This window comes from Streptomyces sp. NPDC006309 (assembly GCF_040613095.1).
In the GTDB taxonomy this organism is placed as follows: Bacteria; Actinomycetota; Actinomycetes; order Streptomycetales; family Streptomycetaceae; genus Streptomyces.
In genome coordinates, this window is record NZ_JBEXRO010000026.1 from 1 (window position 1) to 104,360 (window position 104,360).

Here is a 104,360-nt window from a genome sequence, read left to right on the forward strand (position 1 = left end):
TCACCGAGAGGAACGGGGTATCAACATATCTGGCGTTGACTTTTGGCACGCTGTTGAGTTCTCAAGGAACGGTCGCTTCCTTTGTACTCACCCTCGCGGGCTTTCCTCCGGGCGCTTCCCTTCGGCCTTACGTCTCAAACTCTACCAGAATTTTCCCCTCTCCGGTGACCACTCCCCTGCGAGCACGCAGAGGGAGATCCAGAGATTAGGATCTGACGAGTTTGGGTTCTGCCAGGTGAGGACGCTCTTGCGCGCCGCTCCGTCCTGAGCAGGGTTACGACCGTACACGGAGCCTCGGAGCAGGGGCAAATCTGCCGGGTTGGTGGTCTAGACCACTACCTGCTAGCTTCCATACGGAACCACCACTTCACATGACATACCCTGCTGCTCAACGCGCCGTTCGGGAGTACCGGTGACGGCCCGCGAGCAGCTCCACTCCTGGGAGGCTTCCCATGACCACCGTGACGTCCCCTCTCTCTGGACGGGCCATCGGACTGGCCGCAGTGCCGGATCCGGTCTTCTCCGGGGCCATGGTCGGCCCGGGTACCGCGATCGACCCCGTGCGTGAGCCCTCCGAGGCCGTCGCGCCCGTGGACGGCGTCATCGTTTCCCTGCACCCGCACGCGTTCGTCGTGGTCGACGAAAGCGGGCACGGCGTGCTCACACATCTCGGCATCGACACCGTCCAGCTCAACGGCGAGGGCTTCGAGCTGCTCGTCGACAAGGGCGACACCGTGCGGCGCGGCCAGAGCATCGTCCGCTGGAACCCCGCCTCGGTCGAGGCCGCCGGCAAGTCGCCGGTGTGCCCCGTCGTCGCGCTGGAAGCCACCGCCGAGTCCCTCTCCGGCCTCCGTGACAGCGGTGACGTGAAGACAGGCGACGGCCTCTTCTCCTGGAACTGAGAGCAGTGCCGTCGCAGGACGGCGGACAGCGCAACCACCGCGGCGGGACCTGCCGCACTATCGGAGACGGGTGAGATGGAGACAACGCTGCGAGGCGTCGGCGTGAGCCATGGCGTGGCGATCGGCGAGGTTCGGCACATGGGTACGGCGGTGCTGGAGCCGCCGGCCAAGCAGATCCCCGTGCAGGACGCGGAGCGGGAGCAGGGCCGCGCCCGTCAGGCCGTGGACGCGGTCGCCGCCGACCTGACGGCGCGCGGCAACCTGGCGGGGGGTGAGGCGCAGGCCGTGCTGGAGGCGCAGGCCATGATGGCGCAGGACCCCGAGCTGATGGCGGACGTCGACCGGCGGATCGCCGTCGGCAGCACGGCGGAGCGTGCCGTCTACGACGCGTTCGCGGCCTACCGGGAGCTGCTGGCCGGTGCGGGTGAGTACCTCGCCGGCCGCGTGGCCGACCTGGATGACGTGCGCAACCGGATCGTCGCCCGTCTGCTGGGCGTTCCGATGCCGGGTGTCCCGGACAGTGACTCGCCTTATGTGCTGGTGGCACGGGACCTGGCCCCCGCGGACACGGCGTTGCTGGACCCGTCTCTGGTGCTCGGTTTCGTGACCGAGGAGGGCGGGCCGACCAGTCACAGCGCGATCCTGGCGCGGGCGCTGGGTGTGCCGGCCGTCGTGGCGCTGCCGGGCGCCGGTGAGCTGGCCGAGGGCACGGTGGTGGCCGTGGACGGCAGCACCGGCGATGTCTTCGTGAACCCCAGTGACGAGAAGAAGGCCGCGCTGGAGGCCTCGGCCGCCGAGCGCAGGGCCGCGCTGTCCGCGTCGACCGGGCCCGGTGCGACGGCGGACGGGCACAAGGTGCCGCTGCTGGCGAACGTGGGCGGGCCCGCTGACGTACCGGCGGCCGTGGAGGCCGGTGCCGAGGGTGTCGGTCTGTTCCGTACCGAGTTCCTGTTCCTGGACGACAGCAAGAACGCTCCTTCCGAGGACAAGCAGGTGGAGGCCTACCGGCAGGTGCTGGAGGCGTTCCCCGAGGGCCGTGTGGTCGTGCGGGTGCTGGACGCGGGCGCCGACAAGCCGCTGGACTTCCTGACGCCGGCCGATGAGCCGAACCCCGCGCTGGGCGTGCGGGGCCTGCGGACGCTGCTGGACCACCCCGAGGTGCTGCGCACGCAGCTGACCGCGCTGGCGCGGGCCGCGGAGGGGCTGCCCGTCCACCTCGAGGTCATGGCACCCATGGTGGCGGACCGCAGGGACGCCAGGGCGTTCGCGGACGCCTGCCGGGAGGCGGGGCTGCGGGCCAAGTTCGGCGCGATGGTGGAGATCCCGTCGGCCGCGCTGCGGGCGCGTTCGATCCTCCAGGAGGTCGAGTTCCTGTCGCTGGGCACCAACGACCTGGCGCAGTACACGTTCGCCGCGGACCGGCAGGTGGGCGCGGTGTCGCGGCTACAGGATCCGTGGCAGCCGGCGCTGCTCGACCTGGTGGCGCTGTCGGCCGAGTCGGCCAGGGCCGAGGGCAAGAGCTGCGGGGTGTGCGGTGAGGCCGCGTCCGACCCGCTGCTGGCGTGTGTGCTGACCGGTCTGGGTGTCACCTCCCTGTCCATGGGTGCGGCGTCGATTCCTTACGTCCGGGCCACGCTGGCGAAGTACACGCTGGCGCAGTGCGAGCGGGCCGCGGCGGCGGCGCGTGCGGCGGACAGCGCCGAGGAGGCGCGCGGCGCGGCTCAGGCGGTGCTGTCCGGCGAGTAGCCGTACCGGCGCGCCTCCGGCGTGGTTCAGGGGCGTCCTGCCTTCGGGTGGGGCGCCCCTGAAGTGTCTGTCCGGCCGGTGCCGGGTCTCAGTGGCGGTGGTCCGGTGCCGTGCTGTCGGCTCCGAGGTCTGGTGGCTCGCGGTAGTCGACGTTGGACTCCGGGGAGATCAGGTCACCGGTGTCGACGTCCGTGCAGTAGGCGTCGAAGACCTCGGACGCGGTCAGGGGTTCCAGGTCGCCGGTGCGCAGTCGCCAGCCGTAGACCTGGTCGGCCGTGCCGGTGGCGGTGGTGCGGATGACGAGTCCGCCGGGGCTTCGGGTCGCGAGGCCGAGGGCGAGGACCCCGGTGAACTCGAGGGCCTCGGCCTCGTCCAGGCGGGTCGCGCCGTGGGGGTCCTGGTCGCCGTGCAGGACGGCGACGAGGGTGTCCGGGGCCGCGGAGACGGTGCAGACCAGGTGCCGGTCACCGGGCGGTGCGGTGTCGAGGATGCGGACCACCAGGTCGGCGGCGCGGGTGAAGGCCGCCCTGCCGATGTCCTCGCCGCAGGTGGGGCAGGGGCCGAGGCGGGTCAGGAGGGTGGTGGCGTACTCCCAGGTGGCCTGGCGTACGGCTTCGTCGACGAGGGCCGGCAGGAGGTCGGCGAGGGGCCGGCCGTCGTAGGGGACGGTGGGGCCGGTGGCCGCGAGTTCCGCCGTGAACCGGGTGCGGCTGGCCGGGGCTTCCGGGTCCAGGCCGGTGTCCGCGCAGTAGACGGCGTAGTCCTCGGGGTCGAACAGGGCGAGGGTGGTGTGGCTGCCCTGGGCGGCGCGGGTGCGCAGAACGGCCTCCATCTGCTGGAGGTAGGCCGTGTGGTCGTCGAAGGTGAAGCTGCGGTAGCGCCGCATGACGCGGAAGTCGTGTTCGTCGGTGAGCACGCCGATGGTGCCGGCGATCTCGCGGCGCAGGACGCGTCGCATGGTCTGGTGGTCGGTGTGCGCCATGTTTCCCCCTGGTGCGCGGTCGATCAATGCTCACTCACCGTAACCGGCGGCACTGACAATGGGGGTGCCGCCGGTGGTCGAGGATCGGTGACGGGAACGTCTGCGCAGGTCAGGGATGCTGCGTGCGGCGCGGGCGCGGGCGCGGAGGGTGATGCTCCGGGTGGGTCAGGCGCGTTCGCGCGCGAGGTCCTCGTAGAAGCCGAGCAGGGCGAGGTTGTCGATGGAGCCGGGGTTGACCGCCTTCTCCAGGGGGGTTCCTTGCAGCAGGCGTTTGACCGGGACCTCGATGCGCTTGCCGGTGAGGGTGTGCGGGATGCCGGGGACTTCGATGATCTCGTCGGGGATGTGGCGGGGTGAGAGCTGTTCGCGGATGGATCGCTTGATCCGGTCCAGAAGTGGCTCGTCGAGGGTGGCTCCCGGTGCGAGGTGCACGAACAGCGGCATCCAGTAGCCGCCGTCGGGTTGTTCGATGCCGATGACGAGGGACTCCCTGATCTCCGGCAGGCGTTCGACGACCTCGTAGATGTCGGCCGAGCCCATGCGGACGCCCTGGCGGTTGAGGGTGGAGTCGGAGCGGCCGTGGATGATCACGGTCCCGCGCGAGGTGAGGGTGATCCAGTCGCCGTGGCGCCAGACGCCGGGGTAGGTGTCGAAGTAACTGTCGTGGTAGCGGCTGCCGTCGGGGTCGTTCCAGAAGTGGATCGGCATGGAGGGCATGGGGTTGGTGACGATCAGCTCGCCGACCTCGTCGACCAGGGGCTTGCCGCTCGGATCCCAGGACTGGAGGTCGGTGCCGAGGCCGGGTGCCTGGAGTTCGCCGGTGTACACGGGGAGGGTGGGTACGGCTCCGGCGAAGCAGGAGCAGACGTCGGTGCCGCCGCTGACGGAGGCGATCCACAGGTCGTCGCGGACCTCGTCGTGCAGCCAGCGGAAGCCGTCGGGGGGCAACGGGGAGCCGGTGGTGGCGACGCACTTCACCGTGGACAGGTCGTGTTCGCGGGCGGGGTGGACGCCGGCCTTGCGGCAGGCCATGACGTAGGCGGCGGAGGTGCCGTAGAGGGTGGCTCCGGTGCGTTCGGCGATCCGCCACTGGGCGCCCGTGTCGGGGTAGCCGGGGCTGCCGTCGTACAGGACGATCGTGGTGCCCGTGAGCAGGCCGGAGACGAGGAAGTTCCACATCATCCAGCCGGTCGAGGTGTACCAGAAGAAACGGTCCTCGGGGCCGAGGTCGCAGTGCAGGCCGAGCTGTTTGAGGTGTTCGACCAGGATGCCGCCCTGCGACTGGACGATGGCCTTGGGCAGGCCGGTCGTACCGGAGGAGTACAGGACCCACAGCGGATGGTCGAACGGGACCTGTTCGAAGACCGGCTCGCTGTCCCCGGCCGTCAGCGCCGACCACTCCAGGGCGCCCTCGGGTGCGTCGGTGCCCAGCAGCGGGATGTGGACGACGGCGCGCAGGGTGGGCAGCTCGCGGCGCAGCTCGGCGACGGTCTCCCGGCGGTCGTGCTCCTTGCCGCCGTAGCGGTAGCCGTCGACGGTGAACAGGACGACGGGTTCGACCTGCTGGAACCGGTCGAGGACGCTGCGGGCGCCGAAGTCGGGGGCGCAGGAGGTCCACACTGCGCCGACGGCGGCCGTGGCGAGGAGCGCGACGACGGCCTGCGGGATGTTGGGGAGGTAGCCGCTGACGCGGTCACCGGGGCGTACGCCGAGGGTGCGCAGCGCGGCGGCGAGGGAGCCGACCTCGCGGCGCAGCTCGGACCAGGTCACCGGGCGTGGTTCGTGGATCTCGTCGACGTACAGGAGGGCGGGCTCGTCCGCGCGGGCGGCCGCGGCGCGCAGGGCGTGTTCGGCGTAGTTGAGGGTGGCTCCGGGGAACCAGTGGGCGCCGGGCATGGCGCGGTCGCCGAGCACGCGCGCGTAGGGGGTCGAGAACCGTACGTCGAACCACTCGGTGACGGCTGCCCAGAAGGTGTCCAGCTGGTCGACGGACCAGCGGTGCAGGGCCGGGTAGCCGCCGTCGGCGGGGGCGCCGTGGTGTGCGGCGGCCCATGCCTGGAACTGGGTGATGCGGGCCTGGGCGATCCGCTGGGGATCGGGCTGCCAGAGCGGCTGGGGGTTCGCGGTCGACATTGGGGTGGCTCCCGGGCTGTGCGCGTCGTGGGCGTCGGTCCGCGCACGGGCTGGGGTGTGCGCGTGACGCGGCTGACAGGGACGATGCCATGTGATCGATTTCTGCACCAGGGTGTCCCCCACATAGTCCGTGTCATGAAGATGTGGTGCCGTCACGGGTGAACGGCAGTTGAACGCCGCACGCGCGTGGGTCGCTCAGTGGCAGGGTGAGCAGCATGGACGGTCGTGACCTGGTGCGTTCGGTGAGTGTGATGGGTTCGGGGTGGGCTGCTCGGGGGTTGCGTACCGTACGGGCCGCCTGGGGCGGAAGGCGTGCCGACGCCGCCCTGCCGGCGCCTCGGGGGCCTGAGCGGGCCCGCGTGCCGGGGCAGGTGCAGGGCGCGGAGCCGGGCCCCGGGGGCGGTCTGATCCGGTTCGGCCGCTCGGAGCTGCGGATCGTCGTGGCGGTGAACGGGGCGGTCTTCTGGGGGTGGGACGGGGCCGGTCCGCAGCCGTCGTACGCGCTCGCGGGCAGCGGCCCCGACCCGGATCCGCGGGCGGTGCTGGAGCCGGACAAGGACGGCGGCTGGCGGGTGGTGGCCGAGCGGATGACGGTCGTCGTCTCGCGGTACGGCGCGGTGGAGGTGTGCACACCGGGCGGGGTGAGCCTGCGGCGGGAGCTGCCGCCGCGCTGGTGGGAGCCGGCCGGCGGGGGTGCGGCCCGGTGGGTGCAGCGTTCGGAGGTGGCGGCGGACGCCCGGTTCTTCGGCCTGGGCGGGCGCGCGTGCGGACCCCGGTTGCGGGACGGCGTGTACCGGCTGGGGAACGCCGCTCCCGGCCGCGCGTCCGGGCCGGGTGACGAGCGGCTGGATCTGACGATGCCGGTGCAGCTGGTGGTGGCCGACGCCGGCACGCATCTGGTGTTCCACGACACCACCTGGGACGGGACCGTGGTGCTTCGGGAGGGCGAGGAGGGGGCCGGGTCCGGGCACGACCGGGCGGGGCACTGCGAACTGCGGATGGACGGCGGTCCGCTGCGCTGCTGGGTCGTGGTGGGCACTCCCGCGCGCGTGCTGCACGCGTGGGCCGCGCTGACCGGGGCGCCCGCGCTGCCGCCCGCGTGGGCGCTGGGCCACCAGTACGCGCGGTCCGGCCCGGGCGGTGAGCAGGAGGTGCGCCGGGTCGTCGCGGGCTACCAGGAACGGGGGCTGCCGCTGGACGCCGTACACCTCGATGTCGGTCGTGACGCCGGCCGGGTGTCCGCCGTCGACGAGGAGCGTTTTCCCAAGCTGTCGGTGCTGGCGGAGGAACTGCGCCGGGACGGGATCCGGCTGGTGTCGGTCGTCGGCGCGGCGGTCCGGGCTGAACCGGGCGAGGCCGTTCACGGCGGCGGTTCGGCCGTGGACGCGTTCGTACGGGACGCGGGGGGCCGCACGGTGCGGACCGGCGGGACGGACGCGTGGTGGGGCGGTCTGCACGCGGAGCGGCTGGGACAGGGCTTCGCCGGATTCTGGCAGGTCGGGCACGAACCGGTGCCGTGCGGCGCCCGGTACGCCTCGGACGGACGGGGCGGCGATCAGGGGGAAGCGCACCACGTGTACGGGCTGTGCGCGGCCCGGGCGGGCTACGAGGCGCTGCGCGAGCTGTCGCCCCAGGAGCGGCCGTTCCAGTTCTCGCGCTGGGGCTGGGCGGGGTCGCAGCGGTACGGCGGCACCTGGTCGGGGGACGTGGCGACGGGCTGGCCCGGGCTGCGGGCGGCGCTGTCGCAGGTGCTCGGCCTGGGACTGTGCGGGGTGCCGTACTCGGGTCCGGACCTCGGCGGTCGCGACGGCGGTCCGTCACCGGAGCTTTATCTGCGGTGGTTGCAGCTCGGAGCGTATCTGCCGCTGTTCCGTACGCACACGCATCCGCGGGCGGGGCGCGGGGACCCGTGGGAATTCGGTGCCGACGTGCTGGAGCACGCGCGCGTGGCGCTGCTCGAACGGCGGCGGCTGCTGCCGTACTTCCTGACGCTGGCCCATCTGGCGCGGCGGACCGGCGCGCCCTATGTGCGGCCGCTGTGGTGGGCGGCGCCGGAGGACCGGGCGCTGCGCGACTGCGAGGACGCTTTCCTGCTGGGCGACGGCCTGCTGGTCGCCCCGGTCCTGGACGCCGGGGCCGGCCGGCGCGCGGTGCGGCTGCCGCGGGGCCGCTGGTACGACACGGTGACGGAGGAGGTTCACGAGGGCCCGGCACAGGTGCGCGTGGACGCGCCGCTGTCGCGCATACCCGTGTTCGCGCGCGCGGGGACGGTGCTGCCGGTGCGGGGCGCCGACGGCGGGCTGGAGCTGGAGGTCTGGGCGCCCGCGCCCGGACGCACGGGAGGCGGCCTGGTCGTGCCGGACGCGGGCGACGGGTGGGACGACCCGGAGATCGAACGCTACGTCGTCCGCCGGCAGGGCGACCGGGTGGTGGTCACCCGTGACCGGGAGGGCGGCGGGGGTGAGCCGCTCTGGCCGGTACGCGTACGGGGGCTCGGCTGAGGCCTCCGGGGCAGACGCAGCGGGCCGGGAGCCCGGAAGAAGCTCCCGGCTCAGACGCAGCGGGCCGAAGGGTCGGCTGAGGCGTCCGGGGCAGTGGGCCGGGGCTTGGCTGAGGCTCCCGGCTCAGACGTAGCGGCCCTCGAACCACGCCTGCACCGCGGCGGTGTGCAGCGGGAAGGCGAGTTTCGCGGGTCTGCGCAGCAGGTGCCGGCCGTCCGTCTCGGTCGTGGGCACGAAGGGCGGGAGTCCGTCGGCCGGGCGTTCGGGCAGGGCCCCGAACAGCAGCAGGTGCCCGTCGGACGAGCTCATGGCGTCCACGAGCCGCACGTCCCGGGCGGCTGCGTCGATGCCGGTCTCCTCCCCGAGTTCGCGTACGACGGCCTGCTTCCAGTCCTCACCGTCGTCGATGTAGCCGCCGGGCAGGGCCGTGCCTCCGCGCGCGGGGGCGACGGTCCGGGTGATGACGACCAGGGCGGTGCCCTTCGTGTCGTACACGGGCTGGAGCGCGACGGCGACCGGCAGCGGGTTGCGGTAGGCGACGGTTCCGCAGCACGGGCAGGTGCGGGGCCAGCCGGAAATGGCCTCTCCGTAGGGCGCTCCGCAGCCAGAACAGTGTGAGTTCGGTGCGGAGTTGACAGCCGGATGCTGAGTTTCGGACACGCGCGGACTGTATCCGATCAGGGGACGGACGTCTTCTGCCGGTGATGTGCCGGGATCGAGCGGAACAGGAAGGGTGGCCGGAATCACCCCCGTCGATCCCGGCCACCCTTCCTGTACCACGACGCCGTACGGGGCCATTCGGTTCACGCGAACCGGCCGCGCCCCGGTCTTCTTCCCACGCGGGGACGTCCGCTGCCGCGACCGGGGCGCCCACGCTGTGTGATCGATCCGGAATGCTGCGTGAACGTCTCATGAACCGGGCTTGGGCGCGCGCGGGCGGCGCCATCATGCTGCCGTGCACTCCTGGACGGATACTCTGCGCTTCGCCTTCCAGCCGGTGGTCAACCTGAGGACGGGCACGGTCGCCGCGCTGGAGACGCTCGCCCGCCCGGAGAGCGGCGATGTCCTCGCCGAGGCCCGCCGCGATCCGGAACTGGACGGCCGGCTGGCCGTGCTGGCGTTCCGCGCCGCGGCGCGCAAGGAGACGCTGCTGCCGCTGCACCTGAACGTGTTCGCGGCGACGCTCGCCGACCTCGGCGGCCTCACACCGCTGCGCGACGCCGTGCGCGCGGCGGGGCGCCTGCCCTGGGAGGTGACGGTCGACATCGTCCCGCCCTGCACGCACGTGCCGCAGCGGGCCCTGCTGGAGGCGGTGGCCTCGCTGCGCGAGCAGGGGTTCCGGATCAGCGCGGACGGCATCGGTGACGGCGACGTGCCACTCAGGCTGCTCACCGACCTCTCCCCCGATCTGGTCAAGCTCGACGCGTGCCTGCTGGCGCGGCCGGCCGCGGTGCGGGCGATGCGGACGCTGTGCGAGGAGCTGGGCGCCCTGGTCGCGGTGGAGGGCGTGGAGACCGAACGGCAGTACGCGGTGGCGCTGTCGGCCGGCGCGCAGCTGGCCCAGGGCGAGCTGTTCGCGCCACCGGCCCGGATCCCCGTCGCGGACGTGTACGTCCCGCCGCAGGCTCCCGGTGCCCCGGCCGCCCCGCGCTCCGGGCCGTCGGTGCGGGAGTTCGTGCGCCCCGCCGCCATCCTGCCGGTGACCGCGTCGGCGGGCCAGGTGCGGGCGCTGCTCACCGGATCCCCGGACGTCTCCGGAGTCCTGCTGGTGGACCGTGCCGGGCGACCCGTGCGGTCGGTGCACCGCTCGCGCTTCCTGCTGTCGATGTCCGGCCGGTACGGGCACGCCCTGTACGCCGACCGGCCGGCCGTCAGGCTGGGGGACGCGCCCCGCACGGTCGGCGCCGGTGCGACGGCCTGGGAGGTGCTGGACGTGGTCGCGGTCGGCGGCCGGGACCGGACCTCCGACGACGTGGCGGTGGTCGACGAAGGCGGCCGGTGCGTGGGAGTCGTACGGCTGGCGGACCTCGTGCGGGCGCTGGCCGAGAGCCGGGTGGAGGAGGCGGCCGGGCTCAACCCGCTGACCCGGTTGCCCGGTTCGGACGCCATCGTCGGCGAGGTGGACCGGCGGATCTCCGACGGGCGGGCGTTCGCGCTCAGCTGGCTGGACATCGACCACTTCAAACAGGTCAACGACGGCGCGGGGTTCGCCGCGGGGGACGAGCTGATCCGCGCGGTGGGCCGGGCGCTCCAGCAGGCGGTGCCGGGGCACGCGCGCGTGGGGCACATCGGCGGGGACGACTTCCTGGTGCTGGCCGACGAGGAGGCGCTGAGCCCACTGGTCGCCGCCGTACTCGACGACGCCTCCTGGTCGGCGGGTGGCCGGCCGGTCACGCTCTCCCTGGCGACCGTCGTCTGCGGAGCGGGCAGCGTGCGCGACCACCATCAGGCCGCCGCCCAGCTCGCTCCGCTGAAGAAGGCCGCCAAGTCGCTGAACGGTGCGAGCTGGGTGCTCGGGCGCGCCGGGTTCCCCGGCCACGAGATCCGGCGCGGCAGCCCGGGGCCGGCCCCGGCGCAGGCCGGGTACGCCACTGCCGACCCGGGATGGTGAACCGCCCTCCCGCGCGCGGGTCGGCCCGTGCCCGCACCGCCGGGCCCGGTGGCTACGCCGGTGTCACCGTTGCCGTCGGCAACCTTGACGCCCCCGGGGCGCCGGTGAACACTTCCCGGTGTCAGCCGACATCGCCGTACATTCCCGGTGTTATCAGGCCCTGCGGCAGAGGTCTGTCCTGCTCCACGACCCGTTCCCTCCGGGCGGTGCGGCTGCGGCGGCACGCTCGGCGTGGACGCCGGTGGGGCGGCGGGGACCGGTCCCGCCTCCGGCGGACGTGGCCACGGGCGGCGTCAGGCACCCAGGCGCCGGCGGCGATCGCCTCGTGGCGGCGCCGGGGGAAGCGCGTGGGCGCGTCGCACAGGACCGCGGCCCGTACCCCGGTCGGCGGGGGTACGGGCCGCGCCTGCCGCTCGGCGACGGCGGTGGACGCGGTCAGCCGGTGATGGCCTGGCGGCGGTCGGCCGCGTAGTCCATGGCGTGCCGGACGACGCCGATGAGCACCTCCTTGACCGACTCCCGGTCCCGGGCGTCGCACAGCAGGACGGGTACGTCCTCGTCCAGGTCGAGAGCCTGGCGGACGGTCTCGGCCGGGTAGCGTGCGGCGCCCTCGAAGCAGTTGACGCTGACCAGGAAGGGGATGGAGCGCCGCTCGAAGTAGTCGACGGCGGCGAAACAGTCCTCCAGGCGGCGCGTGTCGGCGAGGACCACCGCGCCGAGCGCGCCCTCGGACAGCTCGTCCCACATGAACCAGAACCGCTCCTGCCCGGGGGTGCCGAAGAGGTACAGCACCAGGTCCTCGCGCAGGGTGATGCGGCCGAAGTCCATGGCCACCGTGGTGGTGTGCTTGCCTTCGACACCGCTGGTGTCGTCCACCGGCCGCCCGGCCTCGGTGAGCAGTTCCTCGGTGCGCAGCGGCCTGATCTCGCTGACCGCGCCGACGAGGGTCGTCTTGCCCACGCCGAAGCCGCCGGCCACGAGGATCTTGAGCGTGACGGGCTCGACCGGGGGCTTGCCGCGCTCAGAACGCCCGAAGATCATCGATCTCTTCTCCTGCTTGATGGGGGTCGGGCGCCGGTCGGCCGTGGCCGCCGGCACCACTGGAGGGCTGGACGAACGCGCCGCACCCGGCGGGGCGGCCGATCCGTCTGCCGGTCACGTCACCGCTCCGCTTCCGTGCCGGTCACAGCGCCCGGAGGCCGTTGATCACATCGCGCAGGATGCTCTCGTCCGGCAGCTCGGCCGGGGGCACGGGGCGCGTCACATGGACGAGTTCGGCGTGCACGAGGTCGCCGATGAGGACGCGCACCACGCCGATGGGAAGGTCGAGTTCCGCGGCAAGCTCGGCGACCGACTGCGGTGTGTCCCGGCAGAGCCCGACGATCTCCACGTGCTCCGGCGACAGGGTCGGATCCGCTTCCGGGTCCCCGGTGCCGGGCTCGGTGACGACGACCGCGATCACGTCGAGGCGGTGCTGGGCCGTACTCGTGGTGCGGCCACGCGTCATGGCGTACGGACGGACGACCGGTCCGGCCTCGTCGTCGAACCAGTGTTTCCCTGCCTGACCGTCTGCGCTCATGTCATCCCACTACCCGCCCGCGGACAGGTCGGTGCGCGGGGCGGTGCCCAGATGCACGCCGACCCGCTTGACGAGGAGCGTCATCTCGTAGGCGACCTGTCCGACGTCGGAGTCGGCGTCCGAGAGGACGGCGAGACAGCTGCCGTCCCCGGCGGCGGTGACGAACAGGAAGGCCTCGTCCAGCTCGACCACCGTCTGGCGGACGCTTCCCGCGTCGAAGTGACGGCCCACGCCCTTGGCGAGGCTGTGGAAACCGGAAGCCACGGCGGCCAGATGCTCACCGTCCTCCCGGGTGAGGTCCTTGGACACGCCCGTGGCCAGTCCGTCGCCGGACAGGACGACGGCCTTGCGGATGCTGGCGACCCGGTCGACGAGGTCGTCCAGGAGCCAGTTCAGCTCCTTCTGCTTCGTCGCCGTGTGGCCGGTCGCCTTCGGTGCGGTCATCGACCGTCCCCCTTAGTCGTTCCTTGTGCTGTGCCGCTCCGGGCGTCGTCGCCCGAGGCGTTCTCCTCGCGGCCACGCTGCCAGCCGCGCTGGAGCGAGGCCATCCGGCTGCGGACCTCGTCGGCGTCGCGGTCGGCGGGCTCCGCCGCGCGCTCGGACGGCCGCTCGGTGGTCCGCTTGAGCTGGGGGGCCAGGCTGGCCTGGCGTACGCGCCGGGGCAGCGGCCCGGTGTCCGGTTCCGCGGACGGGTCACCCGCGGGTGCGGCGGTGCTCTCGCGCGGCGGTGCCGTGTCGCCGGGGCCGGCCGCGCCGGTCCGGGTCCGCCTGGGCAGTTCCGGCACCCCGGGCGTCTCGCCGGCGTCAGCCGCCCGGGACGCCCCGGGTGCCCCGGCGGGGTCGGTGGGGCGCAGCGGACCCGTACCGCGGCGGCGGGCCGGCAGCGGGGCCGGGCCGCCCGTGTCGGAGCGGCGCGGCGCGGCGGCGGGCTGCTGGTCCGGTTCGCCGCGGCGGGACCGCTGCTCGGTGACGGGTCTGCCGTGCGAGCTGACGAGCTTGGGCGTCTGCCGCCGGGGCAGGGGTACGGCTCCGCGGTCGCCGGTCCCGTCGTGCGGGAGCCGGCCGGCCGGCGGGGCGGCCGCCTCGTCGTCGGCGGCCGAACGGGGACGGCGGTGCCGGAACAGGCCGCCGCGCTCGCTGTCCTCGTCCGCGGGGACGCCGGGGAAGTCGTCGAGGGCGTCGAGATCGACGGGTGCCTCCAGTTCGACCGGGCCGTCCAGCAGGGAGGTCGGCAGGCCGGGCAGCTGGAGCGGCGCCGGGGACCGTCCGGCGGCCCGGCCCACCGCCTGTTCGGCGCCCTTGGCCGGGCGGTCCCGGTCCAGCCGGAAGCCGACGCCGTCGGTGTCCGGGACGTCCTCGGTCAGCAGCGCGTCGGGGAGGAGGACGACGGCGGTGGTGCCGCCGTACGGTGACGGCTGGAGGGAGACCCGGACGTTCTGGCGCTGGGCGAGACGGCTGACCACGAACAGGCCGAGCCGGTCGGTGTCGGAGAGTTCGAACTCGGGGGTCTCGGCGAGCCGCAGGTTGGCGTCCAGGAGCGCTTCGGCCGTCATGCCGAGCCCCCGGTCGTGGATCTCGAGGGTGAAGCCGTTGGCGACCCGCTCGCCGAGGACCTGTACGGCGGTGTGCGGGGGCGAGAAGACCGTGGCGTTCTCCAGGAGTTCGGCCACGAGGTGGGTGAGGTCGGCGACGGCGGGACCGGTGACGGCGACCCGCGGCAGCCGCCGGACCTCGATGCGTTCGTAGTCCTCGACCTCGGCGACGGCGGCGCGGACGATGTCCATCAGCTGCACGGGCCTGCGCCACTGCCGGGACGGTGCGGCGCCGGAGAGGATGACCAGGCCCTCGGCGTGCCGCCGCATACGGGTGGTGAGGTGGTCCAGGCGGAAGAGGTCGGCGAGTTCGTCGGTGTCCTCGGTCCGGCGTTCCATGCTGTCGAGCAGGGTGAGCTGCTTGTGCAGCAGCACCTGGCTGCGGCGGGCGAGGTTCACGAAGACCTCGGAGACACCGGAGCGCAGCTCGGCCTGTTTGACGGCGGCTTCGACGGCGGCGCGCTGGAGGGTGTTGAGGGCCTGGCCGACCTCGCCGATCTCGTTCTTGTCGTACTCCAGGCGAGGCACTTCCGTCTCTACGTCGACCTGTTCACCCGCGGACAGGCGGCGCATCACGCTGGGCAGCCGGACGCCGGACGCCTCGTGCGCCTCCATGCGCAGCTGGCGCAGGTCGCGGATGAGGCGACGGCCGATCCGTACGGAGAGGACGACCGAGAACAGCAGGGCGGCCAGTCCGAGGAAGCCCGGGACGGCGGCCTGGAGGATGACGCCGACGGCGACGGGGTGCTTACGGTTCTGGAGGCGGTCGCCGACCTGGTCGTCGAGGGTGCCGAGTTCGTTCAGGGCGGAGGCCGCGGCGGCGTCCCAGCTCTTGGCGGTGACACCGCGGGGGGTGCCGGACTCCGCGCCGGCGACGGTCTGTTCGGTCATCCGCAGCGGAGCCGTGGTGGCGTTCTTCCAGACCCGTTCGTAGCGCTCGCACTCGTCGGAGGGCAGCAGCGGCAGACTGATCTCGTACAGGAGGGTGCGCTGGGCGACGAGGTCGGAGATGGCGCGGCTCTCCTCGCCGGTGATCCGGCCGACCACGAGGGCGGAGCCGAGCAGGGCGTCCTCGCGGGAGAGCAGTTCGCGGGCGCGGAGGACGTTGACCAGGGCACGGGCCTGCTTGTCGAGTTCCACGTCGTCGATGCCGTCGAGGTTGGCGAGCAGCGCGAAGCAGGGGTCGACGAGCCGGTTGTAGGCGTCGAGGGCCTGGGCCCGGGTGACGGTGCCCTCCTGGACGCCGCGGCGCAGGGGGGCGAGGCCGGCGAAGGCGTCCAGGACGGTGGTCAGGACGTCCCTGTCCTCGGCGTCCATGCCGTCGCGCAGGTCGCGGTCCCTGGCGTTCTTCCGGACCTCGGCGATCACCCGGTCGGTGGCGGTACGGGTGCGGTGCAGCGCGGTGAGGGCCTCGGCGGCCCGGGGGTCGGCGAGGTAGACGAGGGTCTGACGGCGCTCCTGCTGGAGGGCGCGGACGGTGTCCTCGGTGGGGTAGCCGATGTCCTCCACGACGTCCGACATGCGGAACAGGTGGGCGACCTCGCGTCCCGTGAGCACCGTGGCGAAGCCCCAGACGGCGGTCAGGGACAACAGCGGCACGAGAAGCAGCGCCACGATCTTCCGGCGGATCGACTTCCCGCGAAAGCGCATGGCCTCCCCCAGCTCGGCCCCCGCCGGCCGGGGGCGCACATGTCCGTCAACAAACGGCGCGAGCCTACTACCGCGGCACCGTTAACTCGAAGACATGTCCGGAGGGCGAACTTCCGCACCGCAGGCGAGAGATGACGAGTTGTCCGGGCATTGCGGGAGATTGCCACCGCCCTGCGGGCACCCGTGGCGCGTGGGGCCGCGACCTCACGACCGGGGGTTGGCTGAAACTTTTCGCCGGGTGGGAATCTTCGGGCGGTCTTGTTCGTCCTCCTCTACGGGAATTGGGGGCGGAATGGGTCACGGGAGTCGTGTCCCGCACCCCGGCGGCGTAAAGCAGCGCAAGCCGGGCAGGCCCTGGGTAGCGGGGTCTTCGGACGTCGGGGCGAGCGGTCTGCTGGCGGTGGGGAGTGACGCGGTGATGGGCACGGTGGAGCGGCGCGAGGCGCCCGAGGAGAGCGCGGCGGTGCGCTCACAGGCGAGGTGGCGGCAGGAGGGCTCGGATCCCGACATTCCGGTCCAGCGACGCCTCGGTGCGGCCGCCGGTGACGATCAGCAGCAGTATTACCGGCCGTTGTGGATCGAGGAGCCCGCGCGACGGCACCCGACGCCCGACCCGGTGCGTGAGGCGGCGGTGCGGGCGCTCCTCGTCATATCGGTGACGCTCATCCAGGCGATGGTGGCGTTCCTGTGCACGATGGCCGGCTCCTGGCCGGCGTTCCCCATGGTGATCAGCAGTGTGGCGAGCACGGTGGTCGCCACCTGGGCCGTGGTGGACGTGTGGGTGACCCGCCAGGTGTGGAACCAGCGGCACGGCGTGGTCTCCGAGCCGAGCAGCACGGCCCGGACCCTCCGCCGTGAGCGGCGTGCCCGCCGCCGTCAGGAGCGGACGGCTCCGCGGGACCGGATAGCCCGGCGGGGCGGAACCGGCCGGCTGTCGCACTCCTGACCCGGCCGGAGGGATCCGCGGCGGCGCGCCGGCTTCGGCACGGCGGGCGGTACGGCGACCCCGGGCCGGCCTCGATCAGCTGGTGGCCGGTGCCGGCTTCCGGAACATCCGGGTCGCCGTGATCTCGCTGTGCACCGTCTCTCCGGCCCGGGGCTGCGGTGGCAGCCCCGGCCGCAGGTGCTCCTCCACGCTGATGTACTTCAGGCCCGCCCGGAGGTCCGCGTCGTTGCGCAGCCGGATGACCAGCGGGAACTCGGCGAGGGCGGTCGTGTCGAACAGGCCGGTGGTGTACAGCAGCTGCACGCCCAGCGCGTCGGAGACCGCGCGCTGGAGCTCCAGCAGGTAGGTCGCGTTGGCGCGGCCGATCGGGTTGTCGAGGAACAGCGTGCCCGCGTGCCGGTGCTTGTCCCGGCCCCGGTCGTTCGAGCGCAGCGCGGCCATCGTGCAGTACAGGGCGATGGCGGCGGTGAGCAGCTGACCGCCCGAGAAGACGTCACCCATCTGGCCGACGGGGACGCGCTCGGCGCGCAGTACGGCGTCCGGCTTGAGGATCTCTACGGCCACGCCCTTGGGCTGGAGGGCCGCCGCCACTGAGCGCAGCAGCAGGGACGTGCCGTCGCGGCGCAGGTCGGAGTTCTTCTTCACGGCCGCGCGGGTGGCCTCGTCGATGACCTCGCCGAGCCGTTCGGTGAGGACGGCCTGGTCGGGCTCCTCGAAGCGGATGCGCAGGAACTCCTGCCCGGACCACTCGCCGAGCCCCTCCGGCAGCCGGGAGAGCCGCTGGGCGGACCTCAGCGTCGCCAGGGCCGACTCCACGAGTCCGCGCAGCCGGTCGACGATCGAGTCGCGGTTGCGTTCCAGCTGGGCCAGCTCGTCCGTCAGGACGCGCAGCCGGGGTGCGAAGGCGTCCGCCCACTTCTGGGCGTGCTCGGGCAGCGCGGCGGCGGGCAGTTCGCGGATCTGCTGCCGGGCGGGGGTGCGGACCTGCTCGTAGCGCGTGGAGTTGGCGTGCCGGACGAGGATGTCGCTCGCCTCGCGTACGGCCGTCTCGGCGGCGGAGAGGTCGCCGGCGCAGCCGCGCAGCGAACGGCGGGCCTCGGCGGCGGACTGCCGGGCCTCCTCCAGCGTGCCGGGGTACGGCTCCGGTTCCTCCTGTTCCTCGTCGGCGGCGTGTTCGCGCAGCAGGTCGCGGAGCATGGCGGCGATCTCGTCGAAGCCGCCGGCCGCGTCCTCGGCGGCGCGGTGGGCCTCCAGCAGTTCCGCGTGCGCCTCGCGGGCCTCGGCCAGGGCCTCGGTGCGGGCGGAGAGTTCGGCCGTGGCCGTGCGCAGCAGGGCCTGGGCCTGCTCGGCGTCGCGCGGGACGAGTTCCTCGGCCAGTGCGGTGTGCGTCCCGCCGTCCTCGGGCGCGTGCCGCTCGGCCTCGCCGCGCAGCCGGCCGAGCTGCTCGCTCGCGGTCGACACGCGGGTCTCCAGGAGCTGCACCAGCTCCTCCGCGCGCGCGGCGGCGGCCTGCCGGGAGGGCCCGTCGGCGCCGTCGGGCGACTGCAACAGCTGCTCGGCGCGGGTGCGGACCTTGTTGCTGAGCCGGTCGAGTTCGGTGCGGGCGGCGCTCTCGTCGCTCTCCGCGCGGGCCTGTTCGGCGCGCAGGTCGGCACCGACGCCGACCTTCTCGTAGACCTGGGAGGCGGCCCGGTAGGCCTCGCGCAGGGCGGGCAGGGACGCCTTGGGGGCGTCCGTGTCCTCGGCCGGTACGTCGTCGGGGGCGCCGGCGATCTCCGCGCGCTCGGCGCGCAGGGTACGCGCAGTGCGGCGGGCGTCGTCGGCGGCGCGCTGGGCGGCGCGGCGGTCCTCGTCGGCGGCCCGGGCGCGCTCCAGGCACGCCTGGGCGCGGGCCTCGGACTCGGCGGCCTCGTCGGCGAGTTCGCGCAGTTTCACCTGCCAGCCGGCGCGCTCGCGGAGCCGGAAGGCGAGGCCGGCGAGGGCGTCGGCGGCGCGGCGGGCCTTCTGGGCGGCCTCCTGCCGCTCGTCGCGGACCTGCCCGGCCTCGGCGGCGGCCTCGTCGGCCTCCGCGCGCACGGTCCGTGCCTCGGCGAGTCCGGCCTCGCTCTCCTCGGCGGTCGCGCGGGCCTCCTCGGCGGCCCGGGCCAGTTCGGTGAGGCGTCCGGCGGGGCAGCCGGTGCGCCAGGAGGCGAGGCGGGCGGCCAGTTCGCGGTCCTTGCCGAGCCGGGCGGCGAGGGTCCGGATCTCCTCGTCGCGCATGGTGGCCCGGGCGCGCAGGGTCTGCCGTTCCTCGTCGGCGGCGTACTCGTCGTGCATGGCCGGGTTCGGCGGCACGAGGAAGACGTCGTCCGGGGCGGCGGCGGGGGTCGGGGCGAGCAGGGCGGCGGCGGTGCCGACGGCCACCGCGGAGCGCGGCAGGAGGGCGGCGGCGTTCAGTGCCTCGCGGGCACGGGCGTGCGTGTCGGGGTCGGTGATGATGACACCGTCGACCAGTTCGGGGCGGGCGGCCAGCACGCGCGCGTGGTCGACGGGGTCGACGGCCTGCGCGAGGTAGCGCCAGCCGGGCAGCGCGGGGATGCCGTGCTCACCGAGGAACTCGACGGTGGCGAGCACGTCGGGGCCGGGCGGCAGCAGTCCGCCGTCGCCGAGGGCGCCCAGGATGCGGGCGTCGTCGGCGGCGGCCGTACGGAGGTCGAACAGGTGCCGTTCGGCGGTCGACACGGCGTCGTCGAGCAGTTCGCGCAACTCGTCGGCGAAGCGGTCGAGTTCGACGGCGGTGAGCGGACCGTCACCGAGGGCGCGGGAGGTGTCCGCGGGGGCTGCCGGGGTGCCGTCGTCGGAGCCCTTCCTGGGGCCCGGTACGCCCGCGCGTGCCGCTCCCGGCGTGCCCGGCAGGCTCAGCAGCTCCGCGAGGCGTTCCTCGGCGGCCAGCGACTCGGCCAGCCGCCGCTCCGACTCGTACGCCCGTTCGGCGGCGGTCGCCGCGTCGGCCGCGCGGGCCGCGGTCAGCTCCGCGCGGGACTCGGCGGCAGCCGCCTCGCGCGCGTGCTCGGTGGCCTTGCGGGCGGCCTCGCGGGCCGTGTCCCAGGCGGCCACGGCGGTCTTCTCGGCGTCGCTGGCGGCGAGCGCGGCCCGTGCCGGGTCGGCGTCCGGGGCGCTGTCGTCGAGCCAGCCGGCGCGGACCGCCTCGGCGGTCTCCTGCTCGACCTCGGCCAGCCGCTGGCGCAGGTGCCCGGTCTCGCTGCGGGCGCGCTGCGCCTCGGTGGCGGCGGCGGTGGAATCCCGGTAGGCGGTGTCGCTGACCTCCTGGAGGGCGGCAGAGCGCTCCTCCTCCTCGTTGGCGAGGGCCTCCGCGCTCGCGGCGGCCCCGTGCAGGGCCCGTACGAGGTCCACGGCGGCCCTGGCGCGGGCGGCGAGGGCGGGGGCCGCGTCCCGTTCGGCCTCCTGGATGGCGGCGGAGACGCGGGCGACGCGGTCGGCGGCGGAGCGGTGGCGCAGCACGGCCTCCGCGGCCTGCCAGGCCGCGTGCAGGGTGCGGGCGTCGGCCAGCTCGCGTTTCTGTGCCGCGGCGGACTTCTCGGCGGCGGCGAGGGCCAGGGAGGCGTGCCGGTAGGCGAGTTCGGCGGCGATCAGGGCGCTGCGCTCCCGCGCGCCCTCGGTGTGCGTGACGGCGTACGCGGCTGCGGTGACCCGTTGGGCGAGGTCGGCGGCCCGGACCCGTTCGCGCACGGCCCGCGCGGACAGCCGCCGGGCCAGGGTGCGGGTACGGCGCTCGGCGGCGGTGTGGATGTCCCGCGCGCGTGAGCGGGCCTCGGCGGCCTCCACGATCCGGCCGAGCAGGTCGGCCGAGCCGGCGGTGAAGTCGCGTTCGGCGATCAGTTCGGCGCGCCGGCCGAGTTTGCTGCCGAAGCCGCTGACGAGGTCGGCGAGGCCGTCGGTGTCACGGGTGTCGGTGACCGCGCGCAGCAGCAGGTCGGTGAAGTCGGAGTCCTTCTTCACCGCGAAGAGACCGGCCGCCTCGCCCTCGTCGGCGTTCATCTCACGCTGGTAGCGGAAGAGTTCGGGGTCCAGGCCGAGGTCGCCGAGGTGTTCGTTCCAGCGGTCGTGGATCTCCTCCCAGTGCACCTCCAGGTGCGGGTAGGCCTTGCCGGCCTCCATGAGCGCGTCACGGAAACCCTTCATGGTGCGGCGGCGGCCCTGTGCGCCGGAGCTGCCCTCCACGGGCGGCCGTACGGCGGTGGACTCGGCGACGGGCAGGTTGTCCAGGCTCAGTCCGGGGCCGGGCCGGAAGGAGTACCAGGCCTCGGCGAACTTGCGCGGGTCGTTGGAGACCTGCCGGCCGCGCCACTCGCTGACCTTGCCGACGACGACGCACTCGCCGGTGAGCACGTGCTGCCATTCCAGGGCCACATGGCCGCAGTCGTCGGCGAGGAGGAACTTGCGCAGCACACCGGAGCTGGCGCCGCCGAGGGTGTTGCGGTGGCCCGGCAGCATCACCGAGAAGATCAGTTTCAGGAGTACGGACTTGCCGCCGCCGTTCTCCAGGAACAGCACGCCGGCGGGCGCGGGCCGGCGCGGCGGGCCGGACGGCTCCTCCTGGAAGAACTCCGCCTGCATGGGCGCCGGGTCGGGCACGGGCTCGCCGACACCCCGCAGGTCAAGCACGGTGTCGGCATAGCGCGCACCGGCGGGACCGATGGAGTAGAGGCGGACCCGGGACAGCTCGTACATGGCGGACTCTCGTCAGTCTTCTGGCGGTTCGGTGAGGTGGTCAGGGGTGCGAGGGGGCGTGGAACGGCAGGCCGGCGTCGGCCACCAGGTCCAGGTCGTCGGTGTCCTCCGCGGGCAGCAGGCTGGCCGTGCCGTCGGTCACCGGGACGACGCCCAGTTCGAGCAGTTCGGCCAGGGCGGCGCTGCCGGCCAGGTCGCGGACCTGGAGCTGGTAACGGGCGGTGGTGCGGTAGGTGCCGCCGTGGTCGTCGCCGGTGCGCTGGAGGAAACCCGAGTCGGTGAGGAAGGCGAGGGCCTTCGCCACGATGCCGGTGGTGGAGGCGGCCGGCCGGCGGGCGTCCTTGGTGGCGCCGGTGGCGCTGCGTCTGGCCCAGATCCGCCAGGCGGCCTCCAGGCCGGGCGCGTCGGTCACCGGGTCGGTGTTCTCGCCCTGCTCCTCGGCGCGTTCCTCCAGGCGGCGGCAGGCCTGCCGGACGAAGGCGTCGACGCCGTTGACCGTGACCCGGCCGATGTAGGCGTCGTCGGCGAGGTCCTCCGGGCGCGGGAACGCCAGCGCGGCGGCGGCGAGATGGGCGAGCCCGTGCAGGAAGCGGTCGCCGGAGTCGGCGGTGGTGCGACGCGCGTAGTCACCCATGCGGACGGCGAATACGGAGTCCTCGGCGGCCGTCACGGCCATCCCCGCGCGCGGGGACACCTCCAGGACGACGAGGCCGAGACCGGAGGCGACGGCGTCCGCGAGCCGCGCGAACGGCGGGTCGTCGCGGTAGCGGCGCAGCAGCTCGGTGTACTCCTGGTCGCGCGCGGGCTGGAGCCTGGGCTGGAGTCCGAAGGCGACGAGCCGCGCCGCGTCGGCGGCGTCGGCGGGCGTGACGGCGGCACCGGCCGGCGCGGCGGCGGGCTCGGGCTCACTCCGGTCGGCGGGCTCGGTCACGGGTTCTGCTCCTTGTCGCGGTCGTGCTCACTCATGCTGCTTCCGTCCGGTCCGCGGCCATTCCGGCCGAGTCGAGCAGGGCGGTGCCGACGATCAGGTCCGCCCCGCCGAACTCGGGATCGTCCAGCTCGGTCCCGTCGTCCACGGCGAACAGCAGTTTCTGCTCGCCCTGCCGGTAGGCGGTGCCGACGGGCGGGCTGGCGGCGTGGACCGCCAGCAGCGCCACGAGGTAGGCGAGGTCCGGGTCGCCGGTCCGGCGGGCCTCGGCCAGCAGTCCCGACAGTCTCCTGGGGGCGTCCGCCGGCAGGTCGAGCAGCTCCGTCGCCGTGGCGAGCTGCTCCTCGCTGAACCGGCTGTCGTCCGGGGTGGCGATCAGGTCGGGCTCGGGCATCTCGGCGCCCAGGTGCTCGCGCTCCACGGGTGGTGTCAGCAGGATGTCCACGAGGTCCCCGACCCGGACGGACACCGGGGTCCTGAGCCCCGTGCCGTGCGCGAAGAAGGCGTCCGTGACCCGGATCGCCCGCTCCAGGGGCAGCGGCAGGACGGGGGCGAGGAGATGGCCGTAGAGGTCCGTCCCGGAGGTCGCCGCCGGGGTGGCGAAGGCCTGCCGGTCCTGTTCGGCGCGGAACAGCGGGCCGGCCTCCAGCAGGCGCGCCTGGAGCTGGGTGTGGCGCCGGATGCAGTCCTTGACGATGTCGACCAGTTCGGCGGCACGGCGCTTGTGCTCGGTGTCCTCGGTCTCGTCGCGGGCCTTGCGGATGTTGGTGAGGATGGCGTTCTCGTGGCGGTAGCGCTCGGCCACGTGGTCGAGGGCCTCGGCGATCATGTCGGGGACGGCATTGAGCCAGTCGACCGCGCGGACGTTGCGCCGGGTGGCGTCCAGGGCCCGGCGGAGCGTCTCGGAGTACTGCACCGTGCGGTAGCGGGCCTGCTCGGCGGCGAGCTGGGCGTCGGCGAGCCTGCCGCGGTTGATCAGCACCTCCAGCTTGACCTCGGCGGCGATCTGGGCGCTGGTGACGTCCGTGTCGAGCGCGCCGACGAGGACGTTGACCGCTTCGTCCGTCGTCCGCAGGTAGACCGTGCCGCCGGGGCCCGGGACCTCCTCGATCAGCTTGAAGTCGTAGTCGCGGCGGACGTACGTGCCGTCGGGCGCGAAGGTGCCGTACACCGCGCGGAAACCGCGGTCCACGCTGCCGACGTTGATCAGGTTCTCCAGGACCCAGCGGGCCACCCGTTCGTGCTCGCCGGCGTCCCGCCGGGGGGCCTGGGCGGCGATGCGCGGGACGAGCCGGGCGACGATCTGCTCGTGGTCGGCGCCGGTGTCGAAGTCCATGTTCAGCGTGACGAGGTCGATGGCGGCCAGCGCCAACTCGGCCATCCCGTACACCGAGTACTCGCCGGCCAGGTTGGCCTTGCGGGCGTCGAGGTCGTGCAGCGGCGCGGTGCAGGCGAGCGCGCGTAGCCGGCGCGCCAGCCCCTCGTCGGCGGCCGGGCCCGGAGCCGGGCGCGGCCCCGCGCTGAGCTGGGGCGGAACACGGTCCGTCGATGCAGGCGAAGTCACGGTGCACAGACTAGATCCTCGGTCTGACATCGACCCAAACGACGCAGAAGCCACGGCCGTCACAGAGGCTCGACACGGTCGGGACGGCAACCAGGAGGGGAGTTCAGAAGGTCTCCGTGCCGTCCTCGCCCACCCGTCGCCGGTACACCTCGACGACCCGCTCCAGGGAGTCCGCCAGGTAGGTCGCCAGCAGCCGTCCCGCGCCGCTGCGGTCCCCGGCCTCCAGGGTGCGCAGGATCCGGCGGTTGCGGGCGAGGTACGGCTCGTGCAGCCGGTGCGGGTCGTCCACGACGTGGAAGGCCAGCCGCAGTTCGGCGAAGACGCTGCGCATCAGTTCGTCGGTGCGCTCGCTGCCGGCGAGGGCGACCAGTTCCCGGTGGAAGTGGATGTTGGCCGTACCCACCGCCTTCCAGTCACCCGCGACGGCCGCCCGCTCGCCCTCGGCGACCGCCTCGGCCAGCCCCTGGAGCGGGTACGGCGGCTCGCCCAGACCGCGGACGACGGCGCACTCGACGAGGGCGCGCGTGCGGTAGATGTCCTCGACGTCCTCGACGGTCAGGACCCGGACGAACACGCCCCGGTTCAGCTCGTGGACCAGCAGACGCTCGTGCGTGAGCAGCCGGAACGCCTCGCGCAGGGTGTTGCGGGAGACCCCGAGCGCCCCGCCGATGCTGTCCTCCGACAGCCGGGTGCCGGGCGGGAAGTACCCGTCGGCTATGCGGCTCCTGAGGATGTCCGCGACCCGCTCCGCCGTACTCGTACGCCCCAGGAGGGCGCGGTCGTCGGCCAGTCCCGCCAGCTGCTCTGCCATGCCGGGATTCAATCGCAGACCCTGGGACGAGACAACGTGGGTATTGAAGGATCGTTGAACGATCCTTTACGGTGCTCTCCTGGCGAGGCATTCGTACGGCGCGACGTACGCGCCTGTTCTCCATCGCACCGCCTCCGTACCGCTCACGTCCCGCACCCTCCGTCCCCCTCTGTGAGGTGCCCATGAGCACAACCCCACCGCCCCGGTCCGCGCCCCCCTCCGGCGTGCGCCCGGGAGCCGGAGGTGCCGCCGATGACGGCGCGCTCGGCTGGCTGCGCGCCCTCGGTCCGGGCGGCCGACGCGCGTTCGCCGGAGCTTTCGGTGGATACGCCCTGGATTCGTACGACTACTTCACCCTGCCGCTGAGCATGGTGGCGCTCTCCGCCTATTTCGGTCTCAGCAGCGGCCAGACCGGTCTGTTCACCACCGTCACGCTCGTGGTCTCGGCGGTCGGCGGCGCCGCGGCGGGTGTGGTCGCGGACCGGATGGGCCGGGTCCGGGCCCTGATGATCACCGTGCTCACGTACGCGGTCTTCACGGTCGCCTGCGGTTTCGCGCCCACCTACGAGACGCTGCTGGTCTTCCGCGCCCTCCAAGGCCTCGGTTTCGGCGGCGAGTGGGCGGTCGGGGCCATTCTGGTCGCCGAGTACGCGGGCGCGCGCCACCGGGGCCGTACGCTCGGCGCGGTCCAGAGCGCCTGGGCGGCCGGCTGGGCGCTGGCGGCGGTCGTCTACACGCTGGTGTTCTCCTTCGCCGGTGACGACCTGGCCTGGCGGATCATGTTCTGGACCGGTGCGCTGCCCGCGCTGTTCGTGGTGTGGCTGCGCCGACGGGTGCACGACGCCCCCACGGCGACGGCGGCGCGCGAGCGGGACCCGGGGCGGGGCTCCTTCGCGGCGATCTTCCGGCCGGGCCGGGACGGCGCCCCGGGGCTGCTGCGCACCACGGTCTTCGCGAGTCTGCTGTCCACCGGCGTGCAGGGCGGCTACTACACGCTGGCGACCTGGGTGCCGACGTACCTGAAGTCCGAGCGCGGCCTGTCGGTCGTCGGCACCGGCGGCTACCTGGCCTTCCTCATCTCGGGCGCGTTCCTCGGCTACCTGACCGGCGGCCACCTCACCGACCGGCTCGGCCGGCGCACCAACATCTGGCTGTTCGCGCTGCTGTCGGCGCTGTGCATCCTGGTGTACGCGAACATCCCGCAGGGCGCCGGCACCCTCCTGCTGGTGCTCGGCTTCCCGCTCGGTTTCTGCATGTCGGCCATCTTCAGCGGCTTCGGCTCCTACCTGAGCGAGCTGTACCCGACGGCGGTGCGCGGCACCGGGCAGGGCTTCACGTACAACACGGGCCGCGCGGTGGGCGCGGTGTTCCCGACCCTGGTGGGCTTCCTCGCGGACAGCTGGGGGGTGGGCGGCGCGCTGGTCTTCGGCGCGATCGGTTACGGCCTGGCGGCACTGGCACTGCTGGGGCTGCCGGAGACGCGCGGGAAGGAGCTGGCATGACGCGGGTGAGCGGCAGCGGGGAGCGCCTCGTCACCACGCTCGACGAGCACGCGCGCGCGTACCGGTGGGACGGCGGGTGTCGTTCCCGCTCGGGTACGGCTTCACCGCCGGGTGGACGCCGGGCCGGGCGGGTGTGCCGATCCGGCAGGTCGAACAGGGCCGCGACGTGCCGATGTACGTCGCCGACGAACCGGAAGGCACGGGAACACCATGACCGCGATCGATCTGAACGCCGACCTCGGTGAGGGCTTCGGCCGCTGGCGGCTGACCGACGACGAGCAGCTGCTGTCCGTCGTCACCAGTGCGAACGTGGCCTGCGGGTTCCACGCGGGGGACCCGGCCACCATGCGCCGGGTGTGCGAACTGGCGGCCGCGCGCGGGGTGACGATCGGCGCACAGGTCTCCTACCGGGACCTCGCCGGGTTCGGGCGGCGCGCGATGGACGTGCCGCCCGCCGAGCTGGCGGCCGAGGTGGCCTACCAGATCGGCGCCCTGGAGGTGTTCGCCCGGGCGGCCGGAGCACGCGTGGCGTACGTCAAACCGCACGGCGCGCTCTACAACCGGGTCGTGAGCGACGCCGAGCAGGCCCAAGCGGTCGTCGAGGGTGTGCTCCTCGCCGACGCGGCCCTGCCGGTGCTGGGTCTGCCCGGCTCGCGGCTGCTGGAACTGGCCGCGCGCGCGGGGTTGCCGGCCGTCACGGAGGCGTTCGCGGACCGCGCCTACACCGACGAGGGCACGCTCGTGCCGCGCGGCCGGGACGGTGCCGTGGTGACCGATCCGGAGGCCGTCGTGGAGCGCTCGGTGAGTCTCGCGTGCTCCGGCGCGGTCACCGCGCACTCCGGCGCGCGTATCCAGGTGCGCGCCCGGTCGTTGTGCCTGCACGGCGACACGCCCGGCGCGGTGGAGCTGGCCCGCCGGGTGCGCGAGCGGCTCCTGGCGGCGGGCGTGCGACTGGAGGCGTTCGCATGAGGACGCTCCCCGTCGGCGACGACGCCCTGCTGGTCGAGGTGGCCTCCGGGGAGGAGGCGCAGGCCCTGCACGCCGAGCTGCTGCGGTGCCGCGAGGAGGGCGCGCTCGCCGTCCGTGAGATCGTCCCGGCGGCCCGGACGGTCCTGCTGGACGGACTGGCCGACCGGGCCCGCTGGGCGGCCGAGCTGGCGACCCGCGACGTGCCCGCGGCGCCGCCACGCGCGCGTGAGCTGGTCGAACTGCCCGTGCGCTACGACGGCCCGGACCTTACGGAGGTCGCCGCGCACTGGCAGGTGCCCGAGCCGGAGGTGGCCCGGATCCACGCGGACACCGAGTTCACGGTGGCCTTCTGCGGGTTCGCCCCCGGCTTCGGCTATCTCACCGGGCTCCCGGCCCGCTACCACGTCCCGCGCCGCGCCACCCCGCGCACGGCGGTCCCGGCCGGTGCCGTGGCGCTGGCCGGCCCGTACACGGGCGTGTACCCGCGCTCCTCGCCGGGCGGCTGGCAGCTGATCGGCACGACGGACGCCGTCCTGTGGGACCCCACCCGGGTACCGGCCGCACTGCTGGCACCGGGGACACGGGTGCGGTTCGTTCCGGTGGACGGGCCATGACCGGGACGCCCGGAGGAGGGAACGTGGCCGGGACGCCCGGTGGCGGGGCCGTGCCCCGGACGCCCGGTGGCGGGGCCGTGGCCCGGACGCCCGGTGGCGGGGCCGTGGGCGGGCCGCTCGGCGGCGGGGCCGTGGGCGGGCCGCTCGGTGGCGGGGCCGTGGGCGGGCCCGCCCGGTGGCGGGGCCGGCGGGGCGCGCACGGCCGCTGGCGCCCAGGGGCACGCTGTACCCGGCGCCGGGCCGGCGAGGGGACTGCCACCGGCGGTGCGCGCCACCGTCACAGGTACGGGGTGGGCGCATGAGTGACCGTGTGCTCTCGGTGGTGCGTGCCGGGTCGCTGACCACCGTCCAGGACCGTGGGCGGCCTGGGTACGCCCATCTCGGTGTGCCGCGTTCCGGGGTGCTCGACCCGCCGGCGGCGGTGCTCGTGAACCGGCTCGTCGGCAATCCGCCGGACGCCGCCGTCCTGGAGACCACGCTCAACGGCTGTGCCGTGCGTCCCCGCGCCACGGTGACCGTCGCGGTCGGCGGCGCGCCCGGTCCGGTGTGGGTGGACGGCCGGCCGGCTGCGTGGGGCGCCCCGGTCGTCGTGCCGGCCGGGGCACTGCTGGAGGTGGGTGCAGCCACGGCCGGGGTGCGCAGCTATGTCGCGGTCGACGGGGGCATCGCCGTCGAGCCGGTGCTCGGCAGCCGGGCCACCGACCTGCTGTCCGGCCTGGGCCCGGCCCCGCTCGCGAACGGCATGACGCTGCCGCTCGGTGCTCCGGCCGGTCCTCCCGCGCGCCTGGACGGCGCCCCGCTGCCGCGTCCGCCGGCCGAACTCGTGCTGCGTGTGACGCCGGGCCCGCGCGACGACTGGTTCACGGCGCGGGCGCTGCGAAACCTCACCACGTGCGCGTACCGCGTCTCCGCGGCGAGCAACCGTATCGGCCTGCGCACCGAGGGACCCGCGCTGGAGCGGGCCCGTCCCGGGGAGCTCCCCAGTGAGGGTCTGGTCCTCGGCGCGGTCCAGGTGCCGCCGGACGGGCGTCCGGTGGTCTTCCTCGCGGACCACCCGACCACGGGGGGCTACCCGGTGATCGCCGTGGTCCGCGCCGCCGACCTCCCGGCCGCCGCCCAGGCACTGCCGGGCGTCCCGGTCCGCTTCGTACCGGTACGCCGCCGCTGACCCCCGTCACGTCGGCAACCGAGCGGGTATGCCGCGGGGGCCCGGCGCTCCACAGCCGAGCGGCGCCCGCCGGTACGTCCCTGCCATGGCCCTGCACCCGTACGGGACGACCGGCGTCGCCGACGCCGGGGGTCAGGCCACGCCGGGACCCTGCGCCGCACCGGACCGGCTGCCGCAGAACCGGCGCCTCCGGCGTCCGGGGTCAAGCCGCGCCGCACGGCAAGGTGGGGTGGGGCGGGGCCCGGCGTGGTGGCGGGCCTCCGCGTCGTAGGCCGCCAGGAACGCCTTCACGGCCGCTCCCCAGCCGAAGTGCTCGGTACGCGCGCGTGCCGTGTCCCGCCGCTCGGGCCCAGCCGAGGCGGCCGTCCGCCCGGCCAGGCAGGGAGGGGAGCCCTCAGGCAGCGTGCGGCTCGGCGGAACGCGGGCCTCGGGGAGGGCGCGGCTCTGCGGAACCCGGGCCTCGGGGAGCGTGGGGCTCGGCAGAGCGCGGGCCTCGGGGAGCGTGCGGCTCGGCAGAGCGCGGGCCTCAAGAGGTGTGGGGCTCGGCAGAGCGCGGGCCTCAAGAGGTGTGGGGCTCGGCAGAGCGCGGGCCTCGGGGAGCGTGCGGCTCGGCGCAGCGCGGGCCTCAAGAGGTGTGCGGCTCGGCCGGCGCGCCCGGGACCTCAGCCGAGCGTCGCGTCGGGGCCGAAGCGGCTGCGGACCGCTGTCTGTACCTCCGCCTCCTCGGCCGGGTCGGCGGCCAGGCGGCGCAGTCGCTCGACGACACGGGCGTCACCGGTCTCGGCGTGCCGGGCGGCGAGTTCGCGGGTGGTCTCCTCGCAGTCCCACAGGCATTCGACGGCGAACCCGGTGGCGAAGGAGGGGTCGGTGGCGGCCAGCGCGCGGGCGGCCCGGCCGCGGAGGTGGGAGGAGGCCGTCTCGCGGTAGATGTGGCGCAGCACGGGTGCCGCGCAGGCGATGCCGAGGCGCCCGGCGCCGTCGACGAGCGTCCACAGGGTGGGTGCGTCGGGGCCCTCGCCGCGTACGGCCTCGCGGAGGGCGCCGAGGACGAGGTCGCTGTCCCGGGCGGCGCCGCGGCAGGCGAGCATGCGGCCGGCGGCGGCACCGAGCGCGTCGGGGCGCTGGGCCCAGCCGCGCGCGCGGTCGACGGCGGCGACGCTGCGCATCCGTTCGAAGGCGTCGACGGCGGCCTCCACGACGGCCGGAGTGCCGTCGGCGACCGCGGCCTCGATCAGGTCGAGGGCGCCGGGATCGTTGCCGTCGGCGAGGTAGCGCAGCGCGGTGCAGCGGGCTCCGTCGATGCCGTCCCGCGCGGCCCGGAGGATCTCGGGCCGGTCCTCGGGGCCGGCCACGGCGACCAGGCAGCGGGCGGCCGGCACGTACAGGGCGGAGCCGCGCTCCATGCCCTGCTGGGCCCACTCGAAGACGGCGCGGACGCTCCACCCCGGGCGGGGGCCGGTGGGACGCATCTGACGTTGCCAGCGGTCGAAACAGCCGGTTTCCCGGGCGGCACGCACGCGGGCGGCGATCGACGGCCGCGGATCGTCGGCCCACAGCCGCCAGGGGCGGGGCTCGAAGGCGTCGCGCACGGCGGTGGCCAGCTCGGCCTCCCCCTCGGGGTCGGTGGTGAAGCGGGCCAGGACGGGGGCGGCGAGGGCGCGCAGGCCCGCGTCGTCGTCCCGCAGGGCCAGCTCGTCCAGCGCCCAGGCCCAGTTGGTTCCCTGGGCGGCGTACCTGCGCAGCAGTTCGAGGGCGTCCCGCCGGCCGTAGGAGGCGAGGTGTCCGAGGACGGCCAGGGCGAGGCCGGTACGGGACTCGTCGGTGTCGAGGACGTCGTCCGCGCCGAAGAGGTGCGCCTCCAGGGCGTCCAGCTCGCCGTTCAGGTCGAGATGGAGGCGGGCGTAGTACAGGGAGCGGTTCTCCACCTGCCAGTCGTGGCGGGGATCGCGCAGCACACAGTGGGTCAGGGCCGCGAGCGCCTCGGCCCGCGGGGCGGTGAGCGCGTGCAGCGTGCCGTCGCCACGGCCGCGCTGGAGCAGCCCGAGCAGCGTACCGCTGGGCGCTATGACCGGATCGAACATGGGAAACAGCCTCACATCAAGCGTCGACGCAACCGGGAACCACGCATTACCTGGCCGCGTGACACAACGTCGGAGTGCCCGCCGTCTTCTGCTTGCTGTAGACCATCTCTCTCTGCCTCTCGTCGGTGGCCCATGCGGACCTCATCACGGCCCGCGCGGTGCGGCATCACCTGCCCGTCCATCACGTCCGTGAATCACGTCGTCATGATGACCCGCGGTGTGTCCTGCCGCGACCGTATTTCCGGCGGCCTGCTACCGCCTCCCCCGTTTTGCGTGTCGTATCTGGTCGGGACGCCGCCGTCAGCGGACGCCGAACAGCTCCAGCAGTTCCGCCTTGCCGAACATCCGGGCCGTGTCGACGGCCGACGGCGTTCCCGCGGAAGGATCGGCCCCGCCCTCCAGGAGGGCCTTGATCACGTCCGTCTCGCCCTTGAAGACGGCGCCGGCGAGCGGGGTCTGGCCCCGGTCGTTGATCTGGTCCGCCGCCGCGCCGCGGGCGAGCAGCGCGCGGACCGCGTCGGCGTGGCCGTGGTAGGCGGCGAGCATCACCAGGGAGTCGCCTCGGTCGTTGGTGAGGCTGGCCGGCACGCCCGCGTCGACGTACGCCACGAGCGCCTCGGTCTGCCCCTGCCGGGCCAGATCGAAGATCTTGGTCGCCAGCTCCACGACCTCGGGGTCGGGGGCTTCACTCATCGGCCGGACCGCCTCTCCTTGCGTATGCGGGAACCGCTTCGGGACTGCTCGGGAACTGCTTCATGACTGCTCGGGGACCGCCCGGGACCCGCACCGGGACCGAGCGAGCGTACGGCAGCGAGCGGAGCGCGGCCGTACGAGTGAATCGCCAGCGTACTGGCTCCTGCGGCACATGACCCGATGTGCCCGAGGTAAAGATCGCCAACAGGGGTCCCCGGCGGCGACGGGCCTGGTCAACGGGGTAGGACGGCTCCGCCACGTGGGGGAAAACAGCCGTATTTCACCCAGTTGCACCTTTAATCGTATGGATACATCCTGTGATCCTGGAAGGACTCATGGTGACTGTCCCCCACCCTCGACACCAGGAGGCCCGAAATGATCCTTTCCCTGTCAGGCGTGTTCCTGCTCGGCACCATCGTGTTCCTCTTCTTCCGCAAGGACGGACTGAAGGGCTCGCACGCCGCGGTCACGGCCCTGTTCGGCTTCTACCTGTCGAGCACGGCCATCGCCCCGAGCATCAAGGCCGGCGGCGAGAGCCTGGCGAGCCTCCTCGGCGGCATCAAGTTCTGACCCGGCCCGTCCCGCCCGTACGCACGATCAGGAGACAGCAGTGGCCCGGCGCCCTCTCCCCCGCATTCTGAGCAAAGACAGCGCGCAGATCGCCCGGACGCAGATCGCCCGGAGCCGGGAGCTGGCCCGGACGGCGGCCGACAGCGCCACCGACGTCCTCCACCCGCTGATCACCGTCTCGCGCGGACTGCGCCGGCTGGCCTCGGCCGGGCGGCGCAGATGGGCGGACACCCCCAAGGACAAACGGGGGCCGCTGCTGTTCCTGGTGGCCTCCCTGGTCCTGGTCGTGGCCCTGGTGCCGTACGGGCCGCTGCTCACCGTCATCACCGTGATGGCGGCGGCGGCCTGGCAGGGCCGCGACCGCACCTCGGCGCCCGAAGGGCCCGACGAGTCCCAGGCCGAACGGCTCCAGGCGCTGTACGAGGCCCTGGTGCCGTACTTCTCCGGCCCCGACGACCCGGCGCCGCTGTACGCGCACGGAGGGAACTGGGAGAACGCCTTCACGGACCACGAGTTCGACGACGCCGGCCGCGTCGGTCACCTCGTCATCCGCTACCCCGCCTACTTCACGGACGGCGAGCCCGCGGCCCGCGCACGGATCGAGCAGCTGCTCACCGTGAAGGCCGGCCGGGGCCGTGAGTACCACTTCGCGTGGGACGAGGAGGGCAACCGGCTCACCGTCACCGTGCTCGCCCCGCTGCCCGCCGACGTGCCGGCCCAGCGCTTCGTCACCGCCCCGGGAGAGACCGTCCTCGGCTTCACCGACCAGAGCGAGGTGCAGCGCACGCTCCCCCTCTCCTACGGCGAGGAACGGATCGACGTCCCGCCCATCGTCTGGCGCACCGGCATCCGCTCCACCGAGCCGCATCTGCTGGCCATGGGCCACCCCGGCAGCGGCACCTCCACCCTGTTGCGCTCCATCACCCTCCAGGCCCTGGAGTACGGCGACGTCCTGATTGTCGACGGCGGGGGTACCGGCGAGTACGCGTGCCTGACCGGCCGGGACGGCGTACTCGCCGTGGAGTGCGCTCTCGCCGGGGCGCTGGCCAGCCTGGAGTGGGCCGCGCAGGAGACCGAGCGCCGGCTCATCGCGATCAACCTGGCCCGGCAGGCGGGCGAGCCGCCGCCCGAGGACACCCGGCGCCCGCTGTGGATCCTGCTGGACCGGCCTGGCGTCTTCGCCCACCTCGCGGGGGCGGAGGGCCGCAAGGACCCGCAGGTGCTGCTCCAGGTGCCGTTGCGGCACGGCCGCGCGGCGAACGTGACCGTGGTCGTCGCCGAGCAGTTCGAGAGCGGTGAGGCGCTGAGCGAGGCGGTACGACAGCACACGCGCGCGCGTGTCGTGCTCGGGGCCGCGGCACCGCAGCAGGTGGAAGCGGTGCTGGGCGTGCCCCCGCACACGACTCCGCTCGTGCACATGCCGCCCGGGCGGGGGTACGCCCGGCTGGGATCCGGTCCGGTGCACCGGCTTCAGGTCCCGCGGACACCGGATCCGTACGACGACGCCACGAGCGACGCCGACCGGCAGGCGGTGATGGCACTGCTGCCGGCGCGGAGTACGCCGGCGGACGCGGAGGCTCCGGCACCGCCGGACCTTACGAAGCCGGTGGAGCCGGTGGAGGCGGTCGAGCCGACGGAGCCCGCGGTCGAGCAGACACCGCTGACCGCGGAGACCGTGGGCGCCGAGACCGCCTGAGCCGAGCCGTCGCGCTCCCGCCTCCGGACCGGCCACGTCCACGTCAAGGCCACCACGCCAGGCCCACCGAGCACGAGCGCCCAGCCCCACGCCCGCCCCACGCCCTCGCGCCCCTACGCCACCAGCGTCCGCGGTGACTCCCCCGCTCCCGTCGCGCCCGATTCCACCAGTCGGGCCGCGGCGGCGAGCCGGGCCGCCGCCTCGTCCGCCACGGCTCCCCCGACGGTGAACGGAAGCCGGACGTAGCCCTCGAACGCGCCGTCGACGCCGAAGCGGGGGCCGGAGGGGACGCGGACACCGGTGCGTTCGCCCGCTTCGGCGAGGCGGGAGCCGGAGAGGCCGCCGGCGCGGACCCAGAGGGTCAGGCCGCCGCGCGGCACCTCGAACTCCCAGCTGGGCAGTTCCCGGCGGAGCGCGGTGACCAGCGCGTCCCGGTTCTCGCGGGCCTGGGCGCGGCGCAGGTCGACCGCCTGCTGCCAGCCCCCGGTGCTGAACAGCCAGTTCACGGCCAGCTGTTCCAGCACGGGTGTGCCCAGGTCGGCGTACGCGCGGGCGGCGACCAGGCTGCGGATGACGTCCGGTGCGGCCCGCACCCAGCCGATGCGCATGCCCGCCCAGAAGGCCTTGCTGGCCGAGCCGACCGTGATCACCGTGGAGCCGGCCGGGTCGAAGCCGCACACCGGCCGGGGCATGCCGCCGGTCCGGAACTCCTCGTCGAGCCACAGCTCGGTCATCGTCTCGTCGGCGACGAGGACCGTGCCGGCCGAGCGGGCCGCGTCCACCAGCCGGCGCCGCTGGTCCTCGTCGGCGAGCGCTCCGGTGGGGTTGTGGAAGTCGGCGACGACATAGGCGATGCGGGGCGCGGCCTCGCGCAGGACCTGGCGCCAGCGGTCCATGTCCCAGCCGGAGAGCCCCTCGGCCATCGCGACGGGGACGAGCCGGGCACCGGTCTCCCGCATGAGCTGGAGGATGTTGGCGTAGGACGGGGACTCCACGGCGATGCGCTCGCCGCGGCCCGCGAAGAGATGGCAGATGGCGTCGATGGCGCCCATCGCGCCGGTCGTCACCATGATCTGCTCGGGCATGGTGGGGATGCCACCGGCGGTGTACCGCTCGGCGATCATCGAGCGCAGGGCGGGCAGCCCGGCCGGGTAGTCGCCGTGGGTGTGGGCGTACGGCGGCAGTTCCTCCAGGGCGCCCCGCACGGCCCGGGTGAGCCACGGCTCGGGCGCCGGGAGTGAGGCGCAGCCCAGGTCGATCACCGAGCCGAGGGCCTCCGGGGGCAGCGGTTCCAGGCCCCGGGCCGGGACGGGGTTGCCGGCCGGTACGGCGGTCCAGCTGCCGGCTCCGCGCCGGGACTCCAGGAACCCCTCGCCGCGCAGCGCCTCGTAGGCCGCCGCGACGGTCGTACGGCTCACGGAGAGGGACACGGCGAGCTCGCGTTCCGCGGGGAGGCGGGCGGCCACCGGGACGCGGCCCTCGAGCACCAGCAGCCGGATGCCGTCGGCGAGGGCACGATAGGCGGGGGGACGGCGGGTGCCGGGGCCGGCCGGGCGGTCCTGCTGGGAGTTGAGGAGCCGGGCGAGCTGTGCGGCTCCCACCGCCGAGGTCCACTGCGCCATGAAGATCAGTCCACCTTCCCCGGATTGGCCATGGATGACATTCCATCCCGAGCCACAGAGTGACATGTGCCAGTCCAGTTCCACTACCCAGGGGGGTATGTCGTGTCCGCTCCCGGCCGCCATGTCGGACGTCGGTTGATCCAGCTCTACGCCGGGCTCGTGCTCTACGGCGCGAGTTCCGCGCTGCTCGTGGCGGCGGACCTGGGGCTGGAGCCCTGGAACGTACTGCACCAGGGGCTCGCGGAGCTGACCGGGCTGAGCATCGGGGTCGTGTCGATCGTCGTGGGCGCGGCGGTGCTGCTGCTGTGGATCCCGCTGCGCCAGCGCCCCGGGCTCGGCACGGTTTCCAACGTCTTCGTGGTCGGCCTCGCCATGGACGGCACGCTCGCGCTGGTCCCGGACGTCCGTTCCCTCGCCGTACGCGTCCCGCTGCTGCTGGCGGGGGTCGTGCTGAACGGCGTGGCGACCGGCCTGTACATCGCGGCGAGCTTCGGGCCGGGCCCGCGCGACGGGCTGATGACGGGTCTGCACCGGCGCACCGGCCGGTCGGTCCGGCTGATGCGGACGGCCGTGGAGGTGACGGTGGTGGCCACCGGGTTCGCGCTGGGCGGCACCATCGGCCTGGGCACCCTGCTGTACGCCGTGGCCATCGGCCCGCTGGTCCAGCTGTTCCTGCGGATGTTCGCCGTGCGGCCGGCACCGGCCGGCAGGGCGGTCGTCGCCACGGCGACACCGGAGGGGGCCATACTGCGTCCGTGAGCCTCACGACACCGGCCCCGCGCCACCCGTACCTGGACCATCCCGGCCCGATCGCCTTCGCCCACCGGGGCGGTGCCGCCGGCGGCCTGGAGAACACCGTGGCGCAGTTCCACCGCGCGGTGGAACTGGGTTACCGGTACATCGAGACCGATGTGCACGTCTCGGCGGACGGCCGGCTGATCGCCTTCCACGACGCGACCCTGGACCGGGTCACCGACGGGGCGGGCCGGATCGCCGACCTGCCGTGGGCGGAGATACGGCACGCGCGCGTGGGCGGCCGGGAACCGGTGCCGCTGTTCGAGGACCTGCTGGACACCTTCCCCGAGGTGCGCTGGAACGTCGACGTCAAGGCGGAGGCCGCGCTGCGGCCCCTGCTGGGGCTGATCGAACGGGCGGACGCCTGGGACCGGGTGTGTGTGGGCTCCTTCTCCGAGGCGCGTGTGCTGCGGGCCCAGCGGCTGGGCGGGCCGCGCCTGGCCACCTCGTTCGGGACGCGCGGGGTGCTGAACCTGCGGCTGCGCTCCTGGGGCCTGCCGGGCGCGGTACGCCGGTCGGCCGTGGCCGCGCAGGTGCCCGAGGCGCAGTCGGGCGTGCCCGTGGTGGACCAGCGCTTCGTGCGCGCCGCCCACGCGCGCGGGCTGCACGTGCACGTGTGGACGGTCAACGAGCCCCGGCGCGTGCACCGGCTCCTGGATCTCGGGGTTGATGGCATCATGACCGATCACATCGACATGTTGCGCAAGGTCATGGAGGACCGCGGCGTCTGGGTCTGACCGCCCGGACCGGCCGGCCCGCGCCTTCGCACGGCACCGCGGCGGGGAGGCGAGGGCACGGTGGGCACGCAGACCGTGCGGGCACCGGTGGCGGACGAGGCCGCCGGACTCAGGCGCGAGCGGCACGGCTGGTACGTGTACGACTGGGCGTGCTCGGTGTACTCGACCAGCGTCCTCACGGTGTTCCTCGGCCCGTACCTCACCGCGGTCGCCGAACGGGCCGCGGACGCCGGCGGCTACGTGCACCCGCTGGGCGTCCCGGTCCGGGCGGGCTCCTTCTTCGCCTACACGGTGTCCCTGTCGGTGATCGTGGCGGTCGTCTTGATGCCCCTGGTGGGCAGCGCGGCCGACCGCACGGGCCGCCGGAAGCCGCTGCTCGCCGCGGCGGCGTACACCGGGGCGGCGGCCACCACGGGCATGTTCCTGCTGGACGGCGACCGGTATCTGCTCGGCGGGGTGCTGCTCGTCGTGGCCAACGCGGCGCAGTCCGTCGGGATGATGCTCTACAACTCCTATCTGCCGCAGATCGCGCCGCCCGAGCAGCGCGACGCCGTCTCCTCGCGCGGCTGGGCCCTCGGCTACGCGGCCGGCTCCCTGGTCCTCGTCGCCGACCTGGTCCTGTACTCGGCGCACGACTCGTTCGGGCTGACGGAGCCGGCAGCGGTCCGGGTGTGCCTGGCGTCGGCGGGCCTGTGGTGGGGCGCGTTCACGCTCGTACCGCTGCGCAGGCTGCGCGACCGCCGCGCGCGCGTGGCGGGGGCGGCGGCGCCCGGGGCGCGGCAGCTGGCGGCGACGGTCCGCGACATGCGTCGGCACCCGCTGACGCTGGCGTTCCTGCTGGCGTACCTCGTGTACAACGACGGGATCCAGACGGTGATCTCGCAGGCCTCGGTCTACGGCTCCGAGGAGCTGGGACTCGGGCAGTCGACGCTCATCGGGGCCGTGCTCCTGGTGCAGGTGCTGGCCGTGGCGGGAGCGCTGGCGATGGGGCGGCTGGCGCGGGCGTACGGCGCGCAGCGGACGATCCTCGGCTCGCTGGTGGCGTGGACGCTCACGCTCGCCGCCGGCTACTTCCTGCCGGCGAGGGCCCCGGTGTGGTTCTTCGTGCTGGCCGCCGGGATCGGCCTGGTCCTCGGCGGCAGCCAGGCGCTGTCCCGGTCGCTGTTCTCGCATCTGGTGCCGCCGGGCAAGGAGGCCGAGTACTTCTCCGCGTACGAGCTGAGCGACCGCGGGATGAGCTGGCTCGGCCCGCTGCTGTTCGGCGTGACGTACCAGCTGACCGGAAGCTACCGGTCCGCGATCGTGTCGCTGGTGGCCTTCTTCGTGATCGGTTCCGTCCTGCTCGCACGGGTACCGGTGCGGCGTGCGATCGGCGAGGCGGGGAACCCGGTACCGGAAAGGATCTAGCGTCGATTTAGCACTCGGCGCGAAAGGGCGGTAGTGTACGCGTTTGGCCTGCCAGGCGTACCGTTACTGCGCGTCAAAGAGGCCGAAGCGCCGGGTGACATCTGCTAGCAGATGTGACAAACCGGGCGCCTGTGGGTAGAACAAGGGGCGGCTACGACGGCGACGCACGACCCGGAACGGGACTCGGAACGGGAATCTTTACCGCCGACCGGACGTTGACCGGATGACGACGACAGCGACACCTGTCCTGTGGGCGACAAAGCCCGGGAGGCACGATTCATGAGTGAGCGAGCTCTTCGCGGTACGCGCCTCGTGGTGACCAGCTACGAGACGGACCGCGGTATCGACCTGGCCCCGCGCCAGGCCGTGGAGTACGCATGCGAGAAGGGCCATCGTTTCGAGATGCCCTTCTCGGTCGAGGCGGAGATCCCGCCGGAGTGGGAGTGCAAGGTCTGCGGGGCCCCGGCACTCCTGGTGGACGGCGACGGCCCGGAAGAGAAGAAGGCCAAGCCCGCGCGTACCCATTGGGACATGTTGATGGAGCGACGCACCCGCGAGGAACTCGAAGAGGTCCTCGAGGAGCGTCTGGCGGTTCTGCGATCGGGGGCGATGAACATCGCGGTTCACCCCAGGGACAGCCGCAAGAGCGCATAACGCGAGACAAGCACCAGTAACCGCGGGCGCCGTACGTGAAGACGTACGGCGCCCGCGGTTTCGCGCTGTCCGGACGGCGGTGCCGCCCCCGGACGCGCCCCGGGTCAGCGCGTCAGCGGAGGGCGCTGCTCGCCCGGCCCGGGCCGGTCCTCCCTGACGACCTCGCCCTGCACCACCCTGCCGTCGGGCCGGTGGGTGCGGGCCTGCTGGAAGGCGTCGCCCAGACTGCCCGGGGCGGCCTTGCGGAGCCTGCGCTCCAGGGCGTTCTCGGTGCGGCGGCTCACGGCCCTCTGTACCGGCGGGAGCAGCAGGAGGAGGCCCACGGCGTCCGAGACCAGGCCGGGGATCATCAGCAGCAGACCGCCGAGCATCGTCAGGCCGTTGGCGCCGCCGCGCGCCGGCGAGCCGCCCCGCCGGAGTGCCTCGTTGAGGTTCTGGAAGGCGCGGCGGCCCGCCCGCTTGATGATCAGGGAGCCGGCCACGGCGCCCGCGATGAGCAGCAGGAGCACGCTGAGGCCCCCTGCCGCACCCGCGACCAGGGTCAGCAGCCAGATCTCCAGCACCAGCCATCCGGCGAGGCCCAGCGGCAGATACCTGCGCAGCCGGGAGCGCCGGGGCCGGGCGGCGTACGGGGAGGGCGGAGCGCCAGTCGTCATGCTTCCAGTGTGCCTGGGCGTGGCTCAGCGCGGGATAAGGGAGTGATCAGCCCGGGCCGTGAAGGGGCCGGTCAGGCCTGCTTGTCCTTGCCGGTGAGCTTGCCGATGCGGTCGCCGACCCCCCAGGCCGTGACCCGCCACAGCGCCTCGACCACGATGTCGCGGCTCATCTTGGAGTCGCCCAGTTCGCGCTCGACGAAGGTGATGGGGACCTCGACGACGTGGTAGCCGGCCTTCACCGCGCGGCGGGCGAGGTCGACCTGGAAGCAGTAGCCCTGCGAGGAGACCTCGGCGAGGCCCAGGCCCTCCAGGGTCTCGCGGCGGAAGGCCCGGAAGCCGCCGGTCACGTCACGGATCGGCACGTCGAGCAGGAACCGCGAGTAGGTCGAGCCGCCGCGGGAGAGGAACTCCCGGGACTTGGGCCAGTTCACGACCCGGCCGCCGGGCACCCAGCGGGAGCCGAGGACGAGGTCGGCGCCCTTGAGGGCGGTCAGCAGCCGGGGCAGTTCCTCAGGCTGGTGGGAGCCGTCGGCGTCCATCTCGATCAGCACGCCGTAGTCCCGCTCCAGGCCCCAGCGGAACCCCGCGAGATAGGCGGCGCCGAGGCCCTCCTTGCCCTTGCGGTGCAGCACCTGGACGTGGTCGTCCCCGGCGGCCAGCTCGTCGGCGAGCTTGCCGGTGCCGTCGGGGCTGTTGTCGTCCGCGATCAGCACGTGGGCCTCGGGGACGGCCTTGCGTACCCGGCCGACGATGGTCCTGATGTTCTCCGCCTCGTTGTAGGTCGGGATGATCACCAAGGCCGTGCCGAGCGGGCCGAACCGCCGCTCCTGGGCCTTGGCCGCGAGGGTTCCGTCGCCGTCGTTCACTGCTGCCCCTTCATGTCGTACGCAGGGGACCACCATAGTGGCCCCGGCCTGGGATGACGTGACGGCTCGTGCGTAGAGTGGTGTCGATTGCACAAGAACGGGGTAAGAGCCCGGTTTTCGGCCTCTCACCTTACGTCCGCGCCGCCTGCGTGGCACGGCGGATGGGGGCCCGGCGCCCTTCGGGCCGACCTGGGACCCGCTGGCTGCGGATCGACCGAAAGCCGTTGTCTACTGAGCGCCCGGGCCCCACCCGGGTCACACCTGGCCGACCAGCCGGCCGTTCCCCCGTCGGCGCGGGCGCTGAGCCTGGCTCCCAGCGACGGTGCCCGGTGCGGCACACCGTCCCTGACCCAGCGGCGCTGCGACAGGTGTCTGAACGCTCCTCGGTCGGGCGTCCGGTGGTGGACCCGGCCGAACCTACCGGCCCGCCGCCGCTGACTGTCAACAGCCGCCTGACCTGCGAAGACCGCTGACGCGGCCCAGTCGGCGGGGAGGATGCGCAGGTGGGGCGGCGGGCCCGCGGCGGCCGGGGGCCGCCGCGCCACCCCCGGAGATCACTCGCCCGGCCGTACGAACACCGTCCGGCCGCCCACGACGGTGCGCAGGCAGACCGGCAGGTCGCGGCCGGGGCTGAGGTCGGGCAGGCCGGGGGTGCCGGAGCGCGGGTCTGTGGACCAGCGGGCGACCCGGTCGTCGGGGGCCTGGACGATCAGCTCGTCGGTCCGCCAGACGGCGTAGTCCGCAGGCGCGCCCGGGACGAGCACCCCGGCGTCGTCGCGGCCGACGGCCCGCCAGCCGCCCCGCGTGTGCGCGGTGAACGCGGCACGGACGGAGATCCGGTGCTCGGGGGTGTGGTGGAAGGCGGCGGCGCGGACCGTGCCCCACGGGCCGAGGGGGGTGACCGGGCTGTCGGAGCCGAACGCGAGCGGCACACCGGAGCGCAGCAGCGCGGCGTACGGATTGAGGGTGCGGGCCCGCTCGGCGCCCAGCCGCCGGGCGTACATGCCGTCCTCGCCGCCCCACAGCGCGTCGAAGGCGGGCTGGACGGAGGCGATCAGGCCCAGCTCGGCGAAGCCGGCGATGGTCTCGGGGGTGAGCATCTCGGCGTGCTCGACGCGGTGCCGGGCGGCGCGGATCCGGGCGAGGCCCGCCTTCTCGGCGGCGGCGCGCACGCCGTCGACCACGGCGGACACGGCGGCGTCGCCGATGGCGTGGAAGCCGGCCTGGAGTCCCGCCTCCGTGCAGCCCACGACGTGGGCGGCGACGGCGTCGGCGTCCAGGTAGACGGTGCCGGTGTGGCCGGCGTCGGCGTAGGGCTCGTGCAGGCACGCGGTGTGCGAGCCGAGGGCGCCGTCGGCGAAGAGGTCGCCCGCGGCACCGGCCGCGCCCAGCTCGCGGGCCTTCGCCGGGTCCTGTTCCGCCCAGTAGCCGACCACGCGGGGGCCCGGCGTCCCGGCGGCGAGCTCCAGCAGGGCGGTGAAGTCGTCCTCGGAGGAGATCTGCGGGCCGCCGCACTCGTGGACGGTGCCGATGCCCAGGGAGGCCGCGTGGGCCAGGGCGGTGCGCTGGGCCTCGGCGCGCTGGGCCGGGGTGACGGCGGCGAGGGCGGCCGCGCGTACGGCGTGGTGGGCGTCCCCGGTGAGCGGGGCGTCCTCGCGGGGGACGCCGCCGGGCACCAGGTCCAGCAGGGCGGTGGTGACGACCGCCGAGTGCACGTCGATGCGGGACAGGTACAGCGGGCGTCCGCCGGTGGCGTCGTCCAGCTCCGCACGGGCCGGCGGGCGTCCGCCGGGCCAGCGGGCGGCGTCCCAGCCGTGTCCCAGCAGGACCCGGTCACCGGGGCGGGCGGCGGCGAACTCGCGGATCCGGGCGAGGGCCGCCTCCAGGGAGGGGGCGCCGGACAGGTCCAGGCCGGTCAGGGCGAGGCCCGTGGCGGTGGTGTGCACATGGGCGTCGGTGAAGGCCGGGGTGACCAGGGCGCCGTCGAGGTCGACCACCTCGTCCACGCCGTCGGCGAAGGCGTCGGCGGCGCCCTCGGAGCCGACCCAGGCGACCTGGCCGCGCTCCACGACCATCGCGGTGGCGAAGGGGTCGGCGGGGCTGTGCACCTCCCCCCGGCGCAGGAGGACGGTCTGGGGCTCGGCGGACTGCTCACTCATGACGCACAGTCTCTCGCGTACGCGGCCTTCACCGGGCACCGGGGCGGACCGGTCAGATCTTCGGGGCGCGCGCCTCGTAGGGGGTCGACAGCACCACGGTGGTGCGGGTGGAGACGCCGGCGAGGCTGCGCACCCGGGCCAGCAGTTCCTCCAGTTCGTGCGGGGTGGCGACGCGCACCTTGAGGATGTAGTTCTCGTCGCCGGCGACGCTGTGGCAGGCCTCGATCTCGGGGACGCCGGCGAGGCGCTCCGCGATGTCGTCGGGGGCGCTGGGGTCGAACGGTTTCACCGAGATGAACGCGGTGAGCGGCAGCCCGACGGCCTCGGGGTCGACCACCGCGGCATAGCCGCGGATGACGCCACGCTGTTCCAGCCGGCGCACCCGCTGGTGCACGGCCGACGTGGACAGGCCCGTGGCCTTGCCCAGGTCTGTGTAGCTCATCCGCCCGTCGACGACGAGCAGCTGCACGATCTGACGGTCCAGCTCCTCCATGCCGCCAAAACCTACAGTGCGCCTGATCTCCTCGGATACCTCGGAGGCCCAGGTCATTCCCTGTGGGGCGGAAAAGGTACCGGGACGGGCATCTGCGCGCGGCATGTGACCAAGGCCACACGGCCGGTGCGGGCTCCGTGATGTTCTCGTGATTACCGCCGGGACGGGACGGGAAGTGCTTGCTGTGGCCGGGACCGCAGTGCCGTCCCGGCCCAGTCTTAGGGGGAGAAACCCATGCACAGTGTCAGCCACCCTGATCGTTCCGCGTCCGCACGGCAGCAGCCGGTCCTCGAGCCCGAGCCGGAGGGCGTCGAACCCGACGACCTCTTCGACGAGGAACTGGACGCCTACGACACCTTCGAGATGTACCGGGTGATCTGCCCGGACTGCGCGCAGCCGATCGCGCTGCTGGCGGACGAGGAGGTCCTGCCGGAGCACGCGCTGTGCGCCTCGCCGTGGAACCCGTTCGGGCTGACGGTGTGCGCGGGCACCGGCCGTGCGGCGGCCGACGCCCGCCCCGCCGACGAGTCCTGCGAGCCCCAGGAGCAGGACACGGCCCTGCTGCTGACGCTGCCCCAGGGTCTGGACTGGCGGACGCAGCCCTTCTCGCACGTCGGGGGCCCGGGCTCGCGCCCGATGCGCGTACCGGCGATGCGCCGCGAGGCCGCCTGACACACCCGGGCACCGGCCCGTCCCCTCCCCGCACCCGCACCCGCTCCCGCTCCCCGCACCACGACGGCGCGCGCGCCGTCGTGGTGCGGGGAGCGGAGTGCCCGGGACCGCCGGGACGGCGGCCTTGCGCGGCGTGCGCCCGGCGGCGGACGGCGCACGGCATGGCGGCTCCGTGCCAGGGGGCGGCCCGGCTGCGCGGCGGGCGTGGACGTCCCCGTGCCGGCGCGGTGCCCCGGCCGGCCGTCGACGGGGACCCGGCCACGGCGCCCCGGCGCGCGCGGCGGTACGGGGAAGCGGACGTGCGGGAACTGAAGCCCGAATCCGCCGGGCGGTGACCTGTCCGGCCGCCGTCGCGTTGGCCGGGTATGAGCCTCATGGACTCGGCGACCGGGTATCAGCGCCGCATGTTCGTCCCGCGCCCCGCGGAATCGGTTCCGCCACCGGTGCCGCAGGACCCGCCCATCTACCGTGATCTGCTCCGGACCTGGGCCGACCGGGGCCGGACCCTGCCGGGCCGCCATGACCCGGAGTGGACCAGGCTGGCGGCCCCGACGGTCCTGAGGGGGCAGTTCAGCGACCCTCGGGTCCCGCCACGTGACGGGCGATGACCATGCGCTGGATCTGGTTGGTGCCCTCGACGATCTGGAGGACCTTGGCCTCGCGCATATAGCGCTCGGCCGGGAAGTCGGCGGTGTAGCCGTAGCCGCCGAGGATCTGCACGGCGTCGATGGTGACCTTCATGGCCGTGTCCGTGCAGTGCAGCTTGGCCATGGCGGCCTGCTTGGCGAACGACCGGCCCGCGTCGCGCAGGCGGGCCGCGGCGAGGTAGAGCGCGCGGCCGGCCTCGATCTGGGTGGCCATGTCGGCGAGCATGAAGCGCAGGCCCTGGAAGTCGGCGATGGGCCGGCCGAACTGCCGGCGCTGCGTGGCGTAGCCGACCGCCTCGTCCAGTGCGGCCTGGGCGAGGCCGATCGCACACGCCGCGATGCCCAGCCGGCCGGAGTCGAGGGCGGCCAGGGCGATGGCGAAGCCCTGGCCCTCCTCGCCGATCCGCCGCTCGTCGGGGACCCGGACGCCGTCGAAGTGGACCTGGGCGGTGGGCGAGCCCTTCATGCCCATCTTCTTCTCGGGCGCGGCACCGCTCAGACCGGGGGCGTCGCCGGGCACGAGGAAGGCGGTGATGCCTCGGGGGCCGTCCTCGCCGGTGCGGGCCATCACGGTGTAGAAGTCGGCGATGCCGCCGTGCGTGATCCAGGCCTTGGTGCCGTCGATCACCCAGCTGTCGCCGTCCCGGACGGCCCTGGTGCGCAGGGAGGCCGCGTCGGAGCCGGAGGACGGCTCGGAGAGGCAGTACGCGCCGAGCAGGCCGCCGCCGAGCATCGCGGGCAGGTGCTCGACCTGCTGCTGCTTGGCGCCGTACGCGGCGAGGGCGTAGGAGGCGAGGGTGTGGACGCTGACGCCGAGGCCGACGGTGAGCCGGGCCGCGGCCAGTTCCTCCAGGACCTGGAGGTACACCTCGTAGGGCTGGTCGCCGCCGCCGTACTCGGCGGCGTACGGCAGGCCGAGCAGGCCGGATTCGGAGAGCAGGGTGAAGATCTCGCGCGGGAAGCGGCCCTCGTCCTCCTCCCGCGCGGCGTGCGGGGCGATCTCACGCCGGGCGATGTCCCGGACGAGGGCGAGCAGATCCCTCGCCTCGTCCGTGGGCAGTTGACGCTCCACCGGCTGCGGGTCGCGGTCGGACATGGCGTCGGGCTCCTCCCTGTTCGGGCACCGGCGGTCCGGCCCGGGGGTGGGGGCGGCTCCGCCTGTTCGTCGCGCCGGCCGGTGGTGCCCGCTCCCGGGTCTCGGAAGCTGCTGACCAGCGGCATGCGCTGTGAGTATGCCCGATCGGCGACCTCCCGTCACCAGTTAACGACCGCTTACTTCGGACCGCCTCCCGGGAGGTCCTCCGGGGCGGAAATTGGTCCGAACCATTGACCCGACTGGTCTAGTCCTCCTACTGTGCATGACCAACGCTTTACCGCGTTCATGCCAATCGGCGCGCGATCCCCTCTTCCCCCACGAGGAGACACCCGATGCACACTCCCCACCGCTCCGTCCTGCGGGCACTCGTCTCGGCCGCGTGTACCGCCGCGCTCGGCGCGGGCCTGCTGGCCGGCTCGGGCACGGCGACCGCGGCGGCCCCGGGCGCCCCGCAGGCCACGGCCGGCTCCAAGGTCGTCGGCTACTTCACCGAATGGGGCACCTACGACCGCAAGTACTACGTCAAGAACGTCGAGACCTCCGGTTCCGCGGCGAAGCTCACCCACATCAACTACGCCTTCGGCAACGTCACCGGCGGCAAGTGCGCGATGGGCGACTCCTACGCGGCCACCGACCGCGCCTACACCGCCGCCGAGTCCGTCGACGGCGTCGCCGACACCTGGGACCAGCCGCTGCGCGGCAACTTCAACCAGCTGCTGAAGCTGAAGAAGAAGCACCCGGGCCTGAAGGTCCTGTGGTCCTTCGGCGGCTGGACCTGGTCCAGCGGGTTCGGTGAGGCCGCGAAGAACCCGGCCGCCTTCGCCCAGTCCTGCTACGACCTGGTGAAGAACTCCAAGTGGGCGGGCGTCTTCGACGGGATCGACATCGACTGGGAGTACCCGAACGCCTGCGGCAACACCTGCGACACCAGCGGCCGGGACGCGTTCAGGAACGTCATGGCCGCCCTGCGGTCGAAGTTCGGCTCCAGCGGCCTGGTCACCGCCGCGATCACCGCGGACGCCACCAGCGGCGGCAAGATCGACGCCGCGGACTACGGGGGCGCCGCCCAGTACGTCGACTGGTACAACCCGATGACGTACGACTACTTCGGCGCCTGGGACGCGAAGGGTCCGACCGCCCCGCACTCCCCGCTGAACTCCTACTCCGGCATCCCGAAGGCCGGTTACTACACCTCGGCGACCATCGCCAAGCTCAAGGGCCTCGGCGTCCCGGCCTCGAAGCTGCTGCTCGGCATCGGCTTCTACGGGCGCGGCTGGACCGGCGTCACCCAGGCGGCGCCCGGGGGCACGGCCACGGGCCCGGCGGCCGGAACGTACGAGCAGGGCATCGACGACTACAAGGTGCTCAGGTCCAAGTGCCCCGCGACGGGCACGGTCGCCGGTACGGCGTACGCCAAGTGCGGGAGCGACTGGTGGAGTTACGACACCCCGTCGACCATCGCCACGAAGATGACCTACAAGAACCAGCAGGGGCTCGGCGGCACCTTCTTCTGGGAGCTGAGCGGCGACACCGCGAACGGTGAGCTGATCAACGCCATCAACTAGCCCCGCACCGAGGGGGAACGGGACGGGAGCGGCGGACCACGAGCCTCCGCTCCCGTTCCGCTTTCCGGAGTCTTCCGGGTCAGCCGTCCCGGCGGGCGGGCGGCGGGGCCGGACAGGCTGGGTCCAGTTCCTCGATGGCGCGCAGGGTCCCGCCGAGCGTCCGCACCAGCAGCTCGCGCATCGTGTCCCGGGGCAGCCCGGGGCGGTCGATCCACTCCAGGGTGGCGCCCTCCACGCTGCACACCCAGCCGAGCAGGCCCATCCGGGCCACCGGGGGGATGTCGCCGCGGCCGTAGGCGCCTTCGGCGATGGTGGTGACGATGACCTCGCGCACGCCGTCCCGGATCGCGTGCACCTCGGTGTCGAAGCCGACGCCGCCGCTGACGATGGTGCGGTAGGCGGCCTGGTGGCTCTCGGCGTAGCGCAGATAGCCGTCGACGGTGCGGTGCACACGGTCCACGGCTGGCAGCCGGACACCGCCGGCCGCGGAGGTGACCAGGGCGGCTACGGAGTCCTGGACGATCGCCAGGTAATAGCCGCGCTTGGAGCGGAAGTAGTAGTAGATGAGCCCCTTGGCGACCCGCGCCTGCCGGGCGATGTCGTCCATGGACAGCGCGTCGTAGGACGTGTCGGCGAACAACTTCCGCCCGATGGCGATGAGTTCGGCGCGACGCGTCGCGGAGCGCTCGGTGCCGCGCACCGGGGTGGCGGCACGCTGCTGCGGCAAGTTCAAGGTCGACCCTGGTCCAGACGGCCGGCGGGACTCCCGCAGTATGTCAGAACACGCCGTACTGCGACCGGTCGGTCAGAGCAGTCCGAGCTGGGTCACGAGCATCGCGAACACCACGACGAGGACCCAGCCCATGACGTGCTCGACGATGTTCGGGCCGTCCTCCTTGGGGCCGCCGGTGGCGGCACGGGGGGCGGTGGCCGGGAATGCGGTCATGGTGATTACTCACAAGGGTCGGATGAAAGGGCGAGACTTCCCCGTCCTTCGTCCACCATGCCACCCATGTCGGTATGTGCGGCCATGAGCTTGGTCACACGGTTTCAGTGCACCCCCACCGCGGCGAGGGCCCTGCGCTGGTGGGAGGTCGGCTGGGCCGGGAAGTACAGGTAACAGACCCCTCCGGTGCCGGAGACGACCTTGCCGGAGGCGTTGTACCGCTTGGTGCGCAGCCAGATGTTCTCGAACTCCCGGCGCGGATAGACCCGCCGTACCGCGTCGTCGTCCGGCGAGGCCGGGTCGTTGGCGATCACGTCGCCGTCGGCCGTGAAGCCGATCACCGTCATCAGGTGCCCCGAGGTGCCGTAGCCGGCGCCGGTCAGCTCGGTCTTCAGGAAGGACTGGGACGTTATGGCCGGGATGCCGGCCGCGATCAGCGTCTCCAGGTCGGTGAGGGAGGCGAGCCGGGTGACCACGCCCTGGATGCCCTCGAAGGTGGCGGCGTAGGCGGCGTTGAAGGGCCAGTTGCCGCAGCCCTGGTACTGGTGGTCGTAAGTGGCCCGGGCCGCGAAGTCCACCTGCGGGTCGGCGTAGGACGGGTCGACCCAGGACAGCTGCTCGGGGGTGAGCCGGCCGCCCCAGTACTCGATGATCATCTGCGAGGAGGTGGGACTGCACCAGGCCTCGCCGCCGTTGTCGTACTCCGGGTACTGGCCCTTGTGGATCTCCTGCGAGTAGCGCGGGACGGCCAGCTCCTGGGCCAGTCCGGGGGTGGAGGCCGGGACGGTGAAGCGGTCGGGGACGTCGGAGCCCATCGCGCCGAGCCGCCAGACGGTCGGGGTGAGACGCGTGCCGGGCCGGCGGTAGAGGGTGAGCCGCAGCCGGTACGACGCCAGGCGCAGCCCGGTGCTCGCGTCGTCGACGGCGAACGTGTCGGTCCAGACGCTGCTCCTGCCGTCGCTCTGGCCGTCCACCGACGTCCGCTTGATGTCCTGGTCGCCGGCCGCCCAGCGCCCCATCACGTACCAGGGCGTGCCGGTGCCGTCGGAGTACGTGCCCTGGAGCTCGGCCTGGAGCCAGGTGCCCTCGGGGGTGTGCGCGTTCCAGGAGGCGACGGCCTCGGTCGCGGGCGTGGTGAGGCGGTGGACCGGGGAGGTCCAGGTGGCGTACTCCCAGGTGGCGGTGGTGCCGGTGTGCGGGTCGGTGTAGTCGGTGGTGCCGGCGGGGGCGCCGATCACCACACCGGGGCGCCGGCCGGAGACGGCCCGGGTGCCCTCGGCGGTGCCGGAACGCCAGTCGGTGTACGTGGTCCAGGCACGGTAGTCGATCGGGCGGGGCAGCGCCCGGCCGGGCGCGTCGGCGGCGGCTGCCGGTGCGGCGACGGCCGCGGGGGCCGCCGTACCGGTCACCGCCGCGGCGACGGCGACGGCCAGGACGGTTCTGCGGGACGGCTGTTGGGCTTGGCTCATGGGCGCGACGACCCCCAGGTGTCCGAGTCGGGCAGGTCCGGTGCACGGTTGTGCGCCCACTATGGGGCAGGCCGGATCGCCCTGCCAGCACTTGCGCGCATGCCGCGGCACGAATATTGGTCTGGTCCGCCGAAAGGGTTCGCCGCGGCACGGGACGGCCCCGGCGCGGGAGGGGGGTGCGCCGGGGCCGTGCGGCCGGCCGGGTCAGACCAGGTCCATCGCGGCGACCTCGTCGGGGCGGCCGTAGCTGACCGGGCCCTGGAAGCGGCGGCGGGCGGTGGCGAACCACCACACCGTGGCCACCAGCAGGACGACGGCGAGGGCGACCGGCGCGTAGTTGAAGGAGTCGACGGTGATCGGCGACGCCTGCGGCAGCATGAACAGGACGCTGCTGAGCAGGATCCAGACGACCGCGAGCCAGCCGATCGGCCTGCCCCAGCGGCCCAGGTGCCAGGGCCCGGGCTGGAAGGCGTCCCCGAGCCGCAGCCGCAGGAAGATCGGCACGGCGTAGGCGAGGAAGAGCCCGACCACGTTGACGCTGACGATCGCGGTGAACGCCGTGTGCGACCACCAGCCCGGCACCACCAGGGCCAGCGAGCAGCCCACCGCGAACCACACGGCCTTCACGGGTGTACGGGTGCGCGGCGAGACCGAGTGCCACCAGCGGGAGCCGGGCATGGCACCGTCCCGTGAGAAGGCGAAGATCTGCCGGGTGTTGCTGGTGAGGTTGGCGAGCCCGCAGAAGAGCATGGCGCCGATGACGATGAGGACCATCACCTTGGCGACGCCGAGACCGAGTCCGTCGATGAGGATCTGGACGGGCGGCGCGGCGGAACCGGCCACCGTGTCGTAGTCACCAATGCTGTAGACCAGTGCAAGCATCAGAACCAGGCCGGTGATCGCGGAAAAGGCGATGGCGCGGGTGATCCCCTTGGGGGCGCTCACCGTCGCGCGGACCGTTTCCTCGGACATGTGGAAGCTGCCGTCGAACCCGGTGAAGGTCCAACTGGTGACCAGCAGGCCGAGCATGCCGCCGTAAAGCCCGTTCGTGAAGCCGGTGTTGTTCTCGAAATGCGTCACGAAGGACGCGGACTGGTGCTGATCGGGCATCACGATGAGTGCGCCCACGATCACGACGAGTCCGATGAGGAGCCACCACACGGAAATACGGTTGAGCAACGCGACGAGCTGGACGGTGTAGGTGTTCGCCAGTCCCTGGAGGACGATCACGAGGGCCGTGATCAGCACCGTCTGGTGCGCGGTCGGCCGGTACGAGGGCCACTGAAGCTGCACGAAGACCTGGATGAAGGTGGCGGCCGCATAGCCGGTGGCGGCGGTGCCGCCGATCTGCCCCACGAAGTTCAGCCAGCCCGTGAACCAGGACCAGGCACCCTTGTGCCGCTTGGCGAGTTTACCGGCCGAGAAGTACAGGGCGCCGCTCGTCGGAAAGGCGGACGCGACTTCCGCCATGGCCGCGCCGATGAGCAGCACCATGACGGAGACGCCGATCCAGCCGAACACGAGAATACGCGGTCCGCCCGCGTTCATACCGAATCCGAAGGACGAGAAAATACCCGAGAGGATATTGATGATGGTGAAAGAGATCGCGAAGTTGTCGAACGCCTGGAAGCGCCGGGTGAGTTTCCGCGGATAACCCATCGCGTGCAGGGTCGCGTCGTCGTCGAGCACGACGGAATCCGCCGCGCGCGTCCGCGCCCGGGGAGTCGACATCTGTTCCGGCACAGATCGGCCTTTCTCTCGATGGGGCAGGAGCACAAGGGGCAAGGGGGCAAGGGGGCGAGCCGGGTCAGGCGGGCGCCGGAACGGGCAGGCCGCAGGCGCGCCGGGCCCGGGAGAGCTGCTCGGCGGGGTCACCGAAGGCGCTCCAGGGCATGCGAGAGGCGTACGGTCCCATGGCCGTGAACACCGCCCGGGCCTCGAACTCGCACTGGGCCATCACCAGCGCGTGCGCGAGGTAGGCGAGGTCGAGCACCGGGGTGAAGCGGTAACCGGCCAGCGCGGGCAGCCAGTTCTGGTAGACCGCGAGCGCGGTGGAGCGCCACTGGGGCTCTTCCCAGATCCGGTCGGCGAGCAGCCGGGTGGGGTTGTAGCTCTCCACGAGGGCCACCAGGGGCAGCAGCCGGAGCGCGGAGTCGGCGGGCGCCCGCTGGCTGAGGAAGGCGGCCACGTCCCAGGCCGCGTTGACCGAGCCGCCGTGGCGCGTGAAGAAGAAGGACAGGAAGCGGTGGTGCGCCTCGCGGTGCCAGGGGTCGAGGGACAGGATGTGCGCGAACAGCCGCCAGGGGCCGGGCGGCGCCGTGAGCAGGCCCTGCGGGGCCGGGTCGCGCAGCCGGTGCAGCCGGGCCATGGAGAGCCTGGCGACCCAGGGGGTGGGATCCCGGGGGGCTTCGGCGGCGGCCCGGTCGCAGGCGGTCAGCGCGATGCGCTCCAGCCTCTCGGCACGGTCGTCCCGCGCGTCGGCGGCCCGCAGCGCGCGCTGCACCGCCACCCGGGCCCACATCAGCGCCGCCTCGGGCGTCGGCTCCTCGGCGAGCCAGCGCTCGACCAGGTCGGTGCCGGCCGCCTCGGAGGCGAGCACCAGCGAGCGGTGGGCCCGCAGGGCGAAGTCGGAACGTGTCTCGGCGAGGGCCTCGTGCGCGTATCGATAACGTCCGGCGCGCACATCGACGCATACGCTCGCCAGGACCCGGTCGTCGGCCGCCGGATGCCATACGTAGTGCCCTTCGAATAACTCCGCGGCCATGTTCCCCCTGCCGGTCCCCGTACGTCGCATCACGTTGCGCAGGAGGCACCTTACTCAGCGCCGGGCACACCCGGAACGCCGAATTCGACATATCGGTCAGGGGATTCGGGACGTTTATCGCTGCCATTGGCCGGCCGGCAGCCGATGGTTCAAGACGCGACTACACTGTTTCGCGGAAAACATCCCGCACCGCTCCACACCCCGGGAAACGCCATTCACGACCTCGCCGCCCGGCTGCGCGGGCTCCCCCCGTCCCTCGGACCGGTCCGGCTGATCGGCGTCGACGGACACGCCGGCTCCGGCAAGTCCACCTTCGCCGCGCGGCTGGCCCTCGCACTGGACGGGGCTCCGGTGCTCCACCTCGACGACATCGCCAGCCACGAGCGGCTCTTCGCCTGGACGGACCGGCTCACGGCCCAGGTGATCGAGCCCCTCGGCCGCGGCGAGAGCGCGTACTACACCCCGTACGACTGGCGGGCCCGCGCCTTCGGCGTCCCGCGCCCGCTGGCGCCCGCGCCCGTGGTCCTCGTCGAGGGCGTCGGCGCCGGCCGCCGGGCGCTGCGCCCACACCTGGCACGGCTGCTGTGGATGGAGCTGCCTCCGGCGGAGTCCTGGCGGCGCGGCCGGCTGCGGGACGGACCGGAGCAGCGGGAGTTCTGGGACGGCTGGGTCGCGGCGGAGCGCGCGCACTTCGCCGCCGACCCCTCACGCCCCCATGCGGATCTGCTGGTGCTGGGGAGTCCTCAGGGGTACGAGGTGCTGCCGGGACCCGGCGCGGCCCCCGCGGCGGAGCGGAAGGTGACCGAGTGTGAAGGTCCCCCCGCGATGTGGTGAAGCCGTGAAGAGTGCGGCCGGACAACTTCCGCGAGTGCCCCGGCGTTGCTTGACCCATGGGCCGTACAGGTCTTACGTTCTCCATGTGCGGCCCTTCGAAGGCCGCCCACCGACACGAAGCCCCCGGTTGTTCCCCCGTGACCGGGGGCTTCGTTCTGCCCGCGGCCCGCCCCCCGGCCGCCGCGCGCACCGATCCGCTCACCCTCGGTCACGAAACGGTGTGCGCCCCGTCTGCTCCCACCCCGCGGAACGCCTGGTGCGGCACCCTTCGGCGCGCGGTCACCACGCGGGTACGATGCCTTCGGTGCGACCTTCGCGTCTGTCTGGCGCATCGGCAACTCCGTTCCGCGGCCCAGCGGTTGGACCGCGGCGGCCGTCGGGCGACTGCCCGGTGGTGATCCACGGGGCCACGGTCTGTGGGGGGACGTGATGGACTTCGGCACGCGGGGCCCCGAGGCCCCGGCCGACCTTGCCTGGCTGCGGGGCGTGGACGCCTACACGATGGGCGCCTATCCACAGGCGGAGGAGGAGTTCCGCACCGCGGTGCGGATGGACCCGGGCATGGCCGACGCCTGGCTGGGGCTGCACGCTCTCCGGGTCGACACGACGACCGCGCTGCTGCGCATGTTCCGGCACCGCGAACGCTTCGGGGAACAGCGCACCCGGCACCGCCGGTCCCTGAACTCCTGGTACTGGCTGGGCTGGTGGGTGCAGCCGGTGCTGGAGAGCCCGCGCGATCTGCTGCTGGCGCACGCCTCCCACTGGCTGGACGGACGGCATGTGCCCGAGCTGGACCGGGCCCTGGCCGGGCTGCCCCCCGTCGACACCGACGCGCAGGTCCGCTTCCTGCACGCCTGCCGCGCCTATCTGGTCAAGGACTGGGAGCAGCTGATACGGCACACCGACCCGCTGCTGAGCGACGCCCTGCTCGGCATCGAGGCCGGTCTGTTCGGCGGCATGGCCCGGGTCCGGCTGGAGATGTACGGCCAGGCCGAACCGCTGCTGGCGGCGGCGCTGATGCGCTGCCGCAGCGAGCAGCCGCAGCGCAAGGAGCTGCGGTACTGGCTGGCGCGCGCCCACGAGGGCACCGGCCGCAGCGCCGCCGCACTCCCCCTGTACCGGGCGGTGCACCGGGCCGACCCCGCCTTCATGGACACCTCAGCCCGGCTCGCCGCGATCGCCGAGGGCGACGGGTACGACGACGCCTCCGACCTCGCCGCGATCACGCTGACCGGCGCGGGACTGGACACGGTGGACGGACCGGACGGCTTCGACCCGCTGTTCGGCGCGGAGGGCCGGGACCTGCGGCTGCCGGAGCCCGACCTGCCCACCGGACCGCTGCCGTCGGTGGCCGACCCCTCCGTACGGGTGAAGAGCGGGGTGTCCGGCCCGCCGGTCCCGGCCGGTCCGACCGACCCCGCGTTACTGGAGGAGGCACTCGCCGAACTGGAGCGCATGGTCGGGCTCGAACCGGTGAAGCGTCAGGTCAAAGCGTTGTCGGCACAGCTGAACATGGCCCGGCTGCGGGCCGGGCAGGGGCTGCCGGTACAGCCGCCGAAACGGCACTTCGTCTTCTCCGGCCCGTCCGGTACGGGCAAGACCACCGTCGCCCGCATCCTGGGCCGGGTCTTCTACGCGCTGGGTCTGCTCGGCGGCGACCACCTGGTGGAGGCCCAGCGGGCCGACCTGGTCGGCGAATACCTCGGGCAGACGGCCGTGAAGGCCAACGAGCTGATCGACTCCGCGATCGGCGGGGTGCTGTTCGTGGACGAGGCGTACTCGCTGTCCAACTCGGGCTACGGCAAGGGGGACGCGTACGGCGACGAGGCGCTCCAGGTGCTGCTGAAGCGGGCCGAGGACAACCGGGACCACCTGGTGGTGATCCTGGCCGGCTATCCGGAGGGCATGGACCGTCTGCTCGCCGCCAACCCCGGGCTCTCCTCCCGCTTCACCACACGGGTGGACTTCCCCTCCTACCGGCCGCAGGAGCTCACCGAGATCGGCAAGGTGCTGGCGGCCGAGAACGGGGACCTGTGGGACGAGGAGGCCCTGGAGGAGCTGCGGTCGATAGCCGGGCACGTGGTCGGCCAGGGGTGGATCGACGAGCTGGGCAACGGCCGCTTCCTGCGGACGCTGTACGAGAAGAGCTGCGCGTACCGGGACCTGAGGCTGTCCATCTGCCCGGGTGCCCTGTCCCGCCAGGACCTGGCGACGCTGCGGCTGCCCGATCTGATGCAGGCGTACGGAGAGGTGCTGTCGGGGCGGGGGCCGCAGGACCCGTCGGCCCCCTAGCCGCGCCTGTCCCAGGGGCGCGGGGGCCGTGTGACCAGCCCCCGCGCGCCCGCGTGTGACGACGGCCTACGTCGTCAGCACGCCCTCCGGCTCTCCGCTCACCCGGGGTTCGGTCAGCCGCACGCCGGCCGGCTCCCGGTGCGCCGGGTCCCTGACCTCCCCCACCAGCAGTTCCAGTACGTCCTCCAGGGCGACCAGGCCCAGCACCTTGCCGGAGGCGTCCGCCACCTGCGCCAGATGCGTGGCCGCCCGGCGCATCACCGTGAGGGCGTCGTCGAGCGGCAGCTCGGCGCGGAGGGTGGCCATCGGGCGCCACACGTGCTGCGGCACCGCCCGGGCCGAGTCCTCCAGGTCGAGCACGTCCTTGACGTGCACATAGCCCATGAAGGGGCCCTTCTCGGCCGCCGCGACCGGGAAGCGCGAGTAGCCCGTGCGGGCGGTCAGCTCCACGATCTGGCCCGGGGTGACCGCCGGGGTCACCGTGACCAGGGACTCACGGCGCAGCAGGACGTCCGTCACCGGGCGGGAGCCCAGCTCGAGGGCGTCCTCCAGGCGCTCCTGCTCCTCGGGGTCGAGGAAGCCCGCCTGGCCGGAGTCCTCCAGCAGGCGGTTGAGCTGCTCGGTGGTGACGACCGCCTCCACCTCGTCCCTGGGCTCGACCCGGAACAGCCGCAGGATGCCCCGGGCGCAGGTGCCGAGGGCGGCGGTGATCGGCTTGCAGAGACGGGCGAAGTAGACGAGACCCGGGCTGAGCCAGAGGGCCACCTTCTCGGGCGCGGCCATCGCGAGGTTCTTCGGCACCATCTCGCCGATGACCAGGTGGAAGAAGACCACGGCGGCCAGGGCTATGACGTAACCGAGGGGGTGGATCACGCCGTCGGGGAGGTGGATCCCCTCGAACAGCGGTTCCAGCAGGTGCGCCACCGTGGGCTCGGCGACCGCGCCGAGCGTCAGCGAGCAGACGGTGATGCCGAACTGGGCGGCGGCCATCATCTGGGGCAGGCGCTCCAGGCCGTACAGCACCTGGCGGGCGCGGGCCGTGCCGAGCGGCTCGATCTGGCTGCGGCGGACGGAGACGAGCGCGAACTCGGCGCCGACGAAGAAGCCGTTGGCGAGCACGAGCAGCGCGGCGAAGAGCAGTTGGAGGAGGCTCATCGGGCCGCCTCCATCACGTTGACCGCCGGGGCCGTCCTGACCACGCGGACCCGTTCGGCGCGGTAGTGGCCGACCTGACGGACGGCGAGCCGCCAGCCGGGCAGTTCGGCCCGGTCACCGGGGGCCGGGATCCGGCCGAGCAGGTCGGCGACCAGCCCGGCGACGGTCTCGTACGGCCCCTCGGGTACCTCCAGGCCTATGCGCTGGAGCATGTCGACCCGGCAGCTGCCGTCGACGTCCCAGGCCGCCCTGCCGTCCTCGGGCGGGGCGGGGGCCAGCTCGGGCACGTCCTGGCCGTCGTGCTCGTCACGGACCTCGCCGACCAGTTCCTCGACGATGTCCTCCAGGGTGACCACGCCGGCCGTGCCGCCGTACTCGTCGACCACGACGGCGATGGGCTGCTCGCTGCGCAGCCGGGCGAGAAGGGGCTGGACGGGCAGGGTCTCGGGGACGAGGAGCGCCTTGCGGGCGATGCGGCCGACCGGGGTGCGCAGGCGGTCGGCCGCCGGGACCGCGAGGGCGTCCTTGAGATGGGCCATGCCGACGACCTCGTCGATCTTCTCCCGGTAGACGGGGAAGCGGGACAGGCCGGTGGCGCGGGTGAGGTTGACGACGTCCTCGGCGGTGGCCGAGTCCTGGAGGGCGCTGACCCGCACGCGGGGGGTCATGACGTGCTGCGCGGTCAGCTCCCCCAGGGACAGGGTGCGCACGAACAGGTCGGCCGTGTCCTGCTCCAGGGCGCCGGCCTGCGCGGAGTGCCGGGCCAGGGAGACCAGTTCCCCGGGGGTGCGGGCGGAGGCCAGCTCCTCGGTGGGTTCGACACCGAGGGCGCGGACCAGCCGGTTGGCGACCGTGTTCAGCGCGGAGATCACCGGGCGGAACAGGAGGGCGAAGCGATGCTGGGGGCCGGCGACGAAGCGGGCGACCTGCAACGGCCGGGAGACGGCCCAGTTCTTGGGCACGAGTTCACCGATCACCATCTGGATCGCCGAGGCCAGCAGCATGCCGACGACCACGGCGACACCGGAGACGGCGCCCTGCGGGATGCCGATCGCGGCGAACGGGCCGTGCAGCAGCTCGGCCAGGGCCGGTTCGGCGAGCATGCCGACGACCAGGGAGGTGATGGTGATGCCGAGCTGGGTGCCGGAGAGCTGGAAGGACAGTTCCTTCAGCGACTCCACGACCGTACGGGCGCGTCTGTCACCGTCGGCGGCGGCCTTCTCGGCTTCCGGGCGTTCGACGGTCACGAGACCGAACTCGGCCGCCACGAAGAAGCCGTTGGCCAGAATCAGCAGGAACGCCGCTCCGAGGAGCAGCAGGGGGATGGTCACGCTGCCACCGCCTTCCCGCTGTGTCGGGTCGGGGCGGCGCAGGTACTACAGGACGATCCGTCCATCGCTGGAGGGAGTCACTCCTCGGGTAGCAGGAACCCCTGGGTGCCGGGCGGCGCGCAGGGGCGGAGGCGCGGCGGAAAAGCCTCCGTCACCAGATTAATCAAGATATGGGCGGGTGCGGCAGGGCCGGCACCCCGGATCGGTCCCTGATCCCGCCCCGAGTCAGCCCTGATTCTCCGCCGCCCGGGCCGTGGCGCGGGCCTCGACCAGGGCACGGAGGGCCCGCGCGTCGGCGATGGCCCGCTGCCGGGCGATACCCGGCTGGATGCCGAGCGCGGGCAGGCTGGTGCCGTCGCTGAGGTCGAGGAACACCCAAGGGTCACCCGGTCGGAGGTTCACCCGGAGGATCTCCGCCCAGGCCAGGCGCCGCTTGCTCGCGATGTTGACGACGGTGACGCCGGACTCGTCGGCGACGACCCTGATCCGGGCGAGCTGGGCCGTGGCCCAGAAGACCAGCGCTCCGGTGATGACGAAACTGAGCCGCGAGCCCGGGCCGAGGTGGTCCAGGAGCATCGCGATCCCGGAGAGCACCAGGAAGATGACGACACCGGCGGTGAGCAGGATGGCCCGGGTGTGACCCGGACGGAAGGTGACGGGGAGGGCGGGGAGGTCGGACATCTCGGTGCGTGTACCCCTACAGGCGGCAGGCGTGAATGGCCGTGGTCAGGATAGCGCGGGCACCGATGCCGTAGAGGTCGTCCATGATCCGCTGCGCCTCCTTGGCGGGGACCATGGCGCGCACGGCGACCCAGCCCTCGTTGTGCAGCGGGGAGACGGTCGGGGACTCCAGGCCGGGGGTGAGCGCCACGGCCTTCTCCAGCTGCTCGACCCGGCAGTCGTAGTCCATCATCACGTAGGTCCGCGCGACCAGGACGCCCTGGAGGCGGCGCAGGAACTGCTGCGCCTTCGGTTCCTCGCTGTCGGCACCGGTGCGGCGCACGACGATCGCCTCCGACCGCATGATCGGCTCGCCGAAGACCTCCAGGCCGGCGTTGCGCAGGCTGGTGCCGGTCTCGACGACGTCGGCGATGACCTCGGCGACGCCCAGCTCGACGGCGGTCTCGACGGCGCCGTCCAGGTGGACGACGGAGGCGTCGATGCCGCTGTCGGTGAGGTGCCGGGCGACGATGCCCTCGTAGGAGGTGGCCACCGTGCGGCCCTTGAGGTCCTCGATACCGGCCGCGGTGCCGGGCTTGGCGGCGAAGCGGAAGGTGGAGCGGGCGAAGCCCAGGGGGAGGATCTCCTCGGCGTCGGCGCCGGAGTCGACCAGCAGGTCGCGGCCGGTGATGCCGATGTCGAGGCGGCCGGAGGAGACGTAGATCGCGATGTCGCGGGGGCGGAGGTAGAAGAACTCGACCTCGTTGACCGGGTCGACGATGCGCAGTTCCTTGGACTCGCGGCGCTGCTGGTAGCCGGCCTCATGCAGCATCTCCGCCGCAGGGCCGGACAGGGAACCCTTGTTGGGGACGGCGATGCGCAGCATGGGGTCGGCTTCCTTTGCTCGTTCTCTACGGGTGCGGTGCGGTACGGCTCAGAGGTGGGCGTAGACGTCGTCCAGGGAGATCCCCCGGGCGACCATCATCACCTGGACGTGGTACAGCAGCTGCGAGATCTCCTCGGCGGCCGCCTCCTTGCCCTCGTACTCGGCGGCCATCCAGACCTCGGCGGCCTCCTCGACGACCTTCTTGCCGATGGCATGGACGCCCTTGCCGACCAGCTCGGCGGTGCGGGAGGAGGCGGGATCGCCGTGGGCGGCCTTGTGCTGCAACTCGGTGAAGAGCTGCTCGAACGTCTTCTTGGACATGGTGGCCCCCACCCTACGTGGTCCCCGTGGTGCCTCAGTGCCAGGGTTCGGATACCGAGCGGAGTGTGGCCGCCGTCGCCACCGCGGCCGTCACCGCCTCGTGCCCCTTGTCCTCGGTCGAGCCCTCGATGCCGGCCCGGTCCAGGGCCTGCTCCTCGGTGTCGCAGGTGAGCACGCCGAAGCCGACGGGGACGCCGGTCTCGACGGAGACCTGGGTGAGGCCCTGGGCGACGCCCTGGCACACGTAGTCGAAGTGCGGGGTGCCGCCCCGGATGACGACGCCGAGGGCGACCACGGCGTCGTAGCCGCGGCCCGCGAGGACCTTGGCGGCCACCGGCAGTTCGAAGCTGCCGGGGACCCGGATGAGGGTCGGCTCGTCGATGCCCAGGTCGTGCAGGGCGCGCAGCGCGCCGTTCACCAGACCGTCCATCACCTTCTCGTGCCACTGTGCCGCGATGACGGCGACCCGCAGGTCGCTCACGTTGCGTACGGACAGTTCCGGTGCGCCCTTGCCGCTCACGTCTCTCCTCGGTGCTTTCTTTCTTGCTTACTGGTTGCCGCAGGTGGCCGCGGGGGCGGCCACGGCGGGCGTGTCGAGCCAGGGCAGGTCGTGCCCCATCCGGTCCCGCTTGGTGCGCAGGTAATGGAGGTTGTGCTCGCCGGCCTGGACGGGCATCGGCTCGCGTCCGGTGACCCGCAGGCCGTGGCGCAGCAGCGCCTCGGTCTTGTCGGGATTGTTGGTCATCAGGCGGACGCTGCGTACGCCGAGGTCGGCGAGGATCTGTGCGCCGGCGCCGTAGTCGCGGGCATCGGCGGGCAGGCCGAGTTCCAGGTTGGCGTCGAGGGTGTCGTGGCCCTGTTCCTGGAGCGCGTAGGCGCGCAGTTTGGACAGCAGGCCGATGCCGCGCCCCTCGTGTCCGCGCAGGTAGACGACGATGCCCCGGCTCTCGTCCTGGATGCGGCGCAGGGCGGTGTCCAGCTGGGGGCCGCAGTCGCAGCGCAGGGAGCCGAAGACGTCGCCGGTGAGGCATTCGGAGTGGACACGGACCAGGACGTCCTCGCCGTCGCCCGGGTCGCCGTGGACCAAGGCGACGTGCTCGACGCCGTCGACGGTGGACCGGTAGCCGTAGGCGGTGAAGGTGCCGTGCCGGGTGGGCAGGAGGGTCTGGGCCTCGCGGCGGACGGTGGGCTCGCTGCCGCGCCGGTAGGCGATCAGGTCCGCGATGGAGATGATCGTCAGGCCGTGCTTGCGGGCGAAGGGGATCAGCTCGGGCAGCCGGAGCATGCGGCCGTCCTCGCCGGCGATCTCCACGATGGCGCCGGCGGGGCGCAGCCCGGCGAGCCGGGCGAGGTCGACGGCGGCCTCGGTGTGCCCGTCGCGGACCAGGACACCGCCGGGCCTCGCGCGCAGCGGGAAGACGTGGCCGGGGCGGACGAAGTCGGTGGGCTGCGCCGTCCCGCCGGCGAGGAGCTGGAGGGTGGTGGCGCGATCGGCGGCCGAGATGCCGGTGCTCACACCGTGAGCGGCGGAGGCGTCCACGGAGACTGTGAACGCGGTTTTCATCGACTCGGTGTTGTCCTCGACCATCTGCGGCAGCCGCAGCCGGTCCAGTTCCTCGCCCTCCATGGGCGCGCAGATCAGGCCCCGGCACTCGCTCATCATGAACGCGACGATCTCGGGGGTGGCCTTCTCGGCGGCGATGACGAGGTCGCCCTCGTTCTCCCGGTCCTCGTCGTCCACGACGACCACCGGGCGGCCGGCGGCGATGTCGGCGACGGCCTGCTCGACCGGGTCGAGCGCGAAGTCCTCGATCGGGTCGGTGCCGTACAGCGGTGGTGCGGAGGTCATGCCGGCGCTCCTTCCAGGACGGGCTGCGCGGCCCTGCGGGAGCGCAGCCACCAGTCGCGCATGCCCCACAGGACGAGCGCGCCGTAGATGACGTAGACGAAGCCGGAGAAGGCGTAGCCGTTGGCGAAGTTGAGGGGCACGCCGACGAGGTCGACGAGCAGCCAGGCGAACCAGAACTCGACCATGCCCTTGGCCTGGGCGTACATGGCGACGACGGTGCCGACGAAGATGTAGGCGTCGGGCCACGGGTCCCAGGACAGGTCGGGGTAGGCCTTGAAGAGCAGGGCGACCGCGACCGTGCCGGCGGCGGCGGTTGCGAGCATCGCCGCGCGCTCGCGCCAGGTGGCGAAGCGGGGTGCGATGTGGCCGTCCCCCGACCGGTCCTTGCTGCGCTGCCACTGCCACCAGCCGTACAGCGCGACGGCCATGACGACGACCTGCTTGCCGGCGCTGCCGGTCAGGTGGCCGTAGAAGGCGGCGAAGAGGACGAGGCCGGACAGGAACTGCACGGGCCAGGTCCACAGGGAGCGGCGCCAGCCGAGGGCGAGGGTGATCAGGCCGAGGATGTTGCCGGCCATGTCCGACCAGATGATGTGCTGGCCGAAGAGGGTGAACGCCTCGGAGTTCATCCAGTTCACTTGCCGGCCCCCTGTCCGGCCGCGAGCAGCCGCTCCACGTACTTGGCGATGACGTCCACCTCGAGGTTGACCGGGTCGCCCGGCTGCTTCACGCCGAGCGTGGTCAGGGCGAGGGTGGTCGGGATGAGGCTCACGGTGAAGTGGTCGGGGCCGGCGTCCACGACCGTGAGGCTGATGCCGTCGACGGTGATGGAGCCCTTCTCCACGACGTACCGGGAGAGGTCCGCGGGAAGGGAGATCTTCACGATCTCCCAGTTCTCGGAGGGCTCGCGCGCCAGGATCTCGCCGGTGCCGTCCACGTGGCCCTGCACGATGTGTCCGCCGAGGCGGGCGCCGACGGCGGTGGGGCGTTCGAGGTTGACGCGGGAGCCGGCGGTGAGCGCGCCGAGGCTGGAGCGGTTCAGGGTTTCGGCCATGACGTCGGCGGTGAACTCGTCGCCCTCGTGCTCGACGACCGTGAGACAGACTCCGTTCACGGCGATGGAGTCGCCGTGCTGCGCGCCCTCGGTCACGACGGGGCCGCGGAGCCGGAAGCGGGACGCGTCGCCGAGGTTCTCGACGGCGGTGATCTCACCCAGCTCTTCGACGATTCCGGTGAACACTTCCCGGGTCCTCCTGCCTCTTCGGGCACGGACTCCGGGGCCTGTCGACGAACGACAGAATCAACGGGTGAGCACACCGGGGGCGTCGCCGACGGGGACGCGTCCGCGGACGGACGTGCCCGGTACGGCGGCGCGCACACGGAAAGCGTGCCCGCCCGCCGCGCACTGCCTCCCATCCGGACTTTAACCGTCGGTCCAGGAATTTCACCTGGTCAACCGGCCGCTGGAAGCGACCGGGTCGCGGACTGTAACCGCCGGTTCGGACTTTCACCGACCCCGGAGTGCGCTGCTTCTGGTACAGGGCCAGTGTGCCACGGCCGGCGGGCGCCCCGACCGGCGCATGATGTGGGCTCGCTCACACTGTGTACAGCACGTTTCGCGCCGCGTAGGGACGCCGTCCAACCAGCCGCTTCCCGCCGGGCATCGAGGTTGGTCCGGACCATTGACCGAGCTGGTCTAGTCCTCTTATGGTGCGGGCGGGCCCGGCGGCGGTGACGACGGCCCTTGCCCGCCGCCGGGCCGCCCAGGAACGCATGTCACGTTTCCGGGGGGCTGTTCCGTCCACCTGACGAAGGGTGCTCCGACCGGAGCGCCCCGGCGTCGGAGGGACGGGAACAGCATGACCACGATCCTGGTGACCGGTGGAACCGGAACGCTCGGCCGGCTGGTCACGGAGCGGCTGCGGGCGGACGGGCACGAGGTACGGGTGCTCAGCCGGCACACCGAGCCGTACGCCGTCGACCTGCGCGCGGGCGGTGCCGGGCTGGACGCGGCCCTGGCGGGCGTACGGACGGTCGTGCACTGCGCCAGTTCTCCCCGGGGCGGTGACGAGCAGGCCGCCCGGAACCTGATCACGGCGGCCCGGCGGGCCGGGGTGGACCATCTCGCGTACATCTCCATCGTCGGCGTCGACCGGGTGCCGTTCGGCTACTACCGGAGCAAGCTCGCGGTCGAGCGGCAGATCGAGGAGTCGGGGCTCGGCTGGACCGTGCTGCGCGCGACACAGTTCCACGACCTGCTGGTCACGCTCTTCCAGGGCCTCGCCAAGCCGCCGGTGCTGGTGGTCCCGGCGGGCGTGCCCGACCAGCCGGTGGAGGTCGCCGAGGTGGCCGGCCGGCTGGCCGCGCTCGCGCTCGGCGCGCCGGCCGGACGGGTACCGGACCTGGGTGGCCCCGAGGTCCGCACGCTGGAGTCCCTCGCCCGCGCCTACCTGCGGGCCACCGGCCGGCGCCGCGCCGTGGCACGCGTACCGCTCTTCGGGAAGACGTACGGCGCCTTCCGCGCGGGCGGCCACCTCGCCCCGGACCGGGCGGAGGGCAAGGTCACCTTCGAGGAGTACCTGGCCCGGCGGTTCGGAAAGGGCCAGGACTGAGGGGCGGCGGGGGCGAGAGGCGGAGGAGGCTGAGGCGGCGGGGCGTCCGCGCGTCCGGCGGGCCCCCGCGAAGGCGTCGGTCACGGGGTCGGACGCGCGGGCGGTGCGAAGAGTTCGTCCTGCGCCCGGTCCCGGGCGGTGAGCAGCGCGCCCCGCAGCACGGCCGCGCCGCCCAGGCCGCTCGCCCGTACCTCGGTGCGCAGGGGCGACATGGCCCGCAGCCGCTCCTCCACCAGCCCGGCGAGCACCGCTCCCCCGGCCCGGCCGACCTCCCCGCCGAGCACCACGCACCCGGGGTCCAGCACGGCCACGACGGAGGCGGCACCGACGGCGACCCGGTCGGCCAGGACACGGAGGAAGCGCTGCGAAGGGCTCCCGCCGGTATCGGCGGCGAGCCACCGAGCGGCCGTCCCGGCACCGGCCACCGCGCCCGCGCCCGTGCCCGCACTCCCGCCCGGATGACCGACCGCTGCGGGCTCCACCGGCGCACCCTCCGGCAAGCCCGCGCCCGCCCCCGAAGAAGCCGCCGGCCCAGCCGGTCCCCGCTCCCCCGCAGCGCGGAAGGCCGTCAGCCCGCCTGCTCCCTCCGGCGTCCTCGCCACCGCGGCGCCCGCCACAGCCGCCGCCCCCGCTTCGCCCGTCACCGGGTCCGGCGCGCCGCCCGCCGGCGCCGCGCCCTCCGACGTCACCTCCGCCACCGCCCTGCGAACGACCGCCGCGGCCTCCGCCCCGTCCCTCGCCGCCGGTGCCGGCAACCCGCACCGAGCCGCCAGGGACGTGAGGGCCGCCGCCCCCGCCAGGGCGTGGAAGCCGCCGCCGCAGTCCCGGGCCGAGGGCAGGGAGTCCGTGCCCGGGACCGGCAGGAAGCCGATCTCTCCGGTGCCGCCGGAGGCGCCGCGGCGCAGGGTGCCGTCCAGGACGACCGCGGCGCCGACGCCGTGGCCGAGCCAGAGCAGGACGAAGGTGTCCCGGTCGCGGGCGGCGCCCTCGCGCTGTTCGGCCAGGGCGGCGAGGTTGGTCTCGTTCTCGACGGTGACGCGGGCGCCGGGCAGCCGTTCCTGGAGTGCGGTGGCGAGGCTGCGGTGCCAGGCGGGCAGGCCGGCGGAGTCGCGGAGGTCGCCGGTGACCGGGTCGATGAGGCCGGGAGCGCCGATGCCGACGGTGTGCAGGCGGTCCGCCCCCGCCTCCCGGGCGGTCCGCTCCACCGCGGCCACCGCCTGCTCCACGGCGGTCCCGGTGCCGGCGTCGCCGCCGATCGGCACGGACCCCTCGGCGAGCACCCGCCCGAGGAGGTCGGAGACCAGGACGACGACGCCTGCGGTGCGGACGTCGAGGGCGGCGAGGTGGGCGCGGTCGGCGACGATGCCGTAGAGCCGGGCGTTGGGGCCGCGGCGCTGTTCCCCGGACTCGCCGACCACCGTGATCAGTCCGGCGGCGGTGAGCCGGTCGACGAGGTCGGCGATCGTCGGCCGGGACAGGCCGGTCAGCTGCTTCAGCCGTCCCGCGGTGAGCGGGCCCTCCTGCTGCAACAGCCGCAGGGCCATCCGGTCGTTGATGGCCCGGGCGGTGCTGGGTGTTGCGGGCATGACGGGAATCCTCCCAGATGGACGTGGACCGGCCGCGGACGCCGGAGGCGAAGGCCCGCTATCTATCAGGCAGGGTCCCTGATAGTTTACGGCGCGTGCGGCCCCAGCGGGGCGGGAACTCCCGGGGAGGGGTGCAGAGATGAGCGACGTGGGCCACGCGCGGGACGGGGTCGGGCGCGCCCGGTACGCCGTGGCGGCCGTCTTCGCCGTGCATGGTGCCGTGACCGGTTCGTTCGCGACGCGCGTGCCGTGGATCCAGGACCACACCTCGATCGGCGCCGGTCAGCTGGGTTTCGCGCTGGCCTTCACCGCGTTCGGCGCGTCCTGTGCGATGCCGTTGGCGGGCCGGATCAGCCACCGCTTCGGCAGTCGCGCGGCCCTGCGCGGGCTGCTGGCGCTGTGGACGCTGTCCCTGGTGCTGCCGTCCTTCGCGCCGAACCTGGTCGCCCTGTGCCTGGCGATGTTCACCTACGGGGCGGCCGCGGGCATGGCCGACGTGGCCATGAACGCGCTCGGCGTCGAGGTCGAGCGGCTGCTCGGGAAGTCGATCATGTCGGGACTGCACGGCATGTGGAGCGCGGGCGCCCTGGTCGGCTCCGCGGCCGGCACCCTCGCCGCACATCTCGGCTCGGACGCGCGCCTGCACTTCGTGCTGGCGTCGGCCGCGCTGACCGCGTTCGGCCTGCTGGCCTGCTCCTGGGTGCTGGACCTCCGCCCCGGGGAGGACGAGGAACCACCGCCGCGGTTCGCCCTGCCGCCCCGCTCGGCCCTGCTGATCGGCGCGGTCGGCTTCTGCGCGGTGTTCGCGGAGGGCGCGAGCCTGGACTGGTCGGCGGTGTTCCTGCGGGACCGGCTGGGCAGTTCGGCCGGTCTGGCGGCTGCCTCGACGACCGCGTTCATGCTGACCATGGCGGTGGCCCGGGTGGCCGGGGACGCGGTGGTGAACCGGTTCGGGGCGGTGCGGACGGTCCGCGCCGGTGGGGTGCTGGCCGTGCTGGGCGGACTGCTCGTCGTCCTCGCCGGGCATCCCGCGGTGGCGATGGGCGGGTTCGCGCTGATGGGGCTCGGCATCGCGGTGGTCGTGCCGCTGTGCTTCGCGGCCGCCGGGCACGCCGGGCCGAACCCCAGCCAGGCCATCGCGGGCGTGGCGACCATCACCTACACCTCGGGGCTGGTCGCGCCGGGTCTGATCGGCGGGGTGGCCCAGGCGACCAGCCTGGTGGTGTCGTTCTGCGTGGTGACGGTCCTGGCGTCCGGGCTCGCCGTGTTCGCGGGCGTGCTGCGCACCGCCGAGCGCGGGGGCCGTACGGAGGTCAGTCCGCGGGCCGCAGCAGTGCCCGGCCCGCGGCCCTGAACGTCTCGCTCCAGGGCGCCGGGCGCATCGTCGCGGCGTCCAGCCGAACCAGCACCCGGGTGCCGTGGGCGTAGGTCTCGGTGCCGTCCGCCGAGCAGAACCGGAAGCCGTAGGTGAGGCCGGTGGTGCCGAGCCGTTCCAGCCACAGGTGGACGGCGTACGGGCCGGGGCGGGTCGCCGGGGCCTCGTAGGTGATCCGCAGTTCCTTGACCGCGTTGCAGGCGTCCCCGGCCGCCGTCCAGTCACCGTCGAAGCGGATGCCGTGCTCGTTCCACAGCTCGGTCCAGGCCCGCTCGACCATCAGCGGGTAGCGGGCGTTGTGCAGCAGCCCGAGCGCGTCGAGGTCGTCGAAGTGGACGGTGACGGGGACCAGCCGGCCGTGGGAGACGGCGGGGGCGGTCGGGGCCGGTGCGGTCACGGGTGGGACTCCTGGACGTCGCTGACGGGGACGGTGACGGCCCCGGGCGCTCCGGGACCTCTTTCCATACTAAGCGACCGCTCAGCAACCCCGGCGGGGAACCCCCTGGTCAGCAGGCCGGCCGCCGGCGGCCCGCCGCTCCACGTGCGGGGCCGTGCGCACGTGCAGCCGTCCGCTCCCCCGACAATGGTGCGGACCCTCCTGACGTACTTGAGAAAGCGGAACCCCACCATGGACCTCGGCGTGCGCTGGAAACTGCACGGTGACGGGCGCACGCCCGCGCCCGGAGCGGTGGTACGCCCCGACGAACGGCTCTCCTGGCCCCGGACCGTGGGCCTGGGCGCCCAGCACGTGGTCGCGATGTTCGGCGCCTCCTTCGTGGCGCCCGTGCTGATGGGCCTGGACCCGAACCTCGCGATCATGATGTCGGGCGTGGCGACGGTGATCTTCCTGCTCGCCACCCGCGGCCGGGTGCCGAGCTACCTGGGCTGCTCCCTGTCGTTCGTGGGGGTGGCCGCGGTCATCCGCGCCCAGGGCGGGACGAGCGCGACGGTGACCGGTGCCGTCCTCGTCGTCGGTGCCGTGCTGTTCCTGGTGGGGCTCGCCGTGCAGCGCTTCGGCGCACGGATCATCCACGCGGCCATGCCCCCGATCGTCACCGGCGCCGTCGTGATGCTGATCGGCTTCAACCTCGCCCCGGTGACCGCCTCCACCTACTGGCCGCAGGACCAGTGGACGGCCCTGCTGGTGATGCTGTTCACCGGGCTCGCGGTGGTCTGCCTGCGCGGTTTCTGGTCCCGGATCGCGATCTTCCTGGGTCTGGTCTTCGGGTACGGCATCTCCTGGGCGTTCGACCGGGTCTTCGGCAGGATCCACTCGGTGGACGCGAGCGGCAAGCTCACCGACCACTGGCGGCTCGACCTCTCCGGCGTCCACCGGGCCGACTGGATCGGCCTGCCCTCCTTCCACGGGCCGTCCTTCCAGTGGTCGGCGGTCCTGGTCGCGCTGCCCGTCGTCATCGCCCTGGTCGCGGAGAACGCGGGGCACGTCAAGGCGGTCGGCGAGATGACCGGCGACCCGCTGGACGACCAGCTCGGCACGGCGATCTCGGCGGACGGCGTCGCCTCCGTCCTGTCGACCGCGGTGGGCGGCCCGCCCAACACCACGTACTCCGAGAACATCGGCGTGATGGCCGCGACGCGCGTCTACTCCACCGCCGCCTACTGGGCCGCCGCCGGTTTCGCCCTGCTCTTCGGCGTCTGCCCCAAGTTCGGCGCGGTCGTCGCCGCCGTCCCGGGCGGCGTCCTCGGCGGCATCACCGTCATCCTGTACGGCATGATCGGCCTGCTCGGCGCCCAGATCTGGAGCAACGCCGAGGTGGACCTGCGCAACCCGCTGAACCTGGTGCCGGCCGCCGCGGGCATCATCATCGGCGTCGGCAACGTCACCATGAAGTTCACCGGCACCTTCAGCCTCAGCGGCATCGCGCTCGGCACCCTGGTCGTCATCACCGGCTACCACGCCCTGCGCGCCCTCGCCCCGGCCCACCTGAAGAAGCAGGAGCCGCTGCTGGACGAGGGCACGTCCTCCTACGACGCGGAGCGCGGAAACTCCGGGCCGTAAGCCGTGAGCGGCCTGGGCCCAGCCCCGCCGGCGTTCCCCCGTTCCGGCGAAGCACCGGGCCGGTCGGTGCTCCGGCCGGCCCGGTGCTGCGACCCTTCCACCATGGCGCAGCCGGAGCACCTCACCACCCCCGTCGACGACGTCGTCTCACGGATGCGCGCGCTCGGCGCGGTCCTGCCGGAGCGGGACGGTGTCGGCGTGTTCAACCGGGTCTACCTCGCGGTCACCGAGGAGGTCGGCCGGCGCCTGCACGCCGGGGAGTTCGCGGATCCGCGCGCGGCCGCAACGCTGGACGTGCGGTTCGCCGAGCGCTATCTGGCGGCGGTGGACACCGCCGCCGACGACCGCCGTCCGCCCGCCTGCTGGCGCCCGCTGTTCCAGCTCCGCCACCATCCGGGGGTACGGCCGCTCCAGTTCGCGCTGGCGGGCATCAACGCGCACATCGGGCACGACCTGGCGCTGGCCGTGGTGGACACGTGCCGCGCGCTCGACTGCGAACCCCTCGATCTGGAGGACGAGTTCGACCGGGTGGGCGATCTCCTGGTGTCGCTGGAGGAGCGCATCCGCGAGGACCTGATGCCGGGCCCCGACCTGCTCCAGATCGCCGACCCGCTCACCCACCTGCTGGGCTCCTGGAGCCTGGAGCGGGCCCGGGACGCCACCTGGACGACGGCCCGGGCCCTGTGGGCGCTGCGGCACTGCGCAGATGTCGCCGAGGAGTTCGCCGAACGGCTGGACGCGGCGGTGGGCTTCGCCGGACGGATGCTGCTGACGCCGCTGACGGACTGACCCGTCCGGCCGCGGCCGTACGCCGGCCGGCCGGCACCTGGTCGCAGAGGAGGGGTGACACGGCGGTCCGGCTCGGTCCCGGTGCGTGCGCGACGTGGCGCGCGCCGCGGAACGGACCGGCTGGGACAAGCCGTGGACGCCGGACTCCAGGCGCGCGCAAGGCAGCTGGAGGGCGTCGCCGCCGAGGTGTTCGAGAAGGCGCGGGCGGCCGGAGTCCGAGGCCGGCCGCCCGCGCCTCGGCCGATGATCCCGGTCAGTCCTCGGGAAGCTCCACGGGCGCGATCTCGTCGTAGACGTCACCCGGGCCCGGGTTGGTGGCGTCGGTGGTGCCGCCGAAGTGGCGCATGACGCCCCAGACAGCGTTCAGCGCGGTCTGGACGGCGCCCTCGGCCCAGCCGGCCGTCCAGGAGATGTCGTCGCCGGCGAGGAAGATGCCCCGCTTGTCCTCGGGCAGGCGGTCCTGCATGAAGTGGGTGAACAGGCGCCGCTGGTAGCGGTAGTGGCCCGGCAGGTTGGCCTTGAACGCGCCCATGAAGTAGGGCTCGTTCTCCCAGGAGACGGTCACCGGGTTGCCGATGATGTGCTTCCTGATGTCGACCTTGGGGTAGATCTCGCCGAGCGACTTCAGCATGACCTCCATCCGCTCGTTCGCGGACAGCGGCAGCCACTTCAGGCTGTCGTCGCACCAGGTGTAGGACAGGCAGATCACGGCGGGCTTGTCCGGGCCGTCGTCCAGCAGGTAGGTGCCGCGGGTCATGCGGTCGGTGAGCGTCATCGACATGACGTCGCGGCCGGTCTGCTCGTCCTTGTCCAGCCAGAACGGCCGGTCCACCGGGACGAAGAGCTTCGAGGACTCCATGTAGTGGGTGCGCTCGATCGCGGTCCAGTGGTCGATCGGGAAGAGCGAGTCGTCACAGGCGATCTTGGACAGCAGCATCCAGGACTGGGCGGTGAAGATGGCCGCCTGGTAGGTGCGGATGTCGCCGTTCGCGTCCGTCACGGTGATCTGGTTGCCCGCGGTGCGGTGCAGCCGGGTCACGGCCGGGCGCGGTTCGCCGTCCACGTGCAGGGACTTCAGCGAGGTGCCGTACGGCCAGTGGACGATCTTCTCCGGCTCGCGCTCCCACAGGCGCAGCGGCAGCTGCTGGGAGCCGCCGACGATGCCGCGGTGGTGGTCGTCGGCCTCGGTGTAGACGACGCGCAGGATCTCCAGGATGGAGTTCGGGAAGTCGGTGTCCCAGCCACCGGTGCCGAAGCCGACCTGGCCGAAGATCTCCCGGTGCCGGAAGGACTTGAAGGCCTCGGAGTCGCACAGGAAGCCGTAGAAGGTCTGGTTGTCGAGCTTCTCGACCAGCTTCGCCCAGATCTCGCGGATGCGCGGCACGTCCCGCTCGCGCATGGCACGGTTCATGTCGGAGAAGTCGGCGCCCTCCTCCAGGCACTTGCCCCAGGCCGCGGCGACGTCCCGGTACACCTGCGGCAGGTCGGCGATCGTCTCGGCGTAGTGCGACTCGCCCTTGAGGTCGACCACGGTCGAGGGGGTCGCCTCGGCCAGCGGGTTGGGGAAGGGGCGGGTCTGAAGACCGACCAGGTCGATGTAGTGCTGGAGCGCGGTGGAGGACGGCGGGAAGCGCATGGCGCCCATCTCCGCGGTCAGCGAGTCGTCGCAGCCCTCGAAACCGACCGTGCGGAGCCGGCCGCCGATCTGGTCGGCCTCGTAGACGACGGGCTTGAGGCCCATCTTCATCAGCTCGTAGGCGGCGACGATGCCGGACAGGCCGCCGCCGATGACCGCGACCTCGGTGCCGTGCTCGGTGGCCGGTATCTGGCCGAGGCCCGCCGGGTGGGTCAGGAAGTCGTCGTAGGCGTAGGGGAAGTCCGGGCCGAACATGGTGATCGGCGGCTGCTGCTCGTCGGTGTGCTCGACGGCGTTGGGCACCGTGGACGTCATGGGGGTACGGACTCCTTGCGCGTGGTGGAACAGGGGGGAGGCTGGTGCGGCGGCCGACGGCTCAGACGAGGGACCCGTACAGACCGGGGCGGCGGTCCTGCAGGTAGGGGTTGGCCTCGCGGGAGGCGGCCAGGAAGGCGGGGTCGGCGTCGGCGACCACCAGCTGCTCGGCACGGCCGGCGCGGGCGCGGGCCACACCGTCGGGTCCGGCGAGTACGGACAGTCCGACGAACTCGAACTCCCCTTCCGGGCCGACCCGGTTGACGTAGGCGACGTACATCTGGTTCTCGAAGGCGCGCACCGGGATCATCGACTCGGCGACGAACTGGTACGGGTGCATCTGCGCGGTCGGGACGAGGAGGAGGTCGGTGCCGGCCAGGGCGTGGGCGCGGACGTTCTCCGGGAACTCGACGTCGTAGCAGATCAGCAGGCCGACGGTCAGGCCGTTCAGCTCGGCCTGGACGACGTGCCGCTCGCCCGGTGTGAAGTGGTCGCGTTCGAAGCAGCCGAACAGGTGGGTCTTGCGGTAGTTCGCGAGCCGGGTGCCGTCGGCCGAGATCAGCTGCGCCGAGTTGTACACGGTTTCGCCGTCGCGCTCCGGGTAGCCGTAGGCGAGGGCCAGGCCGTGCCGCGTGGCGATCTCCGCGACCGCGTCGGCGGAGTCGCCGTCGGCGGGCTCGGCGAGGCGGGCGATGTCGTCGCCGATCGCGTACCCGGTGAGGAACATCTCCGGCGCGGCCAGCAGCCCCGCGCCCGCGGCGGCGGCCCGGCCCGCGGCCTCGTCGAGGACCTTGAGGTTCTCGGCGATCGAACCGGGGCGGCCGGAGCCTTGGAGCAGGGCGGTGCGCATGCGTGATCCTCACCGGTACGGGGGGTTTGGGGGCCGAATTAGACGGTACGGTCGGCGCACTCGGCCGGACAAGCAGGAGCCGTTGCGCGCCGGTGCGCGGTTCGTTGCGTCGAGCGCGGGCCGGGCGGCGATTCGTTGCGCGCCCCGGCGGGAGAGCCCTCCGTTCCGGGGGCGGACCTGCGAGAAGGACCTCGCGGCGGCCTGCGGGAAGGACCTGGTGAGGCAGGCCGCGGAAAGACGGGTGGGGCGCCGCCGGGGCCTCCATGGGGCGGGGCGTCGTATGCGCCGGCTGCCGGCCGGGGCCGGACCGGCAGCCTGACCGGCCCGGGTCGCGCGTGAGGGGCGCGGACCCGGGCCGGTTGTGCCGGTCGGTGGTGAGGGGCGCGGGCGCCCGCACGGCCACGGGCGCCGGCACGGCCACGGGCGCCCGCTCGGCCGCTGTGGGCCGGGTCCCGTCCGGTGGCCGGTCACCGGACGGGACGCGCCGGGGTCACCCCGGCGCGCCGGAGGAGAACCGCCGCAGCAGCGGCGACAGCACCAGCACCGACTTGGTGCGTTCCACGAAGGGCTCGCCGGCGATCCGCTCCAGCACGCGTTCGAAGTGGCGCATGTCGGAGGCGAACACCTGGGCGATCGCGTCCGCGTCACCGGTGACGGTCGACGCGGCCACCACCTCCTGGTAGCGCTCCAGGCCCCGCTGGATGGTCTCCGGAGAGGTGTTGCTCCGGCAGTAGATCTCGATGTACCCCTCGGTCTCCCAGCCGAGCGCCGCCGGGTCCACCCGGACGGTGAATCCGGTGATGGCTCCGGTGGCGCGCAGCCGGTCCACGCGCCGTTTCACGGCGGGGGCCGACAGGCCGACCATCTGCCCGATGTCCGCGTAGGAGCGGCGGGCGTCCTCGGCGAGGGCGTGCACGATGCGTTCGTCGAGATCGTTCAGCACAGGGGGTGGTTCACTTCTTCGGTCCGGTCACTTCTCTGCCGTCACCGCGAGGCCCCCGTCGGTCGAGAGACGGGAACGGCGGTAGCCGTACAGGAAGTAGAACACGAGCCCGACAGCCATCCAGACACCGAACACGGTCCAGGTGACGGTGGACAGGCTGCCCATCATCCACACGCAGCAGAGGAAACCCAGCGCGGGCAGCACCCACGACAGCGGGACGCGGAACGTGCGCTTCATGTCCGGACGGGTCCGGCGCAGGATCACGACCGCGACGTTGACCAGAGCGAAGGCGAACAGCGTGCCGATGCTGGTGGCGTCGGCGAGCTGTCCCAGCGGGATCGCGGCGGCGAGAACGCCGCAGAAGAGGGCCACGATGACCGTGTTGGCGCGCGGCACTCCGGTCTTCCGGTGGACCCGGGCGAAGACCTTGGGCACCAGGCCGTCGCGGGACATCGCGAAGAGGATGCGGGTCTGGCCGTACAGCACGGTCAGGACGACGCTGGCGATGGCGATGACCGCGCAGAAGGCCAGCAGGGTGCCCCAGAAGCTCTGGCCGGTGACGTCCGTCATGATCTGGGCGAGCGCGGCCTCGGAGTTCTCGAACGTCCGCCAGGGCTTGGCACCGACCGCGACGGCGGCGACCAGCACGTACAGGGCCGTGACGATGACCAGCGAGAGCATGATGGCGCGGGGCAGGTCGCGCTGGGCGTCCTTGGCCTCCTCGCCGGCGGTGGAGGCGGCGTCGAAGCCGATGTAGGAGAAGAACAGCGTGGCACCGGCGGCGCTGACGCCTCCCATGCCGAGCGGCATGAAGTGCGAGTAGTTGCCGGACTTGAAGCCCATGAAGCCGATCGCGCAGAACATCACCAGGGCGGCGATCTTCACGCACACCATGATGGTGTTGGCGCGCGCGGACTCCTTGGCGCCGCCGAGCAGGAAGGTCATCGCGAGGAGGACGACGATCAGGGCGGGCAGGTTGAACACGCCGCCGTGGACGCCGGGCGGGTTGGCCAGGGCGTCCGGGATGGTGACGCCGAAGGCGCCGTCCAGCAGCTCGTTCAGGTACTCGCCCCAGCCGACGGCCACGGCGGCGACCGAGACGCCGTACTCCAGGAGCAGACACCAGCCGCACACCCAGGCGATCAGCTCGCCCATCGTTGCGTATGCGTACGAGTACGAGGAGCCGGAGACCGGGATGGTGCCGGCCAGCTCGGCGTAGGAGAGGGCCGAGAACAGCGCGGTGACACCGGCGATCACGAAGGAGAGGGTGACGGCCGGGCCCGCCTTGGGGACGGCCTCGCCGAGCACGACGAAAATACCGGTGCCGAGGGTGGCACCAATGCTGATCATGGTCAGCTGCCACAGCCCGAGGGAGCGCCGCAGCTGCCCTCCCTCACCCTGGCCGCCCTCGGCGACCAGGCGTTCCACGGGCTTGCGACGCATCAGGCGCGCGGCGACGCCCGGGGACGCGGGGGCGGCCGGTTTCTGGTTCTGCGGGGGTGCGCCTTGATCGAGCACGCGTTGGCTCCTTATCGCTGCCGGGGATTGCGAGGCGGGCCGGCATGTCCGCCGGCCCTCGTGGGTGGGGACCGGTGGGAGCCTGCGCGGGCAGGAACCGACCGAGCGGGGTCCCCGCCACACCACGTCTAGCGCAGCACCCTACGAGGCGAGCCTTCACGGGCGTAATGCAGCAACCTTGCGCATCCGTGGATGATCATTGCGTCTATCGGCCGGGAATGCTCATTCGTTGCGCACGCGCTGCCGAAGCGTTGCACAGCGCCCTCGCGGACCGCCTTTCCCGTCCTGCCGGCCGCCATCCGCCGGCCGTGCCGGGAACGCCGACGGCCCCCCTTCCTCAGGGGCGCCGGAAGGACGCGCGGGAGGAACGGGGGCCGTCGGGACGGAGGCGGTGGTCAGCTCCAGCTGGCGTGCAGCGGCTTGCCCTCGGCGTAGCCGGCCGCGCTCTGGATGCCGACGATGGCCTTCTCGGCGAACTCCTCCAGGGAGGCGGCGCCGGCGTAGGTGCACGAGGAGCGGACGCCCGCGATGATCGAGTCGATCAGATCCTCGACGCCCGGGCGGGCCGGGTCGAGGAACATGCGGGAGGTGGAGATGCCCTCCTCGAACAGCGCCTTGCGGGCACGGTCGTACGCGGACTCCTCGGACGTGCGGTTGGCCACCGCGCGCGCGGAGGCCATGCCGAACGACTCCTTGTAGAAGCGGCCGTTGGCGTCCTGCTGGAGGTCGCCCGGGGACTCGTAGGTACCCGCGAACCAGGAGCCGACCATCACGTTGGACGCGCCGGCCGCGAGTGCCATCGCGACGTCGCGCGGGTGGCGGACACCGCCGTCGGCCCACACGTGCTTGCCGTACTTCTTCGCCTCGGCGGCGCACTCCAGGACCGCGGAGAACTGCGGCCGGCCCACGCCGGTCATCATGCGCGTGGTGCACATGGCGCCGGGGCCGACACCGACCTTGATGATGTCCGCGCCCGCGTCGATCAGGTCCTTGACGCCCTCGGCGGAGACGATGTTGCCCGCCACGATGGGCACCTGCGGGTCGAGCGCGCGCACGACCTGGACGGCGCTGATCATCGACTCCTGGTGGCCGTGCGCGGTGTCGATGACGAGCGTGTCGACGCCCGCGTCGAGCAGCTGCTTGGCCTTGCCCGCCACATCGCCGTTGATGCCGACGGCGGCGGCGATCCGCAGCCTGCCGTTCGCGTCGACGGCCGGGGTGTACAGGGTGGCGCGCAGGGCGCCCTTGCGGGTGAGGATGCCGGCGAGCCTGCCGTCGGCGTCCACGGCGGGGGCGTAGCGGCGGTTGGCCGCGTCCAGCCGGTTGAAGGCCTCGCGCGGGTCGATGTCCGCGTCGAGAAGCAGCAGGTCCGTGGACATGACCACTTCGAGCTGGGTGAAGCGGTCGACGCCGGACAGGTCCGTGTCGGTGACGACACCGACGGGCCGGTGGTTGTCGTCCACCACGACACCGGCGTTGTGCGCCCGCTTGGGCAGCAGCGACAGGGCGTCGGCGACGGTCTGGTGCGGGGCCAGCACGATCGGGGTGTCGAGCACCAGGTGCCGGCTCTTCACCCAGGAGACGACTTCGGTGACGACGTCGATGGGGATGTCCTGCGGGATGACCACCAGGCCGCCCCGGCGGGCCATCGTCTCGGCCATGCGGCGGCCGGCTATGGCGGTCATGTTGGCGACGACGAGCGGGATGGTGGTGCCCGTGCCGTCCGGCGAAGTGAGGTCCACGCCCTGACGCGAGCCCACCGCGGAGCGGCTCGGCACCATGAACACGTCGTCGTACGTCAGGTCGTACGCGGGCTGGATGTCATTGAGGAAACGCACGTGCTGCACATCCCAGTCGATCAGAGGTGGCCCCCGGACAGGTGTGCCAGGGGGAAAGAGCACGTACTTCATTCTCCCATGCCCCCACCGCCGTCCCGCCCTCACAGAACGTCCAGGCCGGCCGCGGGGGCCTAGGAGGATCCTCCAAGGGCGAGCACGACGGTGAGCGCGGGCGTCCGGTCGGCCGCCTCGGCGAACACGTCCAGCGCGGTCCGCCACGCGTCCGGATCCGTCTCGGCGTACGGCCGCCAGCCGCGTACGACGATCAGCAGTCCGCGCGCGGCGGACTCCTCGGGCCACACGGTGCGGTCGGCGAGGGAGTCGGCCAGCGCGTCCCAGTTCCGCCCGAACCAGTCGGGCAGGCTCAGCGCCCGGGAGACGCGGTCCATCAGGGCCGCCTTGTCCGTGACGCCGTCCAGGTCCAGGGTGACCGGGTACCGGCCGCCCAGGTCTTCCGTCATCTCAGCACCGCCCGGAACGACTCGTAGTGATCATCGGTGTAGTACGTCTCCCCGTCCTGCCCGGTGACGATGCGCCGGGCCCCGCGGTCGCGCGAGCCCGGCGTGCGCACGGTGTACTCGTGGTAGTGGCCGCGCCGCTGCCGGGGCAGGCGGCCCTCGACGTTCCCGAAGACGGCTCCGTCCCTGGCGTACGGGAAGGGACCGCCCCGGTCGATGAGGGCGAGCGTCCGGCGGGCCTCGGCGGGGAGCCGGGACTCGCGGACGGTGGCCATGCCCCCGGCCCACGCCGGGGCGGACGCGCCCGGTGCCGTCGTGGTGCCCTGGGGTGAGGCACAGCCCGTGAGCAGGACGGAGAGGCAGACGAGCAGTCCCGTCAGCGCGACGAGCAGTCCCGCCGGCGCACGGCGGACGAGCCGCGGCGGCACGCCGGCGAAGCCACCCCGGCCCTCCCGCCGCGGCGGGAGGGCGGCCCGTCGCCGGGGCCCGCCGTCAGTGCCCGTCGGGATCGGCACGGTTCAGCGCGGACTTCGGCGTGGGGCCCGCGGTCATCAGGTAGTCGGCGGCCGACGTGTCGGTCACCAGGCTGGTGACCAGCCCGGAGCGGAGCACCGCGTCGATCGCCGCCCCCTTGCGCTGCCCGCCCGCGATCGCCACGACCTCCGGGACGCGGCGCAGCTGGTCGGCCTTGACCGTGATGCACCGCTCCCCCAGGTCCCGCCCGATCCGGCGCCCCTCGGCGTCGAAGAGGTGCGCGGACATCTCGGCGGCGACACCGAGCGAGGCGTAGTGCGCGCGCTCCTCGTCGCTGAGCATGTCGTGCACGGTCGAGATGCCCGGCTCCCACGAGCCGATGGAGACGCAGGCGACCGTGACCTTGTCGAAGTATTCGAAGGCCCGGGCGATCCCCGTCTGGTGGCGCAGCGCCACCGCGGTGGCCGCGTCGGGCAGCAGCATCGGCGCGTAGATAGGGTGCGCGTCACCGCCCGACACCTGGGCGGCCCGGCGGACGGCCTCCACCGAGCCGCGCTCGGCGGTCCCGGCGTCGTACACGCCCGTCAGCTGCACCACCGTGCACGGCGGCAGCCGGTCGAGCGCCGCGGCCATGTTGATGGTGGACCGGCCCCACGCCAGCCCGAGGACGTCCCCCTCGTTGACGAGTTCGCCGAGCAGGTCGGCGGCCACCTCCCCGAGGTTCTCGGGGTCGGGACTGTCCTCGGCGTCGGCCGGGGACTCGACCACGACGGCGTGTCTGAGGCCGTAGCGGGCGCGGAGCGCGTCGGAGCGCTCGGCGTCCAGTTCGGCCGGCACCCGGATCTCGATGCGCACGAGATCCCGTTCGAGAGCCGTCTCCAGGACCCTGGCCACCTTGAAGCGGCTGACGCCGAACTCCTCCGCGATCTGGATCTTGGATTTCCCCTCGAGGTAGAAGCGGCGGGCCATGGCCGCCGCCTGCACCAGCTCAGCGGGTCCCATCCGCATGGCTGACCGGCCCGCCGACATACCCGACACGGCGATCTCCTCACTGCTGTTCACACTCTGGATTCGCCGTTCATCCTTGCAGATCCGGCGCTGCTGATCCGCCCTGATGGGCGCCGTTCATTCAAGCGTTCACTTCACTGTGGCTCAGTGGTCGCATGCCCAGGACGCCTGGGCGGTGGTCGTCTCCGCCTGCGTGCGCAGGGCACGTACGGCCGCTGCCGGGTCCTCGGCCCCGTAGACGGCGGAGCCGGCGACGAACACGTCCGCCCCCGCTTCCGCGCACCGCTCGATCGTGGAGGCCGAGACGCCGCCGTCGACCTGGAGCCACAGCTCCAGACCGTGCTTGCCGATCAGTTCACGGGTGCGGCGGATCTTCGGCAGCATGATGTCGAGGAAGGCCTGGCCGCCGAAGCCCGGTTCGACCGTCATGATCAGGAGCATGTCGAGTTCCGGGAGCAGGTCCTCGTACGGCTCGATCGGCGTGGCGGGCTTGAGCGCCATGGACGCGCGGGCACCCTTGGCCCGGATCTCCCGGGCGAGCCGCACGGGGGCGGCGGCGGCCTCCACATGGAAGGTGACGGAGGAGGCGCCCGCCTCGACATACCGAGGAGCCCAGCGGTCGGGGTCCTCGATCATCAGATGGCAGTCCAGCGGGGTGTCCGTCGCACGGGCCAGGGACTCCACGACCGGCACCCCGAGCGTCAGGTTCGGGACGAAGTGGTTGTCCATGACGTCGACATGGAGCCAGTCGGCGCCTTGCACCGCCTTGGCCTCCTCCGCGAGGCGGGCGAAGTCGGCGGAAAGGATGCTGGGATTGATCTGCACGGCCATGACCCAAGCCTGCCATGCCCGGGGCACTGATGTTCCCCACCGTCCACAGGCAGGTTCGTTCATCGTACTGATGCGACGATATGTGACTGCCTGTGGACATCACCGGCCACAGCGGCACCGCCGGCCCGTGCGGCGGGTCAGCCGGTGCGACGGATCAGAGCCAGATACATCGCGTCGGTGCCGTGCAGGTGCGGCCACAGCTGCACATCCGGTCCCTCGCCGAGCGCGGGGAGGGCGGGGAGCAGCGGGCGGGCGTCGATCAGCTCCGTCTCCGGCCGCTGCTTGAGCACGTCGGCGACGACCGCCCGGGTCTCCGCGAGGTGCGGGGAACAGGTGGCGTAGCCGACGATCCCGCCGACGCGGACCGAGTCGAGCGCCGTACGCAGCAGCCCGCGCTGGAGCGGCGCGAAGCTGTCCAGGTCCTCGGGGCGCCGGCGCCAGCGCGCCTCCGGACGCCGGCGCAGCGCGCCCAGCCCGGTGCAGGGCACGTCCATCAGCACCCGGTCGAAGGAGCCCGGCCGCCACGGCGGCCGCGTCCCGTCGGCGGTGATGACCTGGTACGGCCCGGGGTTTCCGTGCAGCGCCCGGGCCACGAGCCCCGCCCGGTGCGGCAGCTTCTCCGAGGCGAGCAGCGTGGCCCCGCGCCCGGCGGCGAGCGCGGCCAGCAGCGCGGCCTTCCCGCCGGGCCCGGCGCACCCGTCCAGCCACCGCGCGTCGGGTCCGTCGAGCGGGGCGTTCGCCAGCGCGAGGGCGACCAGCTGGCTGCCCTCGTCCTGCACGCCCGCCCGGCCCTCGCGCACGGCCTCGACCGCGCCCGGCTCGCCGCCCTCGGCGAGCCGCACGGCGTACGGCGACCAGCGCCCGGGTTCGGCGGCGTCCTCCCGCAGCAGTTCCCCGGTGGTCGCGCGCCCGGGGCGCGCGACCAGCGTCACCTCGGGCCGCTCGTTGTCCGCGGCCAGCAGCTCCTCGATGCCGGCCCGGCCGCCGCCGAGGGAGTCCCACAGCGCGGAGACGACCCAGCGGGGGTGCGAGTGCACGACGGCGAGGTGGTCCTCGGGATCGTCGTCGTAGGGCGGCGCGACCTTCTCGATCCACCCCTGGAGATCGTGCTGCGCGACCTTGCGGAGCACGGCGTTGACGAACTTGGCGCGCCCGTCCCCGAGCACGACCCGGGCCAGTTCCACGGAGGCGGAGACCGCGGCGTGCGTCGGGATGCGCGTGCCGAGCAACTGGTGCGCGCCCAGGCTGAGGACGTCGAGCACCGGCGGGTCGACCTCGCGCAGCGGCCGGTCGACGCAGGCGGCGATGACGGCGTCGTACGTGCCCTGCCGGCGCAGTGTGCCGTACACCAGCTCGGTGGCGAGGGCGGCGTCCCGGGCGTCGAAGTCGCCCTTGTCGCGCGCCTTCCTCAGCAGCGGCGGCAGCACGAGGTTGGCGTACGCGTCCCGCTCGTCCACCGCGCGCAGCGCCTCGAAGGCCAGGATGCGGACGGGGTCCTTCTGGGGACGGCGGTAGGGCTTGGCGGGCCCGCGGGGCCGCCGGGACTGCTCGCTCACGAAAAAGGTGCTCCGGATGTGATGAAGGGGATGCGGGTCCCAGCCTACGTCGGCGTGTCCCCGCCGCCGCCGTCCGGGGCGTCAGCCGCCGAGCGTCTCGCCGTCCGCGATGCGCGTCCCGCGCGCCCAGTCGGCCGCCCGCATGGGCTTCTTGCCCTGGGCCTGCACCCACAGCAGCTCGACGGCGTACGAACCGGTGCCCACGTGCACGCTGTTCTTGCCCGCCGCGAGCCGGCCCGGCGCGAGGTCCGTCCGCTCGGGCACGGGCGTGACCTGGATGAGCTTGAGCCGCTCGCCGCGGAAGGTGGTCCAGGCGCCGGGCGCCGGGGTGCAGCCGCGCACGACCCGGTCGACGCGCAGCGCCGGCGCCGCCCAGTCCACCTGGGCGTCCTCGACCGTGATCTTCGGCGCGACGGTGATGCCCTCGGCGGGCTGCGGTACGGCCTTCAGGGTGCCGTCCTCGATGCCGTCCATGGTCGCGGCCAGCAGCCCGGCGCCCGCGAAGGCGAGCCGGGTGAGCAGGTCACCGCTGGTGTCGGTCGGGCGGATCTCCTCGGTGACGGTGCCGTAGACGGGCCCGGAGTCGAGTCCCTCCTCGATGAGGAAGGTGGACGCCCCGGTGATCTCGTCGCCCGCCATGACGGCGTGCTGCACCGGCGCCGCCCCGCGCCAGGCGGGGAGCAGCGAGAAGTGCAGGTTCACCCAGCCGTGGGCCGGGATGTCCAGGGCGGCCTTCGGCAGCAGGGCGCCGTAGGCGACGACCGGGCAGCAGTCCGGCGCGATCTCCCTGAGCCGCTCCAGGAACTCCGGGTCGCGGGGCTTGACCGGCTTGAGCACCTCGATGCCGGCCTCCTCCGCCCGCTCGGCCACGGGCGACGCGACCAGCCTGCGTCCGCGTCCGGCCGGCGCGTCCGGCCGCGTGACGACGGCGGCCACCTCGTGCCGCCCGGAGGCGAGCAGAGCGTCCAGGGCGGGAACGGCGACCTCGGGGGTACCGGCGAAGACGAGCTTCATGGGCGGGATCGGGCCTCTCGGGCGGGGTCGGGCGGGCAGCGCACCAGTCTATGACCACGGGCGGCGCGCGGGCGGGTGGGCGGCGTACGCACAGGACCGCGCGCCCCCAGCCCGTGACCAGCGGAGCGTCGGCGCGTTGGTCAAGACAGAGTTGACCACATCGGGCCTCTTCGCGGCCCGGTTCCTTTCAACGCCGGTTCGGAGAGGCTTGTTCATGGCCGACCATGCAACCCACGACGCCCAGGCCCGGGCCAGCCTGCACCTGCTGGTGCGGGACATCGAGCGGGTCCGCCGGCAGGTGGACGCGCTGCGCACGCTCACCGCCCAGTTGGGCAACGTCTACCGCCCGCGCCGCTCCGGCCCCTCCACGGGCTTCGTCGTCTACGGCCGGGCCCCCGCCCCGACGGTGCGCCTCGCCCAGGAGCTTCGGGACAGCGTCGAAACCCTGGTCACGGCCGCCGTGGACTTCGACCGCTCACTGGGCTTCTCGTGGGACGCGGTGGGCTCCGCGCTCGGCGTCACCAAGCAGGCGGTGCACCGCCGCTACGGCGCCCGTCGCGCCGCGGCCCAGGCTGCCGCCGAGACCGAGCGGGCGACGGAGCCGGCCGGCGCCCGCACGCTCACCCCGAGCGCGGGACTGCCCGCGGTGCCGACGGTCCCGGCCGCTCGCTCCATGCCGACCCAGCCGACCGCGGGCAGCCCGGCGCTCCGCGAAGACGCCCGTTCGACGGCCTTCCCCAGCCCGCGCAACGGCTGACGGCCCGCACCCTGCCCTCCCGGACGCGCCCGGAGGGCAGACCTGTACGCGGGCCGGGCCGGGCGCCGGGTGCCCTCGCCGCACAGGGCGCCGGCGGACTCACCGGAGGCGCCCAGCGGCGCGTCCCGGCCCGCGGCCTGCCCTGACCGGGCGCCTTGACCCTGGACCCGGTGGCGGGCGCAGCCCGGCAGGCCACGGCGTGGCCGGCACGGCGTCTGGACCGGCACGGCACCGCAACCCGGCATCGCCTCGCGGGCTCAGGCACTCGCGCGCCCCCGAGGCCGCCCGACGCCCCGTCGCCTGGCCACGCCCCCGTCAGCCGATGTCCGGCGGATCGATCCGTACCCGCACCGGCTCCTCGCTCCCCCGGGCCGTGCGAGCGGCCTGCGCGGTCTTGAGGGCGGTGGCCAGCGCGGCGCCGCTGCCCGGCGGTACGCGCACGAGCGCCCGCTCCCAGTGCTCGCCGGGCGGCGGCCCGCCGGGCCTGCGGGGCCGGCCGGGCGGCGGGGGCGGCAGCGGCACCGGCCCCAGCACCTCGGCGTCCGGCGGCAGTTCGACCGCTCCCAGGAACTCCGCGACGGCCGCGGGCGGCCCGGACACGGCCGCCATCCGGGACACCGGCGGGAATCCCAGCTCGGCCCGCTCGGCCAGCTCCCGCACGGCATGCCCGACGGGGTCCCAGCGCACGAGGGCCTGCACGGGGCGCAGGGTCGGCTCGGCCACCACGACCACCGTGCCCCCCTCGGACTGCGGCCGCACCAGCGCTCCGGCCGCGATCCACCGGCGCAGCGCGTCCTCACCGGCCCGCAGGTCCGGCCGTACGAGCATGGCCCAGCCGTCCAGCAGCAGCGCCGCCGCGTAACCGCCCTCGGCGACCGGTTCGGCGCCCGGTGTGCTGACCACCAGCGCGGGCGTGCCGGGCACGGTGTCCAGCACATGCTCGCGTCCCGAGGTGCGCACCGGTACGGCGGGGAAGGCGCGCCCCAGTTCCTCGGCGGTGCGCCGCGCGCCCACGACCTGGGCGCGGAGCCGGAAGCCGCCGCACTCCGGGCAGTGCCAGGCACTCTCCTCGCGCCCGCACCAGCCGCACCGCAGGACGCCGCCGTCCTGCCCCTGAAGCGGTCCGGAGCAGTGCCGGCACCGGGCGGGGGCCCGGCAGCGGTCGCAGGCCATCCGGGGCGCGTAGCCCCGCCGGGGCACCTGCACGAGCACCGGCCCGTGCCGCAGCCCCTCGCGGGCCGCCTGCCAGGCGAGGGTGGGCAGCCGGGCGGCGCGGGCGGCCTCGTCGCGCGCGAGGTCACCGTCACCGACCGTCCGGATCAGGGGTGCGGCCCGCCGCACCTCCTCCCGCCCGGCGGCCAGCGGCCGGGCCCAGCCGGTCTCGACGAGCTGCGCGGCCTCCACTGTGCAGGTCCAGCCGCCCAGCAGGAAGGCGCACCGGTCGAGGGCGGCGCGCAGCAGCAGCACGTCCCGGGTGTGCGGCTGCGGGGCGTGCTGCTCGCTGTGGTTGTCGTCCCCGTCGTCCCAGACGGCGACGAGACCGAGGTCCCGTACGGGCGCGAACATCGCCGCACGGGTGCCGACGACGGCGCGCACGGATCCCCGCCGCACCGCCAGCCACTGCGCGTACCGCTTCTCCGGTCCGGCGTCGGCGGTCAGCAGCGCGTGCCGGCCGGTGCCGAGCAGCTCGGTCAGCGCGGCGTCCACGCGGGCGGCGGCCCGCCCGTCGGGTACGACGACGAGGGCGCCGCGCCCCGAGGCCAGCGTGGCGGCGACGGCCCGGGCCAGTTCCTCGCTCCACAGCGGCCCCGGCAGCGCGTTCCACACGGCCCGCGGTGCCCCGCCCGAGGCCAGCGCGCCGAGGAAGGCACTTCCGTGCGCGTACCGCTCCCAGGGGCCGGCGTCCGGGGCCGGGGGCGGTGGCAGGGGTGCCGGGGAGGGCCGCTGTTCGGCGCGTGCGTTGCGCGGCGGTACGGCGAGCTGGAGCACGTCGGCGAGGCTGCCCGCGTAGCGGTCGGCGACGGCCCGCGCCAGCCCGAGCAGTTCCTCGCCCAGCACGGGCTCCGGAGACACGACCTGGGCGAGGGCGGCCAGGGGGCCGGAGTAGTCGGACTCGGCCCGCCGCTCGACGAGGAAGCCGTCGACGAGCCCACCGCCCTCGCGGCGCCCCCCGCGCACCCGGTGCCGCCCGGCCCCGAACCGCACCCGCACCCGCACTCCGGGCTGCGCCTGCTCGTCCAGGTCGGCGGGCACGGCGTAGTCGAAGTACCGGTCCAGGTGCAGTACGCCCTTGTCCACCAGCACCCGCGCGACGGGCAGGTGCTCGGCGAGCGCGGCTCCCCGCCAGGTCCGCGGCTTGGCCCGCGGCACCTGGGCCTTCCGCACGCTCTCCCGGATGAGCGCGAGCTGCTCCGGCGGCGCCCCCTCGGCGCCGCCGTCCCCCGGTCCGTTCTCGCTGCTCACGCTTGCATTCTTACCAAACGCCACTGACAACGCCGCCCGCACCTGACGACCGGGACCGGCCACCGGGCCCGGCGCCCCGCCGCCAGCCACGTCCGCCCGCGTCCCCCATCCCGCCCCGCCCCGCGTCCGCCACCCGCCCCGTCTCGGCCGCCCGGGCCCGTGCCCGCCGCGCGGCGCGACCCGTCCGCGCACACGCCGGCGCGACCCGTCCGCGCACACGCCGAGGCCCGGCCCCCGTGCAGGGGAACCGGGCCTCGGTGAGCGGTGTTGCGGGGTTACAGGCCCGCGGCGGTGCGCAGGGCGTCCACGCGGTCCGTGCGCTCCCACGTGAAGTCGGGCAGCTCGCGGCCGAAGTGACCGTAGGCGGCCGTCTGGGAGTAGATCGGGCGCAGCAGGTCGAGGTCGCGGATGATCGCGGCCGGACGGAGGTCGAAGACCTCGTCGATCGCCTTCTCGATCTTCTCGGTCTCGACCGTGTTGGTGCCGAAGGTCTCGACGAACAGACCGACGGGCTCGGCCTTGCCGATCGCGTAGGCGACCTGGACCTCGCAGCGGGAGGCCAGACCGGCCGCCACGACGTTCTTGGCGACCCAGCGCATGGCGTAGGCGGCCGAGCGGTCCACCTTGGACGGGTCCTTGCCGGAGAAGGCACCGCCGCCGTGGCGGGCCATGCCGCCGTACGTGTCGATGATGATCTTGCGGCCGGTGAGGCCGGCGTCGCCCATCGGGCCGCCGATCTCGAAGCGGCCGGTCGGGTTGACCAGCAGGCGGTAGCCCTCGATGTCCAGCTTGATGCCCTCGTCCAGGAGTGCCTTCAGCTCCGGCTCCACGACGAACTCGCGGATGTCGGGGGCGAGCAGCGACTCCAGGTCGATGTCGGAGGCGTGCTGGGAGGAGACGACCACCGTGTCGAGACGGACGGCCTTGTCGCCGTCGTACTCGATGGTGACCTGCGTCTTGCCGTCGGGGCGCAGGTAGGGGATGGTGCCGTTCTTGCGGACGTCCGAGAGGCGCTTGGACAGGCGGTGCGCCAGGAAGATCGGGAGCGGCATCAGGGTCGGCGTCTCGTCGGACGCGTAGCCGAACATCAGGCCTTGGTCACCCGCGCCCTGCCGGTCCAGCTCGTCCTCGTCACCCTCGACCCGGGCCTCGTACGCCGCGTCGACGCCCTGCGCGATGTCCGGGGACTGCGCGCCGATGGACACCGAGACACCGCAGGAGGCGCCGTCGAAGCCCTTCTTGGAGGAGTCGTAGCCGATGTCCAGGATCTTGCCGCGGACGAGCGTCGCGATGTCCGCGTAGGCCTTGGTCGTCACCTCGCCGGCCACGTGGACCAGGCCGGTGGTGATCAGCGTCTCGACGGCGACCCGGGAGGTCGGGTCCTCGCGCAGAAGCGCGTCGAGAATGGTGTCGCTGATCTGGTCAGCGATCTTGTCGGGGTGACCCTCGGTCACGGACTCCGAAGTGAACAGGCGACGGGACACAACGCTCCCTGTGGTTGCAGCGGCTGCTGGCTGATCATTTGCGGTCGACACAGGGCTGCGCCCGGTCGACCGTGAACAGTTTATCGGTCGCGCTCGGCCGACGGGCCACCGTCTCGCCTCTCGGCGCCGTTGTGACCTGCGGCACAGGCATTCTGCACAATCACAGCCGGTGTGACCAGAGCCGCCACACCCGGCCGCAGCACCACGGCGCGCGCCGTTCACCCGGGCGGAGGCCCGGCCCGGGACCGCCGGGCGTGTCAGCCCAGACGCCGGGCGACGAGGTCCCAGACGATGTCGGCGAGGGCCTCCTTCGGGCCGTGCGGCACCGGGGTCTCGCTGCCGTCGGCGCCCAGTACCACGGCCTCGTTCTCCTCGGAGCCGAAGGTCTTGCGCTCCCCCACCTCGTTGACCACGAGCAGGTCGCAGCCCTTGCGGGCGAGCTTGGTACGGCCGTTGGCGAGGACGTCGTCGGTCTCGGCGGCGAAGCCGACGACCACCTGTCCGGGGCGGGCCCGGTCGGCGGAGATCTCCGCGAGAATGTCTGGATTTCGCAGCAGCACGACCGGATCGGGTTCCTGGCCGTCCTTCTTCTTGATCTTCCCGGCGGCGTAGGCGGCCGGCCGGAAGTCGGCGACGGCGGCGGCCATGACCACGGCGTCGGCGTCCGCGGCGGCCTTGAGCACGGCCTCGCGGAGCTGGACGGCCGTCCCCACCGCCACGACGTCCACGCCCGCCGGATCGGGCAGGCCGGTGTTGGCCGCGACCAGTGTCACCCGGGCGCCGCGGGCGGCTGCCGTACGGGCGAGGGCGTAGCCCTGCTTGCCGGAGGAGCGGTTGCCGAGGAAGCGGACCGGGTCGAGGGGCTCGCGGGTGCCGCCGGCGGAGACGACGACATGCCGCCCCCGCAGGTCGGGCTCGGTGACGCCCCGGGCCAGCACCCGGCGGCAGACCTCGAAGATCTCCGCCGGGTCGGGAAGCCGGCCCTTGCCGGTGTCGACGCCGGTGAGGCGGCCCACGGCGGGCTCGATGACCACGGCGCCGCGGCGGCGGAGCGTGGCCACGTTCTCCCGGGTGGCCGGGTGCTCCCACATCTCGGTGTGCATGGCCGGGGCGAAGACGACCGGACAGCGGGCGGTGAGCAGCGTGTTGGTCAGCAGGTCGTCGGCGAGGCCGTGGGCCGCCTTGGCGAGCATGTCCGCGGTGGCCGGGGCGACGACCACCAGGTCGGCGTGCTGACCGATGCGGACGTGCGGGACCTCGTGCACGTCGTCCCAGACCTCGGGCGAGACGGGATGGCCGGACAGGGCCGACCAGGTGGCGGCGCCGACGAAGTGCAGCGCGGATGCGGTGGGCACCACGCGGACGTCATGGCCCGACTCCGTGAACCTTCTCAGCAGCTCACAGGCCTTGTAGGCGGCGATGCCACCGCTGACCCCCAGCACGACCCTCGGCTTGTCCACCGTGTCTCCCGGACTCGAAAACGTACGACCGACTCCATGACACACCACAGGCCCGGCAGCGTGACTGCCGGGCCTGTGGATAAGTCGATCGCAATATGGAAAAACTACTGCGCCGGGCCCTCGATGGCCTCGGAGGTCAGCAGACCGGCGTTGATCTCGCGCAGGGCGATCGAGAGCGGCTTCTCGTGCACGTGGGTGTCGACGAGCGGACCGACGTACTCGAGGAGGCCCTCGCCGAGCTGCGAGTAGTACGCGTTGATCTGGCGGGCACGCTTCGCCGCGTAGATCACGAGGCTGTACTTCGAGTCGGTGGCCTCGAGAAGCTCGTCGATCGGCGGGTTGATGATGCCCTCGGGCGCGGTGATGGAAGAGGACACGCTCTACCTTCCGATGGATGGAAAAGAATCAGTCACCGTGATCACAGTCACGATCACACAATGTCCATCAAGGCTAGCAGCTCGCGCGCCACGTCCTCGACGGAGGTGTTGACCAGGGTCACGTCGAACTCCGGCTCGGCCGCCAGCTCCGTCCTGGCCGCCTCCAGACGGCGTGCGATGACCTCGGGCGGCTCGGTCCCCCGGCCGGTGAGCCTGCGCACCAGCTCCTCCCAGGAGGGCGGAGCGAGGAACACCAGCTGGGCGTCGGAGAGCGACTCCCGGACCTGGCGGGCGCCCTGGAGGTCGATCTCCAGCAGGACGGGCTCGCCGTTCTCCAGCCGTTCCAGCACGGCCGCGCGGGGCGTGCCGTAGCGGTTGCCGGCGAACTCGGCCCACTCCAGCAGCTCGCCGTTGGCGATCAGCTTGTCCATCTCGTCGTCGGTGACGAAGAAGTAGTGGACTCCGTGCTGCTCGCCGGGGCGCGGCTTGCGGGTGGTCGCCGACACCGAGAGCCAGACGTCGGGGTGTTCCTTGCGCATATGAGCGACGACCGTGCTCTTGCCGACCCCCGAGGGGCCGGAGAGCACGGTCAGCCGCGGACGTGCGTCCGGGGGTTCGGGGGACGTCCCCCGGAGTGTTACTGCCATGCAGCGATTATCCAGCAATCCCGGAGTGCCCGGGACTCCCTGTCCGTCGGGAGGCGGACTCAGGAGCCGGTGCTGCCGAACTCACGCTCCAGGGAGGCGATCTGGTTGGAACCGAGACCGCGCACACGGCGGCTCTCGGAGATCCCCAGACGCTCCATGATCTGCTTGGCGCGGACCTTGCCCACGCCCGGCAGGGACTCCAGCAGCGCGGAGACCTTCATCTTGCCGATGACGTCGTTCTCCTGGCCCTGCTTGATGACCTCGTGCAGGGAGGCGCCGGAGTGCTTGAGTCGATTCTTGACCTCGGCCCGCTCCCGGCGAGCCGCGGCGGCCTTTTCGAGCGCGGCTGCGCGCTGTTCAGGGGTAAGGGGCGGAAGAGCCACGCCTACGTCACCTCGGATGTCGAACTGTCGGATACGGACCGGTGAGGAACCTAGTCGCCCCACACCTGGGGAGCTACGAGCAACACGCGTCACCCGTTCTCCCCCACTGTCTTGAGGGCCTGGGAGGTGCCCCCACTGCTCGGAGACTAGCGGGCAAGTGCGCCAGAGTCAGCGAGAACAGCGGAAAAGTCCTGGTCAGCCTCTGTCAGGTCGGACATTTCAGGCATATTGCCCTCGTTTTGCGGATGTATTCACACTCAGGTCGACGCGACAGCGCTCAGCCGAGCACGCGGCCGGCGGTTCAGGCGCCGTCGACGGCCGCCCGGATCTCCTCCGCGACACGCTCGGCCGCCCCGCGCAGCGCGCTGACGTCGGGACCGTGACGCAGAACACCCCGGCTGACGTTGGGCACCACGTTGCGCACGGCCGCCCCGAAGACACGGGGAAGGTCGGCGGGGGTCGCGCCCTGGGCGCCGATGCCGGGAGCGAGCAGCGGGCCGTTGATGTCGAGGTCGTACGAGGACAGGTCGCCGAGCGTGGCACCGACGACCGCGCCGAACGAGCCCAGCGGTTCCTCCCCGGCGTTCTCCGCCGCCAGGTGGGCCAGCATGGTCGCCCCGATGGTCCGGCCGTCGGCGCGCACCGCGTGCTGCACCTCGCCGCCCTCCGGGTTCGAGGTCAGCGCCAGCACGAAGAGGCCGGCGCCGCTCTCCCGGGCCAGCGCGACGGCCGGGCTGAGCGAGCCGTAGCCGAGGTACGGCGAGACGGTCAGGGCGTCGGAGAACAGCGGGGCGTCCTCGCGGAGGAACGCCTCGGCGTAGGCCGCCATGGTCGAGCCGATGTCGCCGCGCTTGGCGTCCATCACGACCAGGGCGCCGGCCGCCCGCGCCTCCCGGACGGACGTCTCCAGGACCGCCAGACCCCGCGAGCCGAACCGTTCGAAGAAGGCGCTCTGCGGCTTCAGGACGGCCACCCGGCCGGCCATGGCCTCCACCACCGTACGGCTGAACCGTTCCAGACCGGCGATGTCGTCGTCCAGGCCCCACTCGGCGAGCAGGGAGGCGTGCGGGTCGATGCCGACGCACAGCGGGCCGCGCTCGTCCATGGCGCGGCGGAGCCGGGCGCCGAAGGGCTCCAACGGGGTCATGCGGGCTTCCTCACGTCGGCGCCGACCGCGTCGGCGAGGGTGGCGTAGGGGCTGGTGCGCAGGCGGGCGGCGAGGCCCTTGTGGACGGCACGACACCAGAACGGGCCCTCGTAGACGAAGGCGCTGTAGCCCTGGACCAGCGTGGCACCGGCCAGGATGCGCTGCCAGGCGTCCTCGGCGCTCTCGACGCCCCCGACGCCCACCAGGGTGATCCGGTCGCCCACGCGCGCGTACAGGCGGCGCAGCACCTCCAGGGAGCGTGCCTTGAGCGGGGCTCCGGACAGGCCGCCGGTCTCCTCGACCAGCGCGGGGTCGGAGCGCAGGCCGAGGCCCTCGCGCGCGATGGTGGTGTTCGTGGCGATGATGCCGTCCAGACCGAGTTCGACGGCCAGGTCGGCGACGGCGTCGACGTCCTCGTCGGCGAGGTCCGGGGCGATCTTCACCAGCAGCGGGACACGCCGGTTCGCCACCGTGCGGTCGGCGGCCTCGCGCACGGCGGTCAGCAGCGGGCGCAGGTGGTCCACCGCCTGGAGGTCGCGCAGTCCGGGCGTGTTGGGCGAGGAGACGTTGACGACCAGGTAGTCGGCGTACGGCGCGAGGCGCTCGGCGGACTTCACGTAGTCGGCGACGGCCTCCGCCTCCGGGACGACCTTGGTCTTGCCGATGTTGACGCCGACGACGGTCCGGAAGACCGGCTCACGGGTCGCCAGGCGGGCCGCGACGGCCAGCGAGCCGTCGTTGTTGAAGCCCATGCGGTTGATCAGCGCGCGGTCCTCGACCAGCCGGAACAGCCGCTTCTTGGGGTTGCCGGGCTGCGGCTCGCCGGTGACCGTGCCGATCTCGACGTGGTCGAAGCCCAGCATCGACATCCCGTCGACGGCGACGGCGTTCTTGTCGAAGCCGGCGGCGAGCCCGAAGGGGCCGTGCATCCGCAGCCCGAAGGCCTCGGTGCGCAGTTCCATGTGGCGGGGCGCGAGGGCGGCGGCGGCGAAGGTGCGCAGCACGGGGACGCGGGCGGCCAGCCGGATCCAGCGGAAGGCCAGGTGGTGGGCCTGCTCGGGGTCCATCCGCCGGAAGACCAGCCGGAAGAAGATCTTGTACATGTGGGTGTCCTCACGAAGAGGGGGACACCGTTTCCGGTGTCCCCCTCGGGGCTGCTAGTCGCGGGCCGCGATCAGGTGTTCGGCGTGTTCCTGGAGCGAGCGGACGCCCACGTCGCCGTGGTTGAGGGCGTCGATGCCCTGGACGGCCGCCGCGAGCGCCTGGACGGTCGTCAGGCAGGGCACGGAGCGGGCCACCGCGGCCGTACGGATGTCGTAGCCGTCGAGGCGGCCACCGGTGCCGTACGGGGTGTTGACGATGAGGTCGACCTCGCCGTCGTGGATCAGCTGGACGATCGTCTTCTCGCCGTTCGGGCCGGTGCCCTCGGACTGCTTGCGGACGACCGTGGCGTTGATGCCGTTGCGCTTGAGGACCTCGGCGGTGCCGGAGGTGGCGAGCAGCTCGAAGCCGTGCGCGACCAGCTCGCGCGCCGGGAAGATCATCGAGCGCTTGTCGCGGTTGGCGACCGAGATGAACGCGCGGCCCTTGGTGGGCAGCGGACCGTAGGCAGCCGCCTGCGACTTGGCGTACGCCGTGCCGAAGACCGAGTCGATGCCCATGACCTCGCCGGTGGAGCGCATCTCCGGGCCGAGGATGGTGTCGACACCGCGGCCGTGGATGTCCCGGAAGCGGGACCAGGGCAGGACGGCCTCCTTGACGGAGATCGGCGCGTCGAGGGGCAGCTCGCCGCCGTCGCCGTTCCTCGGCAGCAGGCCCTCGGCGCGCAGCTCGGCGATGGTCGCGCCCAGGGAGATGCGGGCGGCGGCCTTGGCGAGCGGTACCGCGGTCGCCTTCGAGGTGAAGGGGACCGTACGGGAGGCGCGCGGGTTGGCCTCCAGGACGTAGAGGATGTCGCCGGCCATCGCGAACTGGATGTTGATCAGGCCGCGCACGCCGACGCCCTTGGCGATGGCCTCGGTGGAGGCGCGCAGGCGCTTGATGTCGAACCCGCCGAGGGTGATCGGGGGCAGGGCGCACGCCGAGTCGCCGGAGTGGATGCCGGCCTCCTCGATGTGCTCCATGACACCGCCGAGGTACAGCTCCTCGCCGTCGTAGAGGGCGTCGACGTCGATCTCGATCGCGTCGTCGAGGAAGCGGTCGACGAGGACCGGCCGGGAGGGGCTGATCTCGGTCGACTCGGCGATGTACGAGGCGAGGCGGGTCTCGTCGTAGACGATCTCCATGCCGCGCCCGCCGAGGACGTAGGACGGCCGGACCAGGACCGGGTAGCCGATCTCGTCGGCGATGGCCTTGGCCTGCTCGAACGTGGTGGCCGTGCCGTGCTTGGGCGCCGGCAGGCCCGCCTCCGCGAGGACGCGGCCGAAGGCGCCACGGTCCTCGGCCGCGTGGATGGCCTCGGGGGGCGTGCCGACGACCGGCACGCCGTTGTCCTTCAGGGCCTGCGACAGGCCCAGCGGGGTCTGGCCGCCCAGCTGGACGATGACGCCCGCGAGCGGGCCGGCCTGCTGCTCGGCGTGGACGATCTCCAGCACGTCCTCGAGCGTCAGCGGCTCGAAGTACAGGCGGTCGGAGGTGTCGTAGTCCGTGGAGACGGTCTCCGGGTTGCAGTTGACCATCACGGTCTCGTACCCGGCGTCGGACAGCGCGAAGGAGGCGTGGACGCAGGAGTAGTCGAACTCGATGCCCTGGCCGATGCGGTTGGGGCCCGAGCCGAGGATGATCACCGCGGGCTTCTCGCGGGGCGCGACCTCGCTCTCCTCGTCGTAGGAGGAGTAGAAGTACGGCGTCTTCGCGGCGAACTCGGCGGCGCAGGTGTCGACCGTCTTGTAGACCGGGCGGATGCCGAGGGCGTGCCGGACCTCGCGGACGACGTCCTCGCGCAGGCCGCGGATCTCGCCGATCTGCTGGTCGGAGAAGCCGTGCCGCTTGGCGTCGGCGAGCAGGTCGGCGGTCAGCTCGGGGGCGCCGGCCAGCTCGTCCGCGATCTCCTTGATCAGGAAGAGCTGGTCCACGAACCACGGGTCGATCTTCGTGTAGGAGAAGACCTCCTCGGGGGTGGCGCCCGCGCGGATGGCCTGCATGACGGTGTTGATCCGGCCGTCGGTGGGCCGTACGGCCTCGCGCAGCAGGGTTTCCTTGTCGCCGGGCTCGCCGGTGAAGGCGAACTGGCTGCCCTTCTTCTCCAGCGAGCGCAGCGCCTTCTGGAAGGCCTCGGGGAAGTTGCGGCCGATGGCCATGGCCTCGCCCACGGACTTCATGGTGGTGGTCAGCGTGGAGTCGGCCTGCGGGAACTTCTCGAAGGCGAACCGCGGGGCCTTGACGACCACGTAGTCGAGGGTGGGCTCGAAGGAGGCCGGGGTCTCGCGCGTGATGTCGTTGGGGATCTCGTCCAGCGTGTAGCCGACGGCGAGCTTGGCGGCGATCTTGGCGATCGGGAAGCCGGTCGCCTTGGAGGCGAGGGCGGAGGAACGCGACACGCGCGGGTTCATCTCGATGACGATCACACGGCCGTCCTCGGGGTTCACCGCGAACTGGATGTTGCAGCCGCCGGTGTCGACGCCGACCTCGCGGATGATCGCGATGCCGACATCGCGCAGCACCTGGTACTCGCGGTCGGTCAGCGTCATCGCGGGCGCCACGGTGATCGAGTCGCCGGTGTGCACGCCCATCGGGTCGAAGTTCTCGATGGAGCAGACGACCACGACGTTGTCGTGCTTGTCGCGCATCAGCTCCAGCTCGTACTCCTTCCAGCCGAGGATGGACTCCTCCAGGAGGACCTCGGTGGTCGGGGAGAGGGTGAGGCCCTGGCCGGCGATGCGGCGCAGCTCCTCCTCGTCGTGCGCGAAGCCGGAGCCGGCGCCGCCCATGGTGAAGGACGGGCGGACGACGACCGGGTAGCCGCCGAGCGTCTCGACGCCCTCGAGGACGTCGTCCATGGAGTGGCAGATGACCGAGCGGGCGGACTCGCCGTGCCCGATCTTGCGGCGCACCTCCTCCACGACGCCCTTGAACAGGTCGCGGTCCTCGCCCTTGTGGATGGCCTCGGGCTTGGCGCCGATCAGCTCGACGCCGTACTTCTCCAGCGCGCCGTTCTCGTGCAGCGAGATGGCGGTGTTCAGGGCCGTCTGGCCGCCCAGGGTGGGCAGCAGGGCGTCGGGGCGCTCCTTGGCGATGATCTTCTCGACGAACTCGGGGGTGATCGGCTCGACGTAGGTGGCGTCGGCGATCTCCGGGTCGGTCATGATCGTCGCCGGGTTGGAGTTGACGAGGACGACGCGCAGGCCCTCGGCCTTGAGCACCCGGCATGCCTGGGTGCCGGAGTAGTCGAACTCGGCGGCCTGGCCGATGACGATCGGGCCGGAGCCGATGACCAGGACGGACTGGATATCGGTGCGCTTAGGCACGCTGGCCCTCCATCAGGGAAACGAAGCGGTCGAACAGGTAGGCGGCGTCGTGCGGTCCGGCTGCCGCTTCCGGGTGGTACTGGACGGAGAAGGCGGGCTGGTCGAGCAGCTGGAGCCCCTCCACGACGTTGTCGTTGAGGCAGACGTGCGAGACCTCGGCGCGGCCGAACTTCGTCTCGCTGACCTTGTCGAGCGGCGCGTCCACGGCGAAGCCGTGGTTGTGCGCGGTGACCTCCACCTTGCCGGTCGTACGGTCCTGGACCGGCTGGTTGATGCCCCGGTGGCCGTACTTCAGCTTGTAGGTGCCGAAGCCGAGCGCGCGGCCGAGGATCTGGTTGCCGAAGCAGATGCCGAACAGCGGGGTCCGGCGCTCCAGGACGGCCGACATCAGCGCGACCGGGCCGTCGGCGGTGGCCGGGTCACCGGGGCCGTTGGAGAAGAAGACGCCGTCCGGGCCGACGGCGTAGACGTCGTCGGCCGTCGCGGTGGCGGGCAGGACGTGCACCTCGATGCCGCGCTCGGCCATGCGGTGCGGGGTCATGCCCTTGATGCCGAGGTCGATGGCGGCGACGGTGAACCGCTTCTCGCCGACCGCGGGGACGACGTACGCCTCCTTCGTCGCGACCTCCTCGTACAGGCTCGCGCCCTTCATCTGCGGCTGGGCCTGCACGCGCTCCAGCAGCTCGGCCTCGGGGGCGACGGCCTCGCCCGAGAAGATGCCGGCGCGCATCGAGCCGCGCTCGCGCAGATGGCGGGTGAGGGCCCGGGTGTCGATGCCGGAGATGCCGACGACGCCCTGGCGCTCCAGTTCGTCGTCCAGGGAGCGCGTGGAGCGCCAGTTGGACGGCACGCGCGCGGGGTCGCGCACGACGTAGCCGGAGACCCAGATGCGGCCCGACTCGTCGTCCTCGTCGTTCCAGCCGGTGTTGCCGATCTGCGGGGCGGTCGCGACGACGATCTGGCGGTCGTACGACGGGTCGGTCAGGGTCTCCTGGTAGCCGGTCATGCCGGTGGAGAACACGGCCTCGCCGAAGGTCTCCCCCACGGCCCCGTAGGCGCGGCCGCGGAAGAGGCGGCCGTCCTCCAGGACGAGTACGGCGGGAAGCGCCTTGGTCCTCTGGGAGGAGCTTCCCCTGGTGGAGGTCGTCATCGTGCGCCTTCCGTCTTGTCGGTCATCTGGTTCAGGGTGTCGACCCATTCGGTGTGCTCGGCCGCGCGGTCGGAGCGGAACCCGGAGTCGATCAGTCTGCCGCCGTGCGCCCAGGTCACCACCAGCAGTCCGCCCTCGGTGAGGACCTTGCCGGCGATGCCCTTGTCCAGGCGCGCTTCCCGCAGTGCGGCGGCGGGGACGAAGAAGTCGGCCGCCCCGGGGCGCTCGACCTCCAGGCCCGCGTCGGTCAGGGTGAGCTCGACCCGGCTGCGGGTGCCGAGGCCGTGGGCCACGATGCGGTCCAGCCACTGCCCGGCGGTGGTGGAGCCGTGGTAGCGGCCGCTCATCGTCAGTCTCGCCTCGCCGGGCTCGTCCGGCGCGGTGGGCAGCTCCGGGATGTCGCCCTGGAGGGTGCCGCGCCACTTCCAGCCCTCGCGCATCAGCCAGTAGACGAGCGCGATGAACAGGACGAGCCCGACCAGCCAGCCGATGCGGGCCGGCCAGTCGGTGACGTCGGCCGACTTCCTGGCCTCGGCCAGCAGGATCACAGGTGTCACGTGAGCTTCCCGTCGATGAGCGTGCCCTTGCCCCGCAGCCACGTGTGGGTGACCCGGCCCGGCAGCTCGCGCCCCTGGTAGGGGGTGTTGCGGCTGCGCGAGGCGAACCCCGCGGGGTCCACCTGACCACGGTATGCCGTGTCGAGGAGGGTGAGGTTGGCGGGCTCACCAGCCGAGACGGGCCGGCCGTGCCCGGTGGCCCGGCCGATCTGCGCGGGCCGGAAGGACATGCGGTCGGCGACGCCGGCCCAGTCCAGCAGGCCCGTGTCGACCATGGTCTCCTGCACCACTGACAGCGCCGTCTCCAGGCCGACCATGCCCATGGCGGCGGCGGCCCACTCGCAGTCCTTGTCCTCGTGCGGGTGCGGGGCGTGGTCGGTGGCGACGATGTCGATCGTGCCGTCGGCGAGCGCCTCGCGCAGGGCCATGACGTCCCGCTCGGTGCGCAGCGGCGGGTTGACCTTGTAGACGGGGTTGTACGTCCGTACCAGCTCGTCGGTGAGGAGCAGGTGGTGCGGGGTGACCTCGGCGGTGACCCGGATGCCGCGGGACTTCGCCCAGCGGACGATCTCGACCGAGCCGGCGGTCGACAGGTGGCAGATGTGGACGCGGGAGCCGACGTGCTCGGCGAGCAGCACGTCCCGCGCGATGACCGACTCCTCGGCGACGGCCGGCCAGCCGCCCAGGCCCAGCTCGGCGGAGACGACGCCCTCGTTCATCTGGGCGCCCTCGGTCAGACGCGGCTCCTGCGCGTGCTGGGCGACGACCCCGTCGAAGGCCTTCACGTACTCCAGCGCGCGGCGCATGATCACCGCGTCGTCCACGCACTTGCCGTCGTCGGAGAAGACGGTGACGCCGGCCGCGGACTCGTGCATCGCGCCCAGCTCGGCGAGTTTCCTGCCCTCCAGGCCGACGGTGACGGCGCCGATGGGCTGCACGTCGCAGTAGCCGTGCTCCCTGCCGAGCCGCCAGACCTGCTCGACGACACCGGCGGTGTCGGCGACCGGGAAGGTGTTGGCCATGGCGAACACGGCCGTGAAGCCGCCGCTCGCCGCCGCGCGAGTGCCGGTGAGCACGGTCTCGGAGTCCTCGCGGCCCGGCTCGCGCAGGTGGGTGTGCAGGTCGACCAGGCCGGGCAGCAGTACCTTGCCGCCGGCCTCGACCACCTCGGCGCCCTCGGCGGACAGCCCGGTGCCGACCTCGGCGACGGTCTCGCCGTCGATGAGCACGTCCTGCGGCTCACCGCCGAGCACCCTGGCGCCACGGATCAGGATCTTGCTCATGGTCTTACTTCTCCTCGGCCGTGAAAGCGGTGTGCGCGGAGCGCTCGTCGGCGCTCTGGAGTGCGGCGGTGGACGGGCGGGCATGGGTGACGGCGGGTTCGTTGCCGCCGAGCAGCAGGTAGAGGACGGCCATGCGGATGGAGACGCCGTTGGCGACCTGCTCGACGGCGGTGCAGCGGCCGGAGTCGGCGACCTCGGCGGTGATCTCCATGCCGCGGACCATCGGACCGGGGTGCATCACGATGGCGTGCCCGGGCAGCCTGGCCATGCGGTCGCCGTCGAGGCCGTAGCGCCGGGCGTACTCGCGCTCGGTCGGGAAGAAGGCCGCGTTCATCCGCTCGCGCTGGACGCGGAGCATCATCACCGCGTCGGACTTGGGCAGCGTGCTGTCGAGGTCGTACGACACGGCGCACGGCCAGGACTCCACGCCGATCGGCAGCAGGGTGGGCGGGGCGACGAGGGTGACCTCGGCGCCGAGGGTGTGCAGCAGGTCCACGTTGGAGCGGGCGACCCGGCTGTGCAGGATGTCACCGACGACGGTGACGCGCTTGCCGGACAGGTCCTGGCCGAGCCCGGTGTCGCGGCCGGTCAGCCGGCGGCGCAGGGTGAAGGCGTCCAGCAGGGCCTGGGTGGGGTGCTGGTGGGTGCCGTCGCCGGCATTGATGACGGCGGCGTCGATCCAGCCGGAGTTGGCCAGGCGGTACGGGGCTCCGGAGGCGCCGTGCCGGATGACCACGGCGTCGACGCCCATGGCCTCCAGGGTCTGGGCGGTGTCCTTCAGGGACTCGCCCTTGGACACCGACGATCCCTTGGCGGTGAAGTTGATGACGTCCGCGGACAGCCGCTTCTCGGCGGCTTCGAAGGAGATCCGCGTGCGCGTGGAGTCCTCGAAGAAGAGGTTGACGATCGTCCGGCCGCGCAGGGTCGGCAGCTTCTTGATCGGCCGGTCGGCGACCCGGGCCATCTCCTCGGCGGTGTCGAGGATCAGGACGGCGTCGTCGCGGGTGAGGTCGGCGGCCGAGATGAGATGACGCTGCATCTGTCAGGCTCCGTAAGGCAGTTCAAATGGGGAGAAGCAGGGCAGGCCGGGGCGTGTGCCGGCGCGCCGAAGCGGCCGGGCGCCCGACTTGCTACTGGCCGGCCGGCTTGGCACCGAGCAGCACGGTGTCGCGACCGTCCTCCTCGGTGAGCTGGACCTTGACCGTCTCCCGCAGCGACGTGGGGAGGTTCTTGCCGACGTAGTCGGCACGGATGGGCAGTTCGCGGTGGCCGCGGTCGACCAGGACCGCGAGCTGGACCGCGCGCGGGCGCCCGATGTCGTTCAGGGCGTCCAGTGCGGCGCGGATGGTGCGGCCGGAGAACAGCACGTCGTCGACGAGGACGACGAGCCTGCCGTCGATGCCGTCACCGGGGATCTCGGTGCGGGCCAGCGCGCGCGGCGGGTGCAGGCGCAGGTCGTCGCGGTACATGGTGATGTCGAGCGAGCCGACCGGGACCGTCCGCTCGGTGATCTGCTCCAGCTTGGCGGCGAGCCGCTGGGCGAGGAAGACGCCCCGGGTCGGAATGCCGAGGAGCACCACGTCGTCGGCGCCCTTGGCGCGCTCGACGATCTCGTGGGCGATGCGGGTGAGCACCCGCGCGATGTCGGGGCCCTCGAGGACGGGCCGCGCGTCGGCGGACGGGTACGGGTATGAGTCCATAAGAAACGGACCTCCTTCTCCGCCTCACGGGACGGACCTTAAAGGACGTCGGATTTGCGCCATCCACGGTAGCAGGTGCCCGGAGCGGCCCTGTCGTCACCCCCTCGGCCCAGCCGGCTGCCGCCACCACCGAAGAGTCGGTGTGGACCATTCGGCTTGACGCACAAGAGTCACGCTGCGTAACCTCACAGTGAGTTACCAGCGGCGCGGCGGGAAGACAGCCGGCCGCGTCGACACAGTGTCCGGGGAGCTATATGTCCAGCGAATACGCCAAACAGCTCGGGGCCAAGCTCCGGGCCATCCGCACCCAGCAGGGCCTTTCCCTCCACGGTGTCGAGGAGAAGTCCCAGGGGCGCTGGAAGGCCGTGGTGGTCGGCTCGTACGAGCGCGGCGACCGTGCCGTGACCGTACAGCGCCTTGCCGAGTTGGCCGATTTCTATGGCGTTCCCGTGCAGGAGCTGCTGCCGGGCACCACGCCGGGCGGCGCCGCCGAGCCGCCGCCGAAGCTGGTCCTGGACCTGGAGCGGCTGGCCACCGTGCCGGCCGAGAAGGCGGGCCCCCTTCAGCGCTACGCGGCGACGATCCAGTCCCAGCGCGGTGACTACAACGGCAAGGTGCTCTCGATCCGCCAGGACGACCTGCGCACACTCGCCGTCATCTACGACCAGTCCCCCTCGGTCCTCACCGAGCAGCTGATCAGCTGGGGCGTTCTGGACGCGGACGCGCGTCGCGCGGTGGCCGCCCACGAGGACGCCTGAGCCTCCGCTCGCGCCTCAGCAGAAACGTGCCGCCGGGGCGGCCGGGACCCCACGGTTCCGGCCGCCCCGGCGGCGTTCACGGCTGTTCCGGCGCCCTGTGGGGCCCGGGATGGCACGCCGGGCAGCGCACATGCCGCGGGGCCGCATCGGAATGCGGCCCCGCGGCATGCGCACCAGCGGCCACGGGCGACCCGCGGCCGCGCTGAGCGTGGCTGACCACTGAGCGCTGAGCGCGGCTAGGCGCGGCGCAGCGTCGGCTTCAGCTCCTTCAGCCGGCCCAGGAGGCCGTTGACGAACGAGGGCGACTCGTCGGTGGAGAACTCCTTCGCCAGCTGCACCATCTCGTCCAGGACGACGGCGTCCGGGGTCTCGTCCACCCAGATCAGCTCGTACGCGCCCAGCCGCAGGATGTTGCGGTCGACGACCGGCATGCGGTCGAGCGTCCAGTCCACCGCGTACTGGGAGATCAGTTCGTCGATCCGCGCCGCGTGCTCCGCGTAGCCCTCGACCAGCTGCATCGTGTACTCGCTGACCGGGGGCTGCCGGGTGTCCGACCGGGAGAGCCGGATCCAGTCCGCGAGGACCGTCAGGACGTCGGCGTCGCGCTGGTCACCCTCGAAGAGGATCTGGAAGGCGCGCTTGCGGGCCGTGTTGCGGGCAGCCACGGTTAGCTGTTCACCCGGCCGAGGTAGTCGCTGGTGCGGGTGTCGACCTTGATCTTCTCACCGGTGGTGATGAAGAGCGGGACCTGGATCTGGTGACCGGTCTCCAGGGTGGCGGGCTTGGTGCCGCCGGTGGAGCGGTCGCCCTGGACGCCCGGCTCGGTCTCCTGGACGGTCAGCTCGACGGCGGCCGGCAGCTCGACGAAGAGCACCTCGCCCTCGTGCTGCGCGACGGTGGCGGTGAAGCCCTCGATCAGGAAGTTGGCGGCGTCGCCGACGGCCTTGCGGTCGACCATGAGCTGGTCATAGGTCTGCATGTCCATGAAGACGAAGTACTCGCCGTCCATGTACGAGAACTGCATGTCGCGCTTGTCGACAGTGGCCGTCTCGACCTTGACACCCGCGTTGAAGGTCTTGTCGACGACCTTGCCGGAGAGCACGTTCTTGAGCTTGGTGCGCACGAAGGCCGGGCCCTTGCCGGGCTTGACGTGCTGGAACTCGACGACGGACCAGAGCTGGCCGCCTTCGAGCTTGAGCACCAGGCCGTTCTTGAGGTCGTTCGTGGAAGCCACGGTTGCGGAATCTCCTGGACTGACGTACGACCCCGGGTCACGCGCCCAGCGGCTCCGGGGCAATGCCCCTGGGGTCGCTCAGAGCGCGAGCAGTTCCTTGGTCGTGATGGTGAGTAGCTCGGGTCCGCCGTCCGCCTCGGGGCGCACGACGAGCGTGTCATCGATCCGGACGCCGCCCCGGCCCGGGAGGTGGACCCCCGGTTCGACGGTGACCGGCACGCAAGCGTCCAGTTTACCCATGGCCGCGGGGGCCAGCTGCGGGTCCTCGTCGATTTCGAGTCCGACCCCGTGTCCGGTCAGCGGTGGCAGGGACTCCGCATAGCCCGCGGAGTCCAGTACCTGCCGTGCCGCGCGGTCCACGTCACGGTAGGCGGTGCCGGGCGCCAGGGACTCGCGTCCGGCCCGCTGGGCGGCGAACACGAGGTCGTACAGCTCGATCTGCCAGTCGGCGGGCGAGGTGCCGATCACGAAGGTGCGGCCGATCTCGCAGCGGTAGCCGCGGTAGGTGGCGCCGAGGCACACGGAGAGGAAATCGCCCTCCTCCACGCGCCGGTCGGTGGGGCGGTGGCCGCGGCGGCCGGCGTGCGGACCGGTGGCCACGGACGTCGGGAAGGCCGGGCCGTCGGCGCCGTGGTCGACCAGGCGCCGCTCCAGCTCCAGCGCGAGGTGCCGCTCGGTGCGGCCGACCAGGATGGACTCCAGCAGCTCGCCGAGGGCCTGGTCGGCGATCTCGGCGCCGATGCGGAGGCACGAGATCTCCTCCTCGTCCTTGACCACCCTGAGCTGCTCCACGGCTCCGCCGAGGTCGACGAGGCGGAGTCCGGGGGCGACGGAGGTGATGGCCCGGTGCCGGCTGACGGTGAGGTGGTGTTCCTCCACGGCGAGGCCGTCGGCGTCCTGGCCCACGGCCAGGTCGGCCGCGGCGACCGCCGGGTCGCCTCCGGGGGACGCGAGGACGTGCAGGCGCACGTTCTCGTCCGGCCGGCCCTCTGTGGGGCGGTCGTCGGGCGGACCCGCGCACACCAGGAGGTCCTCGCGCCTGCCGAGCAGGAGGACGGCGCCCTGGGGGGCGGCCCCCGCCAGATAGCGCACGTTGGCGGGGCGGCTGACCAGGGCGGCGGGGGCGCCGGCCGCGTTGCAGCGGTCCCTCAGCCGGGATCGGCGGTTCGCGTACACCTCTGACATGAGATGAGCGTAGGAGTTCTGCCCGGATTGTGCCGGTTGGCAAGGGCCGAGTGGGGACGGAGGCCGAGCCGGCGGGGGTACGCGGTGCCCGGGCCTCGGCCTCCCGGATGCCCTGGGGCGCGGCTGCGCGGATCCCGGGAGCCGGTCACACAGGGCCGCGGGGCAGGGTTCCGTGGGCCCAGCCCCGGACTCCACGCGCCGGGGACGGGGTGCCGCTTGCCCGGGCAGGACTCCACGCGCCCGGGACGGGGTGCCACTTGCCCGGGCAGGACCCCACGCGCCCGGGACGGGGTGCCGCTTGCCCGGGCAGGACCCCACGCGCCCGGGACAGGGCGCCGCTTGCCCGGGCAGGACCCCACGCGCCCGGGACGGGGTGCCGCTTGCCCTCGATGGGGCTCGGCGTACCGGGACGGAACTCCGCACGCCCGGAGCGGGGGGCTCCCGGTACCCGGGCGCGACTCCGCCTGCCCCGGTGGGTCCCACCCATGCCCGGGCGCGACTCCGCGCGCCCGGAGGGGGCTCCGCATGCCCGGGACAGGGTGCCGCCCTGCCCGGGACGGGGGGCTCCGCCGCCCGGGACGGGGGGCTCCGCCGCCCGGGACGGGGGGCTCCGCCGCCCGGGACGGGGGGCTCCGCCGCCC

Annotated in this window: 89 protein-coding genes and 1 riboswitch; of the genes, 26 read left to right on the forward strand and 63 right to left on the reverse strand. The window is 73.1% G+C overall.

Annotated features, from left to right (window positions below; genetic code table 11):
• Nucleotides 1-452: 452 nt before the first annotated feature.
• On the forward strand, nt 453-902 hold the full coding sequence (locus ABZ117_RS27655) for a PTS glucose transporter subunit IIA (protein WP_356824515.1): 450 nt from the start codon (nt 453-455) through the stop codon (nt 900-902).
• Nucleotides 903-977: 75 nt separating this feature from the next.
• A complete protein-coding gene (gene ptsP, locus ABZ117_RS27660) occupies nt 978-2,648 on the forward strand; it encodes a phosphoenolpyruvate--protein phosphotransferase (protein WP_356824516.1) in 1,671 nt (556 codons plus the stop codon).
• An 88-nt stretch (nt 2,649-2,736) separates the two neighbouring features.
• Here ptsP and ABZ117_RS27665 read toward each other — a convergent pair whose 3' ends face one another.
• Both ABZ117_RS27665 and ABZ117_RS27670 read right to left on the reverse strand, forming a co-directional pair.
• Nucleotides 2,737-3,630, reverse strand: a complete 894-nt coding sequence (locus tag ABZ117_RS27665; RefSeq protein WP_356824517.1) for a hypothetical protein — start codon at nt 3,628-3,630, stop codon at nt 2,737-2,739.
• 165 nt (nt 3,631-3,795) lie between these two features.
• Entirely contained in the window at nt 3,796-5,763 is a 1,968-nt protein-coding gene (locus ABZ117_RS27670) for an acetoacetate--CoA ligase (protein WP_356824518.1), read from the reverse strand.
• A 215-nt stretch (nt 5,764-5,978) separates the two neighbouring features.
• Here ABZ117_RS27670 and ABZ117_RS27675 point away from each other — a divergent pair, with 215 nt between their 5' ends.
• Nucleotides 5,979-8,264, forward strand: a complete 2,286-nt coding sequence (locus ABZ117_RS27675; protein ID WP_356824519.1) for a glycoside hydrolase family 31 protein — start codon at nt 5,979-5,981, stop codon at nt 8,262-8,264.
• A 123-nt stretch (nt 8,265-8,387) separates the two neighbouring features.
• Here ABZ117_RS27675 and ABZ117_RS27680 read toward each other — a convergent pair whose 3' ends face one another.
• Complete coding sequence (locus ABZ117_RS27680; protein ID WP_356824520.1) at nt 8,388-8,924, reverse strand: NUDIX domain-containing protein; 537 nt, start codon at nt 8,922-8,924, stop codon at nt 8,388-8,390.
• A 295-nt stretch (nt 8,925-9,219) separates the two neighbouring features.
• On the opposite strand from ABZ117_RS27680, the gene ABZ117_RS27685 reads away from it, so the two are divergent.
• On the forward strand, nt 9,220-10,875 hold the full coding sequence (locus tag ABZ117_RS27685; protein ID WP_356824521.1) for a GGDEF domain-containing protein: 1,656 nt from the start codon (nt 9,220-9,222) through the stop codon (nt 10,873-10,875).
• Nucleotides 10,876-11,310: 435 nt separating this feature from the next.
• Here ABZ117_RS27685 and ABZ117_RS27690 read toward each other — a convergent pair whose 3' ends face one another.
• The 4 genes from ABZ117_RS27690 to ABZ117_RS27705 form a co-directional block, all read right to left on the reverse strand.
• Nucleotides 11,311-11,916 carry an ATP/GTP-binding protein gene (locus ABZ117_RS27690; RefSeq protein ID WP_356824522.1) on the reverse strand — a complete coding sequence of 202 codons (606 nt, stop codon included), beginning with the start codon at nt 11,914-11,916 and terminating at the stop codon, nt 11,311-11,313.
• 142 nt (nt 11,917-12,058) lie between these two features.
• Complete coding sequence (locus ABZ117_RS27695) at nt 12,059-12,454, reverse strand: DUF742 domain-containing protein (protein WP_356824523.1); 396 nt, start codon at nt 12,452-12,454, stop codon at nt 12,059-12,061.
• A 9-nt stretch (nt 12,455-12,463) separates the two neighbouring features.
• Entirely contained in the window at nt 12,464-12,898 is a 435-nt protein-coding gene (locus ABZ117_RS27700) for a roadblock/LC7 domain-containing protein (RefSeq protein WP_356824524.1), read from the reverse strand.
• Entirely contained in the window at nt 12,895-15,696 is a 2,802-nt protein-coding gene (locus ABZ117_RS27705; protein WP_356824525.1) for a nitrate- and nitrite sensing domain-containing protein, read from the reverse strand. The genes ABZ117_RS27700 and ABZ117_RS27705 overlap by 4 nt, the downstream gene beginning before the upstream one ends.
• Nucleotides 15,697-16,114: 418 nt before the next feature.
• Here ABZ117_RS27705 and ABZ117_RS27710 point away from each other — a divergent pair, with 418 nt between their 5' ends.
• Nucleotides 16,115-16,642 carry a hypothetical protein gene (locus ABZ117_RS27710; protein WP_356824526.1) on the forward strand — a complete coding sequence of 176 codons (528 nt, stop codon included), beginning with the start codon at nt 16,115-16,117 and terminating at the stop codon, nt 16,640-16,642.
• A 75-nt stretch (nt 16,643-16,717) separates the two neighbouring features.
• Here ABZ117_RS27710 and ABZ117_RS27715 read toward each other — a convergent pair whose 3' ends face one another.
• The 4 genes from ABZ117_RS27715 to ABZ117_RS27730 all read right to left on the reverse strand — a co-directional run bounded on the left by ABZ117_RS27715 (nt 16,718) and on the right by ABZ117_RS27730 (nt 24,676).
• Nucleotides 16,718-21,373 (reverse strand): hypothetical protein, encoded by a 4,656-nt coding sequence (locus ABZ117_RS27715; protein WP_356824527.1) that lies wholly within the window; start codon nt 21,371-21,373, stop codon nt 16,718-16,720.
• Nucleotides 21,374-21,413: 40 nt separating this feature from the next.
• The gene (locus ABZ117_RS27720) at nt 21,414-22,304 is read right to left on the reverse strand and encodes a hypothetical protein (protein WP_356824528.1); all 891 of its coding nucleotides are present in this window, start codon (nt 22,302-22,304) and stop codon (nt 21,414-21,416) included.
• Nucleotides 22,305-22,335: 31 nt separating this feature from the next.
• Entirely contained in the window at nt 22,336-23,865 is a 1,530-nt protein-coding gene (locus tag ABZ117_RS27725) for a hypothetical protein (RefSeq protein ID WP_356824529.1), read from the reverse strand.
• A 103-nt stretch (nt 23,866-23,968) separates the two neighbouring features.
• Nucleotides 23,969-24,676, reverse strand: a complete 708-nt coding sequence (locus ABZ117_RS27730) for a GntR family transcriptional regulator (RefSeq protein WP_356824530.1) — start codon at nt 24,674-24,676, stop codon at nt 23,969-23,971.
• Nucleotides 24,677-24,858: 182 nt separating this feature from the next.
• Between ABZ117_RS27730 and ABZ117_RS27735 the strand changes: the two genes are divergently transcribed.
• From ABZ117_RS27735 to ABZ117_RS27755, 5 genes are all read left to right on the forward strand, one after another.
• Nucleotides 24,859-26,178: an MFS transporter gene (locus ABZ117_RS27735; RefSeq protein WP_356824531.1), complete on the forward strand. Its 1,320-nt coding sequence runs from the start codon at nt 24,859-24,861 to the stop codon at nt 26,176-26,178.
• Between the two features lie 76 nt (nt 26,179-26,254).
• Nucleotides 26,255-26,392 (forward strand): hypothetical protein, encoded by a 138-nt coding sequence (locus ABZ117_RS27740; protein WP_356824532.1) that lies wholly within the window; start codon nt 26,255-26,257, stop codon nt 26,390-26,392.
• Nucleotides 26,389-27,147 (forward strand): 5-oxoprolinase subunit PxpA, encoded by a 759-nt coding sequence (locus tag ABZ117_RS27745; RefSeq protein WP_356824533.1) that lies wholly within the window; start codon nt 26,389-26,391, stop codon nt 27,145-27,147. The genes ABZ117_RS27740 and ABZ117_RS27745 overlap by 4 nt, the downstream gene beginning before the upstream one ends.
• Entirely contained in the window at nt 27,144-27,761 is a 618-nt protein-coding gene (gene pxpB, locus ABZ117_RS27750) for a 5-oxoprolinase subunit PxpB (RefSeq protein ID WP_356824534.1), read from the forward strand. Before ABZ117_RS27745 ends, pxpB begins: the two co-directional genes overlap by 4 nt.
• Before the next feature lie 298 nt (nt 27,762-28,059).
• A complete protein-coding gene (locus ABZ117_RS27755; protein WP_356824535.1) occupies nt 28,060-28,929 on the forward strand; it encodes a biotin-dependent carboxyltransferase family protein in 870 nt (289 codons plus the stop codon).
• Between the two features lie 662 nt (nt 28,930-29,591).
• Here ABZ117_RS27755 and ABZ117_RS27760 read toward each other — a convergent pair.
• Together ABZ117_RS27760 and ABZ117_RS27765 are read right to left on the reverse strand one after the other, a co-directional pair.
• A complete protein-coding gene (locus ABZ117_RS27760; RefSeq protein WP_356824536.1) occupies nt 29,592-31,010 on the reverse strand; it encodes a HEAT repeat domain-containing protein in 1,419 nt (472 codons plus the stop codon).
• A gap of 300 nt (nt 31,011-31,310) precedes the next feature.
• Nucleotides 31,311-31,703 (reverse strand): ankyrin repeat domain-containing protein, encoded by a 393-nt coding sequence (locus ABZ117_RS27765; RefSeq protein ID WP_356824537.1) that lies wholly within the window; start codon nt 31,701-31,703, stop codon nt 31,311-31,313.
• Between the two features lie 375 nt (nt 31,704-32,078).
• Here ABZ117_RS27765 and ABZ117_RS27770 point away from each other — a divergent pair, with 375 nt between their 5' ends.
• Nucleotides 32,079-32,273 (forward strand): hypothetical protein, encoded by a 195-nt coding sequence (locus ABZ117_RS27770; RefSeq protein ID WP_121789823.1) that lies wholly within the window; start codon nt 32,079-32,081, stop codon nt 32,271-32,273.
• A gap of 40 nt (nt 32,274-32,313) precedes the next feature.
• Nucleotides 32,314-33,969 (forward strand): hypothetical protein, encoded by a 1,656-nt coding sequence (locus ABZ117_RS27775; protein ID WP_356824538.1) that lies wholly within the window; start codon nt 32,314-32,316, stop codon nt 33,967-33,969.
• Between the two features lie 113 nt (nt 33,970-34,082).
• On the opposite strand, the gene ABZ117_RS27780 is transcribed toward ABZ117_RS27775, so the two are convergent.
• Entirely contained in the window at nt 34,083-35,591 is a 1,509-nt protein-coding gene (locus ABZ117_RS27780) for a PLP-dependent aminotransferase family protein (protein ID WP_356824539.1), read from the reverse strand.
• A gap of 135 nt (nt 35,592-35,726) precedes the next feature.
• Here ABZ117_RS27780 and ABZ117_RS27785 point away from each other — a divergent pair, with 135 nt between their 5' ends.
• The 4 genes from ABZ117_RS27785 (at nt 35,727) to ABZ117_RS27800 (ending at nt 39,184) form a co-directional block, all read left to right on the forward strand.
• A complete protein-coding gene (locus ABZ117_RS27785) occupies nt 35,727-36,350 on the forward strand; it encodes a hypothetical protein (RefSeq protein ID WP_356824540.1) in 624 nt (207 codons plus the stop codon).
• The gene (locus tag ABZ117_RS27790; RefSeq protein ID WP_356824541.1) at nt 36,347-37,123 is read left to right on the forward strand and encodes a glycerophosphodiester phosphodiesterase; all 777 of its coding nucleotides are present in this window, start codon (nt 36,347-36,349) and stop codon (nt 37,121-37,123) included. Before ABZ117_RS27785 ends, ABZ117_RS27790 begins: the two co-directional genes overlap by 4 nt.
• Nucleotides 37,124-37,183: 60 nt before the next feature.
• Nucleotides 37,184-38,530, forward strand: a complete 1,347-nt coding sequence (locus tag ABZ117_RS27795) for an MFS transporter (protein ID WP_356824542.1) — start codon at nt 37,184-37,186, stop codon at nt 38,528-38,530.
• Nucleotides 38,531-38,809: 279 nt separating this feature from the next.
• Complete coding sequence (locus tag ABZ117_RS27800; RefSeq protein WP_009187548.1) at nt 38,810-39,184, forward strand: RNA polymerase-binding protein RbpA; 375 nt, start codon at nt 38,810-38,812, stop codon at nt 39,182-39,184.
• 104 nt (nt 39,185-39,288) lie between these two features.
• On the opposite strand, the gene fxsA is transcribed toward ABZ117_RS27800, so the two are convergent.
• The 4 genes from fxsA to ABZ117_RS27820 all read right to left on the reverse strand — a co-directional run bounded on the left by fxsA (nt 39,289) and on the right by ABZ117_RS27820 (nt 43,358).
• Nucleotides 39,289-39,840, reverse strand: coding sequence for an FxsA family membrane protein (fxsA, locus tag ABZ117_RS27805; RefSeq protein WP_356824543.1), 552 nt, complete (start codon nt 39,838-39,840; stop codon nt 39,289-39,291).
• Nucleotides 39,841-39,911: 71 nt separating this feature from the next.
• Nucleotides 39,912-40,706 (reverse strand): polyprenol monophosphomannose synthase, encoded by a 795-nt coding sequence (locus tag ABZ117_RS27810; protein WP_356824544.1) that lies wholly within the window; start codon nt 40,704-40,706, stop codon nt 39,912-39,914.
• 554 nt (nt 40,707-41,260) lie between these two features.
• Nucleotides 41,261-42,865 carry an amidohydrolase gene (locus ABZ117_RS27815; RefSeq protein WP_356824545.1) on the reverse strand — a complete coding sequence of 535 codons (1,605 nt, stop codon included), beginning with the start codon at nt 42,863-42,865 and terminating at the stop codon, nt 41,261-41,263.
• Between the two features lie 52 nt (nt 42,866-42,917).
• The gene (locus tag ABZ117_RS27820; RefSeq protein ID WP_356824546.1) at nt 42,918-43,358 is read right to left on the reverse strand and encodes an Lrp/AsnC family transcriptional regulator; all 441 of its coding nucleotides are present in this window, start codon (nt 43,356-43,358) and stop codon (nt 42,918-42,920) included.
• A gap of 234 nt (nt 43,359-43,592) precedes the next feature.
• On the opposite strand from ABZ117_RS27820, the gene ABZ117_RS27825 reads away from it, so the two are divergent.
• Nucleotides 43,593-44,030 (forward strand): hypothetical protein, encoded by a 438-nt coding sequence (locus ABZ117_RS27825; protein WP_356824547.1) that lies wholly within the window; start codon nt 43,593-43,595, stop codon nt 44,028-44,030.
• Between the two features lie 570 nt (nt 44,031-44,600).
• Here ABZ117_RS27825 and ABZ117_RS27830 read toward each other — a convergent pair.
• Nucleotides 44,601-45,773, reverse strand: a complete 1,173-nt coding sequence (locus ABZ117_RS27830) for an acyl-CoA dehydrogenase family protein (RefSeq protein WP_356824548.1) — start codon at nt 45,771-45,773, stop codon at nt 44,601-44,603.
• A gap of 332 nt (nt 45,774-46,105) precedes the next feature.
• Between ABZ117_RS27830 and ABZ117_RS27835 the strand changes: the two genes are divergently transcribed.
• Nucleotides 46,106-47,338 (forward strand): glycoside hydrolase family 18 protein, encoded by a 1,233-nt coding sequence (locus ABZ117_RS27835; RefSeq protein ID WP_356824549.1) that lies wholly within the window; start codon nt 46,106-46,108, stop codon nt 47,336-47,338.
• Between the two features lie 79 nt (nt 47,339-47,417).
• Here ABZ117_RS27835 and ABZ117_RS27840 read toward each other — a convergent pair whose 3' ends face one another.
• The 5 genes from ABZ117_RS27840 to ABZ117_RS27860 all read right to left on the reverse strand — a co-directional run bounded on the left by ABZ117_RS27840 (nt 47,418) and on the right by ABZ117_RS27860 (nt 52,517).
• Nucleotides 47,418-48,071: a TetR/AcrR family transcriptional regulator gene (locus ABZ117_RS27840; protein ID WP_356824550.1), complete on the reverse strand. Its 654-nt coding sequence runs from the start codon at nt 48,069-48,071 to the stop codon at nt 47,418-47,420.
• Nucleotides 48,072-48,143: 72 nt separating this feature from the next.
• Nucleotides 48,144-48,284: an SCO1431 family membrane protein gene (locus ABZ117_RS27845; RefSeq protein ID WP_356824551.1), complete on the reverse strand. Its 141-nt coding sequence runs from the start codon at nt 48,282-48,284 to the stop codon at nt 48,144-48,146.
• 104 nt (nt 48,285-48,388) lie between these two features.
• Nucleotides 48,389-49,753 (reverse strand): peptidase C39 family protein, encoded by a 1,365-nt coding sequence (locus ABZ117_RS27850; RefSeq protein ID WP_356824552.1) that lies wholly within the window; start codon nt 49,751-49,753, stop codon nt 48,389-48,391.
• A gap of 204 nt (nt 49,754-49,957) precedes the next feature.
• Nucleotides 49,958-51,496: an amino acid permease gene (locus tag ABZ117_RS27855; RefSeq protein ID WP_356824553.1), complete on the reverse strand. Its 1,539-nt coding sequence runs from the start codon at nt 51,494-51,496 to the stop codon at nt 49,958-49,960.
• 64 nt (nt 51,497-51,560) lie between these two features.
• Nucleotides 51,561-52,517, reverse strand: coding sequence for a hypothetical protein (locus ABZ117_RS27860; RefSeq protein ID WP_356824554.1), 957 nt, complete (start codon nt 52,515-52,517; stop codon nt 51,561-51,563).
• A gap of 213 nt (nt 52,518-52,730) precedes the next feature.
• Here ABZ117_RS27860 and ABZ117_RS27865 point away from each other — a divergent pair, with 213 nt between their 5' ends.
• Nucleotides 52,731-53,351, forward strand: a complete 621-nt coding sequence (locus ABZ117_RS27865) for a hypothetical protein (RefSeq protein ID WP_356824607.1) — start codon at nt 52,731-52,733, stop codon at nt 53,349-53,351.
• Nucleotides 53,352-53,780: 429 nt separating this feature from the next.
• Entirely contained in the window at nt 53,781-55,643 is a 1,863-nt protein-coding gene (locus ABZ117_RS27870) for an AAA family ATPase (protein ID WP_356824555.1), read from the forward strand.
• Between the two features lie 66 nt (nt 55,644-55,709).
• Here ABZ117_RS27870 and ABZ117_RS27875 read toward each other — a convergent pair whose 3' ends face one another.
• From ABZ117_RS27875 to ABZ117_RS27915, 9 genes are all read right to left on the reverse strand, one after another.
• Nucleotides 55,710-56,798, reverse strand: a complete 1,089-nt coding sequence (locus tag ABZ117_RS27875) for a hemolysin family protein (RefSeq protein ID WP_356824556.1) — start codon at nt 56,796-56,798, stop codon at nt 55,710-55,712.
• A complete protein-coding gene (locus ABZ117_RS27880; protein ID WP_356824557.1) occupies nt 56,795-58,129 on the reverse strand; it encodes a hemolysin family protein in 1,335 nt (444 codons plus the stop codon). Before ABZ117_RS27880 ends, ABZ117_RS27875 begins: the two co-directional genes overlap by 4 nt.
• A gap of 225 nt (nt 58,130-58,354) precedes the next feature.
• Complete coding sequence (locus ABZ117_RS27885) at nt 58,355-58,810, reverse strand: PH domain-containing protein (protein WP_356824558.1); 456 nt, start codon at nt 58,808-58,810, stop codon at nt 58,355-58,357.
• Nucleotides 58,811-58,826: 16 nt separating this feature from the next.
• Nucleotides 58,827-59,675 carry an ATP phosphoribosyltransferase gene (gene hisG / locus ABZ117_RS27890; RefSeq protein WP_356824559.1) on the reverse strand — a complete coding sequence of 283 codons (849 nt, stop codon included), beginning with the start codon at nt 59,673-59,675 and terminating at the stop codon, nt 58,827-58,829.
• Nucleotides 59,676-59,723: 48 nt separating this feature from the next.
• Nucleotides 59,724-59,996: a phosphoribosyl-ATP diphosphatase gene (locus tag ABZ117_RS27895; protein ID WP_356824560.1), complete on the reverse strand. Its 273-nt coding sequence runs from the start codon at nt 59,994-59,996 to the stop codon at nt 59,724-59,726.
• A gap of 34 nt (nt 59,997-60,030) precedes the next feature.
• A complete protein-coding gene (ribH, locus tag ABZ117_RS27900) occupies nt 60,031-60,516 on the reverse strand; it encodes a 6,7-dimethyl-8-ribityllumazine synthase (protein ID WP_356824561.1) in 486 nt (161 codons plus the stop codon).
• A gap of 27 nt (nt 60,517-60,543) precedes the next feature.
• The gene (locus ABZ117_RS27905) at nt 60,544-61,845 is read right to left on the reverse strand and encodes a bifunctional 3,4-dihydroxy-2-butanone-4-phosphate synthase/GTP cyclohydrolase II (RefSeq protein ID WP_356824562.1); all 1,302 of its coding nucleotides are present in this window, start codon (nt 61,843-61,845) and stop codon (nt 60,544-60,546) included.
• Nucleotides 61,842-62,483, reverse strand: a complete 642-nt coding sequence (locus ABZ117_RS27910) for a nicotinamide mononucleotide transporter family protein (RefSeq protein ID WP_356824563.1) — start codon at nt 62,481-62,483, stop codon at nt 61,842-61,844. Before ABZ117_RS27910 ends, ABZ117_RS27905 begins: the two co-directional genes overlap by 4 nt.
• Entirely contained in the window at nt 62,480-63,085 is a 606-nt protein-coding gene (locus tag ABZ117_RS27915; protein ID WP_356824564.1) for a riboflavin synthase, read from the reverse strand. Before ABZ117_RS27915 ends, ABZ117_RS27910 begins: the two co-directional genes overlap by 4 nt.
• Before the next feature lie 158 nt (nt 63,086-63,243).
• Nucleotides 63,244-63,374: riboswitch (FMN riboswitch) on the reverse strand.
• Nucleotides 63,375-63,704: 330 nt separating this feature from the next.
• Here ABZ117_RS27915 and ABZ117_RS27920 point away from each other — a divergent pair.
• Complete coding sequence (locus ABZ117_RS27920) at nt 63,705-64,457, forward strand: NAD(P)H-binding protein (RefSeq protein ID WP_356824565.1); 753 nt, start codon at nt 63,705-63,707, stop codon at nt 64,455-64,457.
• Nucleotides 64,458-64,537: 80 nt separating this feature from the next.
• Here ABZ117_RS27920 and ABZ117_RS27925 read toward each other — a convergent pair whose 3' ends face one another.
• The gene (locus ABZ117_RS27925; protein ID WP_356824566.1) at nt 64,538-66,043 is read right to left on the reverse strand and encodes an ROK family transcriptional regulator; all 1,506 of its coding nucleotides are present in this window, start codon (nt 66,041-66,043) and stop codon (nt 64,538-64,540) included.
• A 139-nt stretch (nt 66,044-66,182) separates the two neighbouring features.
• Here ABZ117_RS27925 and ABZ117_RS27930 point away from each other — a divergent pair, with 139 nt between their 5' ends.
• Nucleotides 66,183-67,397 (forward strand): MFS transporter, encoded by a 1,215-nt coding sequence (locus ABZ117_RS27930; protein ID WP_356824567.1) that lies wholly within the window; start codon nt 66,183-66,185, stop codon nt 67,395-67,397.
• Here the strand turns inward: ABZ117_RS27930 and ABZ117_RS27935 are convergent.
• Nucleotides 67,357-67,815 (reverse strand): thioesterase family protein, encoded by a 459-nt coding sequence (locus ABZ117_RS27935; RefSeq protein ID WP_356824568.1) that lies wholly within the window; start codon nt 67,813-67,815, stop codon nt 67,357-67,359. The two genes, ABZ117_RS27930 and ABZ117_RS27935, sit on opposite strands and share 41 nt — an antisense overlap.
• Nucleotides 67,816-68,046: 231 nt before the next feature.
• Here ABZ117_RS27935 and ABZ117_RS27940 point away from each other — a divergent pair, with 231 nt between their 5' ends.
• Together ABZ117_RS27940 and ABZ117_RS27945 are read left to right on the forward strand one after the other, a co-directional pair.
• Nucleotides 68,047-69,438: a solute carrier family 23 protein gene (locus ABZ117_RS27940; protein ID WP_356824608.1), complete on the forward strand. Its 1,392-nt coding sequence runs from the start codon at nt 68,047-68,049 to the stop codon at nt 69,436-69,438.
• A 102-nt stretch (nt 69,439-69,540) separates the two neighbouring features.
• Nucleotides 69,541-70,227, forward strand: coding sequence for a DUF5995 family protein (locus ABZ117_RS27945; RefSeq protein ID WP_356824569.1), 687 nt, complete (start codon nt 69,541-69,543; stop codon nt 70,225-70,227).
• A 253-nt stretch (nt 70,228-70,480) separates the two neighbouring features.
• Here the strand turns inward: ABZ117_RS27945 and ABZ117_RS27950 are convergent, their stop codons facing one another.
• From ABZ117_RS27950 to fmt, 11 genes are all read right to left on the reverse strand, one after another.
• On the reverse strand, nt 70,481-72,178 hold the full coding sequence (locus tag ABZ117_RS27950) for an NAD(P)/FAD-dependent oxidoreductase (RefSeq protein ID WP_356824570.1): 1,698 nt from the start codon (nt 72,176-72,178) through the stop codon (nt 70,481-70,483).
• 61 nt (nt 72,179-72,239) lie between these two features.
• Complete coding sequence (locus ABZ117_RS27955; protein ID WP_356824571.1) at nt 72,240-73,028, reverse strand: carbon-nitrogen hydrolase family protein; 789 nt, start codon at nt 73,026-73,028, stop codon at nt 72,240-72,242.
• A gap of 490 nt (nt 73,029-73,518) precedes the next feature.
• On the reverse strand, nt 73,519-73,971 hold the full coding sequence (locus tag ABZ117_RS27960; RefSeq protein ID WP_121789788.1) for an Lrp/AsnC family transcriptional regulator: 453 nt from the start codon (nt 73,969-73,971) through the stop codon (nt 73,519-73,521).
• 27 nt (nt 73,972-73,998) lie between these two features.
• A complete protein-coding gene (locus ABZ117_RS27965) occupies nt 73,999-75,489 on the reverse strand; it encodes an amino acid permease (protein WP_356824572.1) in 1,491 nt (496 codons plus the stop codon).
• Between the two features lie 395 nt (nt 75,490-75,884).
• Nucleotides 75,885-77,327, reverse strand: a complete 1,443-nt coding sequence (locus tag ABZ117_RS27970) for a GuaB1 family IMP dehydrogenase-related protein (RefSeq protein ID WP_356824573.1) — start codon at nt 77,325-77,327, stop codon at nt 75,885-75,887.
• Between the two features lie 131 nt (nt 77,328-77,458).
• Nucleotides 77,459-77,788 carry a barstar family protein gene (locus ABZ117_RS27975; RefSeq protein ID WP_356824574.1) on the reverse strand — a complete coding sequence of 110 codons (330 nt, stop codon included), beginning with the start codon at nt 77,786-77,788 and terminating at the stop codon, nt 77,459-77,461.
• Nucleotides 77,785-78,213: a ribonuclease domain-containing protein gene (locus tag ABZ117_RS27980; RefSeq protein ID WP_356824575.1), complete on the reverse strand. Its 429-nt coding sequence runs from the start codon at nt 78,211-78,213 to the stop codon at nt 77,785-77,787. The genes ABZ117_RS27975 and ABZ117_RS27980 overlap by 4 nt, the downstream gene beginning before the upstream one ends.
• Nucleotides 78,214-78,277: 64 nt before the next feature.
• Nucleotides 78,278-79,321, reverse strand: a complete 1,044-nt coding sequence (locus tag ABZ117_RS27985; protein WP_356824576.1) for a sugar-binding domain-containing protein — start codon at nt 79,319-79,321, stop codon at nt 78,278-78,280.
• Between the two features lie 90 nt (nt 79,322-79,411).
• Entirely contained in the window at nt 79,412-80,098 is a 687-nt protein-coding gene (gene rpe / locus ABZ117_RS27990; RefSeq protein ID WP_356824577.1) for a ribulose-phosphate 3-epimerase, read from the reverse strand.
• Nucleotides 80,099-80,235: 137 nt separating this feature from the next.
• The gene (locus ABZ117_RS27995; RefSeq protein WP_356824578.1) at nt 80,236-81,654 is read right to left on the reverse strand and encodes a transcription antitermination factor NusB; all 1,419 of its coding nucleotides are present in this window, start codon (nt 81,652-81,654) and stop codon (nt 80,236-80,238) included.
• An 81-nt stretch (nt 81,655-81,735) separates the two neighbouring features.
• Nucleotides 81,736-82,668, reverse strand: coding sequence for a methionyl-tRNA formyltransferase (gene fmt / locus ABZ117_RS28000; RefSeq protein ID WP_356824579.1), 933 nt, complete (start codon nt 82,666-82,668; stop codon nt 81,736-81,738).
• A gap of 214 nt (nt 82,669-82,882) precedes the next feature.
• On the opposite strand from fmt, the gene ABZ117_RS28005 reads away from it, so the two are divergent.
• Entirely contained in the window at nt 82,883-83,425 is a 543-nt protein-coding gene (locus tag ABZ117_RS28005; RefSeq protein ID WP_356824580.1) for a hypothetical protein, read from the forward strand.
• A 315-nt stretch (nt 83,426-83,740) separates the two neighbouring features.
• Here ABZ117_RS28005 and ABZ117_RS28010 read toward each other — a convergent pair whose 3' ends face one another.
• The 14 genes from ABZ117_RS28010 to pyrR all read right to left on the reverse strand — a co-directional run bounded on the left by ABZ117_RS28010 (nt 83,741) and on the right by pyrR (nt 100,542).
• Nucleotides 83,741-85,888, reverse strand: coding sequence for a primosomal protein N' (locus ABZ117_RS28010; RefSeq protein WP_356824581.1), 2,148 nt, complete (start codon nt 85,886-85,888; stop codon nt 83,741-83,743).
• Between the two features lie 275 nt (nt 85,889-86,163).
• A complete protein-coding gene (gene metK, locus ABZ117_RS28015) occupies nt 86,164-87,372 on the reverse strand; it encodes a methionine adenosyltransferase (protein ID WP_356824582.1) in 1,209 nt (402 codons plus the stop codon).
• 257 nt (nt 87,373-87,629) lie between these two features.
• Nucleotides 87,630-88,832, reverse strand: coding sequence for a bifunctional phosphopantothenoylcysteine decarboxylase/phosphopantothenate--cysteine ligase CoaBC (coaBC, locus tag ABZ117_RS28020; RefSeq protein ID WP_356824583.1), 1,203 nt, complete (start codon nt 88,830-88,832; stop codon nt 87,630-87,632).
• A 104-nt stretch (nt 88,833-88,936) separates the two neighbouring features.
• On the reverse strand, nt 88,937-89,209 hold the full coding sequence (gene rpoZ / locus ABZ117_RS28025; protein WP_005319902.1) for a DNA-directed RNA polymerase subunit omega: 273 nt from the start codon (nt 89,207-89,209) through the stop codon (nt 88,937-88,939).
• A 53-nt stretch (nt 89,210-89,262) separates the two neighbouring features.
• On the reverse strand, nt 89,263-89,856 hold the full coding sequence (gene gmk / locus ABZ117_RS28030; RefSeq protein ID WP_356824584.1) for a guanylate kinase: 594 nt from the start codon (nt 89,854-89,856) through the stop codon (nt 89,263-89,265).
• 59 nt (nt 89,857-89,915) lie between these two features.
• Nucleotides 89,916-90,239 (reverse strand): integration host factor, encoded by a 324-nt coding sequence (locus ABZ117_RS28035; RefSeq protein WP_003977346.1) that lies wholly within the window; start codon nt 90,237-90,239, stop codon nt 89,916-89,918.
• 301 nt (nt 90,240-90,540) lie between these two features.
• Nucleotides 90,541-91,386, reverse strand: coding sequence for an orotidine-5'-phosphate decarboxylase (pyrF, locus tag ABZ117_RS28040; RefSeq protein WP_356824585.1), 846 nt, complete (start codon nt 91,384-91,386; stop codon nt 90,541-90,543).
• Nucleotides 91,383-92,489 carry a quinone-dependent dihydroorotate dehydrogenase gene (locus tag ABZ117_RS28045; RefSeq protein ID WP_356824586.1) on the reverse strand — a complete coding sequence of 369 codons (1,107 nt, stop codon included), beginning with the start codon at nt 92,487-92,489 and terminating at the stop codon, nt 91,383-91,385. Before ABZ117_RS28045 ends, pyrF begins: the two co-directional genes overlap by 4 nt.
• A gap of 54 nt (nt 92,490-92,543) precedes the next feature.
• Entirely contained in the window at nt 92,544-95,852 is a 3,309-nt protein-coding gene (gene carB / locus ABZ117_RS28050; RefSeq protein WP_356824587.1) for a carbamoyl-phosphate synthase large subunit, read from the reverse strand.
• On the reverse strand, nt 95,845-97,002 hold the full coding sequence (gene carA, locus ABZ117_RS28055) for a glutamine-hydrolyzing carbamoyl-phosphate synthase small subunit (RefSeq protein WP_356824588.1): 1,158 nt from the start codon (nt 97,000-97,002) through the stop codon (nt 95,845-95,847). The genes carB and carA overlap by 8 nt, the downstream gene beginning before the upstream one ends.
• On the reverse strand, nt 96,999-97,559 hold the full coding sequence (locus ABZ117_RS28060) for a hypothetical protein (protein ID WP_356824589.1): 561 nt from the start codon (nt 97,557-97,559) through the stop codon (nt 96,999-97,001). The genes carA and ABZ117_RS28060 overlap by 4 nt, the downstream gene beginning before the upstream one ends.
• A complete protein-coding gene (locus tag ABZ117_RS28065; RefSeq protein WP_356824590.1) occupies nt 97,556-98,842 on the reverse strand; it encodes a dihydroorotase in 1,287 nt (428 codons plus the stop codon). Before ABZ117_RS28065 ends, ABZ117_RS28060 begins: the two co-directional genes overlap by 4 nt.
• A gap of 4 nt (nt 98,843-98,846) precedes the next feature.
• Nucleotides 98,847-99,881, reverse strand: a complete 1,035-nt coding sequence (locus ABZ117_RS28070) for an aspartate carbamoyltransferase catalytic subunit (RefSeq protein WP_356824591.1) — start codon at nt 99,879-99,881, stop codon at nt 98,847-98,849.
• A 91-nt stretch (nt 99,882-99,972) separates the two neighbouring features.
• Nucleotides 99,973-100,542: a bifunctional pyr operon transcriptional regulator/uracil phosphoribosyltransferase PyrR gene (gene pyrR / locus ABZ117_RS28075; RefSeq protein ID WP_356824592.1), complete on the reverse strand. Its 570-nt coding sequence runs from the start codon at nt 100,540-100,542 to the stop codon at nt 99,973-99,975.
• 254 nt (nt 100,543-100,796) lie between these two features.
• Between pyrR and bldD the strand changes: the two genes are divergently transcribed.
• Nucleotides 100,797-101,300: a transcriptional regulator BldD gene (bldD, locus tag ABZ117_RS28080; protein WP_189418954.1), complete on the forward strand. Its 504-nt coding sequence runs from the start codon at nt 100,797-100,799 to the stop codon at nt 101,298-101,300.
• A gap of 236 nt (nt 101,301-101,536) precedes the next feature.
• On the opposite strand, the gene nusB is transcribed toward bldD, so the two are convergent.
• From nusB to ABZ117_RS28095, 3 genes are all read right to left on the reverse strand, one after another.
• The gene (gene nusB / locus ABZ117_RS28085) at nt 101,537-101,965 is read right to left on the reverse strand and encodes a transcription antitermination factor NusB (RefSeq protein WP_356824593.1); all 429 of its coding nucleotides are present in this window, start codon (nt 101,963-101,965) and stop codon (nt 101,537-101,539) included.
• A gap of 2 nt (nt 101,966-101,967) precedes the next feature.
• Nucleotides 101,968-102,534, reverse strand: a complete 567-nt coding sequence (gene efp, locus ABZ117_RS28090) for an elongation factor P (RefSeq protein ID WP_121789765.1) — start codon at nt 102,532-102,534, stop codon at nt 101,968-101,970.
• Between the two features lie 78 nt (nt 102,535-102,612).
• Nucleotides 102,613-103,719, reverse strand: a complete 1,107-nt coding sequence (locus ABZ117_RS28095; protein ID WP_356824594.1) for an aminopeptidase P family protein — start codon at nt 103,717-103,719, stop codon at nt 102,613-102,615.
• Nucleotides 103,720-104,360 lie beyond the last annotated feature (641 nt).

Bases quoted from the DNA above. Each gene is read 5' to 3' on its own strand.
- ABZ117_RS27675 (WP_356824519.1), top strand. From the start codon at position 5,979: ATGGACGGTCGTGACCTGGTGCGTTCGGTGAGTGTGATGGGTTCGGGG.
- ptsP (WP_356824516.1), top strand. From the start codon at position 978: ATGGAGACAACGCTGCGAGGCGTCGGCGTGAGCCATGGCGTGGCGATC.
- ABZ117_RS27845 (WP_356824551.1), bottom strand. From the start codon at position 48,284: ATGACCGCATTCCCGGCCACCGCCCCCCGTGCCGCCACCGGCGGCCCC.
- ABZ117_RS27940 (WP_356824608.1), top strand. From the start codon at position 68,047: ATGGACCTCGGCGTGCGCTGGAAACTGCACGGTGACGGGCGCACGCCC.
- ABZ117_RS27945 (WP_356824569.1), top strand. From the start codon at position 69,541: ATGGCGCAGCCGGAGCACCTCACCACCCCCGTCGACGACGTCGTCTCA.
- fmt (WP_356824579.1), bottom strand. From the start codon at position 82,668: ATGAAGCTCGTCTTCGCCGGTACCCCCGAGGTCGCCGTTCCCGCCCTG.
- ABZ117_RS27825 (WP_356824547.1), top strand. From the start codon at position 43,593: ATGCACAGTGTCAGCCACCCTGATCGTTCCGCGTCCGCACGGCAGCAG.
- ABZ117_RS27800 (WP_009187548.1), top strand. From the start codon at position 38,810: ATGAGTGAGCGAGCTCTTCGCGGTACGCGCCTCGTGGTGACCAGCTAC.
- ABZ117_RS27860 (WP_356824554.1), bottom strand. From the start codon at position 52,517: ATGGCCGCGGAGTTATTCGAAGGGCACTACGTATGGCATCCGGCGGCC.
- hisG (WP_356824559.1), bottom strand. From the start codon at position 59,675: ATGCTGCGCATCGCCGTCCCCAACAAGGGTTCCCTGTCCGGCCCTGCG.
- ABZ117_RS28070 (WP_356824591.1), bottom strand. From the start codon at position 99,881: ATGCAGCGTCATCTCATCTCGGCCGCCGACCTCACCCGCGACGACGCC.
- ABZ117_RS27920 (WP_356824565.1), top strand. From the start codon at position 63,705: ATGACCACGATCCTGGTGACCGGTGGAACCGGAACGCTCGGCCGGCTG.
- ABZ117_RS27735 (WP_356824531.1), top strand. From the start codon at position 24,859: ATGAGCACAACCCCACCGCCCCGGTCCGCGCCCCCCTCCGGCGTGCGC.
- pxpB (WP_356824534.1), top strand. From the start codon at position 27,144: ATGAGGACGCTCCCCGTCGGCGACGACGCCCTGCTGGTCGAGGTGGCC.
- ABZ117_RS27835 (WP_356824549.1), top strand. From the start codon at position 46,106: ATGCACACTCCCCACCGCTCCGTCCTGCGGGCACTCGTCTCGGCCGCG.
- ABZ117_RS27885 (WP_356824558.1), bottom strand. From the start codon at position 58,810: ATGTCCGACCTCCCCGCCCTCCCCGTCACCTTCCGTCCGGGTCACACC.
- ABZ117_RS27830 (WP_356824548.1), bottom strand. From the start codon at position 45,773: ATGTCCGACCGCGACCCGCAGCCGGTGGAGCGTCAACTGCCCACGGAC.
- ABZ117_RS27905 (WP_356824562.1), bottom strand. From the start codon at position 61,845: ATGACCTCCGCACCACCGCTGTACGGCACCGACCCGATCGAGGACTTC.
- ABZ117_RS27850 (WP_356824552.1), bottom strand. From the start codon at position 49,753: ATGAGCCAAGCCCAACAGCCGTCCCGCAGAACCGTCCTGGCCGTCGCC.
- ABZ117_RS28065 (WP_356824590.1), bottom strand. From the start codon at position 98,842: ATGAGCAAGATCCTGATCCGTGGCGCCAGGGTGCTCGGCGGTGAGCCG.
- ABZ117_RS27820 (WP_356824546.1), bottom strand. From the start codon at position 43,358: ATGGAGGAGCTGGACCGTCAGATCGTGCAGCTGCTCGTCGTCGACGGG.
- ABZ117_RS28095 (WP_356824594.1), bottom strand. From the start codon at position 103,719: ATGTCAGAGGTGTACGCGAACCGCCGATCCCGGCTGAGGGACCGCTGC.
- carA (WP_356824588.1), bottom strand. From the start codon at position 97,002: ATGACGACCTCCACCAGGGGAAGCTCCTCCCAGAGGACCAAGGCGCTT.
- pyrF (WP_356824585.1), bottom strand. From the start codon at position 91,386: ATGACCCCGTTGGAGCCCTTCGGCGCCCGGCTCCGCCGCGCCATGGAC.
- ABZ117_RS27715 (WP_356824527.1), bottom strand. From the start codon at position 21,373: ATGTACGAGCTGTCCCGGGTCCGCCTCTACTCCATCGGTCCCGCCGGT.
- ABZ117_RS27690 (WP_356824522.1), bottom strand. From the start codon at position 11,916: ATGATCTTCGGGCGTTCTGAGCGCGGCAAGCCCCCGGTCGAGCCCGTC.
- ABZ117_RS28045 (WP_356824586.1), bottom strand. From the start codon at position 92,489: ATGTACAAGATCTTCTTCCGGCTGGTCTTCCGGCGGATGGACCCCGAG.
- ABZ117_RS27755 (WP_356824535.1), top strand. From the start codon at position 28,060: ATGAGTGACCGTGTGCTCTCGGTGGTGCGTGCCGGGTCGCTGACCACC.
- pyrR (WP_356824592.1), bottom strand. From the start codon at position 100,542: ATGGACTCATACCCGTACCCGTCCGCCGACGCGCGGCCCGTCCTCGAG.
- fxsA (WP_356824543.1), bottom strand. From the start codon at position 39,840: ATGACGACTGGCGCTCCGCCCTCCCCGTACGCCGCCCGGCCCCGGCGC.
- ABZ117_RS27665 (WP_356824517.1), bottom strand. From the start codon at position 3,630: ATGGCGCACACCGACCACCAGACCATGCGACGCGTCCTGCGCCGCGAG.
- ABZ117_RS27700 (WP_356824524.1), bottom strand. From the start codon at position 12,898: ATGACCGCACCGAAGGCGACCGGCCACACGGCGACGAAGCAGAAGGAG.
- ABZ117_RS27870 (WP_356824555.1), top strand. From the start codon at position 53,781: ATGGACTTCGGCACGCGGGGCCCCGAGGCCCCGGCCGACCTTGCCTGG.
- bldD (WP_189418954.1), top strand. From the start codon at position 100,797: ATGTCCAGCGAATACGCCAAACAGCTCGGGGCCAAGCTCCGGGCCATC.
- ABZ117_RS27730 (WP_356824530.1), bottom strand. From the start codon at position 24,676: ATGGCAGAGCAGCTGGCGGGACTGGCCGACGACCGCGCCCTCCTGGGG.
- ABZ117_RS27765 (WP_356824537.1), bottom strand. From the start codon at position 31,703: ATGAGTGAAGCCCCCGACCCCGAGGTCGTGGAGCTGGCGACCAAGATC.
- ABZ117_RS27760 (WP_356824536.1), bottom strand. From the start codon at position 31,010: ATGTTCGATCCGGTCATAGCGCCCAGCGGTACGCTGCTCGGGCTGCTC.
- ABZ117_RS27875 (WP_356824556.1), bottom strand. From the start codon at position 56,798: ATGAGCCTCCTCCAACTGCTCTTCGCCGCGCTGCTCGTGCTCGCCAAC.
- ABZ117_RS27975 (WP_356824574.1), bottom strand. From the start codon at position 77,788: ATGACGGAAGACCTGGGCGGCCGGTACCCGGTCACCCTGGACCTGGAC.
- ABZ117_RS27655 (WP_356824515.1), top strand. From the start codon at position 453: ATGACCACCGTGACGTCCCCTCTCTCTGGACGGGCCATCGGACTGGCC.
- ABZ117_RS28005 (WP_356824580.1), top strand. From the start codon at position 82,883: ATGGCCGACCATGCAACCCACGACGCCCAGGCCCGGGCCAGCCTGCAC.
- ABZ117_RS27815 (WP_356824545.1), bottom strand. From the start codon at position 42,865: ATGAGTGAGCAGTCCGCCGAGCCCCAGACCGTCCTCCTGCGCCGGGGG.
- ABZ117_RS27925 (WP_356824566.1), bottom strand. From the start codon at position 66,043: ATGCCCGCAACACCCAGCACCGCCCGGGCCATCAACGACCGGATGGCC.
- ABZ117_RS27950 (WP_356824570.1), bottom strand. From the start codon at position 72,178: ATGACGTCCACGGTGCCCAACGCCGTCGAGCACACCGACGAGCAGCAG.
- ABZ117_RS27895 (WP_356824560.1), bottom strand. From the start codon at position 59,996: ATGTCCAAGAAGACGTTCGAGCAGCTCTTCACCGAGTTGCAGCACAAG.
- ABZ117_RS27745 (WP_356824533.1), top strand. From the start codon at position 26,389: ATGACCGCGATCGATCTGAACGCCGACCTCGGTGAGGGCTTCGGCCGC.
- ABZ117_RS27955 (WP_356824571.1), bottom strand. From the start codon at position 73,028: ATGCGCACCGCCCTGCTCCAAGGCTCCGGCCGCCCCGGTTCGATCGCC.
- ABZ117_RS27670 (WP_356824518.1), bottom strand. From the start codon at position 5,763: ATGTCGACCGCGAACCCCCAGCCGCTCTGGCAGCCCGATCCCCAGCGG.
- ABZ117_RS27780 (WP_356824539.1), bottom strand. From the start codon at position 35,591: ATGGCGCAGTGGACCTCGGCGGTGGGAGCCGCACAGCTCGCCCGGCTC.
- ABZ117_RS27930 (WP_356824567.1), top strand. From the start codon at position 66,183: ATGAGCGACGTGGGCCACGCGCGGGACGGGGTCGGGCGCGCCCGGTAC.
- ABZ117_RS27710 (WP_356824526.1), top strand. From the start codon at position 16,115: ATGGGCACGGTGGAGCGGCGCGAGGCGCCCGAGGAGAGCGCGGCGGTG.
- rpe (WP_356824577.1), bottom strand. From the start codon at position 80,098: ATGGCCGTGCAGATCAATCCCAGCATCCTTTCCGCCGACTTCGCCCGC.
- gmk (WP_356824584.1), bottom strand. From the start codon at position 89,856: ATGGCAGTAACACTCCGGGGGACGTCCCCCGAACCCCCGGACGCACGT.
- ABZ117_RS27695 (WP_356824523.1), bottom strand. From the start codon at position 12,454: ATGAGCGCAGACGGTCAGGCAGGGAAACACTGGTTCGACGACGAGGCC.
- ABZ117_RS27770 (WP_121789823.1), top strand. From the start codon at position 32,079: ATGATCCTTTCCCTGTCAGGCGTGTTCCTGCTCGGCACCATCGTGTTC.
- ABZ117_RS27705 (WP_356824525.1), bottom strand. From the start codon at position 15,696: ATGCGCTTTCGCGGGAAGTCGATCCGCCGGAAGATCGTGGCGCTGCTT.